Annotated in this window: 94 protein-coding genes and 7 pseudogenes; 57 read left to right on the forward strand and 44 right to left on the reverse strand. The window is 61.7% G+C overall.

Going from position 1 to position 101,031, the window contains the following annotated elements; all coding sequences use genetic code 11:
- The first annotated feature begins 227 nt into the window (after window positions 1-227).
- Entirely contained in the window at window positions 228-2,438 is a 2,211-nt protein-coding gene (locus NKI10_RS15025) for a GumC family protein (protein ID WP_023821110.1), read from the forward strand.
- A gap of 98 nt (window positions 2,439-2,536) precedes the next feature.
- Here the strand turns inward: NKI10_RS15025 and NKI10_RS15030 are convergent, their stop codons facing one another.
- From NKI10_RS15030 to NKI10_RS15055, 6 genes are all read right to left on the reverse strand, one after another.
- Entirely contained in the window at window positions 2,537-3,373 is an 837-nt protein-coding gene (locus tag NKI10_RS15030) for a GNAT family N-acetyltransferase (protein ID WP_023689483.1), read from the reverse strand.
- A 5-nt stretch (window positions 3,374-3,378) separates the two neighbouring features.
- Window positions 3,379-4,125, reverse strand: a complete 747-nt coding sequence (locus NKI10_RS15035; protein WP_352860728.1) for an aspartate/glutamate racemase family protein — start codon at window positions 4,123-4,125, stop codon at window positions 3,379-3,381.
- A gap of 2 nt (window positions 4,126-4,127) precedes the next feature.
- Window positions 4,128-4,946, reverse strand: coding sequence for an ABC transporter permease (locus tag NKI10_RS15040; RefSeq protein WP_023682326.1), 819 nt, complete (start codon window positions 4,944-4,946; stop codon window positions 4,128-4,130).
- Between the two features lies 1 nt (window position 4,947).
- Window positions 4,948-5,859 carry an ABC transporter permease gene (locus NKI10_RS15045; protein ID WP_352860730.1) on the reverse strand — a complete coding sequence of 304 codons (912 nt, stop codon included), beginning with the start codon at window positions 5,857-5,859 and terminating at the stop codon, window positions 4,948-4,950.
- A 237-nt stretch (window positions 5,860-6,096) separates the two neighbouring features.
- Window positions 6,097-7,386, reverse strand: coding sequence for an ABC transporter substrate-binding protein (locus NKI10_RS15050; RefSeq protein ID WP_023682324.1), 1,290 nt, complete (start codon window positions 7,384-7,386; stop codon window positions 6,097-6,099).
- 34 nt (window positions 7,387-7,420) lie between these two features.
- Window positions 7,421-8,521: an ABC transporter ATP-binding protein gene (locus NKI10_RS15055; protein WP_023689478.1), complete on the reverse strand. Its 1,101-nt coding sequence runs from the start codon at window positions 8,519-8,521 to the stop codon at window positions 7,421-7,423.
- Between the two features lie 264 nt (window positions 8,522-8,785).
- Here NKI10_RS15055 and NKI10_RS15060 point away from each other — a divergent pair, with 264 nt between their 5' ends.
- Window positions 8,786-9,496, forward strand: coding sequence for a GntR family transcriptional regulator (locus NKI10_RS15060; RefSeq protein WP_023669398.1), 711 nt, complete (start codon window positions 8,786-8,788; stop codon window positions 9,494-9,496).
- A gap of 3 nt (window positions 9,497-9,499) precedes the next feature.
- Here NKI10_RS15060 and NKI10_RS15065 read toward each other — a convergent pair whose 3' ends face one another.
- Entirely contained in the window at window positions 9,500-10,729 is a 1,230-nt protein-coding gene (locus NKI10_RS15065; RefSeq protein WP_023669399.1) for a GNAT family N-acetyltransferase, read from the reverse strand.
- A 91-nt stretch (window positions 10,730-10,820) separates the two neighbouring features.
- On the opposite strand from NKI10_RS15065, the gene NKI10_RS15070 reads away from it, so the two are divergent.
- Complete coding sequence (locus NKI10_RS15070) at window positions 10,821-11,879, forward strand: polysaccharide deacetylase family protein (protein WP_352860732.1); 1,059 nt, start codon at window positions 10,821-10,823, stop codon at window positions 11,877-11,879.
- A gap of 15 nt (window positions 11,880-11,894) precedes the next feature.
- Here NKI10_RS15070 and NKI10_RS15075 read toward each other — a convergent pair whose 3' ends face one another.
- Window positions 11,895-12,110, reverse strand: coding sequence for a DUF2842 domain-containing protein (locus tag NKI10_RS15075; protein ID WP_023669401.1), 216 nt, complete (start codon window positions 12,108-12,110; stop codon window positions 11,895-11,897).
- Between the two features lie 151 nt (window positions 12,111-12,261).
- On the opposite strand from NKI10_RS15075, the gene NKI10_RS15080 reads away from it, so the two are divergent.
- Window positions 12,262-13,386, forward strand: coding sequence for a COX15/CtaA family protein (locus NKI10_RS15080; protein ID WP_352860734.1), 1,125 nt, complete (start codon window positions 12,262-12,264; stop codon window positions 13,384-13,386).
- A gap of 79 nt (window positions 13,387-13,465) precedes the next feature.
- On the opposite strand, the pseudogene NKI10_RS15085 reads toward NKI10_RS15080, so the two are convergent.
- The 3 genes and pseudogenes from NKI10_RS15085 to speB form a co-directional block, all read right to left on the reverse strand.
- A pseudogene (locus NKI10_RS15085) lies at window positions 13,466-14,279 on the reverse strand (aminoglycoside phosphotransferase family protein).
- Between the two features lie 61 nt (window positions 14,280-14,340).
- The gene (gene argC, locus NKI10_RS15090; protein WP_023682318.1) at window positions 14,341-15,267 is read right to left on the reverse strand and encodes an N-acetyl-gamma-glutamyl-phosphate reductase; all 927 of its coding nucleotides are present in this window, start codon (window positions 15,265-15,267) and stop codon (window positions 14,341-14,343) included.
- A gap of 29 nt (window positions 15,268-15,296) precedes the next feature.
- On the reverse strand, window positions 15,297-16,298 hold the full coding sequence (gene speB, locus NKI10_RS15095) for an agmatinase (RefSeq protein ID WP_352860736.1): 1,002 nt from the start codon (window positions 16,296-16,298) through the stop codon (window positions 15,297-15,299).
- A gap of 112 nt (window positions 16,299-16,410) precedes the next feature.
- Here speB and NKI10_RS15100 point away from each other — a divergent pair.
- A pseudogene (locus tag NKI10_RS15100) lies at window positions 16,411-16,608 on the forward strand (glycerophosphodiester phosphodiesterase family protein); the annotation flags it as partial.
- Between the two features lie 187 nt (window positions 16,609-16,795).
- On the opposite strand, the gene NKI10_RS15105 reads toward NKI10_RS15100, so the two are convergent.
- Window positions 16,796-17,668 (reverse strand): aldo/keto reductase family oxidoreductase, encoded by an 873-nt coding sequence (locus NKI10_RS15105; RefSeq protein WP_352860738.1) that lies wholly within the window; start codon window positions 17,666-17,668, stop codon window positions 16,796-16,798.
- 91 nt (window positions 17,669-17,759) lie between these two features.
- Between NKI10_RS15105 and NKI10_RS15110 the strand changes: the two genes are divergently transcribed.
- Window positions 17,760-18,659 carry a LysR family transcriptional regulator gene (locus NKI10_RS15110; protein WP_023693291.1) on the forward strand — a complete coding sequence of 300 codons (900 nt, stop codon included), beginning with the start codon at window positions 17,760-17,762 and terminating at the stop codon, window positions 18,657-18,659.
- A gap of 266 nt (window positions 18,660-18,925) precedes the next feature.
- Here NKI10_RS15110 and rpsI read toward each other — a convergent pair whose 3' ends face one another.
- The 3 genes from rpsI to NKI10_RS15125 all read right to left on the reverse strand — a co-directional run bounded on the left by rpsI (window position 18,926) and on the right by NKI10_RS15125 (window position 20,555).
- Window positions 18,926-19,408: a 30S ribosomal protein S9 gene (rpsI, locus tag NKI10_RS15115; RefSeq protein WP_023669408.1), complete on the reverse strand. Its 483-nt coding sequence runs from the start codon at window positions 19,406-19,408 to the stop codon at window positions 18,926-18,928.
- A 1-nt stretch (window position 19,409) separates the two neighbouring features.
- Window positions 19,410-19,874, reverse strand: coding sequence for a 50S ribosomal protein L13 (gene rplM, locus NKI10_RS15120; protein ID WP_023669409.1), 465 nt, complete (start codon window positions 19,872-19,874; stop codon window positions 19,410-19,412).
- A gap of 216 nt (window positions 19,875-20,090) precedes the next feature.
- The gene (locus NKI10_RS15125) at window positions 20,091-20,555 is read right to left on the reverse strand and encodes a PaaI family thioesterase (RefSeq protein ID WP_023693292.1); all 465 of its coding nucleotides are present in this window, start codon (window positions 20,553-20,555) and stop codon (window positions 20,091-20,093) included.
- Between the two features lie 146 nt (window positions 20,556-20,701).
- On the opposite strand from NKI10_RS15125, the gene NKI10_RS15130 reads away from it, so the two are divergent.
- The 6 genes and pseudogenes from NKI10_RS15130 to NKI10_RS15155 all read left to right on the forward strand — a co-directional run bounded on the left by NKI10_RS15130 (window position 20,702) and on the right by NKI10_RS15155 (window position 25,282).
- On the forward strand, window positions 20,702-21,523 hold the full coding sequence (locus NKI10_RS15130) for an enoyl-CoA hydratase (protein WP_023689473.1): 822 nt from the start codon (window positions 20,702-20,704) through the stop codon (window positions 21,521-21,523).
- 11 nt (window positions 21,524-21,534) lie between these two features.
- Window positions 21,535-21,957 (forward strand): VOC family protein, encoded by a 423-nt coding sequence (locus tag NKI10_RS15135; RefSeq protein WP_023689472.1) that lies wholly within the window; start codon window positions 21,535-21,537, stop codon window positions 21,955-21,957.
- 8 nt (window positions 21,958-21,965) lie between these two features.
- Window positions 21,966-22,741, forward strand: a pseudogene (locus NKI10_RS15140) (AAA family ATPase).
- Complete coding sequence (locus NKI10_RS15145) at window positions 22,738-23,259, forward strand: CoA-binding protein (protein WP_023705040.1); 522 nt, start codon at window positions 22,738-22,740, stop codon at window positions 23,257-23,259. Before NKI10_RS15140 ends, NKI10_RS15145 begins: the two are co-directional and overlap by 4 nt.
- Before the next feature lie 167 nt (window positions 23,260-23,426).
- Window positions 23,427-24,707 carry an O-acetylhomoserine aminocarboxypropyltransferase gene (locus NKI10_RS15150; RefSeq protein ID WP_023693295.1) on the forward strand — a complete coding sequence of 427 codons (1,281 nt, stop codon included), beginning with the start codon at window positions 23,427-23,429 and terminating at the stop codon, window positions 24,705-24,707.
- Window positions 24,708-24,949: 242 nt separating this feature from the next.
- Window positions 24,950-25,282, forward strand: a complete 333-nt coding sequence (locus NKI10_RS15155) for a cupin domain-containing protein (RefSeq protein ID WP_373420123.1) — start codon at window positions 24,950-24,952, stop codon at window positions 25,280-25,282.
- 20 nt (window positions 25,283-25,302) lie between these two features.
- Here the strand turns inward: NKI10_RS15155 and NKI10_RS15160 are convergent, their stop codons facing one another.
- The 4 genes from NKI10_RS15160 to NKI10_RS15175 all read right to left on the reverse strand — a co-directional run bounded on the left by NKI10_RS15160 (window position 25,303) and on the right by NKI10_RS15175 (window position 27,981).
- Window positions 25,303-25,830 (reverse strand): type 2 periplasmic-binding domain-containing protein, encoded by a 528-nt coding sequence (locus tag NKI10_RS15160; RefSeq protein WP_280790547.1) that lies wholly within the window; start codon window positions 25,828-25,830, stop codon window positions 25,303-25,305.
- Entirely contained in the window at window positions 25,715-26,017 is a 303-nt protein-coding gene (locus NKI10_RS15165) for a transporter substrate-binding domain-containing protein (RefSeq protein WP_348625504.1), read from the reverse strand. Before NKI10_RS15165 ends, NKI10_RS15160 begins: the two co-directional genes overlap by 116 nt.
- An 18-nt stretch (window positions 26,018-26,035) precedes the next feature.
- Window positions 26,036-27,283 carry a cytochrome P450 gene (locus tag NKI10_RS15170; RefSeq protein ID WP_023693297.1) on the reverse strand — a complete coding sequence of 416 codons (1,248 nt, stop codon included), beginning with the start codon at window positions 27,281-27,283 and terminating at the stop codon, window positions 26,036-26,038.
- A gap of 107 nt (window positions 27,284-27,390) precedes the next feature.
- A complete protein-coding gene (locus NKI10_RS15175; protein WP_023689466.1) occupies window positions 27,391-27,981 on the reverse strand; it encodes a hypothetical protein in 591 nt (196 codons plus the stop codon).
- Between the two features lie 310 nt (window positions 27,982-28,291).
- Between NKI10_RS15175 and clpP the strand changes: the two genes are divergently transcribed.
- The 4 genes from clpP to NKI10_RS15195 all read left to right on the forward strand — a co-directional run bounded on the left by clpP (window position 28,292) and on the right by NKI10_RS15195 (window position 33,645).
- A complete protein-coding gene (gene clpP / locus NKI10_RS15180; RefSeq protein ID WP_023682306.1) occupies window positions 28,292-28,921 on the forward strand; it encodes an ATP-dependent Clp endopeptidase proteolytic subunit ClpP in 630 nt (209 codons plus the stop codon).
- Between the two features lie 295 nt (window positions 28,922-29,216).
- Window positions 29,217-30,491, forward strand: coding sequence for an ATP-dependent Clp protease ATP-binding subunit ClpX (clpX, locus tag NKI10_RS15185; protein ID WP_023682305.1), 1,275 nt, complete (start codon window positions 29,217-29,219; stop codon window positions 30,489-30,491).
- A gap of 273 nt (window positions 30,492-30,764) precedes the next feature.
- Window positions 30,765-33,176, forward strand: coding sequence for an endopeptidase La (gene lon, locus NKI10_RS15190; protein WP_352860741.1), 2,412 nt, complete (start codon window positions 30,765-30,767; stop codon window positions 33,174-33,176).
- A 196-nt stretch (window positions 33,177-33,372) separates the two neighbouring features.
- The gene (locus NKI10_RS15195; RefSeq protein WP_023669423.1) at window positions 33,373-33,645 is read left to right on the forward strand and encodes an HU family DNA-binding protein; all 273 of its coding nucleotides are present in this window, start codon (window positions 33,373-33,375) and stop codon (window positions 33,643-33,645) included.
- Between the two features lie 91 nt (window positions 33,646-33,736).
- Here NKI10_RS15195 and NKI10_RS15200 read toward each other — a convergent pair whose 3' ends face one another.
- Window positions 33,737-34,759: an aldo/keto reductase gene (locus NKI10_RS15200; RefSeq protein ID WP_023705034.1), complete on the reverse strand. Its 1,023-nt coding sequence runs from the start codon at window positions 34,757-34,759 to the stop codon at window positions 33,737-33,739.
- Between the two features lie 184 nt (window positions 34,760-34,943).
- Here NKI10_RS15200 and NKI10_RS15205 point away from each other — a divergent pair.
- A pseudogene (locus NKI10_RS15205) lies at window positions 34,944-35,509 on the forward strand (SIS domain-containing protein).
- A gap of 3 nt (window positions 35,510-35,512) precedes the next feature.
- Window positions 35,513-36,256, forward strand: a complete 744-nt coding sequence (locus NKI10_RS15210; RefSeq protein ID WP_352860743.1) for a creatininase family protein — start codon at window positions 35,513-35,515, stop codon at window positions 36,254-36,256.
- A gap of 112 nt (window positions 36,257-36,368) precedes the next feature.
- Here the strand turns inward: NKI10_RS15210 and NKI10_RS15215 are convergent, their stop codons facing one another.
- The 3 genes from NKI10_RS15215 to NKI10_RS15225 all read right to left on the reverse strand — a co-directional run bounded on the left by NKI10_RS15215 (window position 36,369) and on the right by NKI10_RS15225 (window position 40,174).
- A complete protein-coding gene (locus tag NKI10_RS15215; protein ID WP_023669427.1) occupies window positions 36,369-37,286 on the reverse strand; it encodes a carbohydrate ABC transporter permease in 918 nt (305 codons plus the stop codon).
- Window positions 37,287-37,295: 9 nt separating this feature from the next.
- Window positions 37,296-38,411, reverse strand: coding sequence for a carbohydrate ABC transporter permease (locus NKI10_RS15220; protein WP_023705032.1), 1,116 nt, complete (start codon window positions 38,409-38,411; stop codon window positions 37,296-37,298).
- 98 nt (window positions 38,412-38,509) lie between these two features.
- The gene (locus NKI10_RS15225; protein ID WP_352860745.1) at window positions 38,510-40,174 is read right to left on the reverse strand and encodes an ABC transporter substrate-binding protein; all 1,665 of its coding nucleotides are present in this window, start codon (window positions 40,172-40,174) and stop codon (window positions 38,510-38,512) included.
- A gap of 273 nt (window positions 40,175-40,447) precedes the next feature.
- Between NKI10_RS15225 and NKI10_RS15230 the strand changes: the two genes are divergently transcribed.
- From NKI10_RS15230 to NKI10_RS15250, 5 genes are all read left to right on the forward strand, one after another.
- Complete coding sequence (locus NKI10_RS15230) at window positions 40,448-41,500, forward strand: ABC transporter ATP-binding protein (RefSeq protein WP_023711517.1); 1,053 nt, start codon at window positions 40,448-40,450, stop codon at window positions 41,498-41,500.
- Window positions 41,501-41,542: 42 nt separating this feature from the next.
- Window positions 41,543-41,995 (forward strand): RbsD/FucU family protein, encoded by a 453-nt coding sequence (locus NKI10_RS15235; protein ID WP_023711516.1) that lies wholly within the window; start codon window positions 41,543-41,545, stop codon window positions 41,993-41,995.
- 4 nt (window positions 41,996-41,999) lie between these two features.
- The gene (gene rbsK, locus NKI10_RS15240; RefSeq protein WP_352860748.1) at window positions 42,000-42,929 is read left to right on the forward strand and encodes a ribokinase; all 930 of its coding nucleotides are present in this window, start codon (window positions 42,000-42,002) and stop codon (window positions 42,927-42,929) included.
- A 272-nt stretch (window positions 42,930-43,201) separates the two neighbouring features.
- Window positions 43,202-44,005, forward strand: a complete 804-nt coding sequence (locus tag NKI10_RS15245) for an alpha/beta fold hydrolase (RefSeq protein ID WP_352860750.1) — start codon at window positions 43,202-43,204, stop codon at window positions 44,003-44,005.
- Between the two features lie 130 nt (window positions 44,006-44,135).
- Complete coding sequence (locus NKI10_RS15250) at window positions 44,136-44,771, forward strand: SGNH/GDSL hydrolase family protein (RefSeq protein ID WP_352860752.1); 636 nt, start codon at window positions 44,136-44,138, stop codon at window positions 44,769-44,771.
- Between the two features lie 61 nt (window positions 44,772-44,832).
- On the opposite strand, the gene NKI10_RS15255 is transcribed toward NKI10_RS15250, so the two are convergent.
- The gene (locus tag NKI10_RS15255) at window positions 44,833-45,846 is read right to left on the reverse strand and encodes an NADP-dependent oxidoreductase (protein WP_023829453.1); all 1,014 of its coding nucleotides are present in this window, start codon (window positions 45,844-45,846) and stop codon (window positions 44,833-44,835) included.
- Window positions 45,847-45,938: 92 nt separating this feature from the next.
- Between NKI10_RS15255 and NKI10_RS15260 the strand changes: the two genes are divergently transcribed.
- The 5 genes from NKI10_RS15260 to NKI10_RS15280 all read left to right on the forward strand — a co-directional run bounded on the left by NKI10_RS15260 (window position 45,939) and on the right by NKI10_RS15280 (window position 50,951).
- A complete protein-coding gene (locus NKI10_RS15260) occupies window positions 45,939-46,871 on the forward strand; it encodes a LysR family transcriptional regulator (RefSeq protein ID WP_352860754.1) in 933 nt (310 codons plus the stop codon).
- 194 nt (window positions 46,872-47,065) lie between these two features.
- Window positions 47,066-47,470, forward strand: a complete 405-nt coding sequence (locus tag NKI10_RS15265) for an MAPEG family protein (RefSeq protein ID WP_023682292.1) — start codon at window positions 47,066-47,068, stop codon at window positions 47,468-47,470.
- Window positions 47,471-48,122: 652 nt separating this feature from the next.
- On the forward strand, window positions 48,123-49,028 hold the full coding sequence (locus NKI10_RS15270; protein WP_023713489.1) for an SMP-30/gluconolactonase/LRE family protein: 906 nt from the start codon (window positions 48,123-48,125) through the stop codon (window positions 49,026-49,028).
- A 68-nt stretch (window positions 49,029-49,096) separates the two neighbouring features.
- Window positions 49,097-50,269: an alpha-hydroxy acid oxidase gene (locus NKI10_RS15275; RefSeq protein ID WP_352860756.1), complete on the forward strand. Its 1,173-nt coding sequence runs from the start codon at window positions 49,097-49,099 to the stop codon at window positions 50,267-50,269.
- A complete protein-coding gene (locus NKI10_RS15280) occupies window positions 50,262-50,951 on the forward strand; it encodes an RraA family protein (protein WP_352860758.1) in 690 nt (229 codons plus the stop codon). The genes NKI10_RS15275 and NKI10_RS15280 overlap by 8 nt, the downstream gene beginning before the upstream one ends.
- Before the next feature lie 13 nt (window positions 50,952-50,964).
- Here the strand turns inward: NKI10_RS15280 and NKI10_RS15285 are convergent, their stop codons facing one another.
- The 7 genes from NKI10_RS15285 to NKI10_RS15315 all read right to left on the reverse strand — a co-directional run bounded on the left by NKI10_RS15285 (window position 50,965) and on the right by NKI10_RS15315 (window position 59,365).
- Window positions 50,965-51,918: a response regulator gene (locus NKI10_RS15285; RefSeq protein ID WP_023669440.1), complete on the reverse strand. Its 954-nt coding sequence runs from the start codon at window positions 51,916-51,918 to the stop codon at window positions 50,965-50,967.
- A 64-nt stretch (window positions 51,919-51,982) separates the two neighbouring features.
- Window positions 51,983-53,002 carry a chemotaxis response regulator protein-glutamate methylesterase gene (locus NKI10_RS15290; RefSeq protein WP_352860759.1) on the reverse strand — a complete coding sequence of 340 codons (1,020 nt, stop codon included), beginning with the start codon at window positions 53,000-53,002 and terminating at the stop codon, window positions 51,983-51,985.
- Between the two features lie 22 nt (window positions 53,003-53,024).
- Window positions 53,025-55,298, reverse strand: coding sequence for a hybrid sensor histidine kinase/response regulator (locus NKI10_RS15295; protein ID WP_023742810.1), 2,274 nt, complete (start codon window positions 55,296-55,298; stop codon window positions 53,025-53,027).
- Window positions 55,295-55,999, reverse strand: a complete 705-nt coding sequence (locus NKI10_RS15300) for a chemotaxis protein CheW (RefSeq protein WP_081725531.1) — start codon at window positions 55,997-55,999, stop codon at window positions 55,295-55,297. Before NKI10_RS15300 ends, NKI10_RS15295 begins: the two co-directional genes overlap by 4 nt.
- Window positions 55,999-57,240, reverse strand: coding sequence for a CheR family methyltransferase (locus tag NKI10_RS15305; protein WP_023734098.1), 1,242 nt, complete (start codon window positions 57,238-57,240; stop codon window positions 55,999-56,001). The genes NKI10_RS15300 and NKI10_RS15305 overlap by 1 nt, the downstream gene beginning before the upstream one ends.
- Window positions 57,237-57,704 carry a chemotaxis protein CheW gene (locus NKI10_RS15310; protein ID WP_023700505.1) on the reverse strand — a complete coding sequence of 156 codons (468 nt, stop codon included), beginning with the start codon at window positions 57,702-57,704 and terminating at the stop codon, window positions 57,237-57,239. The genes NKI10_RS15305 and NKI10_RS15310 overlap by 4 nt, the downstream gene beginning before the upstream one ends.
- 23 nt (window positions 57,705-57,727) lie before the next feature.
- Window positions 57,728-59,365: a methyl-accepting chemotaxis protein gene (locus tag NKI10_RS15315; RefSeq protein ID WP_023689447.1), complete on the reverse strand. Its 1,638-nt coding sequence runs from the start codon at window positions 59,363-59,365 to the stop codon at window positions 57,728-57,730.
- Between the two features lie 1,111 nt (window positions 59,366-60,476).
- Between NKI10_RS15315 and nanR the strand changes: the two genes are divergently transcribed.
- The 13 genes and pseudogenes from nanR (at window position 60,477) to ligD (ending at window position 73,466) form a co-directional block, all read left to right on the forward strand.
- Complete coding sequence (gene nanR, locus NKI10_RS15320; protein WP_023734096.1) at window positions 60,477-61,184, forward strand: transcriptional regulator NanR; 708 nt, start codon at window positions 60,477-60,479, stop codon at window positions 61,182-61,184.
- Window positions 61,184-61,489, forward strand: a complete 306-nt coding sequence (locus NKI10_RS15325) for a putative quinol monooxygenase (RefSeq protein ID WP_023669450.1) — start codon at window positions 61,184-61,186, stop codon at window positions 61,487-61,489. The genes nanR and NKI10_RS15325 overlap by 1 nt, the downstream gene beginning before the upstream one ends.
- 47 nt (window positions 61,490-61,536) lie before the next feature.
- A complete protein-coding gene (locus tag NKI10_RS15330) occupies window positions 61,537-62,313 on the forward strand; it encodes an HpcH/HpaI aldolase family protein (RefSeq protein ID WP_352860762.1) in 777 nt (258 codons plus the stop codon).
- A gap of 14 nt (window positions 62,314-62,327) precedes the next feature.
- Window positions 62,328-63,380 (forward strand): NAD(P)-dependent oxidoreductase, encoded by a 1,053-nt coding sequence (locus NKI10_RS15335; RefSeq protein ID WP_352860763.1) that lies wholly within the window; start codon window positions 62,328-62,330, stop codon window positions 63,378-63,380.
- A 120-nt stretch (window positions 63,381-63,500) separates the two neighbouring features.
- Window positions 63,501-65,156: an extracellular solute-binding protein gene (locus NKI10_RS15340; RefSeq protein ID WP_352860764.1), complete on the forward strand. Its 1,656-nt coding sequence runs from the start codon at window positions 63,501-63,503 to the stop codon at window positions 65,154-65,156.
- An 84-nt stretch (window positions 65,157-65,240) separates the two neighbouring features.
- Window positions 65,241-66,182 carry a carbohydrate ABC transporter permease gene (locus NKI10_RS15345; RefSeq protein ID WP_352860766.1) on the forward strand — a complete coding sequence of 314 codons (942 nt, stop codon included), beginning with the start codon at window positions 65,241-65,243 and terminating at the stop codon, window positions 66,180-66,182.
- Window positions 66,182-67,030: a carbohydrate ABC transporter permease gene (locus tag NKI10_RS15350; protein ID WP_352860768.1), complete on the forward strand. Its 849-nt coding sequence runs from the start codon at window positions 66,182-66,184 to the stop codon at window positions 67,028-67,030. Before NKI10_RS15345 ends, NKI10_RS15350 begins: the two co-directional genes overlap by 1 nt.
- 11 nt (window positions 67,031-67,041) lie before the next feature.
- Complete coding sequence (locus NKI10_RS15355) at window positions 67,042-68,136, forward strand: ABC transporter ATP-binding protein (RefSeq protein WP_352860769.1); 1,095 nt, start codon at window positions 67,042-67,044, stop codon at window positions 68,134-68,136.
- Window positions 68,133-70,106 (forward strand): D-apionate lactonase family protein, encoded by a 1,974-nt coding sequence (locus NKI10_RS15360; protein ID WP_352860771.1) that lies wholly within the window; start codon window positions 68,133-68,135, stop codon window positions 70,104-70,106. The genes NKI10_RS15355 and NKI10_RS15360 overlap by 4 nt, the downstream gene beginning before the upstream one ends.
- A gap of 299 nt (window positions 70,107-70,405) precedes the next feature.
- Window positions 70,406-70,627: pseudogene (locus NKI10_RS30920) on the forward strand (DUF6894 family protein); the annotation flags it as partial.
- Between the two features lie 62 nt (window positions 70,628-70,689).
- Window positions 70,690-71,181 carry a YidB family protein gene (locus NKI10_RS15365; RefSeq protein WP_352860773.1) on the forward strand — a complete coding sequence of 164 codons (492 nt, stop codon included), beginning with the start codon at window positions 70,690-70,692 and terminating at the stop codon, window positions 71,179-71,181.
- 55 nt (window positions 71,182-71,236) lie between these two features.
- A complete protein-coding gene (locus NKI10_RS15370; RefSeq protein ID WP_352741301.1) occupies window positions 71,237-71,596 on the forward strand; it encodes a DUF4112 domain-containing protein in 360 nt (119 codons plus the stop codon).
- Between the two features lie 100 nt (window positions 71,597-71,696).
- Window positions 71,697-73,466, forward strand: coding sequence for a DNA ligase D (gene ligD, locus NKI10_RS15375; protein ID WP_352860775.1), 1,770 nt, complete (start codon window positions 71,697-71,699; stop codon window positions 73,464-73,466).
- A gap of 13 nt (window positions 73,467-73,479) precedes the next feature.
- Here the strand turns inward: ligD and NKI10_RS15380 are convergent, their stop codons facing one another.
- The 5 genes from NKI10_RS15380 to NKI10_RS15400 all read right to left on the reverse strand — a co-directional run bounded on the left by NKI10_RS15380 (window position 73,480) and on the right by NKI10_RS15400 (window position 78,035).
- Window positions 73,480-73,671, reverse strand: coding sequence for a DUF3606 domain-containing protein (locus NKI10_RS15380; RefSeq protein WP_023715431.1), 192 nt, complete (start codon window positions 73,669-73,671; stop codon window positions 73,480-73,482).
- A 580-nt stretch (window positions 73,672-74,251) separates the two neighbouring features.
- Complete coding sequence (locus NKI10_RS15385) at window positions 74,252-75,289, reverse strand: sensor histidine kinase (protein WP_352625257.1); 1,038 nt, start codon at window positions 75,287-75,289, stop codon at window positions 74,252-74,254.
- Window positions 75,289-76,776 (reverse strand): ATPase domain-containing protein, encoded by a 1,488-nt coding sequence (locus NKI10_RS15390; protein WP_352860778.1) that lies wholly within the window; start codon window positions 76,774-76,776, stop codon window positions 75,289-75,291. The genes NKI10_RS15385 and NKI10_RS15390 overlap by 1 nt, the downstream gene beginning before the upstream one ends.
- A 170-nt stretch (window positions 76,777-76,946) precedes the next feature.
- Entirely contained in the window at window positions 76,947-77,150 is a 204-nt protein-coding gene (locus tag NKI10_RS15395) for a CsbD family protein (RefSeq protein ID WP_023682266.1), read from the reverse strand.
- A 270-nt stretch (window positions 77,151-77,420) separates the two neighbouring features.
- Window positions 77,421-78,035: a CGNR zinc finger domain-containing protein gene (locus NKI10_RS15400; RefSeq protein ID WP_352860780.1), complete on the reverse strand. Its 615-nt coding sequence runs from the start codon at window positions 78,033-78,035 to the stop codon at window positions 77,421-77,423.
- A 137-nt stretch (window positions 78,036-78,172) separates the two neighbouring features.
- Between NKI10_RS15400 and NKI10_RS15405 the strand changes: the two genes are divergently transcribed.
- Window positions 78,173-79,144 (forward strand): DMT family transporter, encoded by a 972-nt coding sequence (locus NKI10_RS15405; protein ID WP_352860781.1) that lies wholly within the window; start codon window positions 78,173-78,175, stop codon window positions 79,142-79,144.
- 275 nt (window positions 79,145-79,419) lie between these two features.
- Here the strand turns inward: NKI10_RS15405 and NKI10_RS15410 are convergent, their stop codons facing one another.
- The 3 genes from NKI10_RS15410 to NKI10_RS15420 form a co-directional block, all read right to left on the reverse strand.
- Window positions 79,420-79,599: a hypothetical protein gene (locus NKI10_RS15410; protein ID WP_031197092.1), complete on the reverse strand. Its 180-nt coding sequence runs from the start codon at window positions 79,597-79,599 to the stop codon at window positions 79,420-79,422.
- Window positions 79,600-80,684: 1,085 nt separating this feature from the next.
- Window positions 80,685-81,575, reverse strand: a complete 891-nt coding sequence (locus NKI10_RS15415) for an adenylate/guanylate cyclase domain-containing protein (RefSeq protein ID WP_352860783.1) — start codon at window positions 81,573-81,575, stop codon at window positions 80,685-80,687.
- 414 nt (window positions 81,576-81,989) lie between these two features.
- Window positions 81,990-83,018, reverse strand: a complete 1,029-nt coding sequence (locus tag NKI10_RS15420) for a LacI family DNA-binding transcriptional regulator (RefSeq protein WP_023669472.1) — start codon at window positions 83,016-83,018, stop codon at window positions 81,990-81,992.
- 355 nt (window positions 83,019-83,373) lie between these two features.
- Between NKI10_RS15420 and NKI10_RS15425 the strand changes: the two genes are divergently transcribed.
- The 14 genes and pseudogenes from NKI10_RS15425 to NKI10_RS15490 all read left to right on the forward strand — a co-directional run bounded on the left by NKI10_RS15425 (window position 83,374) and on the right by NKI10_RS15490 (window position 97,279).
- The gene (locus tag NKI10_RS15425) at window positions 83,374-84,987 is read left to right on the forward strand and encodes an extracellular solute-binding protein (RefSeq protein WP_023700495.1); all 1,614 of its coding nucleotides are present in this window, start codon (window positions 83,374-83,376) and stop codon (window positions 84,985-84,987) included.
- 81 nt (window positions 84,988-85,068) lie between these two features.
- Window positions 85,069-85,929 (forward strand): carbohydrate ABC transporter permease, encoded by an 861-nt coding sequence (locus NKI10_RS15430; RefSeq protein WP_023700494.1) that lies wholly within the window; start codon window positions 85,069-85,071, stop codon window positions 85,927-85,929.
- Window positions 85,926-86,882, forward strand: a complete 957-nt coding sequence (locus NKI10_RS15435) for a carbohydrate ABC transporter permease (RefSeq protein ID WP_023700493.1) — start codon at window positions 85,926-85,928, stop codon at window positions 86,880-86,882. The genes NKI10_RS15430 and NKI10_RS15435 overlap by 4 nt, the downstream gene beginning before the upstream one ends.
- Complete coding sequence (locus NKI10_RS15440) at window positions 86,879-87,970, forward strand: ABC transporter ATP-binding protein (RefSeq protein ID WP_023669476.1); 1,092 nt, start codon at window positions 86,879-86,881, stop codon at window positions 87,968-87,970. Before NKI10_RS15435 ends, NKI10_RS15440 begins: the two co-directional genes overlap by 4 nt.
- 1 nt (window position 87,971) lies before the next feature.
- Window positions 87,972-89,033, forward strand: coding sequence for an ABC transporter ATP-binding protein (locus NKI10_RS15445; RefSeq protein ID WP_023700491.1), 1,062 nt, complete (start codon window positions 87,972-87,974; stop codon window positions 89,031-89,033).
- A 35-nt stretch (window positions 89,034-89,068) separates the two neighbouring features.
- Complete coding sequence (locus NKI10_RS15450; RefSeq protein WP_352860786.1) at window positions 89,069-90,166, forward strand: Gfo/Idh/MocA family protein; 1,098 nt, start codon at window positions 89,069-89,071, stop codon at window positions 90,164-90,166.
- 26 nt (window positions 90,167-90,192) lie between these two features.
- Window positions 90,193-91,107 carry a sugar phosphate isomerase/epimerase family protein gene (locus tag NKI10_RS15455; RefSeq protein ID WP_352802567.1) on the forward strand — a complete coding sequence of 305 codons (915 nt, stop codon included), beginning with the start codon at window positions 90,193-90,195 and terminating at the stop codon, window positions 91,105-91,107.
- 56 nt (window positions 91,108-91,163) lie between these two features.
- On the forward strand, window positions 91,164-92,105 hold the full coding sequence (locus NKI10_RS15460) for a sugar ABC transporter substrate-binding protein (RefSeq protein WP_023697393.1): 942 nt from the start codon (window positions 91,164-91,166) through the stop codon (window positions 92,103-92,105).
- A 61-nt stretch (window positions 92,106-92,166) separates the two neighbouring features.
- Window positions 92,167-93,171, forward strand: coding sequence for an ABC transporter permease (locus NKI10_RS15465; RefSeq protein ID WP_050586906.1), 1,005 nt, complete (start codon window positions 92,167-92,169; stop codon window positions 93,169-93,171).
- Window positions 93,168-93,950 (forward strand): ATP-binding cassette domain-containing protein, encoded by a 783-nt coding sequence (locus NKI10_RS15470; protein WP_352625416.1) that lies wholly within the window; start codon window positions 93,168-93,170, stop codon window positions 93,948-93,950. The genes NKI10_RS15465 and NKI10_RS15470 overlap by 4 nt, the downstream gene beginning before the upstream one ends.
- Window positions 93,951-93,960: 10 nt before the next feature.
- Window positions 93,961-95,145, forward strand: coding sequence for an aldose 1-epimerase family protein (locus NKI10_RS15475; protein WP_352860788.1), 1,185 nt, complete (start codon window positions 93,961-93,963; stop codon window positions 95,143-95,145).
- A 109-nt stretch (window positions 95,146-95,254) separates the two neighbouring features.
- Window positions 95,255-96,349, forward strand: coding sequence for a fatty acid desaturase family protein (locus NKI10_RS15480; RefSeq protein ID WP_352860790.1), 1,095 nt, complete (start codon window positions 95,255-95,257; stop codon window positions 96,347-96,349).
- A gap of 27 nt (window positions 96,350-96,376) precedes the next feature.
- Window positions 96,377-96,687 (forward strand): annotated as a pseudogene (locus NKI10_RS15485) (Rieske 2Fe-2S domain-containing protein).
- Between the two features lie 391 nt (window positions 96,688-97,078).
- Window positions 97,079-97,279, forward strand: coding sequence for a hypothetical protein (locus tag NKI10_RS15490; protein ID WP_156929821.1), 201 nt, complete (start codon window positions 97,079-97,081; stop codon window positions 97,277-97,279).
- Between the two features lie 254 nt (window positions 97,280-97,533).
- Here the strand turns inward: NKI10_RS15490 and NKI10_RS15495 are convergent, their stop codons facing one another.
- The 5 genes from NKI10_RS15495 to NKI10_RS15515 form a co-directional block, all read right to left on the reverse strand.
- Window positions 97,534-97,749 carry a DUF3606 domain-containing protein gene (locus tag NKI10_RS15495; protein WP_023753253.1) on the reverse strand — a complete coding sequence of 72 codons (216 nt, stop codon included), beginning with the start codon at window positions 97,747-97,749 and terminating at the stop codon, window positions 97,534-97,536.
- A gap of 325 nt (window positions 97,750-98,074) precedes the next feature.
- Window positions 98,075-98,281 carry a hypothetical protein gene (locus NKI10_RS15500; protein WP_352518860.1) on the reverse strand — a complete coding sequence of 69 codons (207 nt, stop codon included), beginning with the start codon at window positions 98,279-98,281 and terminating at the stop codon, window positions 98,075-98,077.
- A gap of 195 nt (window positions 98,282-98,476) precedes the next feature.
- A complete protein-coding gene (locus NKI10_RS15505; protein WP_023749387.1) occupies window positions 98,477-98,917 on the reverse strand; it encodes a hypothetical protein in 441 nt (146 codons plus the stop codon).
- 125 nt (window positions 98,918-99,042) lie between these two features.
- The gene (locus tag NKI10_RS15510; RefSeq protein ID WP_352860793.1) at window positions 99,043-99,312 is read right to left on the reverse strand and encodes a hypothetical protein; all 270 of its coding nucleotides are present in this window, start codon (window positions 99,310-99,312) and stop codon (window positions 99,043-99,045) included.
- Window positions 99,313-99,500: 188 nt separating this feature from the next.
- On the reverse strand, window positions 99,501-100,013 hold the full coding sequence (locus tag NKI10_RS15515) for a DUF4142 domain-containing protein (protein WP_023743176.1): 513 nt from the start codon (window positions 100,011-100,013) through the stop codon (window positions 99,501-99,503).
- Between the two features lie 648 nt (window positions 100,014-100,661).
- Here NKI10_RS15515 and NKI10_RS15520 point away from each other — a divergent pair.
- Window positions 100,662-101,031 (forward strand): annotated as a pseudogene (locus tag NKI10_RS15520) (hypothetical protein); the annotation flags it as partial.

Raw genomic sequence — 101,031 nt, forward strand, 5'->3', positions numbered from 1 at the left:
CACGGCGGCAAACCTTAAGGATCTGGGTTCGTTATCATCCTGTTAGGGTTAATGGCCGGTAAAGGGACGCGGCCGATTTGGCGGCAATCGACAAAAAGCCGTATAGTTTTGCTGGCTTTGTTTACCGGATGTCAGCAAACCCTAACAGCTGCTTACCGCGATCTTAACGGCTGAGTTACCATAGTTGTTTACGCTACCATCTAGCCTCATGTCCGGAGCAGGAATGCATGTCCGACCAGTCCGCGGCCGCAGATGTCGATGTCGACCTGAGACAGCTCTTCGCCAGCCTGGCGCGGAACTGGCTGCGCATTCTTGTGATCACGCTTCTCGTCACTGGTCTCGCCTTCGCGTTCGCGTGGCTTGCCACGCCGCATTATAAGGCCACGACGCAGCTGAAAATCCAGTTGAGCGAATCGGCCTATACGCGGCCTGCCGGCACCAATGAAGACGACAAACCTGTGCTCGATGCGGAAGGTGTAGCAACCGAGGTTCAGGTCATTTCCTCGTCCGACATTCTCAAGCAGGTGGCTGCCGACCTTAAGCTGGGCGACAAGCCCGAGTTCAACTATGCGCTCGGCATGTCGCCGGTCACCCGGCTCCTGGTCATTGCCGGGCTGAAGAGCGATCCGGAAGAAATTCCGCTCGAAGAACGCGTGCTGACGAAGATGCGCGACAAGCTCAATGTTTATGGCGTGGAAAAGACCCGCGTCATCGCCGTCGAATTTTCCTCTGAAGATCCCCAGCTTGCCGCTGACATTCCGAACGCCATCGCCAAGGCCTACCTGGCCTATCAGGCGGACGCCAAGACCAAGTCGAACGCCGCCGCGACCGCCTTCCTCGGGCCGGAAATCGACGATCTGCAGAAGCAGGTCAGGGATGCAGAGGCCAAGGTCGCGGCCTTCCGTTCCGCCCAGTCGGACCTGTTGATGGGCGGCAACAATTCGGTGCTGGCGACACAGCAATTGTCCGAGCTATCGACCGAACTGTCGCGTGTGCGCGCCAGCCGCGCTTCGGCCGAGGCGACGGCCGAAAGGGTGCGCCAGGCTTTGCAGAATGGCGGTTCGCTGGACGCTGTACCCGAAGTGCTGTCTTCCGATCTGATCCAGCGGCTGCGTGAGCGTCAGATCGAGCTCAGAACCAACATCGCCGATCTTTCCACCACCTTGCTCGACAACCATCCCCGCCTGCGGGCGATGAGGTCGCAGCTTGCCGATCTCGACGGCCAGATCCGCAACGAAGCGCAAAAAATCATGCGCGGGTTGCTGACGCAGGCGCAGACCGCCCAGGCGCGCGAAAACCAGCTGATATCGGACGTCAACAAGCTGAAAGCGGCGTCGTCGCGGGCCGGCGAGGAGCAAGTCCAGCTGGATGCGCTGCAGCGTGAGGCGAACGTCCGGCGCCAGCAGCTTGAATCCTATATGGCGAGCTTCCGCGAAGTGTCCTCGCGCAAAAACTATCTGCCGGTCGATGCCAGCGTGTTTTCCGAGGCGCGCGTGCCGTCGGAACCCTATTTCCCCAAGCTCGTGCCGATCGTCGGCGCCGCCTTAGTCGGCTCGCTGCTGCTGATGTCGGTCATCACGCTGCTGCAGGAGCTGTTTTCCGGCCGCGCCATGCGTCCGGCCCCAGGGGCGCGCTTCGAGCGTATCGAGCAGGTTGCGATGTCGGCAATGTCGGCGCCGGTCGTCCACCCGGAACCGGCTCCTGAGGTCGTGGAAGTGGACGATCAGCCGACGACCGTGGAGTCTGAACTGGTGCCAGAGCCCGAGCCGGCTCCTTCAGTGCTGGAAGGAGCAGCGGCTGCCGGTTCCGAACCGCAAGCCGAACCTGTCCGCTCCAGCCTTGGCGAGATCGATGTCGAGAAGGCGGCGGAAAAGCTGATCGCCAGCGGTGCTGCGCGCGCCATCTTCGTGTCGCCCGAAGGCGATGAGGCGGCTGCATCGGCAGTGCTGGTAGCGCGCGAAGTCTCCGACGCTGGCCTGCGCGTGCTGCTGCTCGATCTCACGGCGTCAGGTGCCGCCTCGCGGCCGATGCTGGACAGCGGACTTTTCCCCGGCATCACCAATCTGCTGGCTTCGGAAGCGCAGTTCAGCGACGTCATTCACGCTGACCTCTATTCCGACTGCCATGTCGTTCCCGTCGGCACCGCCGATCCGGTTCGCGCCATGCGCGCCGCCGACCGGCTGCCGATCATCATGCAGTCGCTGACCACCGCCTATGATCTGGTCATCGTCGAATGCGGACCGGCCGATGCGCAAGGCATCAGCCGACTGGTCGGCGACAGCACCGAGGTCTTCATGTCCATGCTGCAGGCGGACGATGAGGTGGCGCAGGCCGCCGTCGAGCTGATCGAAAGCGGCTATCCCGACCTCACTCTGGTGACGCCGATCGGCCACGAGACGCCGGGTAACCCCGTGCCGGGACGACGTAGCGCCGCCTGAGACATCAGACAATTCGACTTAGGCGGCGCTACTACGGATCGGCTCGTCCATCGCCCGCCGGCTCCCGAAAAACCAAGCCTGTCAGTCGGCGCCGGGATCTACCCCAACTCCAGGGTCGTCACGCCAAATATTCGGCGCGAGTCGACCTTCGGAGGCGGGCCCTTGTACATGCGCGTGGTGGTGAAGGTCGGCCTGAAACCAGTTGCTGAAAGCGCCGTGGTGAAATCGAAATTTTCGGCAGGAACGTCGATATGCAGGTCGCCACCTTCGCATGCGGCAGCCAGACTGCCCATGAGCTGCATCGCCGTCTCGGTGTCGTCGGCAAACAGCGGGCCGATCTTGTAACCCGAACGGCAGGGACGAGCCACGGCGTAGCCTATGGTGCCGAGTGAACTGATCGCGGCGAACCCGCAATGCGGCGGCTGCGCCCAGCGGTGCAGGAAGGCTCGTCGAGGCGCGGGGAAACAGCGGGCGTCATAGGCGATGATGTCGGGCACGAGTTGCGTGGTTATCATGCGCACCCCTTCGCTTCGGACGGGCGGGGTCGCGATACGGCCGCTGAAGCGGATGGTTTCGTACGCCGAGCTGAATCCCGTGCGGCGATAATTCGCCAGCTGCGCGGCGACCCCGTCGAGGCCGACCGTTCGGCCGGCCAGCCTGGCCATGCCCGCATTCCAGACTGCTTTGCCATGGCCTTTGCCGCGCATGTCTGGTCGGCAGATGTAGAGACCGATGAAACCGAAGTTGCTGCCATAGGCGACAGCCGAGATGGCGGCGGTCATCTCGTTGTCGACAAAAGCGCCGATGAACCCTTCAGGATCGGTTGGCCGGAACGCGGCGGCATCATCAAGGCCAGGGTTCCAGCCTTCAGCCGCCGCCCAGTCGATGAGAACGGTCAGTTCCGGCGGAGACAATGCGCGGACGGTAGGCTTCATAGCGTTCACTCCGCGGCGACCACCCCCGGCGAGAAGGATTTCAGCACGCCGCGATAGGGCTTGGCCAGCGGACTGGCATAGGCGCCGCGCTTCGAGGTCGACAGGCCCAATGCGATCAGCGCCTCGGCCTGTTTGAGGGCGGCGCCGATGCCGTCGATGACGGGCAGGTCGAATTCTTGCTGCAACCGGTGTGCCAGGTCGGCCATGCCGGCGCAGCCGAGCACGATGGCCTCGGCGCGGTCTTCCGCTATGGCGCGGGCGATCTCGGCGCGCAGTTTCTCGACAGCGCCGGAAGCAGCGTCTTCGAGCGAGAGTACGGGAATGTCGGCGGCGCGCACGCGCGCGCGCCCGGCCATGCCGTAGCGGTGCACCAGCCCCTCGACAGGGACACGCGAGCGTTCGGTGGTCGTCACCACTGTGAAGCGCTGGGCAATGTAGGAGGCGACACTGAGTGCGGCCTCGCAGATGCCGATGACCGGAATGGAGGCCATGGCGCGTGCCGCATCCAGGCCGGTATCGTCGAAGCAGGCGATGATGGCGGCCTGAGCCCCGGCACGTTCGCCGGCGGCGATCTCCATCAAAAGGCCGGGCACGGCCAATGCCTCGTCATAATAGCCCTCGATCGAGGCAGGACCCATCGAGGAGGTGACCGCGATCACCTCGGTCCCGGCGCCGGCAACGGCGCGCGCCGCCGCCGCGATCGTCTCGGTCATGCTCGCCGTCGTGTTGGGGTTCACCACCAGTATCTGCACGATCAAACCCTGGCCCGCTTGCGGCCGACATAGAGGATGGCGCCCAGTGTGGCCAGGATCACCAGGAAGGAGAACACGGTGGTCACCGTGCCCAGCGCATAGAGCACCGGCGTCGTGACATTGGTGGTCATGCCGTAGATCTCGAGCGGCAGCGTGTTGAAGGTGCCCGACGTCATCAGCGTGCGGGCGAACTCGTCATAGGACAGCGTGAAGCCGAACAGGCCGACGCCGATCAGGCTCGGCGCGATCATCGGCAGCACGACATGGGCGAAGGTCTGCCAGGAGTTGGCGCCCAGGTCACGCGCTGCTTCCTCATAGGCGGGCGAGAAGCGGTTGAAGACGGCGAACATGATGAGCACGCCGAAGGGCAAGGTCCAGGTCAGGTGCGCGCCGAAGGCCGATGTGTACCAGGCCGGGCGGAAGCCGACCTGCTGGAAGACGACGCCGATGCCGAGCGAAATGATGATCGAGGGTACGACGAGGCTGGCGACCGCCAGGTAGAACAAAGCGGTGGCGCCACGAAATTTTTGCCGGAAAGCGAGCCCTGCCAGCAGCGACACGACGACGGTGACGATCATCACCATAAGGCCGAGCACGAGCGAGCGCTTGAAGCTGCCGCCGAAATCGCCGACCGCCTGGCGCTCGAACAGATTGGCGAACCAGTGCAGCGACATGCCATTGAGCGGGAAGGTGAGGCCGCCGGTCTCGCCTTGGAAAGAAAGGATCAGGATCGCCGACAGCGGGCCATAGAGGAACAGCACGAACAGAGTGAAGAAGACCGCAAGCACATAGAATTCGAGGGTGCGTTTTTCGTGGCTCACCTCAAAGCTCCTTGCGGATGTCGACGATGCGCAGGATGCCCGCGACCATCAACAGTACCAACACCAGCAACACTACGGCATTGGCGGCGGCTGCGGGATACTGCAGCAGCGACATCTGGTTCTTCATCATCAGTGCGACCGACGCGCTCTGGCCGCCCGACATCACCTGCACAGTGGAGAAATCGGCCATCACCAGCGTGACGACGAAGATGGTGCCGATCGCCATGCCGGGCTTGGCCAGCGGGATGACGACGTTCCACAAGACCTGCCAGCCGGACGCGCCGGCATCGCGCGCGGCCTCGACCAGCGAGCGGTCGATGCGCATCAACGTGTTGAAGATCGGCGTTACCATGAACAGCGTGTAGAGATGCACCATGGCCAGCACCACGGCGAATTCCGAATAGAGCAGCCATTCGATGGGTTTTGGCACCAGCCCCAATTGCACCAGCGTCGAGTTGATCAACCCGTTGCGGCCAAGCACCGGGATCCACGAGATCATGCGGATGATGTTGGAGGTCAGGAACGGCACCGTGCAGACAAGGAACAGCACCATCTGCATGGCGGTGGTGCGGATATGGAAGGCGAGGAAATAGGCGACCCAGAAGCCGATGAACAAGGTCAGAGCCCAGACGATGGCAGCGAATTTGATGGTGTTGAGATAGGTCTTCCAGGTGACCCATGATCCCAGCACGTCGGAATAGTTCGTCGTCAGGAAATCCGGATACATGGCGGCGAAGTCGTAGTCCCAGAAGGAGACGACGACGATCATGATGATTGGCAAGAGCAGGAACGCACCGAGGATGAGCGCCAGCGGCGCCGATTGGAGGTAAGGCGTGACGGCACTGATGGAGAAGCGGCGGTGTCCGGCGGGCTTGGCTGCTGCGATGGCGGGGCGTTCGAGCGCGACTGTCATTGGGAAAATCCTCCGCGTGATCGCGATGACTTGCGATCCTTCGCGCCCCCCTCTGTCCTGCCGGACATCTCCCCCACGAGGGGGGAGATCGAACTCTCATAACGGCCTTCGCCAATCTCCAACGTTGCTAACGAAGAGCCGGCCATGACGCTGCCAATCTCCCCCCAAGTGGGGGAGATGTCCGGCAGGACAGAGGGGGGCGCGAAGGATCGCAACATCACAGTGAACGCGTCCGCTCTACGCCGCGATGAACTCGTTCCAGCGCTTCACCATGTAGCGGTCCTCGTCCATGACCGAGTTCCAGCAGGCGACTTTGCCCATGCGCTCTTCGAACGAACCGCCGTCGCGCACGGCGCCGGCCTTTTCCATGACGGTGCCGTCCGGCGCCTTGATCTCGCCCTTGGCCGGCTTGCCTTCGATCCAGTAGCCCCATTCGTCCTCGGACATGAACTTCTTGGCCGAGACCATATTGGCGGAATAGTAGCCCTGGCGGTTGAGATAGCCGCCGACCCAGCCCGACGTATACCAGTTGATGTATTCGTAGGCGGCGTCGAGCTCGGCGCCCTTGAGATGGGCGGCAAGGCCAAGGCCGCCGCCCCATGAGCGGTATCCTTCCTTGAGCGGCTGGAAGCGGCATGCGATGCCTTTGGAGCGGACGGCGGCGACGGCCGGCGACCACATCGACTGGATGACCACCTCGCCGGACGCCATCAGGTTGACGCTCTCGTCGAACGACTTCCAGAAGGCGCGGAACTGGCCGGCCTGCTTTGCCTTGATGAGGAAGTCGATCGTCTTGTCGATCTCTTCTTTGGTCATGTTGCCCTTGTCGGCATATTTGATGCTGCCTGTGGCCTCCATGATCATGGCCGCATCCATGATACCGATGGACGGGATGTTAAGGATCGCGGTCTTGCCCTTGAAGGCCGGGTCCATGATGTCGGCCCAGGTGGTGATGTCGCGGCCGACGAGGTCGGGCCGGATGCCCAGCGTGTCGGCATTGTAGATCGTCGGCACCATGGTGAACCACTTAGTCGGCGCCTTGGCGAAGGTCTTTGAGTCCTGCGCTTCGACATAGCCGACCGTGTGCGGCGCGGTGCCCTGGGCAATGATGCTGTCGGGCGTCAGCTTGCCGGTTTTGAACAACGGCACCAGTTCGTCGTAGTATTTCAGCTTGCTGACATCCATCGGCTGCAGCACGCCGCTCGGGAACACCTTCTTGCAGATCCAGTATTCGATGTCGGCGATGTCATAGCTGTCGGGCTGGGTCACGGCGCGCTGGGCGGCCGCGTCCGAATCGGTCGCCGTCATTTCCAGCGTGATGCCGAGGTCGGCCTTGCACTTGTCGGCGATCGCGTTCAGGTTCGACACGCCGGTGCCGAACTGGCGCAGCGTGATGTTGGACTGCGCCCAGATGGTCGGGAAGCCTGTAATGGCGCCCGAGCCTGCGGCGAGGCCGACGGCGGCCGCACCTGTCTTGAGCAACGAACGGCGCGAAATTCCGGTCTTTGTTTCTACTGTTTTTGTCATTCCTATTCCCCTGTTTTGTTTTGCTTCGTTGAATTCATGAATGAAGGCGGCCGAGGACGATGGCGTCCTCGGAATCCCAGGCGAGCGGTACGGCGTCGCCAAGGGCGACGGGTTTGGCGAAGAAGTCGGAATCGTCGATGATAACGGTGAAATCGTCGATGCCGCCGCCGGTGACCGACAGCTTCACCGTGGCGCCGCGATATTCGATGTTGGAGACGATGCCGGTGAAGCCGAGGCCGGGAGAGGGTGCTTCGCCGATGCGCACATGGTCGGTGCGGATGGCGATGTCGATCGGCGTGCCCACCTCCTGGCCCGCCTCCCGGCCTTGCCCGCGGGCGGCGAGCGAGGCGCCACCATTGACGTCGAAGACGACCATGCCGTCGCGCGCGCCGGTAACCCGGCCGGAGATGACATTGTGGTCACCCATGAAGCGCGCGACGAAGGCGGTGGCCGGCCTTTCGAACACATCTCGCGGCGGCGCCGCCTGTTCGATGCGGCCGTCATTCATCACCACGATCAGGTCCGCCAAGGCCATGGCCTCTTCCTGGCTGTGGGTGACGTGGACGAAAGTGATGCCAAGCGAGGTCTGCAATTTCTTCAGCTCGGCGCGCATGCGTATCTTCAGGAACGGGTCGAGTGCCGACAGCGGCTCGTCGAGCAGCAGCGCCTCGGGATCGGTGATCAGAGCGCGGGCGAGTGCAACACGCTGCTGCTGGCCGCCGGAAAGCTGCGCCGGCCGGCGCGTCGCATAGGCCTCCATCTGCATCAGCTTGAGCATGTCGAGCGCCTTGGCACGGCGCTGCTCCTTGTCGACGCCCTTCATCTTCAGGCTGAAGGCGACATTGTCGACAAGGTCGAGATGCGGAAACAGCGCATAGGACTGGAACATCATCGCCGTGCCACGCTTTGCCGGCGGCAGGTCGGTGACGACAATGTTGCCGAGGCGGACATCGCCCGACGAAATGCTTTCGTGGCCGGCGATCATGCGCAGCGTCGAGGTCTTGCCGCAGCCGGAGGGGCCAAGCAGGCAGCAATAGGTGCCTGCCGGTATTTTCAGGCTGATGGCCTCGACGGCAGTCGTCGTTCCGTACACTTTCGAAACGGAGACGATGTCGATCTCGGCGGCTTTGGACATTCAGGCTTCCCCGTTTGGTCGCATTAACCAATGCATTATGCGTGCCAATCGGCGGCAATCGGCCCAAGCGTTTGAATCGACAGCGAAATCGGGGTTCTTGCCCACTGCCTAGCCGGTAGGCTATCTTGTGCATTGCACAAATTATGGGCGATTGTGCGCGATCTGCACAAGAATCGTATGCAATCTTTTTTGGCTTCGTGTCCACTTTGCCTCTCGTGCGCAGGCGACGAGTCGCGCTAGAAGAGGCTGGGAACCATCATCGCCATGAACATTGCCGATCAGATCCATTCCGCCGACAGCGCCAACCAGGATCGCGCCCAGGCGATTCGCGACAATCTGCGGGACGCCATCGTCGACCGTCGGCTGACGCCCGGCACCAAGCTGTCGGAAGGCGAGGTCGGCACGCTGTTCGACGTCTCGCGCACCGTCGCGCGCGCGGCGCTGCAGATGCTGTCCTTCGAGGGGCTGGTGCGTACCGAGCGCAACCGTGGCGCCTTCGTCGCCAACCCTTCGCCCGAGGAAGCGCGCCAGGTGTTCGCATCGCGCCGGCTGATCGAGCCGGGCATCGCCATTGCCGCCTGTGGGCGGGTCACAGCCACCGATATCGCTGCGTTCCGCGCGCAGCTCGACGAGGAAGGCCGCTTCATCGCCGAGCGCGGCCCAACCGCCCGGCGCTCCGAAATCAAGGCGTCGGGCGATTTCCATCTGCTGCTCGCCTCCGTCGCCGGCAATGCCATCCTGCAGCGCTTCATGGAGGAGCTGGTGGCGCGTTCGTCGCTGGTCATCGCCCTTTACGGACGATCCGGCGTGTCGGCCTGCGGACACAGTGAGCACACGGAAATGGTCGGCGCGCTGGAAAGCGGCGATTGCGGGTTGGTGAGCCGGCTGATGCTGCACCATATCGACCACATCGAGGCAGATCTCGACCTGCGGGTCAGGGCCGGCCCGGCGCTCCGCGAAGCGCTGAATTTCTGAACGCTAGTTTTCGTCGTCCGTGGGAGCGGGCGCTGCCTGTCCGGCGGCCTTGCGGCGCAGCATCTTGGTCAGCTTCCAGACCGTCGGGTTGTTCTTGATGAAGGCTTTCGCCCGTGCGCCCTGCCGCAGCGCCGACGCCAGGGCGCGTCCCTTCAGCGTCAGGGGCGCCAGCACCTCGAAATGCTGGGTCTCGATATCGCACCAGAGCCGCTTGTAGGGCTCGTCGCCGACCGAGAAATCATAGACATCGAAGCCTGTTTGGCAGGCTTCCTCGATGATGTCGAAGAAAAGGAAATCGCCGGGGCTGGTGTGGCCGAGATCGTCCTCGGCGATGGCGCCGAATTCGCAGATCAGGCGTTTGCCCGAGCGGCTCGAGCCGGTGATTGCACGCAGCTTGCCGGCCACTTCGAGCCCATGCAGCACAAAGGCCGGTTTCTCCTCGGCCAGCGCGCCGGCGAAGAGGGCACGGAAGAAAGCCCGCACCTCCGGCTCGCCGAAGACATTGGCGATGCCCATCTTGGCGAAGCGGAACTCCTTCATCTCGAAGAAAGCGTCGAGCAGCCGGTTCACGTCTTCGGGTGTCTGCGCCTCGATGCGGCGATGAACGCCGACCGCCTCGAATTTTCGTGTCTGCGAACGGTGCTTCTTGCGCTTGCGCTTGCCGCCCACACGCGACAGCAGCGCATCGAAACCACCGTCGAGATTGACGGCGAGCGACAGGTTTGGGCTCGGAAAGTTGGAGAACGCCACCAGCGGATTGGCAACACCATCGAGGTCGGGCAGAAGCCTTTCCAAGGCAACGAGATCGATGTCGGGACGCGCCTTGCCGATCGCCGTCACCAGCCTGCGGATCCCCCCAGCATCTGCCTTTGCCAGCCATGCCGGATCGGCGGCGGCGAAATTGCCGTTGGCATGGCGCCCGCCCATGAAGCGGGCGACGCGGAATGGACCAGTTCGCGTGATTTCCAGTGCCAGTGCAAAGACCGGCCTGTCCTCGATTGTCAGCGTGGCAATGACGGCATCGGGATTAGCCTGCGCCGTCCAGGCACGAACCCAGTCCGCGCTTTGCGCCGGCGCAAACAGCGCCGAACGGCAGAATTCGCCGTAAGAGGCGAGCGCGGCAGCATCTGCGATCGACACCGACAGACTGGTCTGGTCGGCAGCCGGCGTGCGCGCAGACGCCTTGCTTGCGGCGAGCCGATTGCCGTCAAATGACGCGGTGGCGTCAACCATACCTCAATCCTTAAGGCGTATTCGTCGCGATCAGGAGTTCGCGTCGGCGCGTTCCGTGCTTGGATCGAGCCTAGGCGCAAAAGGTGAATGAATGATCGACGGTGGTGAGGCAGTTCGGAAACTGGCGCTTAATATCGCCCGCTTTACCGGCCTTGCACCGCTGGCCAAGCCGTTTGTCGGCGGCATTGGCGCCGTCCTCATGTTGCATCGGGTCACCGCCACGCCGGAGAAGCCGGACGGCGTTAACCGCCACCTCAACATCGCCCCGCGATTCCTCGACGCTCTCGTCGCCGACATGAAGTCGAGGGGCTATGCCTTCGTCACCCTCGACGAGGCGATCGAGCGCATCAAGGCCGGCGGCAAGGACGGCCAGTTCGCCACCATCACCGCCGACGACGCCTATCGCGACAACATGACCGAAGCGCTGCCAGTGCTCGAAAAGCACGACGCGCCGATCACCATCTATGTCGCGCCGGGTCTGATCGACGGCAGCGCCGATTTATGGTGGGACGTGGTCGAGGATATCGTCAACGCGCGGGAGCGTTTGACGCTGGCGACGCCGAAGGGGCCGGTGACCATAGACTGCTCGACCCACGGCAAGAAACTCCACGCCAATGCGCGTCTGCATGCCTATCTGACGCTCGAGGTGCGCGAGGAGGATCAGCGCGCCGTGCTGCGCGATCTGGCGCACTCGAACGGCATCGACCTCGATGGCTTGCGCCCAAGCACGCTGATGACCTGGGACGACATCCGCGCCGTGGCCGGGCACAGGCTGGTGACGATCGGCGCGCATACGGTCAACCACCGCAATCTGAAGCGGCTCGACGAAGCCGATGCGCGCCATGAGATCGTCGACGTCAGGCGCCAACTGCAGGCGCAGCTCGGCGAAGACCCCCGTCATCTCGCTTACCCCTATGGTTACGCCAGCGCTGTCGGCTGCCGCGAAGTGGGCTTTGCCCGCGACGCCGGCTACGCCTCGGCGGTGACCACGCGCCACGGCGTGCTGCACGCCGAGCATGCCGGCTTCCTGCACGCGCTGCCGCGCATTTCGATCAACGGCCGCTACCAGAGCGTCGCCCATATCCGCACCATGTTGTCGGGCGTGACGACGCCGCTGGCCAATGCCGGCAAAATGGTCGTCACCATCTAACCTGGGTCGGGCGCTTCAGCCTTTCGGCGGCGGCTCCAGGATCAGCCATTTGATGATGCCCATCGCAGGCAGCACCCAGAACAGGCCGCTGAACAGGAAAAACAGGAAATGCACCAGCGGGCTGGATTGCGACAGCTGCGCGACCGCTATGATCGACGCGACCAGCGCATAGATGATGACAAGCGCCACCAGCAGGAAGGTTCCGATCAGCTTTTTCAGGCGGATGGGCATGAGCGTTCTCGTTGATCGCCTCCGCTTAGGCCCAACCGGGGGCGCGTGCAACCCGTGACTTGCGGCGCGACGGCGTGCCGCGCCGTCCGGTCTTGTCAGCCGGGTTGCGATGGTTCACCAATCCGCCACGTCAACCTGCCGGGACCAGCCCATGGCCGCCATATCAGCCGCCGCGCCTTACATTGACCGCGATCGCGATCTGCAAAACCGGGCTCTGCTGCGCGGCTGGCTTTATGTCGTGCTTCTGGTGCTGTTTGCGCTGGTGCTGGTTGGCGGCGCCACCAGGCTCACCAATTCCGGCCTGTCGATTACCGAGTGGAAGCCGATCCACGGTGTGATACCGCCGCTCAATGACGCGGAGTGGCAGGAGGAATTCCAGCTCTACCAGAAGATTCCGCAATATGCCGAGCTCAACAAGGGCATGAGCCTCGATGCCTTCAAGTCGATCTTCTGGTGGGAGTGGGCGCACCGTATCCTGGCGCGCAGTGTCGGCCTGGTCTTCGGCCTGCCGCTGCTGGTCTTGTGGGCGACGCGCCGCATCGAGCGCGGCCTTGGGCCAAAGCTGGTCGGTATTCTGCTGCTTGGTGGCCTTCAAGGCGCCATCGGCTGGTGGATGGTGGCCTCCGGCCTGATCGACCGGGTCTCCGTCAGCCAGTACCGGCTGGCCACGCATTTGACGCTTGCCGCCCTGATCTTCACCGCCACCATGGTGGTCGCGCGCGGGCTGGCGCCGCATTCGGAGCCTGCCGCCGACCGGCCGACAAAAAGGCTGGCCGGCTTCATCGTGCTGCTGGTGCTGGTCCAGATCTATCTCGGCGGCCTGGTCGCAGGGCTCGACGCCGGTCTGAGCTACAACACCTGGCCGCTGATGGATGGCAAGCTCATCCCCAGCAACCTGCTGCTGCTCGAACCGGCCTGGCGCAATTTCTTCGAGAACCCGAAGACGGTGCAGTTCGTCCACCGGCTCGGCGCCTATACGGTCTTTGCCCTTGCGCTCTGGCATATGATAGCGACGCGCCGGCGGCTGCCGGGCACGACACACGCACGCCGCGCGACGCTGCTGTTTCTGCTGGTGCTGGTCCAGGCCTCGATCGGCATCGGCACGCTGCTGATGCAGGTGCCGCTGCACATGGCGCTGACCCATCAGGCCTTCGCGCTGGTCCTGCTCGGTTTTTCCGCCGCCCATTGGCGCGGTACCAAAGGCGCCTATCCATTGCCGACACGACCGCCCATGAACGCAGGTACATCGTCTACGGTGTCTTGGCCGTCGCAATAATCTATTTCGCGAACGAACTGCCTCGCTACGTCTAACGCGCGAGGCTGCGCCGGTCAGAAGCTGAGCCGCACCTTTCGGATCACTCCGCAACCGACAGCTCGCGGTTCTCGTCGACCGCATTCTCGTCCTCATGATGCCATGCGGCCGACAGGCAGCCATAGGCGATGGGCATGGTCGAGAATGGCAGCCGGCGTCTGGCCGAGTGTCCTGGCGAAGATCTCGGCCATATGCGCGATGCGCTCGGGATCGAGGCAGAGGTCGTCGCGCCCCAGTGGGTTGTAGAACAGATTGGCGGCGTCGAAGCCGGGATCGCCGAGCACGCCCTTCGGGTCGATCGCCAGCCAGCCGCGCGCACCGTGCAAAATGTTGTCGTGATGCAGGTCGCCATGCAGCGGCTTGACCGCATGCGGGGCATCGAGCAGCCGGTCCGCGATTTCGGCGGCCTCGATATAGAGGCTGTGCTCTCCGGCGTCGCGATCGGCTCCGGCCTTTTTGAACAGGCTGGCAAACCGTGTCCGCAGCGGCTGCAGGTCCGGCGGGGCAGGGTGTCTTGTGGGCGAGAACAGTCTCCCCATCAACTCGGCCGCGATTGCGGTCGCGGCGTTGTCGCCTTCTTTGGCCAGAACGTCGGAAAGCAGGGTGTCGCCGGCATATTCGAGCAGCATGCGGTGGCCGTCCCGGCCAAGCAGCCGCACCGCGCCTTCGCCGCGCCGCCATGCGAGATAGTGCTCGCCGCGCAACTCGTCCTCGACATCGTCGAATGGTTTGAGCGCCTTGACGATGGCCGGCGAGCCGTCCTCACGCCGCACCTTCCAGATGCGGCTCGAAAACGTCTCCGCAGTGAGCTCGGGCGCGCTGATCTTCCAGCGCTTTGGAAATGCAGGCGCGTCCATTCAGAGCGTGATGCCGAAAAGTGTTAAGCGGTTTTCGGGCAACATGCTCTCTCCAACTGAATTAAAGGCCGAGCATCAGATCCATGTTCTGAACGGCAGCACCCGAGGCGCCCTTTCCGAGATTGTCATAGACCGCAATCAGCAGCGCCTGCGCCCGGTCATCATTGGCAAAGACATAGACCTTCATCCGATTGGTGCCGTTATAGACCTCGGGATTGATCTCGGGCAGGCGCTCCACGTGCTCGTAAGGAGCTACCTCGACCACGCCGCCCTTGATGGCGGCAAAATGGTCGGCGATTGCCGCGTGCAGTTCGGCGCCGGCCGGCACATGGTCAAGCCCGCCGAGCTGCAGCGGCACCACCGTGATCATGCCTTGGGCGAAATTGCCGACCGCCGGCTGCATGATCGGATCGTGCGACAGCTTCGCATAGGTGCGCAGCTCCGGCACATGCTTGTGCTGCAGGGTCAGCCCATAGACCTGGAATTCAGAGGCATCCTCGCCCTTGGCGACATAGTCCTCGATCATCGGCCGGCCGCCGCCCGAATAGCCCGAAATGCCATTGACCGTGATCGGGAAATCCGCCGGCAGCAGACCGGCAGCGACCAGCGGCCGCAGCGTCGCGATCGGCCCTTGCGGCCAGCAGCCGGGATTGGCGACGCGTTTCGCATTGGCGATGATCCTGGCCTGATCCTTGTCCAGCTCGGCAAAACCGTATTCCCAGCCCTCGGCGACGCGATGCGCCGTGGAGGCGTCGATCACCTTGGTGGTGTCGTTGGCAATCAGCGACACGCTTTCCTTGGCAGCCGCATCCGGCAGGCACAGGATGGCGACATCGGCGGCATTGAGGAACTCGGCGCGCGCCGCCGTTTCCTTGCGGCGCTCGGCCGGGATCGAGATGATCTCGAGGTCGCCGCGCTCGGCCAGCAGCGCCCGGATCTGCAGGCCGGTGGTGCCGTGTTCGCCATCGATGAAGATTTTCGGTTTCATGTGCCCGTCAATTCCCTGCTAATTCAGGCCTATATGCCCTGGCCATGGTTTGCCGCGCCATGGTTGCCGCTGTTCAGCTCTTCCGCCCGCGCTTTTCGCTCGGCCAACAGGCCGAGATAGTGCATGGCCACCATCGAGCCGGCGATCGCCGTTATATCGGCGTGATCATAGGCCGGCGCAACCTCGACGACGTCGGCGCCGACAATATCGAGCTGGCCGAGCTGGCGCAGCGTCGACAGGATTTTCGCCGAGGACGGTCCGCCGGCAACCGGCGTGCCGGTGCCGGGCGCAAAGGCCGGGTCGAGGCAGTCGATGTCGAAGGTGAGATAGGTCTTCCTGCCGCCGGTGCGGTCGACGATCGCATAGGCGATGTCGGAAGCCCGCATCTCCTCGATCTCGTGACCGTAAAGGATCTTGATGCCGAACGTATCGGGGGCATGCGTGCGGATGCCGATCTGGATCGAGCGGTCGGGGTCGATGATGCCTTCATTGACGGCGCGGCCGACGAACGAACCATGGTCGATGCGCTTGCCATCGTCAGGCCAGGTGTCCTGGTGCGCATCGAACTGCACCAGCGCCAGCGGCCCGTGGATGGCGGCATGTGCCTTGAGCAGCGGCCAGGTGACGAAATGATCGCCGCCGAGCGACAACAGGAAGGCACCCGATTTCAGGATCTTCGCCGCCTCGCGCTCGATCGTGCCTGGTGTCTTCTGGTGATTGCCCGAATCGAGCAGGCAATCGCCATAGTCGATGACGGCGAGATGCTCGAACAGGTCGCGCGAGAACGGATATTGCGGGTCGTTGTCGAGGATCGCCGAGGCGCGGCGGATCGCCTGCGGCCCGAAGCGCGCGCCCGGCCGGTTGGTGACGGCGGCATCGAACGGAATGCCCCACACGACGGCGTCCGCGCCCTTTGCATCCTTGGTGTATTTGCGCCGCATGAACGACAGCGCGCCGGCATAGGTCGGCTCGAAGGAAGGCCCCGTCTTGGAGCGGGCGGTGAACGCGTTGTCGATGGTCTGGTTCGCCATTACGGGTCCTTCTTTGTTCATCGGGCTGCCACAATTACAGAACCGGCACGCAAGATGCCAGTCACAGCTTGGCGAAGGACTTGTATAGCCAAGGCGCAAGGCCCGGCGACTCCTCTCCGGCGGCCGCGGCGATGAACTGGCGGTGCAGGCCGGCATGCCGCCGAGACCACGGTTTCTGAGCTGAACGCGGCGCCACCATCATCCAGACCGACGAACCGAAGGCTGCGATTGGCTGGCTGGGGCCAACGGGTTTAGGGTGCCTTATGTGGATGAGGCGAAGCCGGCCGAGCCGGCGAATACGGCGAGTATCATTGGAGCGGAGGCTGGAGCTGCAATCTCCCTCCTTGAGGGGGAGATGGCCGGCAGGCCAGAGGGGGTCGCCTCGCGTGGAGCGCTAACCTCCCTCTGCCGCTGAGAAAAGGTCCAGCCCGGTCGAACCGACCCCCTCTGTCGCCTTTGGCGACATCTCCCCCTCGAGGGGGGAGATTGCTGGCGCTTCACGCCGCTTTCGCCACCCCATCCAATTCCCTCAGCACATCAGCCGACAGCTCCAGTTCCGCCGCCGCCAGGTTCTCTCTCAAATGCCCGACCGACGACGTCCCCGGGATCAGCAGGATGTTCGGCGAGCGGCGCAGCAGCCAGGCGAGCGCGACCTGCAAGGGTGTGGCGCCGAGCCGTGCGGCCACATCCGACAAGGTCGACGACTGCAGCGGGCTGAAGCCGCCGAGCGGGAAGAACGGCGTGTAGGCGATACCGGCGCGCGCCAGTTCATCGATCAACGCGTCGTCGTCGCGATGCGCCAGATTGTACTGGTTCTGCACGCAGACGATCTCGGCGATCCCACGGCCTTCCTCGACCTGCGCTGGGGTGACGTTGCTCAGGCCGATATGGCGCACCAGGCCCTTGCGCTGCAGTTCGGCAAGCGCGGTCAACTGCGCCCCGATCGAGCCCTCGGCCGGACCCATCACCCCGAACATGATGCGCAGATTGACGACATCCAGCACCTCAAGGCCGAGATTCCTGAGATTGTCGTGCACGGCCTGCTCTAGTTCCTTGGCGGAATAGGCAGGCAGCCAGGAGCCGTCGCTGCCGCGCCGCGCCCCGGTCTTGGTGACGATGACGAGGTCTTGCGGATAGGGCGCCAGCGCTTCGCGGATCAGCTGGTTGGTTACATGCGGGCCATAGTAGTCGCTGGTGTCGATGTGGTTGACCCCGGAGGCCACCGCTTCGCGCAGCACTGCAATGGCCGCGTCATGATCCTTCGGCGGACCGAAAACGTGCGGGCCGGCAAGTTGCATGGCGCCGTAGCCGAGCCGTTTCACGGTGTGGCTGCCGAGGGTGAATGTGCCGGATTTTTGGATGGTGGACATGGTCGGTCTCCTTTGAGGAGGCGAAGATAGACGCTGCTCAACCTCGGGATAATAAGGTACAATCCGTACAGCTTGTGCGGAATGGCGAACAATGATGGACCTGGGCGATCTGAATGCTTTCGTGACGGTGGCGCGTGCCGGCGGTTTTCGCGAAGGGGCTCGCGCCGGCGGCGGCAGCGCGTCGGGCCTGAGCGAAGCGGTGCGCCGCCTGGAGACGCAGCTCGGCGTCAGGCTGTTCAACCGCACCACACGCAGTGTTGTTCCGACCGACGCAGGCCTCAGCCTGCTCGGACGGCTTGGCCCGGCGCTGTCGGAGGTGGAGGCGGCCCTCGACGTGGTCAATGGCTTTCGCGACAGGCCGGCTGGTTCGCTGCGCCTCAACGTCCCGGTCAGCGCCGCGCGGCTGATATTGCCCGACATCGTTCCGGGCTTCCTCGCCGCCTATCCCGGCATTCGGCTGGAGGTCATCGCCGATGAGAACTTCGTCGACGTGCTGGCGGCGGGCTGCGACGCCGGCATCCGCTATGACGAGCGACTGGAGCAGGACATGATCGCGGTGCCGATCGGACCGCGCGTCCAGCGCTTCGCCACTGGCGCCAGCCCCGCCTATCTCGAGCGCCATGGGCGGCCGCAGCACCCGAGCGACCTGCTTGGCCATGCTTGTCTGCGCGGTCGTTTTGCCAGCGGTGCGATGCTGCCGTGGGAATTCGAGCGCGACGGCGAGGTGGTGCGTGTCGACACGACGGGGCCGTTGATCGTGCGGATCGGCGGGGCGAGCGATCTTGCCGTCCATGCGGCCATTGCCGGCAGCGGCATCGTCGCTCTCTTCGAGGGCTGGCTTCGCCCTCACTTCGAAAGCGGCGCCCTGGAGCCCGTGCTCGAACCGTGGTGGCAGAGTTTTCCCGGACCATTTCTGTACTATCCCGGACGGCGTCTGGTTCCAGCGCCGCTACGGGCGTTTATCGATTACATCAAGGCCGGCAAGTTCTGAGACTTGAACCGAGGCCGGCGCCATCACCCCACCCGGCGCTTCGCGCCGACCTCCCCATCGAGGGGAGGTAGGGTGCCGCGTTTTTATGGTCGAACTGGTTTGTAGCCGCTGGACCATCGTGGATTGTCCGGGCGGCAAAACTGCCGCGACCTCCTACCTCCCCTCGATGGGGAGGTCGGCGCGAAGCGCCGGGTGGGGTGACTGCCGAGACCCAAAAGAAAAGGCCGCCCGGAGGCGGCCTTTCGATGTCTGGAACGTCGCAGCGCTTAGCGCTTCGAGAACTGGAAGGAACGACGGGCCTTCGCCTTGCCGTACTTCTTGCGCTCGACGACGCGGCTGTCGCGGGTCAGGAAGCCGCCCTTCTTGAGCACGGCGCGCAGTGCCGGCTCATAGTAGGTCAGCGCCTTGGAGATGCCGTGACGAACGGCACCGGCCTGGCCGGACAGGCCGCCGCCGATGACGGTGGCGACGATGTCGTACTGGCCGGCGCGGTTGGAAGCGATGATCGGCTGGTTGAGGATCATCTGCAGGACCGGACGCGCGAAATAGGTCGCGAATTCCTTGTCGTTGACGACGATCTTGCCCGAACCCGGCTTCACCCAGACGCGGGCGATGGCGTTCTTGCGCTTGCCGGTGGCATAGGCGCGGCCCGACTTGTCGAGCTTCTGGACATGGACGGGTGCTGCCGGCTGGGTGTTGGTGTTGCCGGTGGCGGCGCCCAATTCTGCGAGCGAGGAAAGCTCAGCCATCTTATGCAACCTTCTTGTTCTTGGCGTTCAGCGCGCCGACGTCGAGGGTGACGGGCTGCTGGGCGACATGCGGATGTTCCGTGCCTGCATAGACGCGGAGGTTCTTCATCTGACGACGGCCGAGCGGCCCGCGCGGGATCATGCGTTCGACGGCCTTCTCGACGACACGCTCGGGGAAACGGCCCTCGAGCAGCTGGCGCGCGGTGCGCTCCTTGATGCCGCCGGGGTGACCGGTGTGCCAGTAATAGACCTTGTCGGTGAACTTCTTGCCGGTGAACACCACCTTGTCGGCATTGATGACAATGACGTTATCGCCGTCGTCGACATGCGGGGTGAAGGTGGGCTTGTGCTTGCCGCGAAGATGATTGGCGATGACAGTGGCGAGACGGCCGACGACGAGACCCTCGGCGTCGATCAGCACCCACTTCTTCACCACATCCGCAGGCTTCTGCGAAAAGGTTGCCATGGATTTTCTGCTTTCGATTTTGACCTTCCGAAGAAGGCGTTTCTTGTTGCTTGGATTGGCGACAAGGCACTTGCCCGCCGCCAATAACAAAACGGCGGCCTTTGCGGGCCGCTGCTTCGTGACGGCTTATAGGCGAGGGGGTGGTGCACGTCAAGGCGCGGGAAAAGCACGTCTGCTCGTAAAGTGTAATAAAAACAAAGGTTTGATCAAAAGGTATTATTTTACCACATCGGCGGCGCGCTTCGGCGGGATCGAATAGGTGCCGGTCGCATGCGCTACCGTGTGTCCCTTCGGTCCGGCGACGATGTCGATATCGAACACCATCAGGCTCTTGCCCAGCTTCAGGATGCGGCAATGGCCGTCGATCGGCCCGGCTTCGGCCTTGCGGACAAAATTGATGTTGAGGTTGACGGTAACCGAAAGCGCATCCGGCCCGGCATGGCTGAGCACGCAGACATAGCCGCCAATGTCGGCCAGCGTGAACAGCGAGGGCCCGGACACCGTGCCGCCGGGACGCAAATGCCGTTCGCTGGCGTTGAGCCGCACCGTGCAGCCGCCGGGAAACACATCGAGCGCCTCATACGACGTGAACTCGTCGTTGAGCTGGGGGTAGACGCTGGCCATCAGCGCATTGACTTCAGCCGCCGTCAGCACCGGCTTGAGATTGTCCTGGGCGGGCATGTCGGTCTCTCGTTCTATGCCGGGCCTGTATGAACGCAATGATGCGCTTCTGGCAACACCTCTGGCGCAAGCGATGGGTGTTGATGAAACTCGATCCGATATTAGATAGTCTGGCGGCGCCCGGCGGAATCGCGGAGACCCTTGTCATGGCCGAAATCCTTTCGATCAAACCTGTTGCCATAGACGGGCCGGTCATCGCCGGGCTGGACAAGGGCGTGCTGCGCCTGACGCTCGCCAATCCGCCCGCCAATGCCTTGTCGCTTTCCGTCATGGCGGCATTGAGCGCCGAGCTCGACCGTGCCAAGGCCAACAAATCGGTCCGCGTCATCGTCTTGGCGGCCGCCGGGAAAGTCTTCTGCGCCGGTCACGATCTCAAGGAAATGACCGCGCGCCGCGCCGACGCCGACAAGGGCAAGGGGTTTTTCGAGCAGACATTTTCGGCTTGCGCGGCGTTGATGCAGCAGATCGTGCGCCATCCGCTCCCGATCATCGCCGAAGTCGATGGCCTAGCCACCGCTGCGGGGCTGCAACTGGTTTGCAGTTGCGACCTCGCCATTGCCTCGCATGAAGCGACCTTCTGCACGCCGGGCGTCAATATCGGCCTGTTTTGTTCGACGCCGATGGTGGCGCTGTCACGCAACGTGTCTCACAAGCACGCCATGGAAATGCTGCTCACCGGCGAGACCATCGATGCCGCAACCGCCAAGGAATTCGGCCTGGTCAACCGCGTCGTGCCGCGCGAATACCTGAATCAGATCGTCACCAAATACGCGCAAACCATTGCCTCCAAATCATCTCTGGTGGTCAAGACCGGCAAGGAAGCCTTTTACGCGCAGGCCGAGATGGGGTTGGCGGACGCGTATGCCTATACCGGCCGCGTCATGGTCGAGAACATGCTGGCCCGCGACGCCGAGGAAGGCATCGGCGCCTTCATCGGCAAGCGCAAACCGGAATGGACGGACGAATAGGTTTTCGATCCATGGAACCGCGCATCTCCATCATCACCATCGCCACCGACGATCTCGAGCGCGCCGTGCGCTTTTACGAAGGCATGGGCTTGAAGCGCCACGCCGGCATCACCGATGGCGTCGCCTTCTTCCAGATGGGCGGCGCCATTCTCGGCCTGTTCCCGAGGCCAAGCGCCGAGGAGGATTCAGGCATTGCCTTCGCCGCAGCACCGTCGGCGGTCTACCTCGCCTACAACACCCGCTCCGATGCCGAAGTCGACGACGTGCTGGCGGCCGCCGAGAAGGCCGGCGGCAGGATCGTCAAGCCGGCAGGCCGCGCCTTCTGGGGCGGCTGGTATGGATATTTCGCCGATGCCGACGGCCATGTCTGGGAAGTCGCACACAATCCGGCCTTCCCGATCGCGGATGACGGCACCATCTCGCTGCCGGACTGAGCGTCCGCATGGGCTATCGCAAGCAACTGACCCGGCTTAAGGCGCCTTATCTCAAACGCATCCTGATTGACCCCGAGCGCGTGGAAGATTGGGACAAGTATCCCTGGACCTGCCTCTGTTCCGCGGCCGCGAATTCGAGCTCGAATTCACCACGCCGATCACCATCATTGTCGGCGAAAACGGCACCGGCAAATCGACGCTGCTGGAAGCGATCGGCGCGCTGGCCGGTTACGACGAAGCCGGCGGCGGCAAGGGCTACATGCCCGTCGACCACTCCGGCGCCATCGACGAGAGTGGTGCAGCGCTTGCCGACACGTTGCGCGGCCACTGGCTGCCGAAGGTCACAGCGGGTTGGTTCTTCCGCGCCGAATCTTTTTACACGGTTGCCCGCTATCTCGATCAGGCGGCGCTGGAATCTGGCGGGGCGCCGCCGGATTTCCTGTCCTGGTCGCATGGTGAAGGGTTCATCCGCTTCTTCGAGGAGCGCTGCCGCCGGCAAGGTATCTACATCCTCGACGAGCCCGAAAGCGCGCTGTCGCCATCGCGGCAGATCGAGCTGCTGAAGATGCTGCGGCGCATGGACCGGTCCGGCACGGCTCAAGTGATCATGGCGACGCACTCGCCGCTGCTGATGGCCTGTCCGGGCGCGCGGCTGTTCCGCATCAGCCGCTTCGGCCTCGACCCCACAGATTTCACCGATACCGATCATTTTCGCATGATGCGCGACTTCTGCACGGACCCGCAGTCCTTTATGGAGGAAGCACTGAGGGAGACCGACGAGTGAATCACGATAGCTACGACAATGCCTATATCGGCGGCATCCTCAATTCTGTGAAGACCATCGCCATGGTCGGCGCGTCGGCCAACGATGTCAGGCCGAGCTTTTTCGTGCTGAAATATCTGCTGGCCAAGGGCTTTTCGGTGTTTCCGATCAATCCTGGGCAGGCCGGCAAGGAAATCCTCGGCCGCATGACCTATGCCAGCCTTGCCGATCTGCCGGAGCCGGTCGACATGGTCGACATCTTTCGCGCCTCTGCAGCGGTGCCCGGCATTGTCGATGAGGTGCTGAAGCTCGATCCCTTGCCGAAAGTCGTCTGGATGCAGCTTGGCGTGCGCGATGACGAGGCGGCGACGCGTGCCGAGGCGGCCGGCATCAAGGTGGTGATGAACCGCTGCCCGAAGATCGAATATGGCAAGCTGTCGGGCGAGATCGGCTGGACCGGCGTCAACTCCGGTGTGCTTTCGTCGAAGAAGCCGCTGATGCGGTCGGGATTCCAGAGTTTCGGTGTGCGCCAGAAGTAAGGCAGTGAATGGTGAATGGTGAATAGAAGGATTTTCCTGGAAGCCGGGTAAAGCCGCATATGAGCGGCTTGCAATCAAGGTGGGACTGGCCGACTTTGCGACCACCATTCATCGCTCACCATTGACCATTTCATCATTCACACGTTTACCGCTCAGGGAGGTTTTCGATGACCCGCACGCCCGGTTTCAACACGCTCGCCGTCCATGCCGGCGCCAAGCCCGACCCGGCGACGGGCGCACGCGCCACGCCGATCTACCAGACGACCTCCTTTGTGTTCGACGATGCCGACCATGCCGCCTCGCTGTTCGGGCTGAAGGCCTTCGGCAACATCTACACCCGCATCATGAACCCGACCCAGGCGGTGCTGGAAGAGCGGATCGCGGCGCTCGAAGGCGGCACGGCTGCACTTGCCGTTGCTTCCGGCCATGCCGCACAGGTGATCGTGTTCCACAATCTCATGCGGCCTGGCGATAATTTCGTGGCCGCCACAAGGCTTTACGGTGGTTCGATCAATCAGTTCGGCCATGCCTTCAAGAATTTCGGCTGGGAGGTGCGTTGGGCCGACACCAACGACGTCTCCACCTTCGAAAGCCAGATAGACGACAAGACCAAGGCGATCTTCATCGAGAGCCTGGCCAATCCCGGCGGCACCTTCGTCGACATAGAGAAAATCGGCGACATCGCCCGCAAGCACGGCTTGCCGCTCATCGTCGACAACACGCTGGCCTCGCCCTATCTGGTGCGGCCGATCGAGCATGGCGCCGACATCGTCGTCCATTCGCTGACCAAGTTCATCGGCGGCCACGGCAATTCGATCGGCGGCGCCATCGTCGATGGCGGCACGTTCGACTGGTCGAAATCCGGCAAATATCCGATGCTGTCGGAGCCGCGCCCCGAATATGGCGGCCTTGTCCTGCACGAAACCTTCGGCAATTTCGCTTTCGCCATCGCCGCGCGCGTGCTTGGCCTGCGTGACATCGGCCCGGCGATTTCGCCGTTCAATGCCTTCCTGATCCTGACCGGGCTGGAGACCTTGCCACTCAGGATGCAGCGCCATTGCGACAATGCGATCACCGTAGCCGGCTGGCTGTCCAACCACCCCAAGGTCGCCTGGGTCAACTATCCCGGCCTGCCCAGCGACAAGAACAACGCGCTGCAGAAGAAATACTCGCCGCAAGGCGCCGGTGCTGTCTTCACCTTCGGCCTGAAGGGCGGCTACGACGCAGGCATCAAGTTCGTCGAGGCGCTCGAACTGTTCTCGCACCTCGCCAATGTCGGCGATACCAAGTCGCTGGTCATCCATCCGGCCTCGACCACGCATCGCCAGCTTTCCGACGAGCAGAAGGTCAAGGCGGGTGCCGGACCGGACACGGTCCGGCTTTCCGTCGGCATCGAGGATGTCAACGACATCGTCGCCGATCTGGAACAGGCTTTGACCAAGGTTTGATTTTTTGAGTGAGTAGTGAGTAGTGAGTAGTGAGTAGTGAGTAGTGAGTAGTGAGTAGTGAGTAGTGAGTAGTGAGTAGTGAGTAGTAGTCGGTATTCACTAGTTAGCAGTGATTAGTGATCAGCCACCCGCTCGAGGGAGCGCTTTCCGCTCACTACTCACTAGTCACTACTCACTGCACTACTCACTGCACTACTCACTACTCACTAATCTGTTGGAGGCAAACCCTGTCCGCGCATTACTTGGCAATATCGACCGACAGCGTCGACGCCGAACATGGCGCCCCGGCGCCGGATCGTCTGATTGCGGGCGATCCGAAGTTCCGCACCTGGAATGTCGAGGAGCGCGATGGCCGCCTCTATGCCGGCATCTGGGAAGCGACGCCGGGCAAATGGCGCATCGAATATGACGAATGGGAGTTCTGCCACATCCTGTCCGGCGTCTCGGTGGTTGCCGAGGATGGCGGCGAGGCCCGCACGGTGCGCGCCGGCGACAGCTTCGTGCTCAGGCCAGGCTTCAGGGGCAGCTGGGAAGTGCTTGAAACGACCCGCAAGGAGTATGTGGTCAAGCTCTGATCTCGCGGCGCGCTTGGACTTCACAAAAGCCGATCGATGTCAGTGTCGGAAAAGCCGTATCCGCTCATCATCTCCCTGTGCCAGGGACTGCCAAGCAAATCACTGAGGCATAAGTCGACGCGCTGGAGCAGGGTGGCACTGCCTTTGGCGAGAGCGAAAGCGCCGGGCGCTGGCTGTTTTTCGACTGCCGGGACGTCGACGACGTCGAGAGGCGCGTCGGGTCGCCGGCTCAGATAGCCGCGATGCGCGAGCGCTACACTCGCATAGGCATGCACCACGCCGGCCGCGACGGCGTTAGCTGCTTCGGCCTGGGTGGCAAATATCCTTAGCCGTTCGGGCTGAATAGCGTTTTGCAGGGCCGTCCGGTGCTGGATCTGGCCCGATATGACGCCGATCAGCGCCGTCCGATCATTGGCGACGGACCGATAGCCATCAAAGGCGCGGGGATTGTCTTTCGCGACCAGCAATCCATCCGCCAGCATCCAGATCGGCCTTGTGAAGTCGACCAGCTTCCGGCGGTCTTCGGAAATGAACAGGCCGGTGGTCATGTCCCACCCCTTCGGCAAGCCCAGGCAGCAGCTCGGCAAACTCGGTCTCGATGGGCAAAAGTTCCAGCCCGAGCGTCAGGCAGACCCTCTTGGCCAGTTGGGCATCGCTGCCGCCCAGACGTCCCGATCCGTCGATAAAGCAGAAGGGTGGTTCCTGTAGAAAGGCGAATCTCATTTTCTCGGGCATGCGTCGGCTCCGCCGTCCTCACAAGCTCACAGTGAGCTTTTCCAGCCCATGGAAATGATAGGTGTCGCGGAAGCGCGGCTGCTCCGCAAGATGGAGTTGCGGCTGCCGCTCGAACAGGGTTTTCAGCGACACCTGCAACTCCAGCCGCGCCAGCGGCGCACCGATGCAGAAATGGATACCGGCGCCGAACGAGACATTCTTCTGGTCTAGTCGGCCGGGCCGGAAGGCGCCGGGTTCGGCAAAGGCAAGCGGATCATGATTGGCCATGCCGAGCAGCAGGCCGACCGTCTCGCCCGGTTGTACGACAACCCCCGATGTCACCTCGACCTCCTGATAGGCGTAGCGGGTGAACATGTGCAGCGGCGCGTCGAAGCGCAGGCACTCCTCGACCGTTGCAGCGGTTGCTTCCGGCGAGGTGAAGAAACGGCCGGGGTCGCCGCCTTGCGCCAGCAACGTGCGCACGGCGTTGCCGGTTTGATGGACGGTCGCCTCGTGGCCTGCATTGAGCAACAGGATGGCAGACGAGACCAACTCGTCTTCCGACAGCTTCTGGCCATCCTCTTGTGCCGCGATCAGCAGCGATAGCAGGTCGTCGCCAGGCTTCTTCCGCCGCTCGGTGACATAGCCGCGCAAAAAGTCGGAAAAATCGTGCGCGGCGCGATTGGCCGCTTCCTCGGTCTCGCGCGTCCGGCCATGCATGTACATGGCCACCATCCGGTGCGACCAGTCGAGCAGTTGCGGCCCCATTTCGACCGGCACACCGAGCATTTCGGCAATGATGGTGATCGGCAAAGGTGCGGCGAAGCTGGGCAATAGATCGACCTGGCGCGGTTCGAAACGGTCGATCAGCTCATTGGCCAGCGCCTCCACGCGCGGCCGCAGCCGCTCGACCTGGCGCGAGACGAAGGCGCGGTTGACCAGGGTTCTGAGCCTGGTGTGCACCGGCGGCTCCAGCTCCAGCATCGAATTGCTCTCGATGCCGTCGAAAGCGGCCAAATGCGAGCGATCCTCGCCGATGCCGCGGCTGTCGGGAATGCCGGCCGGGTTCTGGCGACCGAAGCGGCGGTCGCGCAACAGCCGGTTGACGTCGTCGAAGCCGCCAAAGCACCAAAAGCCGAATTCCTCCCAGAAGAAGGCATTCGATGCGCCATGCAGGACGGCATAGGCGTCGTAGGGGTTCTGGAAAAACGCCGGTTCGTGCGGATCGAGCCGCAGGCGGCGCGTGGCTGGATCAAAGGCGAGGTAGGGCGGCATGGATGTGGTCATGCCAGACCATTACCGCGGCTTGCCGGCTTGGTGCCAGACCGGATGTTGGCACCCGACGGCCCTATGGATTGAGCCAACCGAGGCGGACCTCGGCGAAGTACCGAAGTCTAATCCTCGCAATGCCTGGCAATATGCACGCGGCGCCAGCTGGTCGAGCCTTCCTGCACCACCACCCGGCGCGCCATCCTCTGGTATGACGGCGCTATCTGGGTGACGTGCCGCCGCTCGGGCCGCACCAGCACTTCATGGGCGACGCTCTCATATTCGGCCGGCAGCACAACCCGGCGGGTGCGCTCCGGTTCAACCACCACTGTTTCGGCCACACGCGCGTAGCGGGCCTTGCGCCACACCTTGCACAGCACCTTGCGGCCGTGGATGACGCGCCATTCCCAGGCATAGCCGCCATCGTCGACCTGGACCGTGCGGTAAACGGTGCGGGTTCTCGCCGGTACGATGTCATAGGTGACTCGGGGCGGCGCGATCTGCTCGACGCGCTCCATGGTGCCATAGATCGGCGGATCATAGTCGACCAACTGCCCGCCGGGACTGACCATGACGTCTTCATAGACGGTGTCATAGAGCGCCGGCCTGTGCACCGGCTCATAGCATTCGGCGGCCCGGCCGCCGGCAACCGCATCGGACACCATGCCGAGACCGGCAAGGCCGGAGATGGCGAGGCAAGCAGTTTTCCTGATCATGGCACTCCCCCTGTTTGAACCCGAAACGTGAGGTTCAATGTTGAATTGTAGGGGAAGGTTCTCCGGGGGAAAGCGGTTTCGCCGCATTTCGTTAAGCGACGCGGTTAAGGAATTGCTACACCGCAAAAACGCCGCTGGCCGCGTTCGGACTTTCCCTTGCGCGGAAACCTTGATTCGACTTAACCAGATGGCTAGGAGGAGGCGGCCTTGCGCTAGGGTGAGCCGGCATCCTATTTACATTCTAACCATCAAGAACCGATTCTGCCCGATGTTCCGGCGCCGGAATCCCCATCTCCAAAAAGGGTAGTCCATGAAGAACCCCGTCGAAACCTACATGAACCTCGTTCCGATGGTGGTCGAGCAGACCAATCGCGGCGAGCGGGCCTACGACATTTTCTCGCGCCTGCTGAAAGAGCGCATCATTTTCATCACCGGCCCGGTCGAAGACGGTATGGCGACGCTGGTTTGTGCACAGCTTTTGTTCCTCGAGGCCGAGAACCCGAAGAAAGAGATCAATCTCTACATCAACTCGCCGGGCGGCGTGGTGACCTCGGGCATGGCGATCTACGACACCATGCAGTTCATCAAGCCGGCGGTGTCGACGCTGTGCATCGGCCAGGCGGCGTCGATGGGCTCGCTGCTTCTGACCGCCGGCCACAAGGACATGCGTTTTGCCACGCCGAACGCCCGTATCATGGTTCACCAGCCTTCCGGCGGTTTCCAGGGCCAGGCCTCCGACATCGAGCGGCACGCGCAGGACATCATCAAGCTGAAGCGCCGCCTCAACGAGGTCTACGTCAAACACACCGGCAAGAGCTACGAAGACATTGAAAAGACGCTTGACCGCGACCATTTCATGACAGCCGACGAAGCCAAGGATTTCGGCCTCATCGACAAGGTCATTTCGTCGCGCGAGCCGGTCGAAGGCGCTGCGGCATAATCGCTGCATGGCAGTTGGGTGGCGGGATAACGCGCTTTTGCTGGGATTTGCGGCATTTCGGCCACAATTGGCTGTTCCCTCGGTGGATGGGATTGCCTACGTTAAGGCTATGTTGATTTTCGACGGCTTAGCTTTGTGCAGGGTTGGCGCGAATCATTGCGACGTTTTCTGATTTGTGTTTCGTACGGAATGCGTTGCGGGAGCCGGGACACTGGCGGCGGCGAATTCCCGCGATAGATAGAATATGCGCCCTTTCAGCCAGACCATCGGCGGGCGGCCATGAAAGGACAGGAAAATGAGCAAAGTCGGCAACAACAGCGGTGATTCGAAGAACACGCTTTATTGCTCGTTTTGCGGCAAAAGCCAGCACGAGGTGCGCAAGCTGATCGCCGGCCCAACGGTGTTCATCTGCGACGAGTGCGTCGAGCTATGCATGGACATCATCCGCGAGGAGAACAAGACCTCGATGGTGAAGTCGCGCGAGGGCGTGCCGACCCCGCAGGAGATCCTGAAGGTTCTTGACGACTATGTCATCGGCCAGCCCTACGCCAAGCGCGTGCTGTCGGTGGCGGTCCACAACCACTACAAGCGCCTCGCGCATGCCGGCAAGAACAACGACGTCGAATTGGCGAAGTCCAACATCCTGCTGATCGGCCCGACCGGCTGCGGCAAGACGCTGCTTGCCCAGACGCTGGCCCGCATCATCGACGTGCCCTTCACCATGGCCGACGCGACGACGCTGACCGAAGCCGGTTACGTCGGCGAGGACGTCGAAAACATCATCCTGAAGCTGCTGCAGTCGGCCGACTACAATGTCGAGCGCGCCCAGCGCGGCATCGTCTACATCGATGAAATCGACAAGATCTCGCGCAAGTCCGACAACCCATCGATCACCCGCGACGTGTCGGGCGAGGGCGTGCAGCAGGCGCTTCTGAAGATCATGGAAGGCACCGTTGCCTCCGTGCCGCCGCAGGGCGGCCGCAAGCATCCGCAGCAGGAGTTCCTGCAGGTCGACACCGCCAACATCCTGTTCATCTGCGGCGGCGCCTTCGCCGGGCTGGACAAGATCATCTCGGATCGCGGCAGGAAGACTTCCATCGGCTTCGGCGCCATCGTCGCTTCGCCCGAGGATCGCCGCACCGGTGACGTGTTCCGCCTGGTCGAGCCCGAGGATCTCTTGAAGTTCGGCCTCATCCCCGAGTTTGTCGGCCGTCTGCCGGTCCTGGCGACGCTGGAAGACCTCGACGAGCCGGCTCTGATCCAGATCCTGACCGAGCCGAAAAACGCGCTGGTCAAGCAGTATCAGCGGCTGTTCGAGATGGAAAGTGTCGACCTGACCTTCCATGAGAATGCGCTGTCGGCGATCGCCAAGCGCGCCATCGAGCGCAAGACCGGCGCCCGTGGCCTCCGCTCGATCATGGAAGCGATCCTGCTCGACACCATGTTCGAACTGCCCGCCCTGGAAGGCGTGCGCGAAGTGGTGATTTCGGAAGAAGTGGTGACCGGCAGCGCCCGGCCGCTCTACATCTATTCCGAGCAGAAGGAAAAGAAGGGCAACGTCAGCGCCTGATCTGGCATCTGGCCTAACCTTTTTATGGAACGGCGCCCGCGGGGCGCCGTTTTGCTGTGGTGAGGTACCGATCCTTGTGACGGAGTGGATGAACGAACGTGTCGACCCTTGATCTTTGCCCCTCGTGCATCCAACTAACATCGGAAGGCCGTGGTGCCGAATTCTGTGCTGTAAAACTCCCGTCACAAACGGTGGTAGGCGGAACGATCCTCGGTCGTTAATATGAGATTCGCGGTTGGCTCGATTAGCGGCCGCGACATGAAAGGTTGGACAATGGCCAAAATATCCAAGGCTCCCAGCGACGGCGTCTTCGCAGTCCTCCCACTGCGCGACATCGTGGTGTTCCCGCACATGATCGTTCCGCTCTTTGTCGGGCGTGAAAAATCGATCAAGGCGCTGGAAGAGGTTATGGGTCAGGAAAAGCAGATCCTGCTTGCCACCCAGATGAATGCCGCCGATGACGATCCCGAGCCCGATGCGATCTTCGACATCGGCACGCTCGCCAATGTGCTGCAATTGCTGAAGCTGCCCGACGGCACCGTCAAGGTGCTGGTCGAAGGCGCGTCGCGTGCCAAGATCGTCTCGTTCACCGACCGTCCGGACTTCCACGAAGCTACCGCCACGGCGCTGGTCGAGCCGGAGGAGGAAGAGGTCGAGGTCGAGGCGCTCGCCCGTTCGGTCGTCACCGACTTCGAAAACTACGTCAAGCTGAACAAGAAGATCTCGCCTGAAGTGGTGGGCGCCGCCAGCCAGATCGACGACTATTCCAAGCTCGCCGATACGGTTGCTTCGCACCTCGCCATCAAGATCCCCGAGAAGCAGGAGATGCTGGCCACGCTGTCCGTCAAGGAACGGCTGGAAAAGGCGATGGGCTTCATGGAAGCCGAAATCTCCGTCCTGCAGGTGGAGAAGCGCATCCGCTCGCGCGTCAAGCGCCAGATGGAGAAGACGCAGCGCGAATATTACCTCAACGAGCAGATGAAGGCGATCCAGAAGGAGCTCGGCGAAGGCGAGGACGGCCGCGACGAGGCCGCCGAGATCGAGGCGCGCATCAAGAAGACCAAGCTCTCCAAGGAGGCCCGCGAAAAGGCGGAAGCCGAGTTGAAGAAGCTGCGGACGATGTCGCCGATGTCGGCGGAATCGACCGTCGTGCGCAACTACCTCGACTGGATCCTGTCGATCCCGTGGGGCAAGAACTCCAAGGTCAAGCAGGACCTGGCGTTTGCGCAGAACGTGCTCGACACCGATCATTTCGGCCTCGACAAGGTCAAGGACCGCATCGTCGAGTATCTCGCCGTGCAAAGCCGCCAGAAGAAGCTGAAGGGGCCGATCCTGTGCCTCGTCGGCCCTCCCGGCGTCGGCAAGACCTCGCTCGGCAAGTCGATCGCCAAGGCGACCGGCCGCGAGTTCATCCGCATGGCGCTTGGCGGCGTGCGTGACGAGGCCGAGATCCGTGGCCACCGCCGCACCTATATCGGCTCGATGCCCGGCAAGGTCATCCAGTCGATGAAGAAGGCCAAGAAGTCCAACCCGCTCTTCCTGCTCGACGAGATCGACAAGATGGGCCAGGACTTCCGTGGCGATCCGTCATCGGCTTTGCTCGAGGTGCTCGATCCCGAGCAGAACTCGACGTTCATGGACCATTACCTCGAGGTCGAATACGACCTATCGAGCGTGATGTTCGTGACGACGGCGAACACACTGAACATCCCTGCGCCCCTGATGGACCGCATGGAGATCATCCGTATCGCCGGCTACACCGAGGACGAGAAGATCGAGATCGCCAAGCGTCACCTGATGCCCAAGGTGATCCGCGATCATGCCCTGCAGCCGAAGGAATTCTCCGTCGGCGAGGACGCGATCCGCGGCATCATCCAGACCTACACCCGTGAAGCGGGCGTCAGAAGCCTGGAGCGCGAGCTGATGAAGCTCGGGCGCAAGGCGGTGACCGAGATCCTGAAGACGAAGAAGAAGACGGTGAGCATTACGGCGGCGAACCTCGCCGATTACCTCGGTGTTCCGCGCTTCCGCTTCGGCCAGGTCGAGGCCGACGATCAGGTCGGTGTCGTCACCGGTCTTGCCTGGACAGAAGTCGGCGGCGAGCTGCTGACGGTCGAAGGCGTCATGATGCCCGGCAAGGGCCGCATGACGGTGACCGGCAATCTGCGCGACGTGATGAAGGAATCGATCTCGGCGGCGGCCTCTTATGTCCGCTCGCGGGCCATCGATTTCGGCATCGAGCCGCCGCTGTTCGACAAGCGTGACATCCACGTCCACTTGCCCGAAGGCGCCACGCCGAAGGACGGTCCGTCTGCAGGTGCTGCCATGGCGACAGCCATCGTGTCTGTCATGACTGGTATTCCGGTCCGGGCTGATGTGGCGATGACTGGCGAGATAACGCTTCGCGGCCGCATCTTGCCGATCGGCGGCCTCAAGGAGAAGCTGCTCGCCGCATTGCGCGGCGGCATCAAGAAGGTGCTGATCCCGGAAGACAACGCCAAGGATCTGGCGGAGATACCGGACAATGTGAAGAACGGTATGGAGATCATTCCGGTCTCACGTGTCGGCGAGGTTCTGAGGTACGCGTTGGTGCGCATGCCGGAGCCGATCGAGTGGGTCGAGCCAGTCAATCCGCCGGCTTCCACCGATACCGTTGACGATGCTGGAAAGTCGCTTGCACATTAGAAACTACTAAAGTTGCAGTGCACAAAGAGAGAGCCGGGCCTTGAGCCCGGCTTTTTCATGTGAAAAACCCACCTTTTCCGGGCTTTTTTCAACTTATTTCCGGCTTTTTGACTTGGGTTTGCGAGCGCTTCTTTCTAAAGTCCCTCTCCTGCCGGATGAGTCGAAAGTTCCGGTTTTCTCATGGAAGGGAATTTTTATGAACAAGAACGAACTGGTTTCCGCTGTCGCTGAATCCGCGAGCATTTCGAAGGGTGACGCACAGTCGGCGGTTGAGGCGGTGTTCTCCGTCATCACTGGCGAACTGAAGAAGGGCGGCGATGTACGGCTCGTCGGCTTCGGAAATTTCACCGTCTCCAAGCGTGCGGCATCGACTGGCCGCAACCCGCAGACTGGCGCGGAAGTGAAGATTCCGGCGCGTACCGTGCCGAAGTTCTCGGCCGGCAAAGGCCTCAAGGACGCGGTCAACTAAAAATTTTTTCAGAGAATGTTGGAAAGCCGGGTTCGCCCGGCTTTTCTTTTGCCTCGATCGCGGCAAGCCGTCAGCCCGCTGAGGCGCGCCTTCAGCCCACCGGCGCATCCGCGCGCATCAGGCCTTCCTGCTTGAGGTCCGCCCACAGCGCCGCGGGCAGCTTGGCATCGAGCAGGGCGCGGTTGCTTTCGACTTCGCTCGGCCGCTGGCCGCCGGGGATGACCGACACCACGGAAGGGTGCAGCAGCGGAAACTGCAGCGCCGCCTCGATCAGCCTGACGCCATGGCGCTCGCAGACGGCCTCGATGCGCCCGACGCGATCCATGATGTCCCTTGGCGCCTCGGAGTAATTGTAATAGGCGCCTGGCTTCGGCCCGGTCGCCAGGATGCCGGAATTGTAAGGACCGCCGAGAACGATGCCGATGCCGCGTTGCTCACAGAGCGGCAGGAAGGTGGCAAGCGCTTCCTGTTCCAGCAGCGTGTAGCGCCCGGCCAGCAGGAACAGGTCGAAGTCGCCACGCTCCGCCAGCGTCTGGCAAACCTCCCATTCGTTGATGCCGCCGCCGAAGGCCTTGATCACGCCCTGGTCGCGCAGCGCAACCAGTCCGTTGTAGCCCGAGGCCATGAATTCCTCGATGCGCTGGTCTGACGCCTCCTTGCTGCCATGGGTGAAGATGTCGAGGTCATGGACGAAAAGGATGTCGATGCGGTCGACGCCAAGCCGTTCCAGCGACGCCTCGAACGAGCGCATGACGCCGTCATAGCTGTAGTCGTAGACCTCCTTGCGCGTCGGTGTGTCGAAGAACTTGCCGATGCCGGTTCGCTCCTCCGGCGGGCAGGCGCGCAGCAGCCGGCCGACCTTGCTCGACAGCACGTAGTCGTCCCGGCTTTTGCCGCGCAGGAAAGCATTTAGCCGCGTTTCGGCGAGACCCAGGCCATAGAGCGGCGCGGTGTCGTAGTAACGGCAGCCGGTCGCCCACGCCGCCTCCAGCGTTGCGTTGGCATCCGCGTCAGGGACGGCGCGGTAAAGGTTGCCGAGCGGCGCGCTGCCGAAGCCAAGCTCGGTGAAGTCGAGGCCGCCATTGCCGATGCGGTCGAAATGCCGTGTCTTCATGTCGTGCTGATTTCCTGGATTGATTTGTCTGACATGACACTATCACGCCGCTGGCTCAGCAAAAGCCGCCATGGCCGTTGGACAGGCATTTTCGCGGTGATAGCATGAACAAAAACAAGCCTTTCTCCGAAAGCGCGCAACCGAAATCACCGGCCACAAACCCAGCCGGACAGATGGGACTCTCATGACGAATGCCGGCTCGGATATGTTTTCGACCGCCCTGCAAGAGCTGGGCGCCGTACTGGCGCGCGTCGACGAAGCCGGCATCGACACCGCCTGCGAAACCCTGGCCCGCGCGCAAAAGATCGTCGTCTATGGCTGCGGCCGCGAGGCCTTGCAGCTCAAGGGTTCGCCATGCGCCTCTATCACCTCGGGCTTGAGGTGTCGGTGGTCGGCGACATGAACACGCCACCGCTTGGCGCAGCCGATGTCTTCCTGGTCAGTTCCGGCCCGGGCGAGACGACGACGGTGCTCACCTTGATGCAAGTCGCCCGCAAGGCCGGCGCCACCGTGCTTTTGCTCACCGCCGAGGCAGGCAGCAGTGCGGTCGCGCTTGCCGACTTCACCTTGCTTATCCCGGCGCAGACCATGGCGCGCGACCAGGGGCCGCAAAAGACATCGCTGCTGCCGATGGGCTCGGTCTTCGAAGGGGCGCTGTTCCTGCTGTTCGAGGTCATGGTGCTGAAGCTCAAGGCGCTGACCGGCCAGTCGTCCGAGGCCATGCGCGCCCGCCACACCAACATGGAATAGATCATGCGCTACGAACTGATGCTGCCGCACCAGATCCGCAAGGCGATCGCCGAGAACTGGCCGGTCGCTCTCCCGCTCGGCGTGCTCGAATATCACGGCGAGCACATGGCTGTCGGCATGGACACGCTGGCCGTCATCAAGACGCTGGAGCTCTACGAGAAGGAGGCCGACATCGTCATCCTGCCGGCTTTCTACTACGGTGCGGCGAGCTATGTGGTGGCAGCACCCGAAGGCAACGGCTCGGTGCAGGTCGGCGGCAACCAGCTGGCGCCGTTCGCCGAAGAATTGTTCTACAGCCTGCTGCGCATCGGCTTTCGTAACATCAACGCCATCATCCACCACCAGACCGAGAACTTTGCCGCCGGCATGCCGACCGATCTCGCCTTCAAGGCCGCCGGCCGCCAGGCGATCTTCCGCTTCCTCGAGAAGCAGCGCGGCGAGGGCTGGTGGGGCTCAGACGAGATGGCCGATTATTATGCCGGGCACGCCGCAGGCGAGAATTTCTTCAACTGGGTGCAGGTGCACCCGCTGATGTCGGCTGCCATGAACGGGAAGTATCCGTTCGATCACGCCGGCATCGGCGAGACGTCGCTGATGCTGGCGCTGTGTCCGGAAGCGGTCGATGCCGGGCGTTTTGCGGACAATACAAGCTGGTACACGGCGAGTGCCAAGGACGCCTCGGCGGAGCTTGGGCAGAAGGGCGTCGCGATGATCATGGATCATCTCACGGAAATCCTGAGGCGCTAGCTACGAGACTGTCGGGCGGCTTTCGTATTTTCGTTATCTTAGGGTGTGCGCCGCGTCGCTTCGCTCCTTGCTTCGCCCTAGGATGACGAAGCGATGGGGGGCTGCCTCTCGCCTACTTCACCGCCCCAGCCGTCATGCCCATGATCAGATACCGCTCAAGCGCAATCCCGATGACCGCCAGCGGTGCGATCGCGGCGGTGGCAAGAGCCGCCATCGACCACCAGTTGATGCCTTGCGAGCCGGTCTGGCTCGCCACCATGACCGGGATGGTCTTGGCGTCGGTCGAGGTCAGCAGCGCGGCGAAAAAATACTCGTTCCAGCACAGCACCATCGCCAGGATGAAAGCGGCGACCATGCCCGGCAGCGCAATCGGCATGACGATGCGGAAAAAAGCGCCCCAGATCGACAGGCCGTCGACCAGCGCTGCCTCCTCGAGCTCGACCGGGATCGAGTTGAACTGGTCGCGCATGATCCAGATGACGATCGGCAGCACCATCAGCGTGTAGAGCAGGATCAGGCCGATGCGTGTGTCGAGCAGGCCGACCTCGCGGTAGAGCACCAGGAAGGGCAGGGCCAGCACCACCGGCGGTAGGATCAGCTGCGACAGGAAGAAGAAGGAGATGTCCTCGTTCTTGAACCAGGCGAACTGATAGCGGTAGCGGGTCAGCCCATAGGCGGCGAGGCTGCCAATGACGATGGCGAGGCTCGACGCACCGACCGAGGTGATGACCGAATTCATGAAGCGCTTGAAAAACTCCTCCCGCACCGTCGAGGTCTGGAAGATCGAATCCGGCGACAGGCCGAGCGAGCGCCAGCCCTTCCAGTCCGGCTGGAAGTCGACGAACGGGATGAGGTGTCCTTGCGTGACGTCGACCGCGGTCTTGAACGAGGTGGTGATGGTCCAGTAGATCGGGAACAGGCAGATGAAGGCCCAGAACGCCAGCGCACCATAGATGAAGATGCGATTGGCCAGAAAACCCAGCGGTGAGCGGATTTCCGAGGCAGCATAGTCGGTGGTCTGGACGCTCATTGTGCCTCGTCAGTTCACGTTGCGCACGAAGCGATTGGCGAATTTCAACAGCCAGGTCACGAACACGACGATGATGACGAGATAGGCCATCGCCAGCATGGTGCCGTAGCCGACATTCGAACGGTCGCGGTATTCGCGGTAGATGAAGCTCGACACTGAATCCGTGGCGCCGCCGGGGCCGCCGGAGGTGACGGTAATGATGATGTCGGCAAGCTTCAGCTTGAAGATGATGCGCAGGATCACCGCCGTGACCGACACCGGCAGCATCAGCGGGAAGGTGACCTGCCAGAAAGTCTGCCAGGGCGTGGCGCCATCGACGCGCGCCGCTTCCAGCACGTCGCGCGACATCGCCTGCAGGCCGGCAAGCAGCATGATCATCATGAACGGGATGAAGGTCCAGGCGTCGAGCACCATGATCGAGATGCGGGCGGTGATCGGGTTGGAGAAGAAGGCGGGGTTTTCCCAGCCGAAATGGCGCGCCAGCGTCGCCGCCGGCCCGAAACGGTACTCCATCAGCGATTTGCCGATCATCCACGACACCGCGACCGGCGACAGCATCAGCGGCATCAGGAAGACGACTCGGAAGAATTTGCGCGCCCGGATCTGCGCGTTGAGCAGCAGCGCCAGGCCGAAGGCAATCACATACTCAACCAGCACGGCGAGCACATAAAGCACCATGTTGAACAGCGCGTTGCGGTAGTAGGGATCGGCCAGCATCTGCCAGAAATTGTCGAGCCCGTTGAACTTGCGGCCGGAAAAGGACGACAGGTTCCAGTCGGTCAGCGCGATATAGAAGCCGAACAGCGTCGGGAAGATCACCATGGCGATGGTGAACAGCAGCGCCGGCAGCAGGAACAGCGCGCGCTGGCCGTCCTCGCCGCGCGTCAGCACCTGGCCGATGCCAAGCGTCACGCCCCACAGAACATAGGCGTAGACGATCGGACGCCAGGTCTCGAAGCCGAGCGTGGTGATCTCGTTCTTGTAGAGGATCTCAAACGCGATCACCGCCAGCAGGCCAAGCGTGGCGGCCGCCATCAGGGCAAAACCCGCCCGCTTGCGGGCCGGCGAGATCAGATCGGCTGGGCCGGCGTTGGCCGGCCATACATTGGTGGTCTGGTCAGCCACGCGTCCCCGTCCGTTTAAAAAATCAAGCCTGCGACCGGCCCGAGCCGGTCAGGTCCGGCGGCTTGCACCGCCGGACCTGTTGTCACGATAGGATCAGCCTACACGCCGAGCGAGGCCTTGTAGAGCTTGATCTGGTTTTCGCGGCCGATCTGGTCGGTCAGCTTCTCCCAGGCCGCGGCAATGGCGTCGGCGCCTTCCTGCGCCTTCATCTTGCCGGCGAATGTGTTGGCCAGAATGTCCTCGGCAGCCGAATAGTACTGGAAGATGCCGGGGATGCGCGGTTCGATCGCCGCGTTCGGATGGTTGTAGCTGTCGGCTTCCGACTTCAGATACGAGGTGATGAACGCCTCGTCGTAGCCTGCCGCCACCCATTCGGGAATGTCGAAATGCGAGTTGCGGTAGGGCTGGAAGCCGGACGGATACATCGCCGTCCAGATTGACAGGTCCTTGCCGCCGAGATGAGCGGCGGCCGACCATGCCGCTTTTTTCTTCTTTTCGTCCGTATCGACGCGGGCCATGACATAGACGCCCCAGCCGAGATAGGCACAGTTTGGCGCATAGTTCGGGCCGCTGGCGAGTTTGTCCCAGGCGCCGGTCTTAGCATTGTAGACGTCGTCGGATCCCGGCAGGATCGAGAAGCCGGTGACGTCGCCGATGACCGAGCTATCGTTGGTCTTGACGTTGGAGCCGACGTCGCCCCACCAGGTGACCATTGAACCGGTGCCGGCCAGGAACTGCTGGAAGGCTGTCGTGTTCGGGTCGGCGTTGATCTGGTCGGCGGGCTCCGACGGCAGCGCGTCGATGACGTCCTGGATGGCGCGCACCCAGGCCGGATTGTTGATGCGCGGCTTCATCGTGTCGGCATCGAACAGCCAGGCCTTGTCGTCGGGATGCTTGGCATAGGCGGTGGCGCGGCTGCCGAGGAAGTAGAAGCCGAAACCGCCCCAGGCCTTGGGCGCATCGAGATAGCCGAAGACGTCCTGGTCCTTGAACTTCTTGCCCTTGAGGAATTTTGTGACGGCCTGGACTTCCTGCCAGGTCTTCGGCACACCCCATTCGGTGGCCGCGCCGCCGTCCTTCCACGCCTTGGCGAGGTCGGCATCGGCAAAAACGTCGGTGCGGTAATTGAAGTTGTGCGCATCGCCATCGACGGTGATCCGGTACTGCTTGCCGTCCCAGGTGCCGACCGGCGGCTGCAGATAGGCCACGACATCCTTCATGTCGATCTGCTCTTTGACCCAGTCGGGCATCTCGGACGTCAGGCCCTTGCCGCAGACATCGCCTTCGAAGGGCGCGCCCATCTCGATGATGTCGAAGTCGACGGTGCCGGTGGCGATCGACTGCTGCAGGCGGGCATTGTAGTCGGCCTGCGCCAGGTCGATCCAGCTGATCTTGGCGCCGGTATAGGCCTCCCACGGCTTCAGGAAGCCGCGGAACAGCACATTGTGCAGGTTCTGGTTGTTGAGGCCCATGAAGGTGAGCGCGACGCCGGCGAATTCGCCTTCCTTGACGTTGGCCTTGGTGGCTTCCAGGCAGAGTTCGCCGACCTTCTGGAAATCGGCATCCGTCGGCTGACCCTTGCCGACGCCGGGGATCTGCAGAATTTTGGAGCGTAGCTCGCTGGCGGCTTCAGCCGGGCGGGTGAAAGCGCCGAGCCCAGCACCCGATGCGGCGGCGATCGCGGCCATCGAGGCCGCGCCTTTGAGTATGTCACGCCGGGTGGCACCCGCGCGGACGAGTTTTTCGTACAGACCGACTCTCATCTATTCCTCCCAGAACAACAGTCGTGAATTAAAATGCCAATCCCTCCGACGCCGAAACGTCGGCGGTTCTCCTTTATCATACGGGGACGTGGGACCCCACCCTGCGTCGCCTGGAGCTCCGATTTTCGGATAAAAATCCGACTGCCGGATTGGCAACAGCCAATATTTGCGTAATCGATTACCTTGTCAACACGAATGGCTTTTTATCGATAACATACCGACTTGCCCTTGCCGTTGGCAATGGCTAGCTTCACCGCGAGAAAAGGGGGGACGATGGCTCAAGTCGCGATCAGCAATGTGGCCAAGGCGTTCGGAACCGTCAAGGTCCTGCACGAGGTCAGCGTCGATATCGCCGATGGCCAGTTCGTGGTGCTGGTCGGCCCGTCGGGCTGCGGCAAGTCCACGCTGCTCAGGATGGTGGCCGGGCTGGAGACCGTGTCCGGCGGCACGATCGCCATTGGCGAGCGCATCGTCAACAATCTGCCGCCGGCCAAGCGCGACATCGCCATGGTGTTCCAGAACTACGCGCTCTATCCGCACAAGACGGTGGAGCAGAACATGGCGTTTGCGCTGAAGCTGCGCAAGACCGATCCGGCCGTGGTCGCCGAGCGGGTCAAGCGCGCCGCCGACATTCTCGACCTCAATCCGTACCTGAAACGCTATCCGCGCCAGCTCTCCGGCGGCCAGCGCCAGCGCGTCGCCATGGGCCGCGCCATCGTGCGCAACCCGCAGGTCTTCCTGTTCGATGAGCCGCTCTCCAATCTCGACGCCAAGCTGCGCGTGCAGATGCGCACCGAGATCAAGGAACTGCACCAGCGGCTGAAGACCACCACCATCTACGTCACCCACGACCAGATCGAAGCCATGACCATGGCCGACAAGATCGTGGTCATGCGCGACGGTCGTATCGAGCAGGTCGGCGCGCCATTGGAATTGTTCGACCGGCCGGCCAATCTGTTTGTCGCCGGCTTCATCGGCTCGCCGTCGATGAACCTGCTCAAGGGCGTGGTGCGCAAGGGCGACAAGGTCGAGATAGCGGGCACGCTGTTCCCGATCGCGGCCGGCAGCGCCGCCAAGGAGGGCCAGGCCGTGGTCTATGGCGTGCGGCCCGAGCATCTCGAAATCCATGCCGACGGCGTGCCAGCAAAGATCTCGGTGGTCGAACCCACGGGTTCCGAAACGCTGGTCTTCGTGCGTTTCGGCGAGGGCGAGATGGTGGCGCTGTTTCGCGAGCGCCACGACTTCAAGCCCGGCGACACGCTCAATCTCAAGCCGCGCCTCGACCAGGTCCATCTCTTCGACGCCGAGACCGGCAACCGGCTCTGATTTCCAATCGACTTTGACCAAACCTGTTTGACGAGGACTGCCATGCTCAAAGGGATCAACCCATTGCTCAATGCCGATGTGCTCCAGGCGCTCAGGGCAATGGGACACGGCGACGATCTGGTCATCGCCGACACCAATTTCCCCGCCGATTCGGTGGCAAAGCAGACCGTGCTCGGCAAGCTGCTGCACATCGACGCCTCGGCGGCCGATGTGGTCAAGGCGGTGCTGTCGCTCTATCCGCTGGACACTTTCGTCGACGATGCGGCCGCGCGCATGGAGATCGTCGGCAAGCCGGACGAGATCCCGCCGGTGCAAAAAGAGGTGCAGAAGGAGATCGACAAGGCGGAAGGCAAGGCCTGGCCGATGATCTCGGTCGAGCGCTATGCCTTCTACGAGCGCGCCAAGAAAGCCTATTGCGTCATCCAGACCGGCGAGCGCCGCTTCTATGGCTGCTTCGCCTTTCGCAAGGGCGTCGTGCCGCCGGACGCCGAGTAGGGCCATGGCGTCGGGCAAACCTGTCGTCATTCTGGGCGTTTTCGTCGCCGACACCGCCTACCGCGCCGATCGACAGCCGCGCATGGGTGAAACCATTCTTGGTAATTCCTTCAAGCTGGGACCGGGAGGCAAGGGCTCGAACCAGGCGGTGGCGGCAGGCAAGCTCGGCGCGGACGTCACCTTCCTGACCCGGCTTGGCGTCGATGCTTTCGCCGACATGGCCAAGGCGACCTGGGCAGAGGCGAGCGTCAAATCCGCCGTCATCGAGACGCCGCAAAGCTATACCGGCGCGGCCTATATCTTCATCGAGGAGACAACCGGCAACAACGCCATCATCGTCAGCCCGGGTGCGGCGATGCTGATCTCGCCTGAAGACATCGAGGCCAACGCCGGCCTGATCGGCGGCGCCGGCGTCTTCGTCACCCAGCTCGAGCAGCCGATCGACGCGGCACTGCGCGCACTCGAAATCGCGCGCGGTGCAGGGGTGACCACCATCCTCAATCCGGCGCCGGCGGCCAAGCTGCCGGACCGCATCTATACGCTTTGCGACTATGTGACCCCCAACGAAACCGAGGCGGAGGAACTGACCGGCATCAAGGTTTCTTCGATCGACGACGCTCGCCGCGCCGCCGACAGCCTGCTCAAGAAGGGCGTCGGCTCGGTCATCATCACGCTCGGCGAAAAAGGCGCGCTGCTGCACACGGCCGCTCGGTCCGACCATGTTCCCGTGGTCAGTGCCGGTCCGGTGGTCGAAACCACCGGCGCGGGCGATGCCTTCAATGGCGGCCTGGCCGCCGCACTCGCCAAAGGCGTGGAGCCGCTGCAAGCCGTCCGCTTCGCCTGCGCCGTCGCCGGCATTTCGGTGACGCGGCCGGGTACGGCGCCATCCATGCCGACGCTGCATGAGGTCGAGGCGCTGCTGGCCGAGGGGTGAGGTCGTTGCGGGAGAGATCGAGTTCAGATCCGACCGGATCTGAATTGCCTCATGCAAGACCATGATTCTAGACGATTATGTCACATTTCTCCTGAGGAGAAATGGCGCGAGTGACGGGGCTCGAACCCGCGACCTCCGGCGTGACAGGCCGGCGAAAACGCCTGATTAATCAACGACTGATTCAATTCCTTACGCTCTCGAATTTGCGGGAAAAAGCGCGAAATTGAAACTTGCCTATCAGAACTCCTCGTCAACTCCGCGAGGTATTCACTTTGATCGACGCCTCCGCTGCTGCCAGCCTAGCGGCTGGACCGGGACAGACTGCTCCCGGCGACTTCTGGATCGGCTGGAGACGGCAGATCGATGCGCTCGCTTCCGCCGGATTCCGGGTCATCGTTCCCGACCAGAGGGGCTACAACACCAGTGACAAGCCGAAAGCCATCCGTGAATACACGCTCCCCAAGCTCGTCGGCGATGTCGTTGCCATCGCCGACGCGCTCGGCATCGGAAGGTTTCACCTCGTCGGTCATGACTGGGGCGGTATCGTCGCCTGGGCGGCAGGCGCAAAGCTGTCGCACCGCCTGGAAAGGCTCGTCATCCTGAACGCGCCCCACCCCGAGGTGCTGCTTGCCCATTCCTTGCGATCTCCGACCAAGTTCCTGCGGAGCAGCTATGCGGCCTTCTTCCAGTTCCCCTTGCTGCCGGAGGCTGTTCTGGGAGCAGGGCACTCGGTTCTGCTGGCACGGGCGCTCATCAAATCCAGCCGAACAGATGCCTTCACGGCGGAGGAAATCGCAGAGTATCGGCAGACCTGGGGACGGCCGGGGGCGCTGACCGGCATGCTCAACTGGTATCGGGCGCTGCGCTTCCGCCCAAGCCTGAAGCAGCGGATCACGACACCGACCCTTGTACTGTGGGGGATGCAGGACCAAGCTCTGGAATATGGCCTGGCCGAGCGCAGTCTGGCCCTTTGCAACGATCGGGGCCTGCAGACGTTCGAGAAGGCGACGCATTGGGTACAGCGCGAAGAGGCCAGCGCGGTGAATGCCGCGCTTCTGGCGTTCCTGGACGGCTGAGATGCCGTTCCGTTCTGCAGGTGGCCTGACTCGCCGTGATCTCCTGACCGTGCTCGCTGCCGCAGTCACAACCCACCACCTTACCTCCTCTGCTGATGCAGCATTGGCAGAGGCCTCAACGGAGCATCCGATGCCACACGTCGTCCTTCTCGGGGATTCGATCTTTGACAACGCTGCCTATGTCGCGCGCGGGCCCGACTTAGTGCGACAGCTGCGGGAGCGCTTGCCGGAGGGGTGGCGTGCAACGCTAAACGCCGTCGACGGCGCCGTCACAAGCGGCGTCGAGCGGCAGCTTGAACGGCTCCCCCAGGATGCTAGCCATCTTGTCGTCAGCGTCGGTGGCAATGATGCTCTTCGTCATGCAGGGATTCTGGAGCAGGGGGCCCGTTCGGTGGCCGAGGTTCTGGACAGGATCAGCGATATCCGGGAGGAATTCGAGCACGACTACTGTACGATGCTCGAGGGGGCGCTGGGCCAAAACCTACCCACCGCTGTCTGCACGATCTACGAGGCGCGCTTTCCCGACCCACAGCGTCGTAGACTTGCCGCAACTGCCCTGACGGTCCTCAACGACGTCATCACCCGGGCGGCGTTCTCGCGCGGTTTGCCGCTCGTCGACCTGCGCTTGGTATCGAATGAGGACGCGGACTTCGCCAATCCTATCGAACCGTCAGTGCAAGGCGGCGCGAAGATCGCGGCAGCCATCGCGGCACTTGTAGTCGAGCACGATTCAGCCGGACGTCGGTCGGTGGTCTTCGTCGGCTAAACGGCGTAATCCCGCCCGATCGTCTGCACTCCCGATGGTCGGTCGGACTGAAAGCAACAATTCAGACGGCCAGCACGATCTTGCCTTGAATACTGCCGTCGGCGGCGCGCTCATGTGCGCGCGATGCCTCGGCCAGCGGGAATGTGCTGTCGATGACGACACGCACAAGGCCGTCGTCGATCAGGCGGGCGGCTTTTGCCAACTGCGCGCCATTGGATCGAACCTGTGTGGATGAGACCGTGATCCCCAGCCTCTCTGTCTCTTCGTGACCAGCGAAGCCCAGTGGGTTGACCAGGAACAGCGCGCCGCCCGGCTTCAGAACATGGAAGAAGCGCTCCATGTCCGCGCCGCCCACCGCGTCGAGGACAAGGTCGACGTCTCGGACGACATCTTCCGCCGCGGTTGTCTTGTAGTCGATGAATTGATCCACGCCGAGATCGCGCATCAGCGCCTCGTTCTTGGCCGATGTCACCGCGATGACGCGCGCGCACCGCCATTTCGCCAACTGGACGGCCAGATGCCCGACACCGCCTCCGGCACCATTGATGAGCACCGTCTTGCCGTCGAGGGGCACCGGCTCATGCGGTAAGGGCTGGAACGGATTCGGCTCGTCGTGGCCAAGTTCGATCAAGAACTGCCATGCCGTCAGAAGCGACATCGGCGCACCAGCCGCATGAATATGGTCGATGCCGGCTGGTTTCAACGCAACATGCGATGCCGGCACACTGACATAATGCGCGTAGGCATTGCTACCCGTCATCAAGTTATCGGGGAAGCGAACCATTGCGTAGACCTCGTCACCGATGCTGAACTCAGCGACGTCAGCGCCAACCGCTTCAATGACGCCCGACACGTCCGTGCCGAGAATCAGTGGGAAGGACGCGTTGGGTCGCCATTCTGGCGGCAGTGCGCGATAGCCATCCCGCAGATACCAGTCGGGCGGGTTAAGCCCGGCCGCCTGGACTCGGACAAGCACCTCGCCGGGCTTCACACCCGGCCTAGGCGCGTCTTCGTACACCAGCATCTCGGGACCACCGAATGCGTGCAGACGGACTGCCTTCATCTTATCGCTCATTGGTGAAATCTCCGCTCATCCATGTCATTGGAGCGAATCTAGCGGCATGACCGCCGGTTGATAATCGGTGGCGATGGCGGTTAAGTAATGCCATGGTGGAACATATCACTTTGGATCGGCTCACTGGCATCATCGCCTTCGCGCGTGCGGGATCGCTGGGCAGCTACACGGCAGCGGCGCGCGCGCTGTCGATTTCCCCTTCGGCGGTCAGCAAGAGCGTCCAGCGGCTCGAGCGGCATTTAGGAGTGTCGCTGTTTACCCGTACAACGCGCTCGCTCACCTTCACGCCCGAAGGGCGCGACCTGCATGAGCGCGCGCTGCGTCTGCTACGCGAGGCGGAGGAAATAGAGCAGGCGGCAATGACCGCGCGCTCCGAACCATCGGGCACGTTGCGCGTGGCCGCGTCGCTGCCGATCGGACTGCATCTGATCGCTCCGGCTTTACCGGTTTTCCGTCGGCTCCATCCGAACCTGATCGTCGATCTCAGGCTGGGTGACCAGATGGTGGACATGATCGAGGAAGGGATCGATGTCGCCATACGCATCGGTGATCTGGCTGACACCCGGCTACTATCACGCAAGCTCGCACCCCATCGGCTTTGCTGCTTCGCCTCGCCAGCCTATCTCGAGGAACGCGGCACACCGACCCATCCCGATCACCTGGAAGGGCACGACACCGTCAACCTTCGATATCAGAGCACAGGCCAGGCCTTTCGCTGGCCCTTCCGGATTGGCGACCGTGAAATCGAGATCGTGCCCAATTCCGGTGTGGTCGCCGATGCCAGCGATGCCGTGCTCATCATGCTGGCAGCCGGCGGTGGGATAGGCATAGGCGCCTCCTTCATGGCGGCTCCCTATGTGAAGCGCGGCGAACTGGTCCCAGTGCTGTCCACGTTCGCGGTCGAGCGAAACAATGTCACCGTGCTCTGGCCGGCAAGCCGACGCGCCAACCCCGCCGTGCGCGCCTTTCTGACCATGCTCGACGCCGCTTTCACTCTGCGAATGGCAGCTTCAAGCATCGACTGATCTGGCGCGGAAGGGTCGCTAAAGGGCGAAAGCGGTCAATCACTGCTGATTGGCTGAACGGCAGCTATTCTGGGCACAACGTCCAAAAGCTGCTATTCCGTTTCGGCCCCACTACAGGCCGCCCCTCCTCGTCGAATAGCATTAGACTAGTTGATCGGCTACAACGACCTAGAGTGCTAGCACGGGGAGGGCACATGTCGGCGAGTGCTTACGCATTGACTGGCTTCATCTCGTGGGCGCTGGCCCTGCTGATCGTGATGGAAGTTATCCGGAGCTACCTGGTGATCTCTGGGCAAGTCCCGGCAAACGGCTTTACGCCAGATAACGGAGCCCTCTCCCCGTTTATGCGGAGGTTAGCCCGTGCCCACGCCAACTGCATTGAAGGGCTTCCAATCTTCGGAGGTCTGCTCGGAGTCGCGATCATCATTTCAAAGACAGATGTCACGGATCCCTTGGCCTCCACGATGTTAGGCGCACGTATAGTGCAGTCGGTGATCCACCTCGTCTCAACCAGCCAACTCGCGGTCAGTCTCAGGTTCACCGCGTTCGCTGTGCAAATGGTGATTGGTGCGTATTGGTGCTGGTTGCTGTTGATCTGAAGAGTGGCGGAGCCCCGACGCAAAAGTGGGCCACCTCGATTCCGGGACCCTTGGCAAACCCACTCCGGATCGTGACCCGAAAGACTGTCCCTTTTGACAGGCGAGCGAACCGCAAAACTGGCAGTGGCAAAACCGCCGTTGAGGCATGATATTGCTGTTGGATTTTGGGGCTACTCCCCAGCTTCGGAGAAGGATCGGCGTTCAGAGAGCAATTTGCACGCCTGGGCGCTGCGGCGCTCCCCAGCTTTTGGCCACACGCACGCCCTGCAAACGCTCGGGCTCAAGAGCGCCTGGCAGCGGAGCAGAGAATTGTTGGACTTTGTGAGTGTTAGAGGGAGAGGAACTGAGATTCAACCTTCTCCACCTGCACTTGTTCCTTGCACGCTGGCCTCAGCAGCACCTAATCCTGCCACCCAACCTGGAGGAGCAAGCCAGTGCTACCGAGCTGTGTAGACACCGATCGGCTCGCGCTGTAGCCATAGGCCTCCGCCCGTCGGGGTTCACCGGCGCCGGGGTGGGGCCTAGGGGGGGCCCAGCAACGCGCACGTCAGCCTTGGCTATCTTTCGAGTCGCCGGGTCCGGTGACCGCCAGATCGTCAGGCTGGATTATACCCGACAAATCTTGATAGTCTGCCGTTCTGGGGGTCGCACGATGAACGAGGTTGAAAAGCTGGCCGTCGAGGTTGTCGCGACCGGCCTTGGCTGGCCCGAGGGCCCGACGGTGCTGCCCGATGGCCGAATTGTCATCGTCGAAAGCTATCGCAGCCAGCTGACGGCCATAGATCGCGACGGAAGTGCTCGCCAGTTCGCGTATGTTGCCGGAGCGCCCAACGCCTGCGTTCTCGGATCGGATGACCTGCTCTATGTCTGCCAGAACGGCGGCACGACCGGACCTTGGCGGGCCGCGGACATGACGACGCCATCGATCCAGCGGGTTGCCGAAGGCGGAAAGCCGGAAATCCTGCTGAGCGAAGTCGCGGGCATTCGGCTCAATGGGCCAAACGATCTTGTATTTGCTGCTGACGGTCGGCTCATCTTCAGCGATCCCGGCACATACAACCCGGGGAATCCGGACCCAAGCTACATCTTTGCCGTCAACCCCGACGGCAGTGCGTACCTTGCTCTCGGCTTCGACAAGCCGACCTTCCCCAATGGTGTGGCGATCGAAGCCGACGGCTCGATCATTTGGGGGGAGTCCTATACGGGGCGCGTCAAGCGGCAGCGTCCGGATGGTTGCGTCGAAGACCTGGGCCGCTTGCCTGGGCCCAATCCGATTCCGGACGGGCTGAAGGTCGGAGCCGATGGCCGCCTTTATGTCACGGATATTGCCGCCAACGGCATTCACGTTCTGAAGCCCAACGGCACAGCGGAAGGTTTCTTCGTCTGCGGCAAGGCAACGACCAACTGCGTCTTCTCGGGCGAGATGCTTTGGGTGACAAATGCCGGCGTGCTGGCGACCGGCAGCGATCCCTCCTTTGAGGGAACACTCTCCTGCGTGCGTGTTCCGGGAGGCGGTGGACCGACGCATCATGGTCGCATCGGCGGAAAGCAACCGTGAGTAGCTCCTCGTCCGCCTCAAACACAGGCGATGACCCCGGCGCCGGCGGTGCGGCATCGTCTGCTTCGATGGCGGCGTTGAAGCGCCTGTACAGCGTGGCCGCGGTCCGCATCGCCGCGCGGCGGACTTTGCCACGCCCGGTGTTCGACTTCGCCGATGGCGGTGCCGAGGATGAGCGAACGCTGCGCCGGAACGAGCAAGCTTTCAACGAGGTTGCCATTCTGCCGCGACCACTCAACGGTGCAACGACGCGAGACCTTTCCCTTGACCTCTTCGGCGCGAAACTTGCCATCCCGCTGGGCATCGCGCCAACCGGCCTGGCTGGGCTGTTCTGGCCCGACGGCGAGCGCGCAGCCGCCCGAGCCGCAGCGGCCGCAGGGACATTCTACTGCGCCAGCCACGGATCGGTCTGCACGCTGGAGGACATAGCAGCCACCGGAAGTAGCCCACGGTGGATGCAGGTGTTCGTCTATACCGATCGCGGCTTCACCCGAGAAATGGTGGATCGGGCGCGTGCCTCAAGCTACGACGCGCTGGTGCTCACCATTGATAACCAGATGCTTGGCAACCGTGAACGCGACATCCGCAACGGTTTTGCCATCCCGCCGCGCTTCGGTGTGGCCGGAACCCTCGCGGCCGCCACCAAGGCGGCGTGGCTTCTTCGTATGCGCACCCGACTCCCGAAACTGACTTTCGGCAACTACGCGCGCCCCGGAGATACGGCGACGGTCGGTGCATTGGCGGGCCGAATGGCCGCAATGCTCGATCCCGGACTCTCCTGGGCCGATGTCGACTGGCTGCGCATTGTCTGGTCCGGACCGTTGTTGCTGAAAGGCGTCCTGCATCCCAGCGAAGCCGCCGAGGCTGTAGCCCGAGGAATCGACGGCATCATCGTATCCAATCATGGGGGACGTCAGCTTGACGGCGCCGCCGCATCCCTGGACGCGTTGACGGCGGTTGTCGCGGCTGTCGCCGGCCGCGTACCAGTGCTTATCGACGGCGGCATCAGGCGAGGCTCTGACGTCGTCAAGGCCCTGGCGCTCGGCGCCTCGTGCTGTCTGATCGGGCGGCCGCAGTTGTGGGGGCTCGCGGTCGCCGGCGAGGAGGGGGTACGCCACGTGCTCCAACTCTACCGCAAGGAGATCGACCGCGTCATGGGACTGATGGGCGCGCGGAGCCTGCGCGACCTCGGGCCGGACTGTATTTCGTTCGTTCAGGGAATGGGGCCGCTACATGATTGAAGACCCACCACTGCTCACCATCAAGCGCCGTTTCGAACGGCCCGCAGCAGAAATCATCAGTGCTTTTGCGGGCGTGCCGGTAAGCCAGGTCGTAGACGCGATGGGGGGACGCGGCGCCTTGCATTATGCGATCAAGCCACTGTCGCCAGCTACTGCGACGATGGTCGGCGTCGCCGTGACCTGTCACTGCGGTCCCGCCGACAACCTCGCCCTGTTTGGAGCACTGGATGCCGCAGCAAGTGGCGATGTCATCGTCGCGGCCACCGACAGCTTTGCCGGTACCGCGGTAACTGGCGATCTCGTGCTCGGCATGGCGCGCAACAAGGGGGTCGCCGGCTTCATCACTGACGGCCTGGTGCGCGACGTTGTCGGGATCGAGGCGGTCGGGTTGCCGGTTTACTGTGCCGGGGTCATTGCGAATTCGCCTGCGCGAAATGGTCCAGGCACGGTCGGATTCCCGGTGGTGCTGGGAGGAGTGACTATCTCGCCGGGAGACATACTGGTCGGCGACCGCGACGGTGTCGCCGTGGTGCCTCGCCTGGAGGCTGAGACTGTGCTGGCCCGGCTCTCCGCCATCAGGGCGGCTGAGAAAACTATTGATGGCCTGGTGCGGCAAGGTCTCGAGATGCCCGACTTCGCCAAGGTCGTCCTCAAATCGAACAGGGCGCGCTTCGTTGACTGAGATGTGAGCTTCTCTAGCTGCGGGACATATGAAGCGCAACACGATTTCGTCCTTCCGATTTGGCACGAAACAGAGCCAAATCGGCGGCATTGACGAAATCGTTTGGCGTCTCGTTCTCGGTGGGCACCGCTGTTGCGACGCCGACGCTGATGGTCACGCGATCCGGGCCGTGGGGTATGTTCAACTCTCGCACGCTCTGGACGAGCCGCTCGGCGATCGCACTGGATTGTTCCAGTATGGTGTCGACCAGCACGATGACGAACTCTTCGCCTCCGTACCGCGCAGCGAGATCGGTGGAGCGGCCGGAACCGCTCTGGATTACGCGGGCGATTTGCTTCAGCACATCGTCGCCGGCCATATGGCCATAGGTATCGTTGTATCGTTTGAAGTTATCGGCATCGATCATCAACAGCGACAGTGGGGACTGTGCGCGAAAAGCGCGTTTCCATTCAGCCGCCAGATATTCGTCAAAATAGCGCCTGTTACCGAGACCTGTCAGGCCATCGATCCGCGTCAGACGTTCAAGCTCTAGATTTGCACTGATCAGCTGTCGCTGGCTTTCCCTCAGCGCTCGGTGTGCCGAGTCTCGCTGGACGTGATCCAGATAGGCCCGCGTGTGATATCGAATGCGTGCAATCAACTCGATACGATCCGGCAGTTTGACGAGATAGTCGTTCGCGCCCGCAGCGAAGGCTTCGCCCTTGGTGGCTGGATCTTCCTTGCTCGACAGCACAATGACTGGAACCGCGCGTGTCGACGCATGCTTCCTGTATTCTCGCACCAGATGTAGCCCATCCACCCCGGGCATGACGAGATCCTGCAGGATGACGGTTGGCTTTACCTCATCCGCGACCGTCATCGCTCTCAACGGGTCGGTGCAGAAGTGTAAGGAAATATCGGGCTCGTTGGCTAGGGCGCGCCTGACCGCCTCGCAAACCATGATCTGATCATCGATGAGCAGAACCATGGATGAATAGTTATCTGCGAGTGGCGGGACCAACTCTGGTTCTTGCGTCATCGGAAGGGGCCTTTCACGTGGAGCGCTCGCAGGCTTCGATTATACGTGAGCCGATCGCACCCAAAGGAAGAATATCAACAGCCGCGCCGATGTCGGCGGCGGCCTTCGGCATGCCATAGACGGCACTGGTTGCTCTATCCTGCGCGATTGTGAGATGTCCCTTGTCACGGAGCTGTCTCAGCCCGCGCGCACCATCCCTGCCCATGCCTGTGAGCAGAACACCAATCACCGAGCCAGGCCACCATTGCGCCGCACTTTCGAAGAACACATCTACCGACGGCCGATAAACATTGTCCTTGGGGCTGGGCGTATAGCCAAGTTGCTGAGCTGACTTGAAAACCAGATGATCCGCAGAACTGGCAACGAGAACGGTGCCCGCTTGTGGACTATCCCTTTCCCCCGCCGGACGGATCGGGAGACGCGTATGCTGCCCTAGCCAATCAACAAGGCCTGGAACGAACTGAGCATCGAGATGCTGGACGAGCACAATCGCGCCGCGAAAATCAACGGGAAACGCGCTCAGGACTGCGGCAACGGCAGCCGGCCCGCCCGCAGAGGCGCCGACTGCTATCAGGCGTCGAGTTGACGGCTCAGCCGCACGTGACATCCGCCTTTTTGCCTGGGTAGGCGCATCGCCGATCAACTTGCCTATCGTTCGTATCTTGTTCGTCAAAAGCCGGGCGGATTGCGAGGACGCGTTGCCTTCGATGCCCACTGACGGAATATCGACTGCGTCAAGCGCGCCATGACCCATTGCTTCGTAGACGCCGGCGAGGTTGGCTTCGATACTGGCGGTCACCAGCAAGATTGAGCACGGGGTTTCCGCCATGATTCTGCGGGTCGCTTCCACGCCGTCCATCTCTGGCATCGCTAGATCCATGAGTATCAGATCCGGCAGATCACGTCTGCAGACCTCGACCGCCTCACGCCCATTAGTCGCGATCCACGCGACCTGATGTTCGCCGGTCGACAGAACCAGTCGACGCAGAAGTTCAACCGCCATCGGCATGTCGTTAACTACGCCGATTCTCATTCGCTGGCTTCCAATCTCGATCTCATTCAGCCGCCTCGCCAATCATGTCCACGACGGCATGGATCAGCGCCTCGTCCTGAAAACTACTCTTGGTCAGATAATAGTCCGCACCTGCGTCGAGCCCGCGCGCGCGATCTTCTTCCCGATCCTTGTATGAAACGATCATAATGGGTGTGTTCTTGAGATCAGCGTCCTTTCTGATCAAACTCACCAGCTCGATGCCATCCATGCGAGGCATGTCGATGTCGGTGACGACGAGATCGAAAGGACCAGACCGGACGGCATTCCACCCGTCCATGCCGTCTACCGCCACTTCGACCTCATAACCGTAATTGCCGAGCATCTTGCGCTGGAGTTCGCGAACCGTCAGTGAATCGTCAATCACGAGCACGCGCTTGCGCCTGCTCGCTTCGGGACCGCCCGCGGCGCGCCGAAGAGCTCGAAATCCGCTGGACGATGCAAGCTTTTCCACCGATCGGATCAGATCGTCGACGTCGAAGATCAGAACAGGCGAACCGTCTTCCATCAGGGCCGCTGCGCTGATGTCCTTGATCTTGGCAAACCGTGGATCGAGAGGTCTGATCACTAACTCGCGTTCCCCGAGAAAACGGTCAACGATCAGGCCGTACGCATCGCCCCGACCCGCATCCACGACGACGACCGATAGTTCGTTCGGTTCCGATCCGGGCTCACCTCGATCGAGCACCTCGCGAGCGGTGACCAGCCCGATCTGTCGATCGTTCAATCGAAAATGCGGCCGGCCCTGCAGGACGTTGATCTCCGTCCGCTGCAGTTTCAAAGTCTTGGAAATGGCAGCGAGTGGAAAAGCATAGGGCTCTCCATCGACATCGACGAGCAGCGTGCGCAGGACCGACAATGTCAGCGGCAATTGCAGTTGAAATCGGGTTCCGTGGCCAAATTCTGAGGAGACGCTTGCGACTCCCCGGACTTCCTTCGTCATGGCTTGCACTGCATCGAGCCCCACACCGCGACCTGAGACGTCGGTAAGGCCCGCTTTCATGGAAAAGCCTGGCAGAAACAGAAATGCGAGCAATTCGCTTTCGCTGAGTGTTTCAGCACTTTCCCTGGTTGCAAGTTGCCGGGCGACGACGGTCTCGCGCAGCTTCGAGAGCTCTATCCCCCTGCCGTCGTCCACCACGGCTATCTGCAGCAGCCCGGCATTGTGCCTCGCTTCGAGCCTGATGAGCCCCTCTTCGGGTTTGCCCATCGCGAGGCGCTCCTCAGGCGGTTCAAGCCCATGGTCTACAGCGTTGCGCAGAAGGTGCCCCAAAGGGGCATCGAGCTGCTCGAGGATATCGCGGTCGATGCCGGTCGAGCCGCCTACGATCTCCAGTCGCACCCGCTTGCCAAGGGTACGGCCGAGGTCGCGGATCATTCTCGCATAGTGTCGCACGCCGTCCTCAAAAGGCCGCATCCGGCTCGCCAACGTTTCGTCGTACAATCTGTTGGCAAGATCGGTCGCTTTCCGATCCACTGAATCCAACTCATCGAAACGCTCCGCCAGGAACGCTTGGCTCAACCGAAGCTTTCGCTGCGCTTCAGCCAGCGCCTCCACCACCGCCGCATCGTTTGAAACCGGCGGCAGCACTGCATGAAGATTGTCGAATGCACTTGCGAGGTCCGATTGAAGTCGCTTCAGCCGTAGCAGCCCGTCAGCGAATGGCCTGAGCCGCCGAGCTTCCATCAGCGACTCGCCAGCCAGCCCGAGCAATCGGTTCAGGCTGTCTGCCGTCACCCGAACCATTCTATCAGAGCTGATGCTGCCGTGGGCTTGCGGCACCGCCCCAACGAGGAGGTTCGCTGAAGAGGTCGTCGCCAGTTGCTCCTGGGCATGATCTGGAGTTGCGAAATCAGCTGCAGAATCTTGGGGCCCGGGCTTTGCCTGGGGGAGGGACAACCCCTCGAACTTCGCGAGAAAGGTTTCGACTTCTGAGTTGGCGCTCTCGCTCGATGATCCCGATGCGATCAATTTCAAAAGGTCAGAACCTTGCAGAAGCGCGTCTATATGCTCCCGTCGCACCCTCAGATGCCCGCGTTGCGCTGCGACCAGGCAGTCTTCCATCGCATTTGCAACTTTGACTGCGGGCATCAGGTCGATGATGCGGGCAGCTCCTTTCAGGGAATGCGCGGCACGCATGCATGCTTCCAGGGCGTCGGCGGCGATAGGATCGCGTTCGAGTGCCAGAAGTCCAGAGGTCAGAGCCCGTGACTGCGTCTCCAGTTCGGCCTGGAAGAGGCTGAGCATCGAAACCTGGCTGAAGTCTTCATCTGTCATGCGATGCTCCGATCCAGCATCGTGAGCAGTTGTCGTGGATCGAGACAGCCAACGGCTCGTCCTTGCCATGGCAGCACGGCAACCGTAGCGGCAGACAGTGCCTTCCCAATCATGGCCGGAACAGCGAGAGTGTCGCGTTCCTGGTACCGATGTAAGCCGTGGATCTCATCAACCATAAAAGCAACCCGCTTGTCGCGCTCGCCTACCACGACAAGGCGGCGAAATACCTTGGTTCGCGTGCCTTGTTCCCCTTCCTTGCGCTCGTCTATCCCGAGCAATTCGGCCAGGGAAAGGCAAATGAGCAATTCACCACGGACATTCGCAATGCCGAGCAGTGCACTGTTCCTGCGATGTGGAAGTGAATGAACGCGACGAGATTCAGCCACTTCATGAAAAATACCGACTGGAAGTGCCAGCCATTCCTCCCCCAAACGGAAGAGAACGGCCGTCTGCAGCGCGTCGTTGTCTGCCGAATCGATCCCTGCACGACCAGCGTTGTCAGGCCATTCGTCGCGAGATGCCGAGGGAGCTGCACGGTCGAGGAGGCGTCGTGCGATCTTCTTGTAGGTCGGGCAATTGCGGCAGTGGAGATGCTGCTCTAGTAGCGGACATGACTTGTCACCCCGTACGCCTATTTGCCGCCAGCAGTCGTTGATTTCGATCTGCTCCACCGGCTGAGCGATCCTTGTCGAAGCCGCCATCAACTGCCGCTCCTTTTCTGGACCCGACCCAGCCGGCCGGCCAGCGCCTCGGCGCCGTTATGGTCGCCTTGCTTGCTAAGCAGCAAGGCCAGATGGACAAGAGCTTCTCGATGATTTGGCGCGAGATAGAGCGCCTTGCGATAACTTTGCGCGGCTTCGGGTGCAGAACCATCCGCATCCTGGACGAGGCCCAGCAGGTAGAAGATTTCTGCGGAAGGACCGAACTCCCTGAGATGCGCCAGGGCGACCTCCTGTGCCTCCTTTACGCGTCCTGCATTGGCGATCCGTTCAACCGCGATGAGGCTTTCCGAAGCGCGTGCAAGCGGCTTGGCCGGAGCCTGCCCGCGGCCTTCATTGCCAATTGTCGGTCGGAACGGACGAAGAGGCTCGCTCTTGTTGACCTTAGGGCTTGGCGTCCGCACCGGGACGGCGGCCGAAACCTTCGGCGCCGTGGTCTTGACGGGCTCCGATTTCAGAAAGGCGAAGGCCAATGGCCATTCAGCGGAAAGAAAGCCATGCACCCTTGGAAGAGCTGCTTCCGCCGGACCGACCAGAAGAAGTCCGTCTTTGGCCAGCAGGTCCTTCAGGCAGATCAATGCGCGATCCTGCAGCTCTCGATTGAAATAGATCAGCAAATTGCGGCAAAGCAGGATGTCATAGACCTCTTGCCCGAAAGGCGCGTGAGAACCGAACAGGTTTCCTACCATGAACCGAACCTGTTTCAGCACCCCAGCAACAGGCCGCAACCCGCCCTCGGCCGCTTCGAAATAGCGATCCTTGAATTCTAAATGGCTGCCGCGAAACGAATTGCGGCCATAGATGGCGTGTTCAGCCGTCGCGATATTGCGGCTGCTGACGTCCACGCCATCGATCTTGAACTCATGCGCCTCAAAGCCGGCATCGAACATGGCCATGGCGACCGAGTAAGCCTCTTCGCCGGTTGAACATGGCAGGCTCAGGATTCTTATCGGCTGAGCAGGCTTGTGCGCGCGCGCATGCCGCGCCAGCATCGTGAACGCTTCTCGGTCGCGAAAGAACCAGGTCTCTGGGATCACCACCGCATTGATCAGCTCCTGCAGCTCCTGCGAGGAACCGGCCAAGTGTTGCCTATAGGCCTGAGGGTTGGTTATCCGGCATGCTTCCATCCGTTCTCTGACCGCCTGACGAACCACTGTCGGACCAACGCTGGCACTGTCCAGTCCAATGGTTTCCGTCAGGAGCTTTTCTATTGCTCCGGTCATTGATCACCTATTGCCGCCTGGCGGAGCAAAGCGGTACGAATCTCTTCCGAAAGCAGCGCTTCCACTTTGACCCACTGAATGATCTCCAAACCATCGGAAGCCACCGGCCCAAGATAGGGCGGGGTTCCTGGTTCCAGTCCGAACGGCGCGAAATCGGCCGGGTCTCGCTCGATCGTATCCGTCACCCGTTCCGCGATCAGCCCCAGCAGGCGTCGCTCGCCATCATCCGCCGGATAGCGCGTCACAACGATCCGGGTGCTCAACAGGCGCTCCGATGGTCGGCCAAGCGCAAGAAGGGTGACATCGATCAGGGGGATGGGTATTCCGTTATAGCTGACCAAACCCACCACACCAGTTGGCGCACCCGGAAGAACTTTCACGTCGATATAGGGCAGCACCTCTTCAATTTTGTGGACATCGATCAAGTAGCGATCCGGACCCATGCTGAAGGCGAGGAATAGCATTGTCACCTCCTACTGCCGGCTCGCTATGCTCGTAGCTTGAACCTCGATATGCTACTTCGCATGCCGCCTGAGACTTGATTGAGCTCGTCGATCGCGAGCGTCGATTGCTGAAGGGACTCGACTGTTTGCTGAGCTGCCTCGCTTAGCTGGGTTAGCGTGTCGCTGATCTGCCCCGCGCCGGTCGCCTGTGCTTGCATGCCTTCATTGGCGACTTCGAAACGTGGCACCAGCCCCTGAACCTGCTGAATGATCTCGAAGAGTTGCCCGCCGACCTGCTGGATGTCCTGCATACCCCGACGGACCTGCTCGGAAAACTTGTCCATGCCCATCACCCCGGCCGCGACTGCCGACTGGATGTCCTTGACCATTTGCTCGATATCGTAGGTGGAGACAGCTGTCTGGTCCGCGAGCCTTCGGATTTCCGTCGCCACCACTGCAAAACCCCGGCCATATTGGCCTGCCTTCTCCGCCTCGATGGAAGCGTTGAGGGACAACAGGTTCGTCTGATCGGCCACTTTGGTGATGGTCGTCACCACCTGATTGATGCTGCCGGCTTTCTCGCTCAGGATCGCCAGTTTGGAATTGATCGCGCCAGCCGCTTCCATGACCTGCTGCATGGTTTCTTCCATACGGGTCAGCCCCGCTTGCCCCCCGCCAGCCACGGCAGCGGTTTGTTCGGCAACTGTGGAGACCTCGTTCATCGTGCGGACCAGTTCGTTTGATGTGGCGGAGATTTCCTTGGCTGTCGCTCGGATTTCTGTTGTGGTCGCTGCGATTTCAGTCGCAGTTGCCTGCTGTTGCTTGGAGGTGGCGGCGATCTCAGTTATCGACGTGCCGACCTGTATGCTGGACCTTTGAACCTGACCAATGAGGGTTGTGAGATCGTCCGCCATTGCGTTGAAGCCGTCGGCAAGCACGCTGAATTCGTCTCGGCGCCTCAGATCGAGCCGTTCGCTGAAGTCGCCTTGCCGCATCAATTGAACCGCGTCGACCAAACGGGTGAGCGGACCTGTAATGGCGCGAAACAGCTGGTAACCCAAAAGAAGGGCTAGCCCGAGGGCTATCAACAAACCAACGCTCAAACCGACTTCGGCCGTTCTGACGATCGAGCTGATCCGCTGCGTCGCGCTGTTTGCCTCGCCTCTGTGATCCTCAACCATGGCCTGCAGAGCGGACTGCAATTTTACAAAGATCGGCTCTACTTCGTTCTTGATAGCTGGGCTTTCATTGGGAGTTTCACCTTTCGACAAGGCAGCCCGGCTTGTTTCCAGCACAGCAGTTTCAGCCAGACGGAATTGGTTGGCGAGTTGTTTGACGGCTGCATAATTCTGCTTGTCGATATCGGAGACGATCGTTGCCTCATAGTCGTCCATCGACCGCTGCACCTGGTTGCGATTGGTCGTGATCGCGTTTTCAACCGTGCTTCTGTCTGACGGGTTGTCCTGAAGGGCATATTCCTGAAGCAGACTATGGGCCGCCATCTGGCCCGTCATGATCTCGGTACTGTGATAAAGGTCCGGAAGGATGCCCTTCTCGACCTCAGTCGCCTCCTCCCCCGCCTGAAGAAACCAGGCGTACGCGATGAGGGCTATCACGGACATGACCACCAGAACGGCTGCGAAACTGACGAGGATGCGGTGGCGTATTGTCAGACTCTTCATGGAACCGGTTCACCAATGGGGGGCATCGTGGGCTGCGCGACAAGCGCTCGTTCCGACATAGTCGAAAAGGTGCGTCGAAAAGCGGTAGTCTGATGCTGAATGGTTTCTTTTCCGTTCCATAGCTAATGATGGCGAGGCGGCTCGCCAATCGGCGCCGCCAGAAGCGGTGGTCAAAGGACGACTGCCGTCCACGCACATCAGCCCGAGATCGGCTGGTTGGCACGCCGCGTCAGGAGGAGCGTGGATGAGTTGCTTGAGGCCACGAATTGAATGACTGCTTAGGCCAGGTCGAGGCAAGAAAGCCGACGTCCTGCTTGCTGCCCCTAAGCTGCCAGGCGGGAACGCGCCTCATATCAGCCGTCCAGCATGATCGTCGCTACTGAAAGCGGAATCGCCGAAACCAGATGTCGCAAACTGGCCAACGCGTAGATTGGCGTCGAGTGCGGGTTCGGCATTTGCAGGTGACGATAACTAAATGGCAAGCGCCCCCGCCTGAGGCCCTCAGGACTAAAAGATCTTGAGAAAACCAGTTTCAAATGCGCATCCTCAAGCGGCGGCCGCCCACCGCACGAGGATGGGCACAACGTGACGAGCGCTCTGGAGCCTAGAGAGAACTGACCCGACACCACCTTCCTTTGCGGCATTGCGGCGGCGCAAAAAGATTACGAGATGGAGCAGGCGTATTGCCAAATGGGTCCACCAGCGAGAGTTCGCGTTTTCCGCCTCGGCTGTGAACCCCACTTCCATTCGCTGGTCTTGCTCAGGTCGAGGTCTACTTTGCCATCGAGGGCTCATGTTGCAGCTCATAAGCAGGCGGTTGGGTAGGTCTCGGCCAGCACACGGCCCGGTGGCACTCACTGCGGTCCACACCGCAGTTGAAACTGACCACCCGACCCAGGGTTCGAAGACGGTCCCCGATCGGAACACCGAGCAGAGTGTGCTCGCGCTCCTCAAGTCACCGATATCCTTGGTGAAGACGTTGAAGGCGTGTGCAAAGGACGCCTCGACATCGGCGGAGTGATTAAACGGCTCGGCTACCGGATGCTTAGACATCGTTGACAAGGGTGCTATGGGATCATAACGTACCTGATTGGTATAACAGGTATGCCACATGATCGGAGTTCTGATCAAACAGCGGAAGCTTTCGGACGAGGTGGCAGCGCACCTCGAGCGGATGATCCGAGAGGGAGAGTTGGCCGAAGCCGACCGTCTCCCATCTGAACGGGAACTCATGCGGCAGTTCGGGGTAGGGCGGCCTTCCATCCGTGAGGCGCTGCTGCATCTGAGCAAAATGGGCCTTGTCGAGGTAAAATCGGGGGAGCGTGCCCGCGTCACTCGACCCACTCCTCAATTCGTGATCGACGCCCTTTCAGGGCCGGCTCGGCACATGATTTCGGCGCCGGGAGGGGTTCACGACTTCCAGAGCGCGCGGTTGTTTTTCGAGGTCGGCCTTGCCCGCAACGCCGCTGTGCATGCTACCCCGGAAGACATTGAGAGCCTCAAGGAGGCGCTCGAACTCAACCGTCAATCAATCGGCGACCTGGCGCGCTTCGAGCGCACGGACGTAGACTTCCATTACGTGCTGGCGGTAATCACCCGCAATCGGATCTTTACAGCTATTCACGCGGCGTTGGCTGAATGGTTGCTCGAACAGCGTCGCACCACATTGGCCAAGGGTGAAGACCGCAAGGCTTACCAGGCTCATCGCGAAATCTTCGAGGCCGTCGCCGCGCGCGATCCAGACGCGTCAGAGGCGGCCATGCGCAGCCATCTCGAATATGTGGCCAAGCGGTATCTGCAACTTGCGAGGCCCAAGTGATGACCGGATTTGTCGTCTGGGTCGATTTCCGCCTGAGGCCTGGTGCCCGGGACAGATTCCGAGAACTTGTCGACGCCAATGCGACCGCCTCGATGCGCACCGAGGCCGGCTGCCGCCGCTTTGACGTGACGGAGGCGCGCGGCGAACTGGATCGGGTCCTGCTCTATGAGATTTACGATAGCGAGGCCGCATTCGAGGACCACTGCCGCACCGCTCATTTCGACGAATTCAATACGCAGAGCGCGCCGCTCGTCGTGACCAAGTTGGTGACGACCTGCGACCTCGTTCTTGAAGCCACGCATTGAGGCGAACATAGGCGGATTGGCCCATTGGGGCGAACGGGAGGAAGTGCATGTCGGAGCCAAGGCTCAGGGCGTTAGCTTCTCACAAGCGGGTCAAGCTCGGTACGCTCGTCGCCGAGTTCGCCACGCCGGGAATCGGTCACATCCTGAAGTCCGCAGGCTGCGATTTCGTCTTTTTCGACATGGAGCATTCGGGATTTAGCTTGGAAACGCTGAAGAGTGCGATCCGTTATTTCGAGGCGGCCGATCTGCCGGTCATGGTGCGTGTGCCGTCGCAGGACTACCATTTCCTCGCCCGCGCCATGGACATGGGCGCCGAAGGCCTGATCGCGCCGATGGTGAGCAGCGTCGAACAGGCGCAGCACATCATCAACTCCATGAAATACCACCCTGCCGGCGCCCGCGGCGTGGCGCTGCAGATCGCTCATGACCGTTACCGTCCGGGCTCGGTCGCTGACAAATTCGAGGCCGCCAACAAGCGCTCGACGTTCATCTGCCTGATCGAGACCGCCGACGGCGTCAAGAACATTGACGGCATCGCGGGACTGGACGGGGTCGATTGTCTGTGGGTCGGACATTTCGATCTGTCCGTCTCGCTCGGCATTCCTGGCGACTTCGCCCACCCCACTTTCACTGCTGCAATGGCCAAAATCGTTGCCGCCGCCAAGAAGCACAACAAATCGCTTGGACGCTTGGTGCCCAACGTCGCCCAGGGACACGAGTTCTACGCACAGGGCTTCGATTTCATTTGTTATTCAGGCGACGTTTGGGTCCTGCACGACGCGATCGCCGACGCGGTTTCCAAGATCCGGGCCGGGTGCCAATAGGAGCGGAGGAGACGATGGACAGCGTGAAATTCAGGGTGGCGCTTTCCGGTGATTTCCGCAGGCCGGACGGCTCGCCGACCTACCCAGATTTCGATCTGGAGCCGCTGCGCAATGCGACAGCTGTCGAGATGGTGTTCCTGGAGTCAGACAGTCCGCTTCGCGCCGACCAACTTGAGGATTTCGATGCGCTGATCCTCCTCGCCCATCGTTTCGATGCCACGAGTGTCCCCAGGAGCGGCCGCCTGGCCGTCGTTGCCCGCTTCGGGGTCGGCTACGACACTGTCGACGTTGAGGCATGCACCGCAGCCGGTATTGCCTTGGTCATCACGCCCGATGGCGTGCGACGGCCCGTCGCCGTATCCGTCATCACCTTCATCCTGGCGCTGACCGGCAAGCTGCTGACAAAGGACGCGCTCACCCGCAAAGGGTCTGTTGGTTTTGAGAAGCGCTCCGAACATATGGGGGTCGGCCTCGTCGGGCGTACGCTTGGGTCGCTGGGCATCGGCAACATCGGTGCCGAGGTCTTCCGCTTGGCGAAGCCCTTTGACATGCAATTCATTGCCCATGACCCGTTTGCCGACAAGGGGGTCGCTGCCGACCTGGGTGTCGAGCTGGTCGGGCTGGAGGATCTGTTTCGCCGCGCCGACGTGCTGTCGGTGAGTTGCCCCCTGTCGCCCCAGACCCACCACATCGTCAATGCCGAGCGGATCGCCCTGATGAAGCCGACAGCTTACCTGATCAACACCGCGCGCGGCCCGATCGTCGACCAGAAAGCGCTGACGCAAGCACTGCAGGAGCGCCGCATCGCCGGCGCCGGTCTCGACGTGCTGGAACAAGAGCCTCCCGAGGCAGACGATGCGATCCTCAAACTCGACAATGTCATCCTGGCGCCGCACGCGCTTTGCTGGACCGACCAGTGCTTTGCCGGCAACGGTGCCGCGGACGTCAAAGCGGTAATGGAGGTGCAGCGCGGTCGCGAGCCGCGCGGCGTGGTCAATCGCGAGGTGCTTTCGAGCGAGCTGTGGAAGACCAGGCTGTCTGGGCTCGCCGCCCGCTTTGGAACCTAGGAGGACACTGATTTTCGGCGCGCCGCCGCGGCCTGTTTGCGGCGACCTTACGGGAGGAAATGCTTGACCGCTGCGCCGGCGGACGAGTGAAGCAAAAGGAAAATGGGAGGACCAAGCACTATGAACGATCGTGAAAAACGTGACTTTCAGGCAGGTCTCGAAGCAGAGGTCGACGCCTTCATGCGCGGCGAAACCACCCGCCGAACTTTCATCACCCGCTTCGGTCAGATGACCGGCATGTTGGCCGTGTCCGGCCCGCTGCTGGGGATGATGACCGATTGGGCGCTGGCGCAGCAAACATTGGAATTGGCGGACGCCACGTCGCCGCTCGGCCAGGCGCAGGCGGCAGCCCTGAAAGCATCGCAGGAAGGGCCTGCGGACGGTTCCGCCTTTCGCGCGGCGGAGGCGGCCAAGGCGCATTCGGGCGTCACCCTCAACATGACCTACGAGGCTGGCCTGCAGGCACTCGACCCGCGCAATTTCAGTGGGCCGATGTGGGAGCAGCTTACCGGGATGAAGTCGAATGTCGTCGAGCTGTCGAACCCGGACCAGTACTCCAAGGCAGTCGCCGAGCACATCGCCGGCTCGGGGGCCTATGACGTCCTCGACATCTCGCCGGCCTGGACGCCGTCGCTTGCCGATGGCGGCGTCATCGCCCCGCTAGACGACTACATCGCCAAATACATGAACCCGGCAGACCTCGAGGACTATCATCCCCTGTACAAGGCACTGCCGACCTACAAGGGCAAGATCTGGGGGTTCTTCGACGACGGCGACATGTTCGCTCTCTACTACCGTAAGGACATTTTCGAGGATCCGAAAATGATGGAGGCTTACCAGGCGAAGTTCAACGCCAAGCTTGGACCGCCCAAGACATGGGAAGAATATGCCCAGATCGCCCAGTTCATCACCGACCAGATGGCGCCAAAGGTCTATGGCGCGGGACATTTCCGCAAGGCGGGCAGCCCCGGCAATCAGTTCGACTTTCTGCAGCAGTACCGGGCCAACGGCGGAAAACTCTTCGGCGACGACATGAAGGCAGGTTTGGTTTCGGATGCCGGCGTCAAGACGCTGACAAACATGCTCGCCGCAAACAAGGCCTCGATCCCCGGCAACAACGAGCTCGACGCCGTCTCCTTGTGGGCGGCTTTCCTGACCGGCAAAGTCGCGATGATCTATTCCTGGCCTCCTAGCGGCCGTATGGCGGCGAACTATTCGCAGTCGGCCACGGCAATCAACTTCATTCCGCAGTCCCAAATCGCCGGCAAGGTCGGCTATGCCGTGGTTCCGGGAAATCCGGAACATGCCACCGGCTACAACAAGGCACTGTCGGCCGACTCGCCCAACCCTGAGGCGGCGTATCTGTTCATGCAGTGGGTATGCTCGCCACCCGTCTCGCTGGCACGTTGCATGCTGCCCTACGCGCTACGCGACCCGTACCGCATCTCGCACTTCAAGTCCGAGCTCTACGGCGCGCTCTTCCCGAGCGCCAAGGAGTACCTTGCCAACCTCAACAACTCGGCAAACGTCGGTCTGCTCGACCCGATCATGCCAGGCGCGCAGGACTACTTCTTGAGCATCGATCGCATGTGCACGGCGGTGTGGGCTGGTGCGGATCCGAAGGCGTCGCTTGAAACGGCGGCCGCCGAGTGGAACGAGACGACCGACCGACTGGGTGTGGATTCGCAGAAGGGTTTCTACACCGAGTTCTTGAAACTGCCTGGCGCCACCGCCGACAACACGGTGGAAAAACTTGGCATGGCGGTCACCCTCTGAGGGCAGGCGGACTTCTCTGGAGCAATCGGTGTTGCGGGCGCTTGGCTCGCAACACCTCCCCGCTAAGCGACGATTGGATACGCCTTGCAGCCCACAGCCACGATCCGTCCTTTGAAGGCCGCCGGCGCACCGCCCCGGCTGTCTGCCTTTGCCCAATGGGCTGACCGTCATTTCAAGTGGCTGCTGGTCGCCCCCGCTGTGCTGCTGATATTGGCACTGTCGATCTATCCGCTTCTGTTCTCGCTGGTGGTATCCTTCATCAACTACGACTTCCAGGTGCCGGGCCACGCCTTTGTCGGATTGAAGAACTTCGAGCGGGTCGTGTTCGATCCCGTAGCCCGTTGGTCGCTGTTGCTGACAGCATCGCTGTCGGGCATCAGCGTCGCTATAGAGTTCGTTCTCGGCCTCCTGGTGGCGCTGACAATGGTGCGCAGCTTTCCGGGCCGCGGTGTGATCATGTCGATCCTGATCGTGCCGCTGTTCATCAGCCCGGTCATCGTCGGCCAAGCCTGGACGCTGCTCTTACAGCGGCCTTTTGGACCGACCAACTATGTCCTGACGCAACTATTGGGGCAGGAGGTTACGATCGGCTGGATGACGGAGCGCCCGTGGCTCTACGTCTCGCTGATCATCGCCGATGTCTGGCAGTGGACGCCGTTCATGTTCGTCATCCTGCTCGCCGGGCTGACCGCAATCCCACCCAATCTCTATGAGGCGGCAGAACTCGACGGCGTCAACGCCTGGCAGGTTTTTTGGGCGATCACGCTCCCGCATCTCGGGTCGATGATGCTGCTGGCGCTGACCTTCCGTCTGCTCGACGCAATCCGTATGTTCGATACCATTTTCATCATGACAGGGGGTGGCCCAGGAACACAAACCTACACGGCCTCCTATTATCTTTATACCATAGGCTTCACGCAGTTTCATCTGTCGCAGGCAACAGCAGGAAGTTGGCTGTTCCTGATCTTTACGGCGCTCATCGTGACGTTGCTGGTGCGTCGGCTCTTGAAGGTGGAACCGGTCTGATGGCCGCCGTCGCGCCCGCCCGCCGCAGGAAACGCCGGTCGTTGCCGATCGGCCGAATTCTGCTGCTGGGGTTCTTCCTGGTGTTCGTGCTGTGGCCGCTCTACTGGATGTTCAACACCTCCATGAAGCCGAGCGACGACTACCTCACCGTACCGCCTGTCTGGTTCCCCGCCGCTCCGACGCTTGTCCACTACAAAGCTGCGCTGTTCGCCTATCGTGGTCTCGACGGGCTCATCAACAGCCTGATTATTTCGCTTTCGGCCACGGTGCTTTCGGCGCTGCTCGGCACGCTGATGGCCTATAGCCTGGCGCGCTACGACACCGGCGGCAAGCATCTGTCTTTCTGGGTGCTGTCGCAGCGCTTTTTGCCGCCGATCGGGATCGTGCTGCCGGTGTTCCTGATCTATCGCCAGGTCGGGCTCTACGACACTCATGTCGGCCTGATCATCGCCTATACGGTCTTCACGCTGCCGGTCTCGGTGTGGATGATGTTCGCCTATTTCCGCGGCATGCCGAAGTCGATGGAGGAGGCGGCCCTCGTCGATGGCTGCACGAGATGGGAGGCGTTCTGGCGCGTTGCCGTGCCGCTCGCAGCACCAGGCATTGTCGCGGCGGCTGTCTTCGCCTTCATTGCATGCTGGACGGAGTTCTTCTTCGCTCTGATCTTGACCAGCCGAACTGCCTTTACGCTGCCAACGGTCTTCCGCGCCTTCATCGGCTTCCAGGGCGCGCAATATGGCGAAGCCGCGGCCCTTGCCATCGTCTCCCTTGTGCCATCGATCGCCCTTGGAGTGCTTGCTCAACGACATCTTGTGCGCGGGCTGACGCTCGGCGCCGTTCGCGGATAGGAAGGGAAGGCATGGCCGAAGTCAGAATTACCGGCTTGCACAAGCGCTACGGCGCATTCCATGCCGTGCGCGGCATCGACCTGGACATTCGCGACGGCGAGTTCACGGTCCTGGTTGGGCCCTCCGGTTGCGGCAAGAGCACGCTGCTGAGGACCATCGCAGGACTGGAGGAGAGCTCACAAGGCACGATCGAGATCGGCGGCGAGGTGGTTAATGATTTCCGGCCACGCGATCGCGACGTGGCAATGGTGTTTCAAGATTATGCGCTCTATCCGCATATGAGCGTGGCCAAGAACATTGGCTTCGGCCTCAAGGCTCGCAAGATGCCGAAGCCAGAGGTCGAGTTGCGCGTCGCCGAGGCGGCACGCATGCTTGGCATCACTCCGTTGCTGGGGCGTTTTCCGCGCCAATTGTCAGGCGGCCAGCGCCAGCGCGTCGCCATCGGCCGCGCCATAGTCCGCAACCCCCGCATTTTTTTGTTCGACGAGCCGCTGTCCAACCTCGACGCACAACTTCGCGACGAAATGCGCGGCGAAATCAAACGCCTTCACCAGGACATTGCGACAACGATGATCTACGTCACCCATGACCAGATCGAAGCGATGACGTTGGCTGACCGCATCGTGCTGATGCGCGACGGGTTGATAGAGCAGCAGGGCGCGCCACTCGAGTTGTTCGAGCACCCGGCCTCAACGTTCGTCGCTGGGTTCCTGGGTTCGCCGCGGATGAGCTTCCTGCCAGGTACCCTTGCCTTGGACGCAGGCGCCGCTGCCATCCGGCTCGCGGATGCACTGCTGCCTTTAGCGCGCGGCAGGGGGCTGAAGGGCGTCGCGGACGGACAGCAGGTGCTGCTCGGGTTGAGGCCAGAACACCTCACTCGTGCGCACACTGCAACGCCGGACCAGGGCACGTTTCGCTATGAGGCAACGATCGACCTGCTGCAGCCGACCGGCTCGCGCAGTTACGCGACATTCCGACTGGCCGGCGCGCCGGTGATGGCTGAGCTGCAGGCGCACGATGTCAGCCGTCCGGGCGAGAAGCTTGCGATCGACATCAACATGAACCGGGCCTCGATCTTCGACGCCGCGACGGAGCGCGCAATTTGACCTCGACAGCTTCCCTGGCAGTCCGCTTGTGTGGCACCGAAGAGCTCGAGGCACCGCTGCGCACACTGCGCGCCGGATCCTTGTCGGTCGCGTTCGACAATGGCGCGTTGCGTTACATCCACGTCGGGACGATCGAGATCTTGCGCGGAATCTCGTTTCTTGTACGGGACGAAAACTGGGGAACATGTACCACCGTTCTCGATGATCTGCGGATCGACGAGAGGCCGGATGCGTTCGCCATTGAATACCGTGCAACATGTGCCGCAACATCCGGCCGCCTGATTTACCGGGCGCGCGTCTCAGGCAGTGGCGATGGTGCGCTGTCGTTTGTGGCGGAGGCAGAGCCCGAGACTGACGTTTTGACGAATCGGACCGGCTTCGTCGTCCTTCATCCGATCGAGGGCTTAGCCGGCAAGCCGATAAAGGTGCTGCATGAGGATGGTCACGACGAGCTATCGTTCTTTCCGGACCACATCGATCCAAAATGTCCGTTCACCGACATCCGGGCGTTGTCGCACGAGATCGCGCCTGGGATCTGGGCGACATGCACCATGGAGGGTGATGCCTTTGAGATGGAGGACCAACGCAATTGGTCTGACGCCTCCTATAAAACATATGTCCGCCCTCTGCGTCGCCCGTGGCCTTACAGACTGCCCAGGGGCCAGAAATTCACGCAGGCCGTCCGGCTTCACGTGTCAGGAACGCTCCCTGCCGGGACGTCTGAAAATCGCAATCCACTCATCAACCTGACGATCGGCGGACTCGTCGGCCGAGTGCCCCGCACTGGCGTCGGCGTCGCCGCCGACGAGGCAAAGCACGCGCTCGAAACCCCCGAGCTCCTACGACGAATGGCTCCGCAGTGGATGGTCTGCCAGGTCGATCTCCGGATCGCACACGGCCAGGATGAACTAGAAAGCTACGCCGCGCTCGCACGGCTGACCGGCGCTGGCGTGGTCCTCGAGATTATCACCAAGGGCACGCGCGATCCATTCGGCGAATTGGCGCCGGTCGCGGATGCTGTCCACTCACTCGGCCTCAAACTAGAAGCTGTCTCCGTCTTTCCGGCGCAGGACATGACGTCCGTACAGCCGGGAGCACCGTGGCCGACTATGCCCAGCTTCCACGAAAGCTACTCCGCCGCTCGCCGGGCTTTCCCGGGCATCGCGCTGGGCGGCGGCATGGCCGCTTACTTCACCGAACTCAACCGCAAGCGTCCGCCAGCCGAAGCGCTCGACTACGTGACCTTCACCACCTGTCCAAGCGTGCACGCCGCAGATGATGTCTCGGTGATGGAGACACTTCAGGCAATCCCCCATCAAATCCGCTCCGCGCATGCTTTCATGGGGGAACGCTTGCCACTGCGTATCGGTCCCATCCAGCTCGGCTGCCGTGAGAACCCATACGGAAAATCCACTGCGCCGAATGAAGCGAACGCTCGCGTCTGTCTATCGCGCATTGATCCTCGTCAGCGCGGGCTGTTCAATGCGGCTTGGACTGTCGGATATTTCGCGGCCTGCGCTCGCGAAGGAATCGATGCCGTCGCGTTCGGTGACTTCGCCGGCCCCTTTGGCCAAATCCATAGGAAGGCTGATTTCGTGCAGCCATGGTATGACCAGCAGGATGGCCCAACGGTCTATCCCGCTTTCCATGTCTTGGCTGGTCTCTCAAAGCTCGGCGGAGCCACCTTGCTGTCCGTAGGAATTTCCGGCTGTGACGGCGTCGTGACGATCGCGGCTGAAAAAGATCGCCGCGTGACCCTGTGGGTCGCTAACCTTACCGCCAAGACGCAATCTGTGCGGCTTTCGGATTCGCCGAGCAGCGTCCGCATTGCTCTTCTCGGCGCCGAGCAGTTCGAGCGGGCGGCAACCGATCCCGACTTCATGGAAAGCTCCGCAAGACCGCTGGATGATCAAAGCATCTCGCTTGGCGCCTACGCCGTCGCGCGAGTCGACCTGGATCGATCGTCTTAGGCCTAGCCGATGTTCGCTGTTTGGCCAAACCCCCGTCAAGGATGAGGGTGGTAGTTCCATGAAGCTCTAAGGCAGTGCGTGGGATCCATCTCGCTTCGACTCCAAACCCATCATCAGTCAATTCAATGCATACCGCGAACCTGCCAAGTGCCTGACCCGGATCTACGGCCCCTTCGAATCTTCAGAAACGGCGGTTGGGCCCCGGAATCGGACAATGCCCGCGCCGGGAGAGCAATACATATACGTTCTAGTATGGCGGCGACCAGGCTCGCCAGGTTCCGCCTGCCGAGACGCCAAGTTTTGAGGCCGCTCGCGCCGAAGCGATCCGTTGCGTAATCGGCCTGTTGGCTGATCTGGGCGATGACGATATGACCGGATGGTTAGTGCGCATGCGCGATCAGGCAGGCAACGAGCTTTGCACGATCAACGTTCTGCGAGGCCGAAGCCGCACCGCAAACGGAAACAAGCCGGTTAGGAGCACCGCTCACGTAGTGTCGATACGCCAGCCCTTATTCAATTAGATCGTCGCCGGTCGGAACTTTTGTGATGTTGAGCCCTTGTCCATTGAACAGTGGAGGTACCAATGGCTAACCTGGGAAAATTGGCGATCGCGATGCTCGGCGTCTTGGCATACCAAAATCGCGACAAGATCGGCGACATGATCCGTGGAGCGGGTGATCGCAACCCAAATGATCCGCAAGGCGGGATTCTGGATCAGCTTTCAAAAGGCGTTTCGGGGACCGCGCTTGGCGATATTCTCGACCGGTTCAGAGGGGCAGGCGCCGGATCGAAGGTCGATTCGTGGGTAGGCACCGGGCCGAACGAGCCGATCCAGCCAAGCGAGGTGGAAGCAGCCATAGACGAAGACACCCTGACTTCCCTCTCGATGCAGACCGGCCTTTCGCGCGAGGAGCTCATAAGCCGGATCACGCGAGATTTGCCTGAGGCCGTCAGCAAAATGACGCCTACTGGTGAATTGCCCGAGGCGCCGAAAAGCTCCGGTGAGACGACCTTGCTCGACGACGTGCCATCGCACAGGACGCAAGCGAATTCAGACGGTCAAAGCGATATCTAAGGTGACGGCTATCCATCAGGGAGAGATACTAAATCGTACTGGCGCGCGAGTTGGCATGATCGGGCAGGGCGGTCACGGTGGTGACACAGCAAACATAGTTGCCGAGTTGGATCTATTGGCGGCGCTACTCGATTCCCGCTGGCGCATTCCGGGCACATCAATTCGTTTTGGACTGGATGCGCTCGTAGGTCTGGTCCCCGTACTCGGAGATGCGGCGACGGGCATTGTCTCGGCCTACATCGTCTTGCGAGCTCGAAACGTCGGTGCCGGAAATGGCTTGGTCGCCCGCATGCTAGGCAACGTGCTGCTGGATACGCTCGTAGGAAGTGTTCCAATTCTCGGCTCGATCTTCGACGTCTATTTTAAGGCGAACAATCGCAACATCAGACTGCTGCGCCGTCACATCAACAAGTGAGGCGGTCGGATAACCAATCGTCGCGATGCAATTCTTCTAAAAGGCTCGGAACCGACAGGGGCGCTGGGGCTTGAGTCGCGATTCCTGGAGTCGCGAGCATATGACCAGTGCCATTGACCGGCTTTCGTTCATCGAGTTCCAATCGCCCACACTGGTCGAGAAAGCTCCCGAAGGCGGAGATTGGCTTCACGAGATCAAATATGACGGCTACAGGACGCAGCTGGTCGTTGAAGGCGGAAAGGCGCGAGCATTCACGCGTCGCGGCTACGATTGGTCCCACCGTTACAAGAGGATTGTTCAGGCCGCGGCAAGCCTGCCAGTCAAATCCGCTATCATCGATGGTGAAGCTGTCGTCCTGGGCGACACCGGCCTGCCGGACTATCAAGCCCTGGAACTGGAGCTGGGCAACCCAAGTTCGCTGCGGATGACTCTCTACGCTTTCGACCTCCTGTACCTCGATGGCCGTGATCTACGGGAACAACCGTTAGTGAAGCGCAAGGCTGCGCTGAAGAAGCTGCTGACCGAAACCGAGCCAACCCTGACTTATGCCGAGCATCTGGAGGTGAACGGCAAGGATATGTTCGACCATGCCTGCCGGATGGGCATAGAGGGAATCGTATCGAAGCGAGCGGATGCTCACTACCGCTCGGGCGTCCAGACCAGTTGGGTCAAGGTCAAATGTGTCAAGAGCGACACTTTTCCAATCGTGGCTTTCGTCGAGAAACTTGGCGCGCAGCCGCGCCGCATCGCATCGTTGTACATCGGCAGGCGAGAGGGCGACCGGCTGCTTTATGCCGGGAAGGCCCAGACCGGCTATACGCTGGACGCAGCCCGGCGCGTTAGGGAGCGGCTTGATCCGCTTGTTGTCGCCAAGTCACCGCTGTCGGAGCCGATCAAGAAGCCCAAGGCGACATGGGTCGAACCAGACGTTCTTGCCGAGGTGCAATTCAGTGGCGTGTCGGACCGGGGCATCTTGCGTGAGGCGGTCTTCAAGGGACTCCGCGAGGACCTTCAGGCAATCCCGCCCAAGCCTCCATCGCCGTCCAAGCGGAGGTCGGAAGGACAACACGGCGTCCCGCGCGAGAACATTCTCCAGCTGCTACCCGATGCGGTTGCACCTTCCAAGGAAGAGCTGGCAGACTATTGGCGGCGGGTCGCTGATCAAGCTCTAATTCATCTGGTTCGGCGACCGCTGAAGCTGGTCCGCCACGCCTCTGGCGCAACCTTCTATCACAAGGGACCGCTACCTCGGATACCGGCGTCCGTGCACCAGCTCCGCGTTCAAAAGCGCGAAGGCGGCGAAGGCATTCGGGTATGGATAGATGACATGGATGGTCTGCTTGGCTTGGTCGAGATGGATGCCGTTGAGCTTCATCCTTGGAACGCGACGATTGAAGACATCGAACATGCGGACCGGCTCGTCCTCGACCTCGATCCCGGAGAAGGCGTGCCATGGGACGCTGTGATCGAGGCCACGCTGGCGCTACGGGGCATCTTGGAAGCGGCAGGCTTGGAGAGCTGGCCAAAGGTCACTGGCGGCAAAGGCATCCACTTGATGGCCCCGCTCGTTGCGACGATGAACCATGACAGCGCCCGCAAACTGGCCAAGTCGCTCGCCCACCGTCTGGTTGATGCCGATCCTGACCGATACCTGTTGTCAGCTGACCCCGCAGCCCGAGGAGGCCGGATCTTTCTCGACTATCTCCGCAACGGACGGGGCAATACCGCAATAGGCGCTTTTTCCCCGCGAGCGCGGCCCGGCTTCCCAATTGCCCACCCGGTCACATGGAAGCAAGTCGAGGCGGGCATCCGGCCAGACGTTTTCACGCTCGCGCAGCCTTTCAGACCCGCTCGTCGAAAAGCCGCGTGATGCGTCGCGACCATCAGCCGATATCAGCCCGTTTTCTTGCCTCGCGTTCGAGCCTCTTCCGGTCGTTGCCGTGTTCTCTGATTAGCTCGCGGACCTGTTCTGGCGTGATACGATGCTGTTTGGCGAAATAGCGAACCTCATAATCTTCATCGACTGATACACGGTTGCGATCTCGAAAATCACGCTTGCTCTTGTCGTCTGCCATTATCTTTCCTCCTGATCAGAGAAACAACGACCGACGTTGTATGTTCCCGGCGCCTCACTTCGGCCGCCAGAGGCGCGGGCTGTCTGACCGTACTGGGGCCGCAGCCATTGCGAAGGTGATCTGGCGAAAGTTGGTTGGCCAAAGGCGAGGGTGATTTCGTTTGCTGTTCGGGATAGCTGACCGTCGATCGAGCCTGCCTGCGGGCCTCTTGGTTTTTTACGACGCCAGTCGGAACCCCGACGGGTCGCAGATGATTCAGATGCGCATCCAGGCTATCAACGAGGATCGTGATCAAAATGGCGGGGGGTGACCACGAAGGCGACAAAGCTGCGCTCCGGGAGCCCAAAGTTTCGTCTAGGACGCATGACCCGGGTCACAGCGCCGCGGCACGAGTTCGACTTCATCACCAAGGTCGGCCGCATAGACCACGCCGGAGCTCTCGCAATGTTGCAGAGGCATATGGGAGATATAGAGGCGGTCTTTTTCGGAACTGATGTTTTGGCTAAAGCGCTAGACCAGCCTGCCGAGTGACGCTCAGTTAATCCCTATCGCGGCGCCCAGCCTGCCTTTCCGTTGCCGCTCAGTAAGCCGGCACAAGGCGCGTGTTTCGCAACGGCAAGGCCATGGTGAACTGCAAGCCGTCACGATGGTAGTTCAATTCGATCTTGGCATTGCATTGCACGGTCACGACTTTTTCCAGAAGTGTCGTGCCAAACCCGCGGCGACTGGGCTGCTCGACTTTCGGCCCATCTCGTTCCCGCCAGTCAAGATTGACGATCTGTGTGTCGCCGGACCCGCCTAACGACCAGCGGACATCAAGGCGGCCGCCCGTTTGCGAAAGCGCGCCAAACTTCGACGAATTGGAGGCCAGTTCGTGGAAAGCCATCCCAACGGGGATCGCAATGTCGGCGACTAGCGCTACGTTCGGGCCTTCCAGAACGATACGCGGCCTGTCGCGCGTCTCATAGTGGTCAAGCTCGCTTTCAAGCAGCTTGTGCAGGGAGGCAGTCTGCCAATAATCGTCGGTAAGCATCGAATGGGTCTCGGCCAGGGAAACGAGCCTTGCTGAAAAATCGCGTACGAAATCGTCGATGTTGCCGCTCGACCTGGCCGTCGCGCCCATCATGGCGCGAACGTTGGCCAGCGTGTTCTTGACGCGGTGATGCAGCTCGCGGATGAGCAATTTCTGCCGATCGGCGACCTCCCGCTTCTGTTCGATGTAGGACTGGACCTCGCGCTGGCGGGCGCGGGCACGCAAGGCGGAGCGCACCGAGTTGGCGAGGCTCGAAGCCAGAAATGGCCGTTCAAGCACGATCAGATAGCGGTCCAGAAATGCCATCCGCGTGTCGACTTCGTTCCCCCGCATCGTCAGAAGCACGATCGGAAAATCCGACCATGCGGGTTGGGCTTCAAGCCAGGCCGCAAACTGCGTTCGATCGGAACTGAGCAGGGCCTCCTCGGCCACGACAAGGCACTGAGCCTCGTCGAGAAGCGGCACTGCCTCTTCCAAGCTGCCGCACACACGCGAGGCAATCTGGTTTGTAGCCAGGATGGAGGCCGCGATCCTCGCGTCACGGCCAAGCGGCGCCAGCACGAGAACGGCGGGGCTGGACGACATCACAGCGCCTTATCCCTCAGAAGGTCTGTCGGCTTGCCGTCAAATTCCGGAGATCCCATCAGGATGCCGCGGAATTGTTCCAGTGGCTCACCTACGGCCACGCCGTTACCGCCGATTTTAAACTCACGAATCGTCTCTTCGTGGGGGCCGACACGTTTCTTGACAACCGAAATCGCGCGTCTCAACTGACCTGCGTTCTCGAAGAAGCGCAGAAGCATGATGGAATCGCAGAGATAGGTCATGTCGACCGGCGCTGCCGTTTGCCCAAACAGCCCGTGATTGGCCAACAGCAGGATGGTCGCCACTGCCTTCTGATTGAGATAGGTGAGGATCTCGTGCATCTGAAGCACCAGATGTTGTTCTTCGGACATGGCATTGAGATAGCCAGTTAGGCTGTCGATCACGACGATCCGCACATTGGATTCTTCGACGGCCGCTTGGATGCGCGAAGACAATTCGCCTGGTGAAAGCTCAGCCGGATTGACAGATTCAAGCATCAGCGTGCCGTCCTCGGCAAACGGCTCCAGGTGCATGCCGAGCCCGGCGGCGCGCGCCAAGAAGATGCGCTTTGTCTCGTCAAACAACAGCACCAGTACACGCTCGCCACGCTCGAGTGCGGCATAGCAATAGGTGCAGGCAATGGTAGACTTGCCAACGCCAGACGGCCCCATCAGCATCGTGCTGGTACCACGGGCCAGCCCGCCGCCAAGCAGGGTGTCGATCCGGTTGTTGCTCATGGCCGGCGTATCATGCTCGGCCACCTCATGCTCGGCTGCAACGAGCCGCGGATAGGCGACAACGCCGCCTGGGCGAATTACGAAATCGTGAAAGCCGCCCCGGATCTGCACGCCGCGCATTTTGATCACGCGTAGCCGCCGACGCTCTCCACCATAGACGGGCGACAGCTGCTCCATCCGAATGACGCCGTGACTGATCGAATGCAAATTGAGGTCATCCTGCTCAGCCGTCAGGTCGTCGAGCATAAGCACCGTCACATTGTTGAGCATGAAGAAGCTCTTCAATGCCAACACCTGGCGCCGATACCGCAATGACCCTTGCGATAAAAGTCGAATTTCAGAGAGCGAATCGAACACCACGCGATCGGGTCTGACGCGTCCGATCTCGGCCATGGCAGACTGCACGGTTTCGCCGAGTTCCAATTCCGAGGAATGGATCAATGTCTGTAGCTGCGCCGGATCGAAACTGAGCTCCGGCGGCACAAGTTCAAGAATTTGCACCCCCTTCAGGTCCCAGCCGTGACGGCCAGCAACCGAGAGCAGTTCGCGCTTGCTTTCTGACAAAGTGATGTAAAGGCATGTCTCGCCTTTCTTGGCGCCCTCGATCAAAAACTGGAGGCCAAGAGTGGTTTTTCCAGAACCTGGTTTCCCTTCGATGAGATGGGAGCGGTTCCTGGCGTAGCCGCCACGAAGAATGTAGTCGAGCCCGCTAACTCCAGTTGCGATCGCTGAGGCGTCGTCTCTGTCCAACTAATCCCCCAATGTAATTTCGAGAACCAGATAACGACGGGCACCTTTGGCGGTTCCACGTCTCTCGGTGAGCGCTATTGTCGTGAGACGAAAAGGCGACAGGAAGCGCAGCAAAAAAGGGCGCCGTACCTCTCGGAGCCCTTTTTCAAGTTCAGTTTGGAACCGGCGACCTACCAGCCTTGCCGGCCATACCAGTCATCGATGTCGCGCTGAGCGCGGTCCTTCTCAATGCCGTAGCGCTCCTGAATCTTGCCTTCCAACTGATCGCGGTTACCGGCAATACGGTCCAGATCATCGTCTGTGAGTTTGCCCCACTGTTCCTTGACCTTGCCCTTTACCTGCTTCCAATTGCCTTCGACACGGTTCCAGTCCATGGCACCCTTGTTTGTTTCGGACTGAGAAAAACGCCGTAACGCTACCGGAGTTCCCGTCAAGTTTGAGCAGATCGACCGATCGAAGCGTGGCGAGGTAGGCGGCCCCGAAGCAACCCGCTCTGGAACGCGATGATTGGCTTGCCGCGCCGGCTGTGTTCTCCACAGTCTTGGCCACAGTCGCTCGCGAGACCAGCTTCGTTGGACAAACAGCGACAGGGATAGCGTGAAGCCAACTATGCTGCGTTGGTCATCCAAGCCTGGCGTCAGATACTAATTCTTGCTGTTGGGAGCCATGTTCCCTGCGGCTTTTGCCCTGAAGCGCCTTACCCGGCTGCGTGTGCCGCAGCTCTCATCCGAGCACCACCGCCTGCGCCCGCCACGCGAGGTGTCGATGAAAAGCCAACCGCAGTTCGGCCCGGTGCACTCGCGCACGCGGCGGCGGTCATTCCTGGACACCAAAAACTCGGCTGTCTCAAAGGCCACGCGGTGGCCGATCGTGTTCAGACTGGCTGCGTCGGTCCACTGCCAAGCGAGGCGGTCGCCGGACGGGAAAAGCGAGCGCTTCGGCAGGGCTAGGGCGACTGCATCGCGCACGATTTGCAAGGCATCGTCCGGCACCCGGGCGCCTGCCGCCTCGGCCTGGACAGCCGCGTAAACGGCCTCGCGCAAAATCTTGGCCTTTTCCAATGCCGCCTCCGCAAGGAGCGGGCGGGCGGAAGCCTCCGCGAGCAGTGCTCGCGCCTCATCGACGTCGATCAAATCGGCACGTCCAGCCCAGACGACCAGGTCGGCATAGGTCTGCAAGAGGTCTGGGCCCCATACATCGCGTCGCGCGTCGACCGTGTTGACGAAGTCCAGGCAGGCGTGACCGCCAACCATGCGCATGTCGACGATAGTCTTCGCACAATCCATCCCCGGAAACATCGGTTGGCGGAACCGTATTGGCAAGAGGCCGTTGTAACGAAATAAACGTCTTTTGGCCGTTACGACGAACCAACAACGCCCAGCGAAGGCTGCTTCCGATGAACCGCAACACAGCGACATTTTTGGTTTTATGTGTGATCTGGGGCACCACGTGGATCGGTATCAAGGCAGGGATCGCCACCGTGCCGCCTCTGATGTTCGCAGGCACGCGTTTTACAGTAGCCGGCTTGCTGATCCTCAGTGCGACGCGCCTAAGGGGCGCTGCTCTACCACGGGTGGCGAAAAGGAGTTGGCCGCGCCTTTTCGTTGTTACGTTGTTTATGATTCCGCTTTGCTATGGCCCACTCTTTTGGGGCATGCTCTACATCGATACGGGCACCGCGGCTGTTCTTGAGCTTTCGCTGACCCCCGTCACGCTGCTTGGGTTTGCGTTGCTTCTGGGGGACGAACGCTATGACGGCCGCAGGCTCTTTGCGATTTTGCTCGGTGCGGCCGGTCTGTGCGTCCTGTTCGGGCCCGAAGCCTATGCTAGTTGGACACACGCAGACCAGCAGGGCAGGGGGCTCCGGCTGCTGGCGATGACAGCGGTGGCGTCGGCAGCTGTAATCTATGCATGGGGTTCGGTGCTCGCGCGGCCGCTTCTTGAGGTATATTCATCGGACTTCATCGCCGGCTTCACCACCCTTTTCGGGGGCGCATTCCTAATTCTCATCTCACTCGTTGTGGAGCCAGGCGCGGCCGCGGCTCTAAAAGGCGATTGGGGCTGGCCGGCCTGGGCCGGGTGGCTGTTCCTCGTGCTGTTTGGTTCGTTCATAGGCTACACACTCTTTATCCGGCTCCTGCACGAAATCGGCGCCTCGCGCGCCGGAGCATTTGCCTTCGTCTCACCCGTGATTGCCGTCGTGCTTGGCATCATCACCTACGGCGAGGAGGTTAGCCTGATCGACATCATCGGCATGGCTATCATGCTCTTCGCAGCGTTTCTTGCGCTACGCGAGCGCAAACAGGAAACATCATCCGCTTCCCCGCCGTTGATTCCACGCTCCGCGCGGGCCGATGGCAGAACATGAAAGACGGCGCGCGCATCCAGCCGCCAATCAGCCTTGAGATGGAAAAGCACAAGGTTCTCGTCTATGCGAAAAGAGGGCTCTCCCGGCAGCGTATCCCGCTACCACCGGCGGCGAGGAAAGCTCCAGCCCATACGACAACACTAGTCGGCGAGGGATTTTGCCGAGTTGCTGTCAAGATTGCAGGCGGGATTTGATGGAAAAATCGCGAGGCTGCAATCAGCGACTTATTCGTTCCGATGGCGATGCAGGCTATCCGCCAACGCGTCGACAAACTGTCAGCCGCATCGCTTCAGTTCCGCCACCTGAACCCCGAGACGGAATGCCTGACCATCGGCATAAGAACGTGCATAGCTTTCGGCTTCGAACGGAAACGTCAGGGTGCTGCCGTAGGCGGTGACGCGGACCGTCCACTTCTTGTCGCGAACGAGTTCGACCGAATTGTCGGGCGACGTCATGATTTCCTCCGGCACCAGCAAGGCGAAGGCACGGATAACGTCGCAAAGGTCGTTTGAATGCAAACAATCCGACATGCTCATGTCGCTTGTTCTATACGCCCAGACTTTCTCTCGATTAGAGCAGCGCCACGGCTGCAATGTCGGTGGCGTTAAGTCCCCTAGCTGCCAAGACCTTTCCCATCGCGTTGGTCCCCTTGCGGCGTCACGCAGCGACCTTTCTGAACCCAACCGCCGAGATTGTCAGCCCGCAGTGTCCCGAGAGAATAGCCGGCAAGCCGCACGGTGCGAATGGCAACTCTGCGACGACTGCTTCAACAACTTTCGCGACTGGCTCATGTGAACGTCGACCACTGGGCGCTCACACTGGCTTCTGCGACCAGCCAGCTGCGATGAATTCATCACGGCTGATCACCTTTCAGGATTCTCGAGCATGTGGCGCACCAACTTGAACTCGATCGGCCCAAGAGGAATTTTCCCCGGTGCTGCAAATACGGTGGTATCGAGCTCCATCTCGAGGTCGCGATATGTCAGTGGTCTGCGCTTCTGCGCCAATTTCGTGACGGTAGCCCAATCGCGAGCCTTCGCAGGTGGTCGAGGAGCTATTGCGGCGCAAATGGTCTGATGAAGCGTTCGTCGACCCCGGGCTGCAACAGCCTGTGCTGACCTTCAGCACCTGGGGATATCAAGGCGACACAGGGCAGGGAATTGGTCCGGGCATCCCGCTTCAGCCGGCCGCTCCCGTCGCCAGCTCATTGTCTGGCCGACAGTCCAGCACAATTCCCACGCACCGGCCTTTTCGCGGCAAGACCTAGCGCGTCATCGATCGAGCGGGCCAGCTTGCTGCCGAAGCCATCCACCACCTGCAGAAGGTGGCCTAGGAGCAGGTAGAACTCCGCATCCTGCGAGGGAGATGCACCGGCCGCGGCTCCGTCGAACTCAACGAGGGAAACGGAAGTCAGACGTTCCTGGATTGGCCTTGGCACATTTGTGAACGGTCGATCCCAATGGCTGTCAAAGAGTACGGCGCGACATTGAGGGCGCCAGCGAACCAGCTCTAAACCGGTCGAGCTAGTAGCCGGGCCGGGTCAATCCGAGACAATTTCGTAGTGAAGAAGCTGGGCTTCGTCGAGTGCCGACTTCACTCCAGGCGAGATGACGCCGGAGCCGAAGAGGATAATATCTTCACGGCGTACGAATACTTCATGGCCGAGTCCCATGGACACAAATGTGCCCGAAGAGCTTCGTTCGAGAAGCCGAGCTCTGCCATTCAATATGGTGAAGGCGGCGTGGCGCCTCGATACCCAGGGCCGCTCGACGATGATATCGCATTCCGCCGATCTGCCGATTGTCACGGATTCGCCGTTTCGACAGGATCGCAGCTGATCTCTGTAGCGGATGATCAGATGAATCTGCCGCGGCAGGACCGAGCGTCTATCTGTAGTGGCGCCATGGCTGGTGATCTGCGTACCGGGGGCCCCATCGTCGCTCCACAGGGTATAGACATCGAAGAACTCTTGCTTCCCCTTCAAGGCCATTTTGTCGAGGAGCCGCAGGCCCTTGCGGCTTCTCGGGGAAAGGGCTTCGCAGAAGCTCTGGCTGATCAGCACCTCTCCGGGGTTCGCCGTGGTGGACAACCTTGCGGTGACATTGACAACGTCACCGAATATCGCGCCCCGCGCGCGAATGACCGCCCCGAAATGCAATCCGATACGGGCGCTCAACGGCCCTTTAGTCAGTTGATGGGTAATTTGGCAGACGGCCCTCAGCGCCATTTCCGGGCTCTCGAAGAGGCTGAGTATGTCATCGCCTTTCGAGTAAATGAAATCACCACGGTGCTTGGCGACAATCTCGCGCATCGTGTCCAGGCAATCCGAGACCTGCTGTAGAGCGGCATCGTCTCCGATCCGCTCATAGAGCGGCGTGCTGCCCACGACATCAGCTAAGAGGACTGCGGCAAGAAGCGTCTCCTGATCCATCGATCTCGTGTCCGACCCGAAACTCAGCGTGCGTGTATAACACACGAGGTCGCCTGCAACATATCTGCTCGAGCGCATTGGATCGGTGCGATGCTTCAGGTGATCGTCGCGGACGGACGGGCGTATGCCATTCGTCGGCTTCGTGCCGACATCCAGAACCCTCTTCGCCCCAATCGTTCGCGACTAGGTGCTATGAGTGGACTTGGTCTTTTTAGGTTCGGAAAGGCTGACCGAGTTGCAACGGGCGACGGCCTTCTCATGCACCATCAACCACGACCCGATCTCGGCCCTCCGACTTCGCACGGAATAGTGCCAGATCGGCGGCTTTGACGAGATCATTCGGGCTCTCGTTCGTATTTGGGACCGGTGGCGACGCCAACGCTGTGCTTTGCGATACGATCACGGATCCATTGATCAGATTTCAGGTATATTCTCTTTGAAGATCACCTGAAGTCGTGGTTGATGCGGTTCATAGTTCAGGTGCCTGACAGAGTGGCTTAAAATGTTGAGCGCTTCCCGCGCCTCGACGCGCGGATTTTGATCTATGACCGCATCGAGCGTCCCATCCAACAAAAGTTCCTTGGTGCCGTCTGTCACCTCGTGGCCGAGAAAGAGAATGTCTTTGGCGCGTCCACGCTCCTTGAGCGCCCGAGCGATGCCGGTGTTGCCGGCGCCGACATTGTAGATCGCGGCAAGATCGGGGTGCCGGTCCAGAAGCGCTGATGCTTCCGAATAAGCCTTCTCTCGGTCATCCAGCATTTCGCGCATCTCGACGATCTTGAGGTTGGGCGACTCCTCGGTCAAGATGTGCCGGAATCCCATCTCGCGTTCCTCATGGCCGCGGTAGGACAGCGAACCGGCGAACAGCGCCACCTTGCTTGGGCGTTCGGATCCCATGAAGCGGTTGAGCAGATAGCCGGCCAGCCGCCCCGCGGCGCGGTTGTCGATGCCGATATAGGCCACTCTCGGAACATGCAGGATGTCGGAGGCGATGGTCACCACCTTGACGTCATTGGCTGACAGCGAGCGGATCGCCTCGCGCACCGTTGGATGATCGAGCGCGATCACGCCGACGCCTTGTGTCTGTCCACGCAATTCTTGCAGCAGGCGGGCGAGCCGGTCGGGGTTGAAGCCCTCTATGGTGGCGATGTGGACGTCAAGATCGGGGCGCGCTAGGGCCTGCGCCTCGATGTGTCGATGCAGCATCTTGATGAAGGAATTGGTGCCGGCCGGCAGGGCGAAGTCGAGACGGATGACCTCTCCAGGTGAGGGCCTGGGCGGCGCTCCGTTCGGGCCTTCCGCGATGTAGCCGAGGCGCTGCGCCATTTCGAGCACGATCTCACGCGTGCGCGCCCGCACACCGGGCCTGTTGTTCAGCACGCGGTCGACGGTGGCGGCGGAAACGCCGGCTTCCCGGGCTATGTCAGTCAAGGTGGAACGCACCGTCTTCATCTCCTCAATGCATCAGATCGCACAATGCCGCTAGCCCGTCCGACGGCCACAGCTGCCAGCCATCAGCGATTCTGATGGGAAATGATGTATCGAGCCTTAGCCGATGCGCAAGGAGGTTGGGCTAAATCGCGTCGCCCGGCGTGATAGTCGCGTGCCAGAAAGGCAGATTTCCCATCAAATCGAGGCATTGAGCCCGTGTGTCGACCTTTGCATGACGTATTTTCTCCGCGGTTGCGGTGTTACGATGTATTTTGAGTATTTATGATGTTGACAGCCTTCCGGTGCTGCCGTCAATATCCCTCAACGGGCTCGTGGAGGAAACATCGGCCCTGAGGGAGGAATTCCAATGTCTGATTTGATCCGCATATCGCGACGCGGCTTGTTGGCGTCCGGAGGGAAGGCGGCGGCGTTCGTGGCTGCGGCCGGTATCGCACCGCAATTCATCCGTCCCGGCCGTGCCGTTGCGGCCGACGCGCTGGCGCCAGGCATGGTAGGCGGTCCCACCGGTTTCGAGGGCGCCGAGCGCTATCAATATGGCGCCGACACGCCGGAAGCCCGTGCCGTTGAGGCGGCCAAGGCCTTGAAGGGAGCTGGCAAGGCACCGGCCAAGATCGTGCTTGGCCTGTCGGATGGCTCGATTGGCCAACTCACACAGCCTTTCCCTGCGGGTGCGCCGTCGATCAAGGAGCTGTGGGAAAAGGAAACCGGCATCCAGATCGAGATCGTCGGCCTGCCGAACGGCCAGGAATTCACCAAGACGATGCAGGACATCTCCACCAAGGGTGGGGCCTATGACATCTACTCGACGGAATGGAACCGCCTCGGCGACCTTGCCGAGACCGGCGGCATCGCCAAGCTCGACGACTTCGTCGCCCAGTACAAGCCCGAATGGGACGATCCCAAGACCGGCTATGTCGACGGCGCCAAGGGCGTGTCGCTGCTCAACAAATATCGCGGGTCCAACTATGGCGTGTCGCTGGACGGCGACTTCCAGACCTGGGTCTACCGCACCGACCTGTTCGGCGACGCTGCCGAGCAGAAGGCGTTCAAGGACAAATTCGGCTACGATCTGGCGCCGCCGAAGACCTGGAAGCAGCACAGTGACATCGCGGGCTTCTTCCAGCGGCCCGACAAGGGCCTGTTCGGCTCCACCGACCTGCGCAACCAGGGCTGGGGCTACACCAACTGGTATCAGCGCTATGTCTCGATGGCATCGCCCAACCAGTTCCTGTTCGGCGACGACGGCAAGCCGCTGATCAATTCCGAGCACGGCATTGCCGCCACCAACGAATATGTCGGCTCGCTGGTTCATCACTCGCCGGACGCGATCTCCTGGGGCTGGCCGGAGCAGTATGGAAATTTCGCCAAGGGCGGCGCGGCGATGACCTGCGCCTTCTCGAACCTGCCGAAATTCCTCGACAATGCCGGCAACAAGGATTCTGCCGTCACCGGCAAGATCGGCTCGATGCTGCCGCCCGGCCGCGAAGTCGACGGCAAGCTGATCAGCCGTTCCGTGCTGTGGTTCTCGCTGACCGGCATGGTCTCGTCGCAGTCGAAAAACCAGGAGGTCGCCTACCTTTTGCTGCAGTGGCTGGGCTCCGCCCGCATCTATGCCTGGATGAGCGCCAATCCGGGCGGCTATCTCGATCCGTTCCGGCTCTCGGATTTCTCCGATCCGCTGGTGCGCCAGACCTACCACGCCTACCACATCGACGTGGTGCGCGAGACCGTCGCCCGCACGGTGCCGACGATCAACTATCCCGGCGCCACCGCCTTCCACAACGCATTGGACGAAAACCTGATGGCGTCGCTGACCAAGGCCAAGACAGCGGAACAGGCGATGGCCGACACGGAAGCGGAGTGGAAGAAGATCGCCCGCCGCATCGGCGAGGACAAATTGCTCGAAGCCATCAGGACGAACAAGGAGGCCTGGCCGACGGTTCTCGACCCGATCAGCTGATCCGTCTCCCTGGATCAGCGCTGGAGGGGAGGAGCATCTGTTCCTCCCCGCCGCAGTCAACGCCACCAGCAAAGCAGCCAGATGAACCGTTCCGTCCCCTTCGAGATATTCCGCTACGCCGCGATCTTCGCGGCGATGGCGGTGACGCTGGTACCGATCCTGTGGATGGTGTCGATGGCCTTCAAGCCGATCGCCGAATGGTCGGCGACCGGCGCCGACCTGACATGGTGGCCGAAGAACCCGACGCTCGGCAATTTCCAGTTCGTCTTCGGCGAGTCCAACAACAATCTGATCGTGGCGCTCGACCGCACCGCGCTGAAGCCGATCCTGTCGTCGCTGCTGTCTTCGGTGTTCGGCACGGCGATCGCAATGTCGGCGGGCACGGCTGCGGCCTACGGGCTGTCGCGTTTCGGCTCCGGCCAGAACCTGCCGCTGGCGCTGATCCAGCTCAGGCTGTTTCCGCCAATGGCGGTGATGATCCCGGTCATGATCATGTGGGCCTTCCTGAACTTCACCGACAGCTGGTTTGGCCTGGCCCTGATCTACGGCATCGTCACCCTGCCGTTCGCTTTCTGGCTCATGAAGACCTTCTTCGACGACATGCCGCGCGAGATCGAGGAAGCGGCGCTTGTCGAAGGTTGTTCGCGGCTGCGCGTCTTCACGCGCATCACGCTGCCGATGATGCGCGCACCGCTGGCCAGCGCCGCCCTCTTCGTCTTCATCCTCAACTGGTCGGACTATCTGATCGCGCTGCTGCTGACGACGCGTGAATGGGTGACGATCCCGGTCTACATGGCCTCGCTGTCCTCCTCGATGACCGGGCAGCTCTATGGCGCCAAGGCCGCGCTCGGTCTTATCGCCGCGGTGCCGCCGGTCATCATGGGCATCGCCATCCAGCGCCATCTGGTGCGCGGACTGACGTTCGGCGCGCTCAAGCAATGAGCGCGGTGACCGTGACTGTCTCAAAGGACGCAAAGGCCGCGCTTGGCAAGCCCGCGCTGCGGGACGAGGGAGCGCGGCTGGGATTCCGGCTGACGCTGCCGGCGCAGGTTTTGGTGCTCTTCATCTCCGTCTTCCCGCTGCTGATGCAGCTCTACATCAGCGTCACCGACTGGTCGCCGCTCTCCGGCCTCGGCTGGTGGAACGCATGGGAGATGTGGAACAGCTTCGCCAACTACACCGACCTTGCCGCCGATGCGCGCTTCTGGAGCGCGCTGAGGCGCACGGCCATCGTCATGGTCGTGTGCGTGCCCGTCGAATTCCTGCTTGGCCTGGCATTGGCGACGCTGTTCGCGGACGATTTTCCGGGCAAGCGGGTCTTCTATTCGATCCTGCTGATGCCGATGATGGTGGTTCCGGCGGTGGCCGGCTACATGTTCTTCATGCTGTTCCAGTCGGGCGGGCCGCTGAACGACATCCTGTCGGCACTCAGCGGTTCCCGCGTCACCATCGCCTGGCTGTCTGACCCCACACTGGCGCTGATCGCGGTGATCATCGCCGATATCTGGCAGTGGACGCCGCTGATGTTCCTGATCCTGCTTGCCGGCCTGGTCGGCGTGCCGCAGGACCAGATCAAGGCGGCGACCCTGCTCGGCGCCAACCCGTGGCAGCGCTTCGTCACCATCGTGCTGCCGAAGATGAAGACGATCGTCATCATCGCGCTGGCGATCCGCGTCATCGAGAACTTCAAGATCTTCGACACGCTCTACATCATGACCGGCGGCGGCCCCGGCGTCGCCACGGAGACGATCTCCGTCTACATCTACAAGGTCACGACGCAGGACCTGATCTGGGGCTATGTGGCGGCGATCGCGCTGGCCATCCTGGTCGTGCTTTCGATCGTTGCCGTATTCGCCATGAAGCGCATGGCGCGCGCAAGGCTGGTGCCGGCATGAGCGCGATCCAGCTGCGCAACCTGGTCAAGACCTTTGGCGAGTTCACGGCGCTGAAGACCATGGACCTCGACATCGCCGATGGCGAGTTCATGGCGCTGCTCGGGCCTTCGGGCTGCGGCAAGTCGACGACGATGAACATGATCGCCGGCATGGAAGAGCCGACCAGCGGCAAGATCCTGTTTGGCGAGCGCGACATGGCCGGCGTGCCCATGGGCCGCCGCGGCGTCGGCTTCGTTTTCCAGAACTACGCCATCTTCACCCACATGACGGTGCGCCAGAACCTTGCCTACGGGCCGCGGATGCGCGGTGCGGCGACAGCCGAGATCGACCGCCGCGTCGGCGCCGTCGCCGAGCTGCTGCAGTTGACGCCGCTGCTCGACCGCAAGGCCGACCGGCTCTCGGTCAACATCCTGCAGCGGGTGGCAATCGGACGCTCGGCGATCATGGAGCCGGCCATCTTCCTGCTCGACGAGCCGCTGTCCAATGTAGACGCCGCCTTCCGGGCGGTAATGCGGACCGAGCTCAAGCAGCTGCAGCGCCAGTTCAGGCAGACGATGGTCTACGTCACCCATGACCAGCTCGAGGCCATGACCATGGCCGACCGCATTGCCGTCATGGATCACGGCGTGCTGCAGCAGGTGGGAACGCCCCTGGAAGTCTACAACAATCCAGCCAATGTCTTCGTCGCCCGCTTCATCGGCGCTCCGGGCATGAACCTGCTGAAGGGAAGGCCGGCGGAGAGCGACCGGGGCCTGGTGGTCGATCTCGGGCCACTGGGGGTCACGCCGACGCTGCCGGATGCGCTGGCCGCCACCTTGCGCGGATCGCGCTCTGAGGTGCTTTACGGCTTCCGGCCCGAACAGGTGTCGCTGGTGCAGAGCGGGCAGGGCCTCGCCATGCCGGTGAGCTTCGTCGAGCGGATCGGCGCGAGGACCATCGTCCATCTCGGCGATGGCGAGACCGCCGTGAAGGCGGTGTTCGACAATGCTGTCGGACTGTCGATCGGCGAGCTTGCCGTCGTCGCCCCCGTGGCATCGTCCGTGCGTGTCTTCGATGCCCGCAGCGGCATTGCGATGAAGGCAGGTTGACATGGCCGATATCGTCTTTCGCAATGTCAGCAAGCGTTACGGCACGACGCTCGCCGTCGACGACGCCTCGTTCACCGTCAATGACAACGAATTCTTCTGCTTCTTCGGGCCGCCGCTGGCGGGCAAATCGACAATCCTGCGCCTGGTGCTCGGGCTGGAGACGCCTGACGCCGGAGAGATCCTGATCGGCGGCAAACCGGTCAACACCGTCTCGCCGGCCGAGCGCAATGTCGCCATGGTGTTCCAGAACCTGGCGCTGTTCCCGCATATGAGCGCGCGCGAAAATGTGCGTTTCCCGCTGGTCGAGCGCAAGGTCGCCGAGGCCCAGATCGAAACGCGTGTCGCCGATGTGGCCGCCAAGCTCCACATCGGCCATATTCTGCACAAGCCGCCGGCGCAGCTTTCCGGTGGCGAGCGGCAACGCGTGGCGATAGCCCGCGCCCTGGTGCGCGACCCGAACGCCTATCTGATGGACGACCCGATCTCTGCGCTCGATGCGCGGCTGCGCGAGGAAACGCGCGTCGAGCTCAAGCGCATCCAGCGCGAACTCGGCAAGACGCTGATCTACGTCACCCATGACCAGGAAGAGGCGATGTCGATCGCCGACCGCATCGCGATTCTGGAGAATGGCAGGATCCGACAGATCGGCGCCCCGTCCGAGATCTACGACCGCCCGGCGAACACCTATGTGGCGCGACTGCTTGGTTCGCCGATGATGAACATCCTCAAATCCGTTCGCGGCGAAGATGGCCTCGAGGCCGCCGAAGGCACGGTCAGCATCGACGATCGCGCTGCTCCGGCCGACGCGATCGAAATCGGGCTCAGGCCGGAGGACATCAAGGTCGGGCCCTGGGTCGAAGGGGGCGCTGGCCGCCCGGCGCGCGTATTCGAGGTCGAGCCCCTTGGCGGCTACACGGTGGTAACGCTCGCCGCCGGAGAGGCGCGGCTGAAGGCGCTGCTGCGCGGCCAGCCCGACATCAGGCCGGATGCGGTGGTAGCGATATCCTGCGAGCCGGCCCGGGTGCATTATTTCGGGCAGGACGGAGGCGCGTTGGCGAGATGATCGCGGCTGCGAAAACAGAATTGCGGGAGGAAGACATGGCGAGCGAAGGCTTCGAGCCGGACGTGAAGGTCCGCACGAAAGAATACCGTATCGGCTGCATCGGCGCCGGCATGATCATGGCCGAATGCCATCTTGCCGCCTATGCGCAGGCCGGTTTCCCAGTCGTCGCCATCGCTTCGCGCACCAAGGCCAGTGCCGAGAAGGTAGCTGCACGCTGGAGCATTCCGACCGTCCACGACACACCGGAACAGCTGATCGAGGATTCCGAGGTCGAGATCGTCGACCTGGCGTTTCCGCCCGACCAGCAGCCGGCATTGATCCGCCATGCGCTGAAGCAGCCTCACATCAAGGCGATCCTGGCGCAGAAGCCGCTGGCGCTGTCGGTCGATGAAGCCGTGAAACTGCGCGACGAAGCCGCAAAGTCCGGCAAGATCCTCTCGGTCAACCAGAACATGCGCTACGACCAGTCGATGCGCGTGCTGAAGCAGATCATCGACCGCGGCGCGCTGGGCGACATCGTCTTTGCGCAGATCGACATGCATGCGATCCCGCACTGGCAGACCTTCCTTCAAGACTACGACCGGCTGACGCTGGCCAATATGAGCGTGCACCATCTCGACGTGCTGCGCTTCCTGTTCGGCGATCCCTCGGAAATCACCACCCTGACACGCAAGGACCCGCGCACGACATTCGAGCATAGCGACGGCATCACCGTCTCGACGCTGCGCTTTCCCTCCGGCGTGCTCGCCGTGTCGCTGGAGGATGTCTGGTCCGGACCGCGCCAGGAGGGCTATCTGGACGACCAGCACATCAACTGGCGCGTCGACGGCACCAAGGGTGTCGCCAAAGGCACGATCGGCTGGCCGAAAGGCGTGGCCTCGACGCTGACCTATGGCTCGACCGAGACGACCGGCGGCGAATGGGTCAGCCCGAGCTGGGACACGATGTGGTTCCCGCATGCCTTCATCGGCGTGATGGAGCAATTGCAGCATGCGGTGAAGACAGGCGCGCCGCCGGCATTATCGGTGGCCGACAACGTCAAGACGATGGCGCTGGTCGAAGCCGGCTATCGCTCGATCGACGAGGGCCGCACCGTCAAGCTTTCCGAAATCTCGATAAAATCAGCCAACTGAATCGCTTACAGGGAGGAGTTCACATCATGATGCAGGCAGGTATTTTCACGGGCTATTTCCCGTACGGGCTCGAAGAGACGGCAAAGAAGATCCGCGGGCTCGGTTTCAACACGGTGCAGCTCGACCTGCATTTCAGGGATATCGATCTGTCGGCCGGGCAGATCACTGAGGAAAAGGCCAAGCAGGTGCGCGACGTCTTCCGCGACAACAACCTGCCGATCTGCTGCGTGTCGGGCTACACCAACATTATCCACCCCGATAAAGTCGAGCGCGACAAGCGCGTCGGCTATCTCAAGGAAATCATCCGCAATGCGCGCGCCTTCGGCTCGCCCTACGTGATCTCGGAGACCGGCACCTACAACACCGAATCCGACTGGGTGCATCACCCCAAGAACAAGACCGAGGAAGGATTCGAGGAATGCCGCAAGGTGATCTCGGAGCTTGCCCAGACGGCTTACGACCATGGGGCGGTGTTCCTGCTCGAAACCTATGTCAACAATGTCGTCGGTTCGGTCGAGGAGACGGTGAAGATGTTCGCCCAGGTCGACCATCCCGGCCTCGGCCTGTTGATGGATCCGACCAACTATTTCGAGACCCACAATATCGACAAAATGGACCAGATCCTCAACCAGGTGTTCGACACGCTGACCGACAAGATCAAGATCGCGCATGCCAAGGACGTCAAGCGTTCGGGCAGCGACAAGTCGGAAAAGCATGCCGACATCGGCGACGAGGATGCGATGGAGAGCCACACGTTCCGCGGCGTCGGCGAGATCGAGCTGCCGGCGCCCGGGCTGGGATCGCTGAATTACGATCTCTATCTGCAGCGGCTGGCGGAAAAGCACCCAAACATCCCGGTCATCATCGAGCATCTCTCTGAAGACGACGTGCCGCGCGCGAAGAAATTCCTCGATGGGAAGTTCCGCGCCAACGGCCTGTGAGCGCCGGTTGCGCCGCCGGCGCATGGCGGTCGCAACTCCAACCAAGGGAGGAATGAATGTTGAAATTCGCATTGAAAGTGGCTGCCGCGGCAACGCTGGTAGCCGGGGTCTCCTTGAGCCTGCCGGCATTCGCCCAGGCCGGCCAGAAGACCTTCTATCTGCTGTCGCATGGTGGCCCTTCGGACGCGTTCTGGATCGACTGGAATGCCGGCGCGACCAAGGCCTGCGACCAGCTCAAGGTGACCTGCAAGATCTCGTTCAGCGGCGGCGACATGGCGGCGCAGAAGGAGGCTTTCAACTCGGCGCTCGCCGCCAAGCCGGACGGCATCGCCACCACCTCGGCTCAGCCCGGCCTGTGGACGGAGGAGGTGAAGGCCGCCAAGGCCGCCGGCATACCGATCGTGTTCTTCAACACCGACGATCCGGCGACCGGGCGGCAGGCCTATGTCGGGGCCGACCTCAGGGAAGCGGGCGTCATCTGGGCCAAGTATCTCGTCGACCACAAGATGGTGAAGCAGGGCGACAAGGTGTTCCTGCCGGTCGAAGTGCCGGGCGCCAGCTACCAGCAGCTCGAGACCGAGGGCATCGCCAGCGTCTTCGATCCGCTCGGCATCAAGTACGACGTGGTCGATTGCGGCACCGACCCGGCCGGCATCATCGCCAAGATGACCGACTACATGGTCGCCAACAATCCGCCGGCAATCATTGCACTCGGCGATTCCGTGGCAGCAAGCATCAAACGCGTCTTCGACGGGGCCGGTGTGTCGGCCGGCAAGGTCCCGGTCGTCGGCTGGGGCAACTCAAAGGAGACGGCCGAGGCGGTCAAGTCCGGCTTCGTCAATGCTGCGGCCTGGCAGTACCCGTCGGCGCAGGGCTTCATGCCGGTGGCGCTGCTCGGGCTTGCGGCCTCTGGCGAGCCGATCGGCTACGACATTCACACATTCAGCCTCTACGACGCCTCGAGCGTCGAGCCGATCCTGAAACTCTACAACAAGTGACGACAATCGGCGCCCGCCCCGAAATGGCGGGCGCCGGACGAAACGCATGGTCCTGACAGATATGGCAATCACAGCAGACGACGACACGCAGCGAGCGAAGGGCAGGTCTGCGCTGCTGCGTTCGCCGCAATTCTCCTCGCTCATCATCCTTATCGTGCTGCTCGTGGTGTTCGCCATCGCCGACGGCAACTTCCTGTCGCCGCTCAACATATCCAACATGATGGCGTTCCTGCCCGAGCTCGGCATCATCGCTCTCGGCATGACGCTGCTGCTGACGGCGGGCGAGTTCGATCTGTCGGTCGGCGCCGTGTTCGGCCTTGCGCCCGTCGTGGTGATGCTGCTGGTGCAGAATGGCGGTATCGACATCGGCGTCGCCCTCCTGGCCGGGCTTGTGCTGTGCATCGCGATCGGCGCCATCAACGGGCTGATCGTCACCAAGATCGGCATTTCCTCGTTCCTGGTCACGCTGTCGATGCTGCTCGTCGTGCGCGGCGCGGCGCTCTACATCACGCAGGGATTCCCCCTGAAGTCGTGGGACCAGCCCGGCTTCTTCGTCACGCTGCTTGCCGGCAGCTTCAATGTAGGCTCGTTCCGGTTCTACACCTCGCTTTGGTGGTTCATCGGCCTGTCGCTGCTGGCGATTTACATCCTGCGCTACGCGAAGCTCGGCAACTGGATCAGCGCCATCGGCAGCAACCGCAACGCAGCGGTGGCGCGCGGCGTGCCGGCCGACGCGGTCAAGATCTGGCTGTTCATCCTGACCTCGGTGGTGGCCGGGCTGGCCGGCATGATCAGCGCGTTCCGGATTTCGGCCGCCTCGCCGGTGGCCGGCACCGGCTACGAACTCGAAGTGATCGCCATGGTGGTGGTCGGCGGCACGGCGCTCACTGGCGGGCGCGGCACCATCCTCGGCACCATCGTCGGCGCGCTGATGCTGCGCGCCATCCGCAACGGCATCGTGCTGATCGGCGTGCCGGGCTTGGCATACAACATCTTCGTCGGCGTCATCATCCTCGCCATGCTCATCCTGCACGCTTTGCTGCAGAAGAACGCCGCAAGGAGCTGACGATGGAAGTGCTGCGTCTGCAAGACCTGCAAAAGTCCTTCGGCAACGTGCGTGCGCTGAAGAACGCCTCGTTCACCCTCAACGAAGGCGAGGTGGTTGCCCTGCTCGGCGACAATGGCGCCGGGAAATCGACGCTGATCAAAGCGATCTCCGGCGTCTTCACGGCCGACCACGGCGACATCTTCGTGCGCGGCGAGAAGGCATCGATCCGCTCGACGCGCGACGCGATGGACCTCGGCATCGAGACCATCCATCAGGACACATCGCTCGCGCCGGACCTCAGCATCGCGCGCAATCTTTTCCTGGGCCGGGAGCCGGTCAATTTCGGTTGGCTCGGCGTGTTCGCGCCGCTCGATCTCGCCAAGCTTCGCAACGCCGCCTCGGCGCTGCTGAAGCGGGTCGGCATTTCGAAAAAGCTCGATGCAGATGCGCTGGTGAGCACCCTCTCGGGCGGTGAGCGGCAATCGATCGCGATCTCGCGCGCCATGCAGTTCGCCGCCAAGGTGATCATACTCGACGAGCCGACCAACAATCTTGGCGTCGAGGAAACCCACGGCGTGCTGCGCTTCGTCAAGGAGGTGCGCGACGCCGGCCACTCGGTGCTGCTCATCACCCACAACATCCACCACGTGTTCCAGGTCGCCGACCGCATCATCGTCATGCGCCGCGGCGAAATCGTCGCGGAACAGACGGTCGCCGACACCGACCTGTTGACGGTGGAAAGCATCATCACCGGCGCCGACATGTCGGCCTTGCTCAAGGAGGCGAGGGCAAAGTGAAGGACGTCGCATGGTAGAGCTTTACGGCAAGACGCTGTCGCGAAGGCAGGTGGCCGAGCGGTCCGGCATGCTGTCGCAGTTTGCCGGCGTGCGGCTGATGACGCTCGGCGACGGCGTGGAGCGCGGCATCCGGATGCTCGAGTTCCGCACCGGCTCCGGCCTGCGCTTCACGGCGCTGGTCGACCGGGCGCTCGATATCGCCGATTGCGACTTCCGGGGCCAGGCGATCGGCTGGCATTCGCCGAGCGGCTTTCGCCACCCCGGACTGCACGAGCATGAAGGGGAGGACGGTTTCGCCTTTGGCCGGTCGTTCTCGGGGCTGCTCGTCACCTGCGGCCTCGACCATATACTGGGCCGGCAAGACGTGCCGGCCGAAAGCTACAATTATCCGGGGCGCAAGCGGGTATTGCACTCGCTGCATGGCCGCATCGGCACCGTGCCGGCGCGGCTGACCGGCTACGGCGAGGCCTGGGACGGCGACCGCTGCGTGCTGTGGGCGGAAGGCATTGTCCAGCAGGCAACCGTGTTCGGCGAGGATCTCCATTTGCTGCGCCGCATCGAGGCCGATGTCGGCGGCACCGAGATCCGGCTGTCGGACCGCGTCGTCAATCATGGTTTCAGCCGCACGCCGCACATGTATTTCTATCACGTCAACGTCAGCCATCCCCTGCTCGACGAGGGTTCGCGTTACCTGGCGCCGATCCGGGATGTCGTCTGGGCGGCGCACGCCGGCGAACGCTACGAGGCGCAGAAAGTCGGCTACCGAACCGTGCCGGCGCCGCAGTTGGGATTCAGCGAGCAGGTCTGGGAGCACGAGCTTGGCGCCGATGCGGCGGGCGAGGTGCCGGTGGCCGTCGTCAATGACCACCTGGGCCTCGGCTTCGAAGTCGTTACCCGCAAGGATCAGCTGCCCTGCACCTATCAGTGGCAGAACTTCCAGGCAGGCCTATATGCGTTGGGAATCGAACCCTCGACGCATCATGTTCTCGGCAATCTCGCCGCGCGCGAACGGGGCGAGATGATCTGGCTGGACCATGGCGAAAGCCGCTCCTATGACGCCGTGTTCCGGGTGCTCGACGGTGCCGGCCAGATCGCCCAAGCGGAAGCGAGGATAGCGTCGATCGCCCGGCAGCCGCAACAGGACTACCCTGCGCTGTCGGGCGCTTTTGCGAGACTGCAGGCGGGACCGGCTTGAAACGCACGATCGGTTGCCGCGGCGGGCGAGAAGTGCGCCGGAATACGGAAGCAGGCGCGGCCCGGCCGGCCCCAGGCGGCCCTTGCGGAGCGCAGTCGGGAAAGCGGAGATGACGATGACGGCAAGCAGGAAGCGTGACTACAGCCTGGTCGGTGAAAGCACCCGCCGGGCGATCGAGACCGGATTGGCTTCGGCCGAATGGTATCACACCGATGTCCCGCGCAAGGCGATCAAGGAGTTGATGCAACGCTCCGACGGGCCGGCGATCCGCGACACGATCATCTGGGTCGCGGCGATCCTGGTGTCGGCCGCCGGCATCGTATGGTTCTGGGGCACGTGGTGGGTGGTGCCGTTCCTGTTCGTCTATGGCGTGCTTTACGGCTCGTCGAGCGACTCGCGCTGGCACGAATGCGGCCACGGCACCGCGTTCCGGACGCGCTGGATGAACGATGTCGTCTACCAGATCTCAAGCTTCATGCTGATGCGCAACCCAGTGCAATGGCGCTGGAGCCATGCCCGCCATCACACCGATACCATCATCGTCGGCCGCGATGCCGAAATCGCCGTCATGCGCCCCCCAGATCTGCTGCGGGCGGCGCTCGCCTTCACCGGTATTCTCGATTTCCGCTATTCGCTGCCGACGCTGGTGCGCCAGGCGTTCGGCAAGCTGTCCGATGAAGAGAAGAGCTATATCCCCGAGATGGAGCAGCACAAGGCGGTGATCGCTGCGCGCTGGCATGTCGCCATCTATGCGGCGACAGTCGGGCTGGCGTTGTTCACGTGGTCACTGCTGCCGCTGGTGCTGATCGGCCTGCCGCGCCTCTATGGCAGCTGGCACATGGTGCTGACAGGGTTGCTGCAGCATATCGGCCTGGCCGACAATGTCGTCGACCACCGGCTGAACACGCGCACCGTCTACATGAACCCGGTCAGCCGCTTCATCTACTGGAACATGAATTACCATGTCGAACACCATATGTTCCCGATGGTGCCCTATCATGCGCTGCCAAGACTGCACGAGCTGATCAAGCACGACCTGCCGGTGCCGAACCCGTCGATGTGGCATGCCTATCGCGAGGTCTGGCCGGTGCTGCTTCGACAGCTGAAATATGAGGATTTTTATCTCGAGCGGAAATTGCCGCCGACAGCCAGACCCTATCGCGGCGAATTTCACCAGGTGGATATGTCGGCGGCCGCTGAATAGCGATAGCGAATTTTGCCGGAGCCGGAGATGGCTGACTGGATGAAGCGTGCGCGGTGGACGACATCTCGAAAGAGGATGTCATCTGCTTCGATCCTCGCGGCCGCAGCTTCGCGGTTTGCCGCTCGCCCAATGACGAGTTCTTCGCCACCGACGGATATTGTACGCATGAGAAGGCGCATGCGGCCGAAGGGCTGGTGATCGACGACGTCATCGAATGCCTTGAAGCATATTGGCCGCTTCAATTGCGGCCGGCCAGGCCAAGGGCGCGCCGGGTCTGCGTCAATCTCGCGATCTATCCGGTGAGAATCGAGGCCGGCAAGGTGATGCTACAGATCTGACGCTTGGTAACCGGTCCAGCACCGCGTTTAGCAAAGCAGAGTGACGTTTTCATAGCCGAAAGAGACGGACCGTGGCCGATCTGCGCCATGAAGGCTAAGCCAGCTGACCATGCTGCGCGTGCTGGTCATTGACGTGGCCGAGGGGCGCCGAGCGGGCAGGGGTCGATCGTCTCGGTACCGCTGGAGCTGTGCTGAACCCTATATCGCGATGCGGCCGTGCGGGCTAGAATTTCTTCGAGATCGGCACCGCCGGCGGTTTTCTTAGTTGGGCTTTCCGCCTCTGATCGACGAGGTCCTGATTCACTGCTGCTTCTGCTGATCAGCTTTGAGGTGCTGATTGTGCGGTTTGATCTGGCAGCGTTGATACTGGGCGCCACCGCGATCGAAGCGGATGGACAGCGCCTACCGCAGCGGCAAAACGACCGCTGAGCAAGATCAGTGTGAGGGAAGGAGATGGAATTTATTGGTGCGCAGCAAGCGCGGCAAAGCTGCGCAGCTGATCGTGGCTGGAAAGCGTCGCTACAAAGGCGGTGCGTTTGTCAGTTTGGAAGCCGACACGCGTCCGGCAGGCGACGGCGATCTCGCTGGCTGACTGCGGCGCGGGATTATTGTTGAACGACGGCAGGAAGTAGGCTCGGTCCGCCGTGCGTCCAGGACTCGCGTTCGAGTGGATTATGGTTCGGGGTGACGATAGCCGATCTGCGCAGCCCCGAACCTCCAGCGCTTTCCGCATGTTGGGCAGGGGTAGAATTGTCACTTTCACGCTCGATCTGCTCCGCGTGTGCGTCAGGATGATGCTACACTCAAACTCTCGAAGGTTCATGATCCTCTTCGGTAGCGACGGATTCATGCCGTAAGCGAGCCGCCCCGGGAAACTGATTTCAATTCCTTCGCAGCCGCGGTCAACGAGGCGCGGTCATTCCCGGCGGCTTTGATGAGCTCCATCACCTGCTCAGGCGTGATGCCGTTCTGCTGGGCAAAATGCTCGACTTCGTTGCGTTCGTTGGACGAGACCCGGTTCCTGTGGCGAAAATCACGCTCGGTTTTATTGTCCGTCATCATCTTCTCCTTTCAACCTCAATTCGCCGGCCCCAACCGCCCGCTGGAGCAAAAGTTCCGAAACCGCCGTACGCGAAGGCCCATCGAGCCTCGCTAGGGCTGCTGTGAGTAGAAGTAAGCTCCAGCTGGCGAAAGCTGAGGGAGCTTGTCCAATGCCGGGGTGGGCTCGGCGCACGCCGTGGCATCGCTCCGGCGACTTTCACCACCCGCCCAGAACACGGATGGGAGCAGCCTCGGAATCTTTGCCCGACCGCCAGGCAATGAAGATGGAACTACGCGACACCGAGTTCCTCGTCCTGTGGCATCAGCAGACGCTCTCGTGGATGTCTTACCCGGCATTCTCGCCCGAATGATCGAAGTGGATGGCGAGGCCAAAGGCGAGCGCTCGCTCGGCGATCATATTGACAAGATGGCTTTCGCCGATCGACAGCGCCGGAAGGGCCTCTTTCAACGCCTCGAGAGCATGCCGTGTCGACAAAAGACCCCGCCGCTTGCGGCTGCTCACATATTGATCGATCAGGGAATCCAGTGGCATCTGCCTGCCTCCGCTTCGGACAGGATCTCGTAGCGTGGCTGCGGAGCGACAGCATTCACATTGGTTAAGAGACGGCGGCGAACGCCATCATGTATGCCGCCAACAGACGGCGGTGGGGCTGATTTACGCCGGGTTGGAGCGCTATCCTAGGGTAAGCATGGCGCGACCGTCGCGCCGGGTTCGGACATTTCGATGCTACTGCTCCGGTACCGCGGAGGTTTGTGGATGGTTGCGTGCCGCCTCGGCGATTTCCGGAATGAACTTCGTCGCGGTGCAGCTTCGGTTTACATTGGCGCGGGCGGTAAATACCTCTTGCCCGCAGACTTGCGAAGCGAGCGCGATCGGCACATGCACCGCCAGTGGCAACTCGGTCTCAGCCACTCCTAGATGTCTTGCAACCTGTTGCTTCACCTCCGGCCGGCCGAGCGAGACGTCAACGCCGACATCATCCTTGGCGGTCGGCGACGATCCTTGCGCCGGCAGACGATCGTGCTTGCCTGTTTGCGATGAGTCGCCGGATTGTTGAGCCGGCTGACTTGTCTGCGCAGATGCCTGGGCGCCCAAAATCAGCGAGGCCCCCAGCCCCAAAAAAGCCCGGAGCCCCAAAGACACAATCCGAAGTCCGAATGTGCTCATTGTCATGTTCCTCACCGTGGGTTCAAACTTGGCGCCGCTCAGAGGTCGGTGTTGCTTCGGCCTCTTTCGAAGACAGGGATGTCTTCCTCGTCCTCATCATTGTCACCGGTTGGTATGTCCTCGGCTTAGCTGCGGGTCAGTTCCTCGGTTTCGATTAAGCCGTCCATCGTCTCATTGGCGCCTCCCCCTTCATCATGACGACCGGTAATTTCGCTGCGGGGCCTTGCGCCGAGCGGCTGGTCGACATCGTCGGCTCCCACGAAACCTGGCTCCGCGCCGTGCCTGTCTTCGTGGCCCACGGGGCTGTCCAACACGGCGGCATCCTCCGGGCGAATGGGTTCATCATTGGCGAAGTCACTTCGTCTCGAATGCGAGGTCTCGTTTTGCTTTGGCATGTCAGGTCTCCTGTTCGTTTGGCAACTTCGACGACGCTGGTGCTTGCACGGCGGACTACCTGAGCGACGCACCTTTAGAGTTCCTGCATCGACCACCGCTTAAAGGTTGCAGCGTCCCTGAGGGCGGAGGCAGTGTTGGCCACAGACTCCACAGCGCCGCGAAGAACCAACGTCGTGGCCAGATCCACTCAGCCCTGAGAACCGCTCTTGCTCAGTTGCTGGGCATGTTTGAAATGCTGCCGGATCACCGGCGCGGTCTTTTTCGCATGAGCCGCCAGATGTTTTGCCTGACCGTTTTCTGCATAGGAGGTCATCAGCGTCAGGGCTTCCTGGTGCGCTGCCACCTGGGCGTCGATATAGGCGTTATCGAACGCCCCGCTGCTGTCGTTGCTCAACGCTTCCAATTGGGCAGCATGCTTGCTTGTCATCTCCGGCGCCACTGCGACGTCGTCCTTCTTTGCCGCCGCAATGAGCCGCTTGGAAGAAGTCGTGTGGTCCTTGATCAGCATGCGAGCGAATTCCTTCACTCGTGATGTCTTCGATTTCCGCAGCGCCAACTCACTCGACTGGATCTCGAACATGTCTGAACTCGCAGCTGCTTTGACAAATTCCTGCGGGGACGTCGTCGCGGTCTGAGCCATTGCCCCCGGGCTGATGAGACCGATGGCGATCGCAGCTAAAAGCGCTTTGACGAAATGCATGTTGTGCTCCTGCAATATTGCTTAACTGGCCCAACACGGCCGAGCTGCCGTTGTTCCCCTTTTGGTGACAATAAATACGGGGCGGCAGGCGTGGACCCCGGATGGCTCCGGCTCAGGGCTTTGATCATAGATCCGGCCGTAGCCAAGACCGGTGACTGCGCGGAGCTCAGCGCGGCCGTCGGCTTGGTGGGCAGCACGTTGTGCGACATTCAAATCTCCTAAAGAAATCGTCGGCCATCGTCGCGATGCTTCAGGCAGACCAGTGCGATTTTGCAGGGTTGCGCTGACGGGATTCTGATTCGGCCCGCCGGTCGGGTTCGTCAAGAGGAGCTAATATAGCATTGTATGTCAGATCGGCGGTATTAGCCGCTTACTGATCGTCGCATGGTCAATCTCTGAATCTTGTTGCACCGCACAATATTATTGGCGGTGGGGTGCTTAGGCAAGGATATTGAATGACAAGTAGAGGAATCACGTCCAAGTAAAAGTAAAATTTTGCTATATCTGACTATTGCTAATGACCAAGTAATGACCCAAGAAGCATCTTTCGCGGGCCGTTAGCTTGTTTTTAAACTCTAGTGCGTCACTATCGGGTCCGTAAATGCCCAAAAATGTCCCATCCTTTGAAGGGCAACAAGGAGGCGTACTATGGCAAGAATTTTTGAAATTCTTATGGGCAGTCTGACTGCCGGATCTGTTCTCGCAATTCTTTGCATGCCAGCGACAGCAGCTGGAATTAGTGTCGGAGGCGTCGGCGGGGTATCCGTCGGCAGCGGAGGCGCCAGCGCTAATGTGGGCGGCAACAGCGGCGCTACGGCTAGCGTGTCCCTAGGCGGTTCTGGGGCAAATGCCGCAGCCTCCGTCGGCGACACTGGCGGAGCGACTGCTTCCATCGGAACCGGCAGCGCCAATGTCGGTGTCGTCACCGGGTTTGGTACCGACGTAAATGTCGGCGTTGGAACCAATCCAGCCGCCAACCCCAGCAACCCGACCGCTTCGAGCAACCCGAATCTGGCTA

Origin of the sequence: Mesorhizobium sp. M0802, assembly GCF_040320115.1 — a bacterium.
GTDB lineage: Bacteria > Pseudomonadota > Alphaproteobacteria > Rhizobiales > Rhizobiaceae > Mesorhizobium.

Coding starts and splice junctions, on each gene's coding strand:
- NKI10_RS15025 (WP_023821110.1), top strand. CDS start 228: ATGTCCGACCAGTCCGCGGCCGCAGATGTCGATGTCGACCTGAGACAG.
- NKI10_RS15030 (WP_023689483.1), bottom strand. CDS start 3,373: ATGAAGCCTACCGTCCGCGCATTGTCTCCGCCGGAACTGACCGTTCTC.
- NKI10_RS15045 (WP_352860730.1), bottom strand. CDS start 5,859: ATGACAGTCGCGCTCGAACGCCCCGCCATCGCAGCAGCCAAGCCCGCC.
- NKI10_RS15050 (WP_023682324.1), bottom strand. CDS start 7,386: ATGACAAAAACAGTAGAAACAAAGACCGGAATTTCGCGCCGTTCGTTG.
- NKI10_RS15055 (WP_023689478.1), bottom strand. CDS start 8,521: ATGTCCAAAGCCGCCGAGATCGACATCGTCTCCGTTTCGAAAGTGTAC.
- NKI10_RS15060 (WP_023669398.1), top strand. CDS start 8,786: ATGAACATTGCCGATCAGATCCATTCCGCCGACAGCGCCAACCAGGAT.
- NKI10_RS15065 (WP_023669399.1), bottom strand. CDS start 10,729: ATGGTTGACGCCACCGCGTCATTTGACGGCAATCGGCTCGCCGCAAGC.
- NKI10_RS15070 (WP_352860732.1), top strand. CDS start 10,821: ATGATCGACGGTGGTGAGGCAGTTCGGAAACTGGCGCTTAATATCGCC.
- NKI10_RS15075 (WP_023669401.1), bottom strand. CDS start 12,110: ATGCCCATCCGCCTGAAAAAGCTGATCGGAACCTTCCTGCTGGTGGCG.
- NKI10_RS15080 (WP_352860734.1), top strand. CDS start 12,262: ATGGCCGCCATATCAGCCGCCGCGCCTTACATTGACCGCGATCGCGAT.
- argC (WP_023682318.1), bottom strand. CDS start 15,267: ATGAAACCGAAAATCTTCATCGATGGCGAACACGGCACCACCGGCCTG.
- speB (WP_352860736.1), bottom strand. CDS start 16,298: ATGGCGAACCAGACCATCGACAACGCGTTCACCGCCCGCTCCAAGACG.
- NKI10_RS15105 (WP_352860738.1), bottom strand. CDS start 17,668: ATGTCCACCATCCAAAAATCCGGCACATTCACCCTCGGCAGCCACACC.
- NKI10_RS15110 (WP_023693291.1), top strand. CDS start 17,760: ATGATGGACCTGGGCGATCTGAATGCTTTCGTGACGGTGGCGCGTGCC.
- rpsI (WP_023669408.1), bottom strand. CDS start 19,408: ATGGCTGAGCTTTCCTCGCTCGCAGAATTGGGCGCCGCCACCGGCAAC.
- rplM (WP_023669409.1), bottom strand. CDS start 19,874: ATGGCAACCTTTTCGCAGAAGCCTGCGGATGTGGTGAAGAAGTGGGTG.
- NKI10_RS15125 (WP_023693292.1), bottom strand. CDS start 20,555: ATGCCCGCCCAGGACAATCTCAAGCCGGTGCTGACGGCGGCTGAAGTC.
- NKI10_RS15130 (WP_023689473.1), top strand. CDS start 20,702: ATGGCCGAAATCCTTTCGATCAAACCTGTTGCCATAGACGGGCCGGTC.
- NKI10_RS15135 (WP_023689472.1), top strand. CDS start 21,535: ATGGAACCGCGCATCTCCATCATCACCATCGCCACCGACGATCTCGAG.
- NKI10_RS15150 (WP_023693295.1), top strand. CDS start 23,427: ATGACCCGCACGCCCGGTTTCAACACGCTCGCCGTCCATGCCGGCGCC.
- NKI10_RS15160 (WP_280790547.1), bottom strand. CDS start 25,830: ATGACCACCGGCCTGTTCATTTCCGAAGACCGCCGGAAGCTGGTCGAC.
- NKI10_RS15165 (WP_348625504.1), bottom strand. CDS start 26,017: ATGCCCGAGAAAATGAGATTCGCCTTTCTACAGGAACCACCCTTCTGC.
- NKI10_RS15170 (WP_023693297.1), bottom strand. CDS start 27,283: ATGACCACATCCATGCCGCCCTACCTCGCCTTTGATCCAGCCACGCGC.
- NKI10_RS15175 (WP_023689466.1), bottom strand. CDS start 27,981: ATGATCAGGAAAACTGCTTGCCTCGCCATCTCCGGCCTTGCCGGTCTC.
- clpP (WP_023682306.1), top strand. CDS start 28,292: ATGAAGAACCCCGTCGAAACCTACATGAACCTCGTTCCGATGGTGGTC.
- clpX (WP_023682305.1), top strand. CDS start 29,217: ATGAGCAAAGTCGGCAACAACAGCGGTGATTCGAAGAACACGCTTTAT.
- lon (WP_352860741.1), top strand. CDS start 30,765: ATGGCCAAAATATCCAAGGCTCCCAGCGACGGCGTCTTCGCAGTCCTC.
- NKI10_RS15195 (WP_023669423.1), top strand. CDS start 33,373: ATGAACAAGAACGAACTGGTTTCCGCTGTCGCTGAATCCGCGAGCATT.
- NKI10_RS15200 (WP_023705034.1), bottom strand. CDS start 34,759: ATGAAGACACGGCATTTCGACCGCATCGGCAATGGCGGCCTCGACTTC.
- NKI10_RS15210 (WP_352860743.1), top strand. CDS start 35,513: ATGCGCTACGAACTGATGCTGCCGCACCAGATCCGCAAGGCGATCGCC.
- NKI10_RS15215 (WP_023669427.1), bottom strand. CDS start 37,286: ATGAGCGTCCAGACCACCGACTATGCTGCCTCGGAAATCCGCTCACCG.
- NKI10_RS15225 (WP_352860745.1), bottom strand. CDS start 40,174: ATGAGAGTCGGTCTGTACGAAAAACTCGTCCGCGCGGGTGCCACCCGG.
- NKI10_RS15230 (WP_023711517.1), top strand. CDS start 40,448: ATGGCTCAAGTCGCGATCAGCAATGTGGCCAAGGCGTTCGGAACCGTC.
- NKI10_RS15235 (WP_023711516.1), top strand. CDS start 41,543: ATGCTCAAAGGGATCAACCCATTGCTCAATGCCGATGTGCTCCAGGCG.
- rbsK (WP_352860748.1), top strand. CDS start 42,000: ATGGCGTCGGGCAAACCTGTCGTCATTCTGGGCGTTTTCGTCGCCGAC.
- NKI10_RS15250 (WP_352860752.1), top strand. CDS start 44,136: ATGCCACACGTCGTCCTTCTCGGGGATTCGATCTTTGACAACGCTGCC.
- NKI10_RS15255 (WP_023829453.1), bottom strand. CDS start 45,846: ATGAGCGATAAGATGAAGGCAGTCCGTCTGCACGCATTCGGTGGTCCC.
- NKI10_RS15260 (WP_352860754.1), top strand. CDS start 45,939: ATGGTGGAACATATCACTTTGGATCGGCTCACTGGCATCATCGCCTTC.
- NKI10_RS15265 (WP_023682292.1), top strand. CDS start 47,066: ATGTCGGCGAGTGCTTACGCATTGACTGGCTTCATCTCGTGGGCGCTG.
- NKI10_RS15270 (WP_023713489.1), top strand. CDS start 48,123: ATGAACGAGGTTGAAAAGCTGGCCGTCGAGGTTGTCGCGACCGGCCTT.
- NKI10_RS15275 (WP_352860756.1), top strand. CDS start 49,097: ATGGCGGCGTTGAAGCGCCTGTACAGCGTGGCCGCGGTCCGCATCGCC.
- NKI10_RS15280 (WP_352860758.1), top strand. CDS start 50,262: ATGATTGAAGACCCACCACTGCTCACCATCAAGCGCCGTTTCGAACGG.
- NKI10_RS15285 (WP_023669440.1), bottom strand. CDS start 51,918: ATGGTTCTGCTCATCGATGATCAGATCATGGTTTGCGAGGCGGTCAGG.
- NKI10_RS15290 (WP_352860759.1), bottom strand. CDS start 53,002: ATGAGAATCGGCGTAGTTAACGACATGCCGATGGCGGTTGAACTTCTG.
- NKI10_RS15295 (WP_023742810.1), bottom strand. CDS start 55,298: ATGACAGATGAAGACTTCAGCCAGGTTTCGATGCTCAGCCTCTTCCAG.
- NKI10_RS15300 (WP_081725531.1), bottom strand. CDS start 55,999: ATGGCGGCTTCGACAAGGATCGCTCAGCCGGTGGAGCAGATCGAAATC.
- NKI10_RS15305 (WP_023734098.1), bottom strand. CDS start 57,240: ATGACCGGAGCAATAGAAAAGCTCCTGACGGAAACCATTGGACTGGAC.
- NKI10_RS15310 (WP_023700505.1), bottom strand. CDS start 57,704: ATGCTATTCCTCGCCTTCAGCATGGGTCCGGATCGCTACTTGATCGAT.
- NKI10_RS15315 (WP_023689447.1), bottom strand. CDS start 59,365: ATGAAGAGTCTGACAATACGCCACCGCATCCTCGTCAGTTTCGCAGCC.
- nanR (WP_023734096.1), top strand. CDS start 60,477: ATGATCGGAGTTCTGATCAAACAGCGGAAGCTTTCGGACGAGGTGGCA.
- NKI10_RS15325 (WP_023669450.1), top strand. CDS start 61,184: ATGACCGGATTTGTCGTCTGGGTCGATTTCCGCCTGAGGCCTGGTGCC.
- NKI10_RS15330 (WP_352860762.1), top strand. CDS start 61,537: ATGTCGGAGCCAAGGCTCAGGGCGTTAGCTTCTCACAAGCGGGTCAAG.
- NKI10_RS15335 (WP_352860763.1), top strand. CDS start 62,328: ATGGACAGCGTGAAATTCAGGGTGGCGCTTTCCGGTGATTTCCGCAGG.
- NKI10_RS15340 (WP_352860764.1), top strand. CDS start 63,501: ATGAACGATCGTGAAAAACGTGACTTTCAGGCAGGTCTCGAAGCAGAG.
- NKI10_RS15350 (WP_352860768.1), top strand. CDS start 66,182: ATGGCCGCCGTCGCGCCCGCCCGCCGCAGGAAACGCCGGTCGTTGCCG.
- NKI10_RS15355 (WP_352860769.1), top strand. CDS start 67,042: ATGGCCGAAGTCAGAATTACCGGCTTGCACAAGCGCTACGGCGCATTC.
- NKI10_RS15365 (WP_352860773.1), top strand. CDS start 70,690: ATGGCTAACCTGGGAAAATTGGCGATCGCGATGCTCGGCGTCTTGGCA.
- NKI10_RS15370 (WP_352741301.1), top strand. CDS start 71,237: ATGATCGGGCAGGGCGGTCACGGTGGTGACACAGCAAACATAGTTGCC.
- ligD (WP_352860775.1), top strand. CDS start 71,697: ATGACCAGTGCCATTGACCGGCTTTCGTTCATCGAGTTCCAATCGCCC.
- NKI10_RS15380 (WP_023715431.1), bottom strand. CDS start 73,671: ATGGCAGACGACAAGAGCAAGCGTGATTTTCGAGATCGCAACCGTGTA.
- NKI10_RS15385 (WP_352625257.1), bottom strand. CDS start 75,289: ATGTCGTCCAGCCCCGCCGTTCTCGTGCTGGCGCCGCTTGGCCGTGAC.
- NKI10_RS15395 (WP_023682266.1), bottom strand. CDS start 77,150: ATGGACTGGAACCGTGTCGAAGGCAATTGGAAGCAGGTAAAGGGCAAG.
- NKI10_RS15400 (WP_352860780.1), bottom strand. CDS start 78,035: ATGCGCATGGTTGGCGGTCACGCCTGCCTGGACTTCGTCAACACGGTC.
- NKI10_RS15405 (WP_352860781.1), top strand. CDS start 78,173: ATGAACCGCAACACAGCGACATTTTTGGTTTTATGTGTGATCTGGGGC.
- NKI10_RS15410 (WP_031197092.1), bottom strand. CDS start 79,599: ATGACGTCGCCCGACAATTCGGTCGAACTCGTTCGCGACAAGAAGTGG.
- NKI10_RS15415 (WP_352860783.1), bottom strand. CDS start 81,575: ATGGATCAGGAGACGCTTCTTGCCGCAGTCCTCTTAGCTGATGTCGTG.
- NKI10_RS15425 (WP_023700495.1), top strand. CDS start 83,374: ATGTCTGATTTGATCCGCATATCGCGACGCGGCTTGTTGGCGTCCGGA.
- NKI10_RS15430 (WP_023700494.1), top strand. CDS start 85,069: ATGAACCGTTCCGTCCCCTTCGAGATATTCCGCTACGCCGCGATCTTC.
- NKI10_RS15435 (WP_023700493.1), top strand. CDS start 85,926: ATGAGCGCGGTGACCGTGACTGTCTCAAAGGACGCAAAGGCCGCGCTT.
- NKI10_RS15440 (WP_023669476.1), top strand. CDS start 86,879: ATGAGCGCGATCCAGCTGCGCAACCTGGTCAAGACCTTTGGCGAGTTC.
- NKI10_RS15445 (WP_023700491.1), top strand. CDS start 87,972: ATGGCCGATATCGTCTTTCGCAATGTCAGCAAGCGTTACGGCACGACG.
- NKI10_RS15450 (WP_352860786.1), top strand. CDS start 89,069: ATGGCGAGCGAAGGCTTCGAGCCGGACGTGAAGGTCCGCACGAAAGAA.
- NKI10_RS15455 (WP_352802567.1), top strand. CDS start 90,193: ATGATGCAGGCAGGTATTTTCACGGGCTATTTCCCGTACGGGCTCGAA.
- NKI10_RS15460 (WP_023697393.1), top strand. CDS start 91,164: ATGTTGAAATTCGCATTGAAAGTGGCTGCCGCGGCAACGCTGGTAGCC.
- NKI10_RS15465 (WP_050586906.1), top strand. CDS start 92,167: ATGGCAATCACAGCAGACGACGACACGCAGCGAGCGAAGGGCAGGTCT.
- NKI10_RS15475 (WP_352860788.1), top strand. CDS start 93,961: ATGGTAGAGCTTTACGGCAAGACGCTGTCGCGAAGGCAGGTGGCCGAG.
- NKI10_RS15480 (WP_352860790.1), top strand. CDS start 95,255: ATGACGATGACGGCAAGCAGGAAGCGTGACTACAGCCTGGTCGGTGAA.
- NKI10_RS15490 (WP_156929821.1), top strand. CDS start 97,079: ATGGACAGCGCCTACCGCAGCGGCAAAACGACCGCTGAGCAAGATCAG.
- NKI10_RS15495 (WP_023753253.1), bottom strand. CDS start 97,749: ATGATGACGGACAATAAAACCGAGCGTGATTTTCGCCACAGGAACCGG.
- NKI10_RS15500 (WP_352518860.1), bottom strand. CDS start 98,281: ATGCCACTGGATTCCCTGATCGATCAATATGTGAGCAGCCGCAAGCGG.
- NKI10_RS15505 (WP_023749387.1), bottom strand. CDS start 98,917: ATGAGCACATTCGGACTTCGGATTGTGTCTTTGGGGCTCCGGGCTTTT.
- NKI10_RS15510 (WP_352860793.1), bottom strand. CDS start 99,312: ATGCCAAAGCAAAACGAGACCTCGCATTCGAGACGAAGTGACTTCGCC.
- NKI10_RS15515 (WP_023743176.1), bottom strand. CDS start 100,013: ATGCATTTCGTCAAAGCGCTTTTAGCTGCGATCGCCATCGGTCTCATC.